A 110,171-nucleotide genomic window follows, 5' to 3' on the forward strand; every position below is an offset into this window, starting at 1 on the left:
GTGAACTTCGATCACATTGTCCGTCACTACCACTACAGCCACGAAACCATTAACCCTAACAGAATCATCCCGATTAACCCCGATCCCGACTTCACAGCCCCGCACGGGCGGTAGAAACCTTAATGACGGTCTGATCCGTAGTGTTCTACCACTGCGGCCAGATCGTCAGGTGGTGTGGTCGAGGGAAGGAATGCGCGGACATTGGCAGAATGGCTGAAGATCGACCCGTCAGAAAAGAAGGACGTGTTGGTGACAAAAACAACCCGCGCGTCCGGTTGGCGGTAATCGGCATAATCCGCAACAGCGAGCGCCGACCCCTCATCCAATATCAGATCCAATACGATGATATCAAAAGACTTTTCAGACAACAGTCCAATCGCCGCATCTTGGGTCGCCACGCGCGCAACATCCATGCCCAGACGCTCAAGATGACGCTGCCACAACGTACCCAACTCGGCATGGCTTTCAACGATCATCACAGTCGTTGATGCGCTGTCATGCTGCGTGGCGATGTCTACAAGCTTGGTCATAGCCTCTGTCGTCTGCCCATTTTCTTAATAAAGCGTTAATGCCAGTCAAAATACATTAACTGATCACTTGGACTTATCGAGAGTGGCGATTTTCCGCTTTGATGTCCTACGCTATCAGGCAATACACTGCTCAAATCGTAAAAGCGGATACTTCATCGGATGCAAAGCAAGCGTGATCACGGCGGCAACCTAGATGCCGCAATCGCCCGTTTCGGCGGCAAGCGTTCCGATTGGCTTGATCTGTCCACAGGCATCAATCCTGTGTCCTATCCTTTGCCTGATCTTTCACATGACGCCTGGACCGCTCTGCCTGACCAGGGCGCGCTAGATATTCTCGAAGGGGCTGCACGCGCGTTCTGGTCGGTGCCTGCTTCTGCGACTGTGCGTGCAGTCCCTGGTGCATCGTCAGCCATCGCCCATATCCCCTTACTGTCGCCCGCACGACAGGTAGACATCCCAACGCCAACCTATAATGAACATGCGGCCAGCTTTCTTAGCGCCGGCTGGAAAATCGGACAAGGAGACACCTCTGCGACCGTGCATGTGCACCCCAACAACCCCGATGGCCGATTGTGGCGGGCCACGGACATTAAGGGCGCTCTGCGGGTCATTGACGAGAGCTTTTGTGACGTTACCCCCGACGCATCGCTTATCGACCTCGCAGCAGAGCGCGGAACGATTGTTCTCAAAAGCTTTGGTAAATTCTGGGGGCTCGCGGGTCTGCGTCTCGGATTTGCAATCGGTGATCCGGCTCTCGTCAATCGTCTGTCAGAAATGTTGGGACCATGGTCGGTTGCAGGCCCCGCACTTGAGATCGGAGCCGCCGCGCTGCGTGATCTTGATTGGGCTGCGCAAACGCGCAGGCGCTTGCAAGCGGACGCACAGCGAATGGATGGGTTGATGAAAGATGCCAGCGCGACATTGGTTGGCGGCACAACCCTTTTCCGTCTGTATGAAGTCGAGAGTGCGCAGGCAACACGGGACACGCTGGCGAAACACCAAATCTGGAGCAGAGTCTTTCCGTACAATCCGCGCTGGATTCGCCTGGGATTGCCGCATCTCGAAAGGTGGCCAAAGCTTGAGGCGGCGCTCGCATGAATGCAGCGTTGATACTGACGTGTGCCTTGGTGCTGGATGCCCTTATGGGGGAGCCACGCTGGATCTGGCAGCGCATACCCCATCCCGCTGTCTTGATGGGGCGGTTGATCGGTGAGGGCGACAAGCGTTTCAATACCGGGCGCGGTCAAAAAGCCAAAGGTGTGGCGTTGGTCTTGGCTCTTATACTGATCGGGTGGGCCTTTGGCCTGACGCTCTCAGTGCTTGGCCCATTATTCGAAATTTTTCTGGTCGCAGTGTTGCTGGCGCACAAATCACTGATCCAGCACGTTCAAGCTGTCGCATCGGGACTGCGTATGTCGATTGGCGAAGGCCGCAGGGCCGTGGCACTGATTGTAAGCCGGGATAGTGCACAGATGTCCGAGCCCGCCGTGGCGCGCTCCGCGATAGAGAGTGCCGCAGAAAACATGAGTGATGGTATCATTGCCCCGGCCTTCTGGTTCCTGCTCGGCGGCCTGCCCGGCATCATAATCTACAAGCTGGTCAATACCGCTGACAGCATGATCGGCTACAAAAATGCGCGTTACGCTGAGTTTGGTTGGGCAGCAGCACGACTTGATGATGTGCTGAACTGGGTTCCCGCACGCCTGACCGCCGCGTTCATTGCCATTCCTGCGCGGGTTCTTCGACAATGGCAGGCGATCCGGGCCGATGCTGCGCTGCACCGGTCCCCGAACGCAGGCTGGCCCGAAGCGGCGATGGCCCGCGCCATTCATGTAGCACTTGCAGGACCGCGTGCTTATGATGGCAAGATGCAGGAGTTTTCCTGGGTGAATGCCGACGCCCCAAAGCTCATCGGTGCTCCTGCGATTGATGCGGCGGTTAGCCGTCTGTGGCACGCTTGGGCGTTCTTTCTGGGCTGTTTGTGCATTCTGGGCCTAATCTGGTGAAAAGGATAACGATGCGAAAGACACTTTTGACGGCGGCCCTGATTTTGGCCGCATATACGCCTGCTGCGTTTGCGACTTGTGGTGGTTCGTTTACCGACTTTGTCGAAAGCCTGAAGGCCGAGGCCATCGCCTCGGGAATCGCTCCCGCGACGGCACAGTCTTTCTTTGCCGGTGTTAGAAGGGATCAGGCGGTTCTTGACGCAGACCGCAGGCAAGGTGTCTTTCAACTGCCCTTTATCGACTTCTCGCGCAGGCTGATTTCGAATGACCGCATCAATCGCGGTCGCGCCAACGCCCAGAAGTACGATACAATCTTCACAAGGATCGAGCAGCAATATGGTGTCAACCGTGGCGTTCTGCTGGCGTTTTGGGCGTTCGAGACGGACTACGGCGCATTCCAAGGAGATTTCAATACTGCCAATGCGCTGGTCACTCTTGCGCACGATTGCAGACGGCCGGAATTGTTTCGCCCTCAGGTCCTTGCCGCAATAGAACTGTTCGAAAAGGGCGCGTTTGATCCGGCCCGCACGACCGGTGCATGGGCAGGCGAGATCGGTATGGTACAGATGCTGCCTCGAGACATTCTGGAGAATGGAGTCGACGCCGATGGCGACGGGATCGTGTCGCTCAAAACCTCTGCGCCTGATGCCCTGATGTCGGGGGGCAAAATGCTGCACCATCTGGGGTGGCGTGCTGGTGAGCCGTGGCTTGCCGAAGTGAGCGTCCCGCAAGACTTCGATTGGTCCCTCACAGGTTTGGAAACCGTCAAACCTGTGTCCGCATGGACAGCGATGGGCGTATCAGGCCGCAATGGAGCGTTAGACAGCACCCTTGAGGCCTCTGTGTTGCTCCCACAAGGGCGCGGCGGCCCCGCGTTCATCGCCTACCCGAATTTCAGAGTGTATTTCGAATGGAACCAAAGTTTCACATATGTGATGACCGCTGCCTATTTTGCCACGCGTCTGAATGGCGCTCAGGTTTTTGACGCCGGCACGCCGCAAGCCGGTTTGAATGACAGCCAGATGAAAACGTTGCAAACAAGACTGCAAGCACTTGGACATGACGTTGGCAAAGTGGACGGCATTCTTGGTGCAGGCACCCGCGCGGCAGTGCGGACGGAACAAGCACGGCTGGGACTTCCCGTCGACGGCTGGCCGACACCTGCACTTTTGTCTCAACTCTAACACAGGAAAACCCATGCCCCTGAAAAAGACCGCAGCACAGATGGTTGCCGATGCCCGCAGCCGTATTGAAGAGATCGAGACCTCGGATGCCATTGCCATGGTCAACGACCCTCAAGTGCAGATCGTGGACCTGCGGGATCCAAGAGAGCGTGAACGCACCGGTTTTATACCCGGCAGTTTTCATTGTCCGCGCGGCATGCTCGAATTCTGGGTCGATCCAGACAGTCCCTACTTCAAAGACGTTTTCGCACAGGACAAAAAGTTCGTCTTTCACTGCGCATCCGGCTGGCGTTCCGCCATCTCAGTAGCAACGCTGCAAGACATGGGCTTTGAAGCGGCTCACTTGAAAGAAGGGTTCGGAAGTTGGGAAAAAGCCGGCGGACCAGTCGAGAAAGTCGCGCCGAATAGCCTTAGGCCACCATCGTTTCGGCCTTTTTAAGGTCGACTGACACCAGCTGGCTGACGCCCTGCTCTGCCATTGTGACACCGAACAAGCGGTCCATCCGTGCCATCGTCACGGCGTGGTGCGTGATGATCAGGAACCGGGTATCTGTCTGGCGACACATCTCGTCCAGCAGATCGCAGAACCGCGTCACGTTCGCATCGTCCAGTGGTGCGTCAACTTCGTCCAACACACAAATTGGTGCGGGGTTGGCAAGGAATACAGCAAAGATCAGTGCCATCGCCGTAAGGGTTTGCTCCCCACCCGACAAAAGGCTTAGCGTGCTCAGTTTTTTTCCCGGTGGCTGACACATAATCTCCAGGCCGGCCTCAAGGGGATCATCGGATTCGACCATCACAAGGTTCGCCTCACCGCCGCCAAAAAGATGCGTAAACAACATCGAGAAGTTGGAGTTCACCTGCTCGAAGGCGGTAAGCAGCCGCTCGCGCCCTTCGCGGTTCAAACTGGCGATACCCGAGCGCAGGGTTTTAATCGCTTCTTCCAGATCAGCTTTCTCAGCGACCAGCGCATCATGCTCTTCGCGGACTTCCTTGGCATCCTCTTCGGCACGAAGATTGACTGCCCCCAAAGAATCCCGCTGTCGTTTCAGACGGTTCACATCCGCTTCCAGCGCCTCAGCCGTTGGCATCTGGTCCGGATTGACGTCAAGCGTTGTCAAAAGCTGGTTCGGCGTTCGCTGGCTGTCTTCCGCGATCCGCTCTGACGCAGCCAGAACCGTTTCTTTCGCAGCTTCTGCTCGCGCTTCTGACCGCGCGCGGGCCTCGCGGGCTTCGGATGCCTCCCGCTCTGCTTCGCGCTCGGCCAATGTCGCTTCGCGCAACGCACCTTCTGCCGCTGACAGAACATCAGTGGCCTGCGCCTTGCGGGCCTCCGCAGTCGTGATTGCCTGTGCAAGCTCATCCCGCTTGGCAGCAATCTCGGCCGGAGCAGCACCCGCTTCTTTCAGTTCCGCCTCCGAGGTCGTTTTACGCTCAACCAGTTCTGCACTGCGTTTCTCCGCAGTCTCAAGACGGTGACGCCAGCCGCTCAACTCTTTGGTTACTTCCTGCGAGCGTTTGATTCGCGCCTCGCCTTCGCGGCGCAATTCGTCATGAGCAGAGCGGCGTGACATCATTGTGATCCGCGCCGCCTCAACGGTCATGCGCAAATCCTCGATACCGGCGCGGGCATCTTCCAGATTGCCCAATTCAGCCAAGGCGCGCTCGGCCTCCAACACACGGCCACGCGCTGCCATTGCCTCATCCTCGTGGCGCTTCACTGCCAATCCAAGGCTTTCCAGACGGCCTTCAGCAAGATTGCGATCCGCTTCAACGCGGCTCAGCGCACGTCCAGCGTCCGCCACCGCGCGGTCAGCATCCCGTCGCGCCTCTCGCGCACGCTTGTCTGCCTCTGTCTGCTCTGCCAATCGGCGAGTAAGTGTGTCATGCGCCGCTCTCGCACCCTCAGCACGCTGGTTGGCTTGCTCCAGTGACTGCTTAAGCACTTCAAGACGGTTAAGCTGTTGCAGGCGCAAGGCCGCGGCAGATGGCGCATCCTCGGCCCACGCGCGGAACCCGTCCCAGCGCCACAGATCCCCCTCAAGGGAAACCAACCGTTGCCCCGGCAGGAGCGCACCTTGTAGTGCCGGGCCGTCATCGGGATCGACCAGACCAATCTGCCCCATCCGGCGGGCCAGAACCTCTGGCACAGACACATGCAACGTCAGCGGCGTGACCCCGGATGGCAATGATTGGTCGTTATCATATTGTGGCAACAGCGCCCAACCTGACGGCCCTTCGGCATCTACCTGAGGTGCACGAAGATCATCTGCAAGCGCTGCACCCAACGCTTTTTCAAATCCATGTTCGACCTGCAAGCGGTCAAGAATTTGGCCACCCTCAGCGGTGTCACGTTCTACCAGCTTTGCAAGAGCCGCCACCTCGGCCCGCAGCGCGTTCATCTCGCCCTCGGCCTCTGAACGCTCCGCGCGAGCATCCGCCTCGCGGGATTGGGTATCTGCGCGCGCTTCTTCTGCTGCAAGCAAGTTCGCATCCGCTTCTGATGCCGCCTGAACCGCCGCTGCCTCGGCAGTCTTGGCCGCATCAAAATCAAGAGCCGCCTGCGCGAGAGCGGCTCGAGACGCCTGCGCCGCCTCCTGCGCCTTTACCGCTTCCGCTTCGGATTTCGATTGTGTCTTGCGGCTGTCATCAAGCAAGCGTTCGGCTGATCCGTGTCTTGCTGCCAGACGGGCGACATCCTCCGTCTGTTGCGCCAGATCACCTTCACGCGATTGCAGAACGGTTGCGGCCTCGCGGGCGGTGTCCGATGCGCCCTGCAGGGCATCGGCGTGACCTTCGCCTGCTTTTGAAAGCTCGGTCGCCTCCCATTCCAGACGTTCAATCGTTTCGCCGGCGTCACGGTTCAAGCCGCCCTCACGCTCGATATCCCGCGCCAATTGCGAAATGCGATTCTGAAGCGTTTCAATTGTCTGCTGCGCGCGCGTTTCCTGTTCGCTGAGCGTGTCGCGCTGCACAACAAGGCGCTGCAAAACAGCGGCGGCAATCGCGTCTTCTTCGCGGAGGGCCGGCAGAGCGTCTTCTGCCTCTTGCCGCCCTTTGGCGCATTGCTGAACCAACGTCTGGGCCTGCGCCGCGGCTGTGACCCGCGTGCGCAAAACCTCGTCTGCTGCGGCACGTGCATCATCTGCCTCGCGCCAACGACGGTACAACAACATGCCTTCACTGCGCCTCAGGGCATCGCCAATTTCCCGGTAGCGTGCCGCCTGACGGGCCTGCCTGGCGAGCTGAGCCAGCTGGGCGGCCAGTTGTTCGATCACATCGTCGACCCGCGCGAGGTTCGCTTCTGCACCGTTCAGCTTCAATTCCGCCTCGTGCCGCCGCTGATAAAGGCCGGAAATACCTGCCGCTTCTTCAAGAATACGTCTGCGGTTTTTAGGCTTGGCGTTAATCAGCTCCGAGATTTGGCCCTGCCGGACCAACGCCGGACTATGCGCACCGGTGGAGGCATCTGCGAAAAGCATCTGCACATCCCGCGCGCGGACGTCCTTGCCTGCTGCCTTGTATGCACTGCCAACGTCCCGCGTAATCCGGCGGACAATTTCCAACCCGTCTGAATCGTTGAACCCTGCGGGCGCAAGGCGTTCGGAGTTGTCGATATGAAGGGCAACTTCGGCGAAATTACGGGCAGGTCGGGTGGCCGCACCAGCAAAGATAACGTCTTCCATACCTCCGCCACGCATTGCGGTCGGTCGGTTCTCGCCCATCACCCAGCGCAGCGCTTCCAAGAGGTTCGACTTGCCACAGCCATTTGGCCCGACAACACCAGTCAGACCATCAGCAATGATCAGATCGGTCGGGTCAACGAAGCTTTTGAAGCCTGTCAGTCTGAGTTTGGAAAAGCGCACGTCGACAGTGGCTCCAGTGATTCCTGCGTTTCACAAAGTGCGGGTTCCAGCTGGATCGTGTCAAGCCGACACCACAAGGTAAAGGCTGCAAACACACGTTATCCACAAGATATTGCGGTATTGGCTGGTTTGTTATGACGAAAGTGTCGAAGTTACAGACGAGGCGAAGCGGTCCATATCATACTGTTACAACATGTACGACGACGCGAGACGCGGATCGAGATATTGCAGCGACCCTGCTTTGGTCATATGATTTGACCAATCAAGGAAAACAGATGCCATTTCGCCCGGTTACCCCTGAAAAGCTATCGCTTGCCGTCATCCGTCAGATTGAGCAGTTGATCCTGCGCGGTGTTCTGCGGGCGGGTGAGCGGCTCCCTTCGGAGCGGGAACTTGCGGACAGGCTGAAGGTCTCCCGCCCGTCTTTGCGCGACGCTCTTTCCCAGCTGCAAGAGAACGGCTTGCTAACTGCCAGACCGGGCGCAGGTGTCTATGTCGCCGATGTGCTTGGCAGCGCCTTTTCACCCGCTTTGGTAGAGCTGTTCGGGCGTCACGATGAAGCAGTGTTCGACTACCTGTCATTTCGACGCGATATGGAAGGGCTCGCCGGTGAACGTGCCGCAAAGTTCGGATCTGATACCGACCTTGCCGTTGTACAGGCCATCTTTGAGAAGATGGAACATGCGCATGGACGGCGGAACGCTGAAGAAGAAGCTCAGCTTGACGCGCAATTCCACATGGCGATCATTGAGGCGAGCCACAACGTTGTGATGCTGCACATGATGCGATCCATGTACGAGCTTTTGCGTGGCGGCGTATTCTATAACAGACAGGTTATGTTCAAACAGCGCACCAGCCGGACAGCGCTGCTGGATCAACACCGCGCGATCAATGAGGCGCTACAGGGACGAGACCCGCAAGGTGCCCGCAACGCAATTGAGACGCACCTGAATTTCATAGAGGCGTCGCTTGCCGACCAGCAAAAGGCCGCGCGAAACGAGAGCATTGCACAGCAACGTTTGCAGCATGAGACCGAAAACTAACGGTAGCCGCCAAAGTATAGTTAAACGGCAAAGAAAAAGCCCCGGTGTTTCCACCGGGGCTTTCTAACTCAAACAAGTGCTCAGAACGATTAGTGCAGCTTGGTTTCGACCTGTGCAATCGCGTCATCGATCAGCTGACCACCTTGTGCGGCCGTCATCTGCTTGGCGATCACATCGCGTGCCGCAGCAATTGCTATGGATGCCGCTTGATCGCGTACTTCCTTGATGGCTGAAGCTTCGGCAGAGCCAATCTGCTCTGCTGCCGCTGCCATCCGGCGCGTTACGGATTTCTCCAGATCAAGCTTGGCCTTTTCAGCGGCGGCATTCGCCTCTTCCTTGGCACTGCTGACGATACGGTCTGCCTGCTCCTGCACTTCTTTCTGCTTGCGCTCGTATGAGGCCAGCAAAGTCTGTGCTTCTTCACGCAGGCGGCGCGCTTCTTCAAGCTCGGCACGGATATCGTCGGCACGCTTATCAAGCATCCCACCCAAAAGGCCGGGAACTTTGAAGTAGAAAAGTATGCCGATGAAGACGAGCAGACCCAGCAAAACAACGAAGTCTGTGTTGGTCAGCGAAAAGAACGGGCCTTTCGCTGCAAGCGCGGGTGTCGCGAACAAGCCGGTCAGGGCGACGGTCAGTGTAAAACGCATACCATTCATCCTTTCATCCGGGCTGTAACAGCCGCATTGATTGTCTTGGCATCCGCCTTGCCACCCATCGCCGCCACAATTTCCTTGGCCGTATCTTTGGCCACGGTTGTCACGTTTTCCAATGCAGAGGCACGGATCTCGGCGATCGCTTTTTCCGATTCTGCTGATTTCGCAGCAATCTCGGCGTCAGCTTTCTGGATGGCGACATCCAGATCGGCTTTGATTTCAGTCTTGGCCTGCTCAACAATGCGCTGTGCTTCCGCACGGGCGTCAACCAGAGCTTTGTCGTATGCAGCTTCGGCTTCAAGCGCCTTAGCTTTCAGGTCTTCGGCAGCGGCCAGATCATTGGTGATGGTACCGGTACGCTCTGCCAGAACCGCGCCGATGCGGGGCAGCGCCACGCGTGACAGGATCAGGTAGATCGCAATGAGTGCCAGAACGAGCCAGAAAATCTGGTTGCCCCACCAGTCGAAGCACAGCTGCGGCATGCCGATGGCAGAGCCATCTGGCCCCACACAGGTGCCCGCCATTTCGATATCAATAGGTTCAGTTGCCATTTCGGCTTCTCCTTGGAAACGAGACCCTGAATATTCGGGGCTTACAAGCGGACAGGAGTTTCCCCCTGCCCGCACATAAGACTGTCGTTACCTTGGGGTATTAAACAGCGAACATCAGGAGCAGAGCTACGAGGAACGCGAAGATCCCCAGCGCTTCTGCGAACGCGATGCCGATGAAGAGTGTCGCTGTCTGGCTTGCAGCGGCTGATGGGTTGCGCAGAGCGCCAGCCAAGTAGTTGCCTGCAACGTTACCAACACCGATAGCGGCTGCGCCGGAACCGATTGCTGCCAGACCTGCGCCGATGTGTGCGAGTTCGCCTTCCATGAGAATTCTCCTATTAAGTTGGAAGTTGAGTATTTGGACGGGTGTTAAAGTTATCGCCCGAATTAGTGATGCGGATGCAGCGCGTCCTTGAGGTACACGCATGTCAGAATGGTAAAGACGTAAGCCTGAATGAAGGACACGAGGACCTCCAGACCGTACATCGCCGTGATGCCGAGGATCGCGATAGGCGATACGGCAGTCAGTGCAGCAAAACCTGCGAACACCTTGATCACCGCGTGACCCGCCATGACGTTGCCCGCCAGACGAATGGAGTGGCTAACGGGGCGTACGAAGTACGAGATGATTTCGATCACGGCCAGAATGGGGCGCAGCGCAAGCGGTGCAGATGCCACCCAGAAGAGGCTCAGGAACGCCGCGCCGTTTTTCACGAAACCCAGGATAGTCACGGTAAGGAACACGGCGAGCGCCAGTACAACTGTGACAGCAAAGTGAGACGTCGGCGTAAAGGCTGTCGGGATCAGGCCAAGGAAGTTACAGCAGACGATGAACATGAACAGCGTCATGATATAGGGGAAGTACTTGACCCCTTCTTTGCCGCAGATGTCTTCGACCATCTTGTAGATAAAGCCATAAGCAAGCTCTGCTACGGACTGCATGCGCGTCGGGATGACCGAACGTTTGGAGCTGCCCAGCACCAGCAGTGCGAACACAGCAATAACAGCAAGAAACATCCAGAACGTCGCGTTCGTTACCGTGTACCATGCAACGGGGCCGTCGCCGAAGAACGGCTCGACAATAAACTGGTCCATCGGGTGAAAGACCAACCCGCCTTCTTCGCTGTGTGCTTCTGTCGCCATCTCAGGCTCCCTCATTTCTGTCGTCCCTTGCGGGCGCGATCTTCTCGGCCTCATCGGCCATTTTCTTTTCCTGGATCTCCTGCGCGGAGCGGAGCATCGTCTTCACTCCGGCCGCGAGGCCCAGCATCGTAAATAGCACCATGAATATCGGAAGCGTGCCGAACAGCACATCAAGTCCGTATCCGATGCCAAAGCCAATCCCAAGACCGGCTACAAGCTCAATCACCATTCGCCAGGCCAGTTGCGCCTGAGAGTAGTGTTCTTCTTGATGGGGTTTCGGATCGGCCCGCCGCTTAGCAGCCTCGATCTTTTCATCCAGTTCCCTGAGTTGGCGCTGTTGGTCTGGATCGGTCACATCACAATTCCCCATCGGAATTCCTGCGGTCTAGGTACTGTCGGCGCGTGATAGAGTCAACTCTGCGAGAGCCGCCACTATCTCCCTGATATTGCTGCGTTATTATGGCGCAGTTTCTATCAGGCGATGACCAAATCGGCACCGATCCGTGTTATTTCTTATTCAACTCTTTGGTTGATTAACGTATTTGCCCGCTGCGCCAACCCTCGGTCTCCGCCAGAAGCCACTCATGGAATACACGCACGGCTTTACGCCTTAGGACACCCTCTCCGTGCAGGACGTGATACCCGCCTTCACGAAAACCGACGTCGGAAAGTCGAACCAAACGGCCGGCTGCAACCTCATCTGCCACAACTTCATCCGAAATCAGCAGGACGCCCTGTCCGCTTAGCGCCGCCTCCACCTCCAGGTGCGATGACATGCGCCAAGAAAACTCAGGGACTTCATCAGGGTCGACGCCACCCGCCAACTCGAACCATAAATTCCATGTCCCGCTCGTGCGGTCACGCAACAAGGGATAATTCAGCAGATCGCGCGGGGCGCTTGGGGGTGTCCTGATTAGCGATGGTGAAGCGTAGGGATGCAATTCCGCGTCACTTATCAGTGAGGAATTATCATAACGACCGCCCGGACCGACAAAACGAATGGCAAGGTCCGTCTCGTACCGCGCCACATCAGCAAGCTGGCGCGACGCTTCGAGCCTGATCTCAACGTCGGGATGCAACTCCTTGAAAGCTCCTAAACGCGGCACCAGCCATTTCGTCGCAAACAGCGTTTCCGAGTTCACCCAGACTGTACCCTGCGGCACCTCCATCAGCCCCTCAGTGGCAAATGCGATCGCTTCCAGTGCAGGTGAAACCTGCGCCAGATAGGCCGCGCCATATTGGGATAATTCCAGCCCGCGCGGCAAATCCCGAAACAACTGTACTCCAAGCCGGTCCTCCAATCCCCTGACATGACGGCTGATTGACGAGTGGCTTACACCCAACTCTTCGGCGGCGCGGGAGAAACTCTCGTACCTGCCCGCCGCCTCAAAGGCGCGCAAAGCATTCAAGGGCGGCAATTGAAGAACCATGATTCATGTGCGATTTTTGCACAGATAATGTCAAGCAATTGTCTTTGTCATTTACGCGCCTGCCTGCCAAGTTGGCTCATAACCCAGTATAGGAATGGAATAATGACGTTGGCAGAGCGCAACCCGCATGAGCGTGAAAAATTTAGTATTGTCAAAAACGCACTGGTATCAGCTTTGATTGATGCAATCCGCGCGCTAAGAAATCTCCGCAAACGGCCGCATATCAAAGATCTGCCAGAGCGGCTGCGCCGTGATGTTGCCGTGGCACCGGAAACCTTTGCGGCTTACGATCACCGCCTCCCGTCGCAACACAGTCATCACTCACGCAGCTGACAGCTTTCCCCGCGCTATTCCACGCTGTAGAACGGGCGCATGACGCAGAACATTGATCAGGTCTTTGCCGCCCTTGCGGACCCCACGCGCCGCGCAATTCTGGCGATGCTACTGGAAGACGACATGGCCGTGACCGATGTGGCGGAACCGTTTGAGATGTCGCTGGCCGCAATATCCAAGCATCTTGGCGTCCTGACAAACGCAGGGCTAATCTCTCAGGAGAAGCGGGGCCGTGTGAAATGGTGCAAGCTGGAGCCGGACGCCATGCGGGATGCATCGATATGGATGCAAGGGTTCGGGCAGTTCGAACCGGTCAATCTGGATGCTTTCGAGAGGTTCCTGGCGCAAGAATTGCCAGAAGGTCTCTCACAACATGAAAAAGACGACACCTGAGACCAGATGCCGTCTTTTTAATGGTGGGGATCAACCCTGAAATGATGTCACAGGACGAATTGAACGATCGCCAGAACGATAACAACAAGTCCGACAAGGTAAATAATACCGCGCATGATAGTCTCCTTTGGTCTGTTAGGTCTGACGGGCCTGAACCCGCCAACGGTCTCTTTTTGACGCATACACAATTCCAAAGCGGCGCGATCCACGACGCGAAGGGTCTTCATATATTGCTCATGACATAACGTCGCATGTCTCCAATAGGTTCCCGACAATGATTAATTTTTTGGCGCTGCATCATCGCGCAGCAATAAGAACAACGCGATAATCGTCAGAACCACACCGCCCGATGCCACAAGAGGCGGCACTCCATTGCCCAGCACGACCTCCCAGACGATCACCCAGGATGGTGTCAAATACGTATAGGCCATCACTTTTGCCGAGGGCAGGCGCAGCGTCGCGAATTGCAACAGCACGACCGTACATGCGGTCGCAAAGAAAGCCGTATAAAAGAGTGTGATCCAGACCACCCCGGACAGGTTGCTCCAGTCGATCACACTCAACTGTGGCCAAGCATAGACCAACAGCAGAACGCCACCGGCAACCGTGGTGCCGAATGTGAAAGTAACAGCAGTTTCGCCCCGATTCAGTCGCCGCACCATGGGCGTGTAAATCGCATGGCTGACGCATCCGATAAAGTATATCGCCTCCCCGCGGCCAATATCAAAAGCAAGCAGTGCGCCCAGATCGCCTCGAAAGATCACCCAAAGCGCACCTGCTCCGCCGATGGCCAACGCGAGCGCCATGCGTGGTGTCAACACCTGCCGAAGCAGGAGCCACGCAAACCCCGCAGCCATCAATGGCACGAGCGTAAAGACAGCCGCGGCGCTCACTGGCGGGGCGGTCTTCAATCCTTCGAACATCAAGACGAAATAGATACCGAACAAACCACCCAGCACCCCGTAGCGCCAAGGTGCGGCGAAACTCCGCGGTGCAAATCCGCCCCGCATTTGCGCAAGGATAAAAACAAAAACAGCCGCTATACAAAAACGCACCGCCGTAAAAGCAGCCGGATCAATCTCGTTCGCCATTAGGCCGCCGAGCGAAAACGATCCCGCCACAAGCGCGGAAAAGGCCAGCATCGCCAGATGGCCCTGTGTGCCTGCGGTCATAGAGTATCCTCGCGCAGGTGGTCTTTCAGGAATTGCAGAAGGGTCTGCACTTTGGTGGTTCTGTGCAGATCCATGTGAGTGACAAGCCACAGCGGTGCTTCCCATTCTGTGCGCGGGGCGTGTATCTCGACGATGTCGTCCGACTGGCGTGCGTCCTGAGCGGACAGGAAACCGATGCCCGCCCCCGCTTTGATCGCCGCAACCGATCCGCCGTTGTCAGCGCAGCGGAAGGTGACGGAGCTATCAGGCACATTATTGCGCAGCCACACGTGATGTGGGGCACGTGATTCAGGGTCAGCTGGCCCGACAAAGCGGTGCTTGGCATAATCATCAGGGCCCGAGGGGACACCACATTCATCGACATATGCCTTGCTGGCATAGGCACCGATCTGCAGCCGCAATAAGGGCTGCACAACATTATCCGGCTCTGATGGCGCGGCACCTGCACGGATCGCCACATGCGCTTCACCATATTCAAGGCGGAGCACGCGTTCGGCAGTGACATAGCGGACTAGAACATCCTTATGCAGCCGCTGGAACGCAGCCAGCACCGGCGCGATGCGCGGGGCCAGTGACACCAGCGAGGTCACAACAAGATCGCCAGATACATCCGCTCCGCGCCCTTTGATCCGACCGGCAAGCTGCGCAAACTGGTCATCCGTCGCCTGCGCCACCCGCAAAAGGTCCTCACCCGCCTCTGTGGCCGTGTAGCCCCGTGCGTGCCGTTGAAACAGTTTGACGCCCAGTTGCTTTTCAAGCGCGTCGATATGGCGGATCACGGTTGCATGGTGCACGCCCAAGGCATCAGCAGCACCGCTGACCGTCCCCAACCGCGCCACCTGAAAGGCGGTTCTCACTTCGTCCCAGTTTTCCATGTGTGTCTTCCGGCTTTGTGCACTTGCGAACAACTGCGGCCCACTTTGCCCCTTATGTTCAGAAATACAATGCTGAAGCGCCGCCAGCATACCCGACGATCTCTTGTCCGACATCATCGGCCCCATATACGCTGGTTCTAGTGCAAGAGGGGCACACGATGAAGATTACCCACAATTCACCCGACCAACTGGTGATAGAGAATAATCCAGTCTGGCTGGCGGTTTTTCTGTCTGTTTTCGGTCTGACCTTCATGGCAATCGGTCTCTTTGCTGTCAGCGCGGAACCTCTGATGGGTTTTGTTTTTGTCGCCGCCGGTCTTGGTATCGCCATCGGGTTCAATATGATCTTTGTCCGTCGCACCCAGCTAATCCTCGACCGTTCCGCGCAGAAGGTGCTGTTGCGCCGCCGTGGATGGCTCCGCGACAATAGCCTCACTTGGGAAATGCGATACCTTGACCGCGCCATTGTCGAGACCTCCCGCTCAAGCGACAACAACACACACCGCGCGGCCCTGATCATCAATGGCGGTATGGATGAAGGCACCCATCCGCTGACGATCGTCTATTCCAGCGGGCGCGGTGCCTCGCGCGCAGCAGACGCCATAAACCGCTGGCTTGACTCAACGCCCGCCACGGCCTAAACGCACCTAAATCCCGGAAGCAAGGCCTTCCGGTCCCTTTGCCATGAGGCAGGGATCGCCCCCAGTCAGCGCGTTGCGCCCACTGGGGCAAACTTCGTTTGTTCCTTTCGCATAAGGATCAGACATTTGTGCATTTTCGCGGGTGTTCCTACATTGGAGCCAACCCGCAACCGACCAGAGAGGGGCACCTGCCCATGTTTGAGAACCTCAGCGAACGCCTGTCCGGCGTCTTTGACCGCCTGACAAAGCAAGGCGCGCTGTCCGAAGAGGACGTAAAAACCGCCCTGCGCGAAGTGCGCGTTGCCCTGCTTGAGGCTGACGTCTCCCTTCCCGTAGCCCGCGATTTTGTCAAAGCGGTGCAGGACAAAGCCACCGGTCAAGCGGTTACCAAATCCATCACACCGGGCCAGCAGGTCGTCAAAATCGTGCATGATGCACTGATTGATGTGTTGAGCGGCGAAGGCGAGCCGGGCGCGCTGAAAGTAGACAACCCGCCCGCGCCGATCCTGATGGTCGGCCTGCAGGGTGGCGGTAAGACGACAACCACAGCCAAGCTCGCAAAGCGCCTGAAAGAACGGGACGGCAAGCGCGTGCTCATGGCCTCGCTCGACGTGAACCGCCCAGCCGCGATGGAGCAGTTGGCGATCCTTGGTGTGCAAATCGGTGTCGACACCCTGCCCATCATTAAGGGCGAAGATCCCGTTGCCATCACCAAGCGCGCCAAGACTCAAGCGGGCCTTGGTGGCTACGATGTTTATATGCTCGACACCGCCGGTCGCCTTTCGATCGACGAAGAATTGATGCAGCAGGTCGAAGCCGTTCGCGATGTGGTGACACCGCGCGAAACCCTGTTGGTGGTCGATGGTCTGACCGGTCAGGATGCTGTACATACGGCCGAGAACTTCGACGAACGCATCGGCATCTCCGGCGTGGTCCTCACGCGGATGGACGGTGACGGGCGCGGTGGTGCGGCGCTGTCAATGCGTGCAGTGACCGGCAAGCCGATCAAATTCGTCGGCCTTGGCGAAAAGATGGACGCGCTTGAGACGTTCGAGCCCGAGCGTATTGCGGGCCGTATCCTCGGCATGGGCGACATCGTTGCGCTGGTCGAAAAGGCACAGGAAACCATCGAGGCTGAACAAGCCGAAAAGATGATGAAGCGCATGGCGAAGGGTCAGTTCAACATGAACGACCTCAAGATGCAGCTTGAGCAGATGATGAAAATGGGCGGCATGCAAGGTATGATGGGCATGATGCCCGGCATGGGCAAAATGGCCAAACAGGTCGAAGATGCCGGTCTAGACGACAAAGTGCTGCTGCGCCAGATCGCCCTGATCCAGTCCATGACCAAGAAAGAACGCGCCAACCCTGCCCTGCTGCAAGCCAGCCGCAAAAAGCGGATTGCCAAGGGTGCCGGGATGGAGGTTTCAGACCTCAACAAGCTGATGAAAATGCACCGCCAGATGTCCGACATGATGAAGAAGATGGGCAAGATGGGTAAAGGTGGCATGCTCAAGCAGGCCATGAAGGGGATGATAGGCAAAGGCGGGATGGATCCGGCGGCCATGGCTGGTCAGATGGATCCCAAAGCGATGGAAGCGGCGGCCAAAGCCATGGGCGGCAAGCTGCCCGGTATGGGGGGCGGCATGGGTCTGCCTTCGGGCCTTTCGGGTTTTGGTAAAAAGAAGTGAACGGCACCAGCCTTCATATCCCTACGGTCGAGACCGAACGCCTGCGCCTGCGCGCCCCTGTGTGGTCGGACTTTGACGCCTTTGCGGCTTTCCGCATGAGCGACCGCACAAAACATCTGGGCGGCCCTTGCACCCGCACGCAAGCCTTTGACAAGCTGGGCGAGATTATCGGCCACTGGCACCTGCGCGGCTATGGCCGCTGGATGGTGGCGGATAAAGTGACGGATGAGCCGTTGGGCGTTGTTGGCTGTTTCTATCCCGATGACTGGCCAGAGCCTGAAATCGCATGGTCTGTGTTCGAGCAGGCCGAAGGGCGCGGCATCGCCACGGAAGCGGCGCGTGCCTCTCTCGATTTCGCCTACAACACCTTGGGCTGGACTACCGCAGTCAGCTGCACGACACCCGATAATTCCCGCTCCAAGGCGCTTGCTTTGCGTCTAGGTGCCACGCGAGAAGACGACTTTACCACCGTCGATGGCATGGTGCTTGAAGTGTACCGCCACACCGGACCGGAGGCGCGGGCATGAATGCTATGACCGATCCAATTCCGGTGCTCGACACCCAGCGGCTGACCCTGCGCGCGCCGCGCAAATCTGACCTGCCGACGCTGACCGCCTTCTATGAGACAGAGCGCAGTCATATGGTCGGTGGCCCACGCGATGCGACCGGCAGCTTTAATAGTCTTGCCTCGCGCATCGGGCATTGGGCGATTTACGGTTTTGGCCTTTGGCATATCGACGACCGCAAGACGGGTGACTTTCTGGGATGGACCGGTTTTCTGAATCCGCCATCATGGGACGAACCGGAACTGGGCTGGACGCTCTTCGCGCATGCCGAAGGCAAAGGGTACGCTTTCGAAGCCGCGCGCGCAGCGCGGGCCTATGGCGCCGAGCACCTGAAACTGGACGGTGTGATCAGCTACATCCGTTCCGACAACACCCGCTCTGCAGCGCTGGCCGAGAAGCTGGGCGCGACGTTCGAGCGCGAGGGCGAAGTTATGGGCACACCCTGCCACATCTGGCGCCACCCGAAGGAGGCCACATGACCGATACTGTAAAACTCGCCGCAGAGGTTCTGAAAGAACACCGCGCGTCCATTGACCGTCTGGATGCGATCCTTGTCTATACACTGGGCGAGCGGTTCAAACACACACAGGCTGTGGGGAAACTCAAAGCCGAACACGACCTTCCCCCGTCCGACCCGAACCGCGAAGCGGATCAAATTGCACGGCTTGAAGATTTGGCGAACCGGGCCAATCTGGACCCCGAATTTGCCAAGAAGTTTCTCAACTTCATCATCGCTGAAGTCATTCAGCACCACAAACAGCACCAAAGCTAAATCCAAAGGAAAACCTATTATGTCTATGAAAATCCGTCTGGCCCGTGGTGGCTCCAAGAAGCGTCCCTTTTACCGCATCGTAGCGGCCGACAGCCGTATGCCACGCGATGGCCGTTTCATCGAAAAGCTGGGCACATATAACCCGCTGCTGCCAAAAGACAGCGAAGACCGCGTCAAAATGGATGTTGAAAAAGTAAAAGAGTGGATGGCAAAAGGCGCACAGCCAACAGACCGTGTACGTCGCATGCTCGAAGCCGCAGGTGAGTTGCCAAAGACAGAGCGCAACAACCCGAACAAGGGTACACCGGGCAAGAAAGCGCAAGAGCGCGTTCAGGAGAAAGCCGACAAGGCCGCAGCTGCAGCAGAAGCCGCAGCAGCACCAGCCGAGGAAGCGCCCGCAGAAGAAGCGGCAGCAGAAGAGTAAGCAGACAGGCTGCCCGGCATGGATGATTTCTCTGACGACTTCCGTGCCGGGCTGCACGATCTGATGAAATGGCGTCGCGATGTGCGCCATTTCAAAACCGATCCGGTGGACGAGGCGCTGGTGCGCCAGTGCCTCGACACCTTTTCGCTGGCCCCGTCTGTCGGCCTGTCCGAGCCATGGCGCGTTCTACACGTCAGATCAGAGACCGCACGCACGGCAGCGATCGAAAATTTCCAAGCCGCAAATGAACAGGCCCTGACCGGATATGACGGTGACAAAGCGGCGCTTTATGCATCGCTGAAGCTGTCGGGTATGCGCGAAGCACCTGAACATTTTGCAATCTATTGCGACGACGAGACAAGCAAGGGCGCGGGGTTGGGTGCAGGCACCATGCCCGAGATGCGCCGTTACTCGGTTGTGGGCGCTGTCACGCTGATGTGGTTGACCGCGCGCAGTCTTGGGTTGGGGATCGGCTGGGTTTCGGTGCTTGACCCCGTGCGCCTGAATGCCGATCTTGATGTACCTGAAGGGTGGACGCTGGTGGCTTACCTTTGCTTGGGCTGGCCGTCCGAAAATACGCTGACACCCGAATTGGAAACCAAAGGCTGGGAAAAACGTGCCGCCAGCCTGCATATCGAAAGCCGCTGATGTTTCCCTCGTTCATTCCGCCCCTATCTCCTTTCACTGGCTCAGCGCCCTGCCCTGGCCAATTGAAAAGGCACGCCGTGTGTTCTGGCACACGGATCGGACAAACCTCTGCAATCACGGAGCAGTCACTATGAGCGATCTTATTCAGGTAGGTGCCATTGCGGGCGCTTACGGTGTGCGAGGCGAATTGCGTGTCAAAAGCTACTGCGCCGTGCCCGAGGACATCGAAACCTATAGCCCGTTGTGGAACGAAGACCGCAGCAAACAGTTCGCCCTTGCCATCCTGCGCCCGATCAAGAACGGATTTGCCGCCCGCATACCGGATGTTGCGACGAAAGAAGACGCCGACGCCCTCCGCGGGGTCACCCTTTTTGCAGAGCGTAGCCAGCTGCCATCCCTGCCGGATGATGAATTCTACTATGCCGATCTGGTCGGGCTGGAAGTCTTCGACACAGGGGGCATCCTGCTGGGTCGGGTGAAGACCGTGAACAACCACGGGGCAGACGATTTGCTTGAGCTTCAACTCGCTGGCAAAACCGATACCGTATTCCTGCCGTTCACCAAAGCGGCGGTGCCGACCGTCGATCTGGCAGCAGGTCGCATTGTCGCTGATCCGCCTCTGGGCATTTTGCCATCGAGTGAAAGCGCCAAGGACTGATGCCACGCCGCATCATCATCCATGCGGGTTTTCACAAGACGGGAACGTCCACCATTCAGGCAACGCTGCGTGAAAACCGTGTTGCGTTGAAGAAGCACGTGGCGCTGCGCTTGCGTTGGCATCTTAGAGACGTTGTGTCTTCGGCACGAGGCTATTCTACCGAGCAAGATCCGCTGACCCTGATCAAATTGCAGTCGCGGTTCGGACAAATGGTTAATGAACTGCCCGGCATGCCGCGACGCACGCTGATCCTTTCTGCCGAAGAACTAAGTGGTCACCTTCCCGGTCGCGGTGATCTGGCAGATTATTCGGCAGCGCCTGTTTTGCTGTATGCCTATTGGGAAATACTGCGCAGCGCTTATCCGGAAGCGGAGATCATCATCTTCCTGACTGTGCGTGCGCCACAGGCATGGTTGGTTTCGGCCTATTGGCAGCATGTGAAATCCTCAGACATGACCCTTGATCTGGACACCTTTTGCGAGCGTTACGCCGGTGCTGCAGACCTTGAAGAAATGGCGGCAGAGATCGCCAGCCGTGTGCCGACCCCTGTGCGGTCTGCCACGCTGGAGGGCGCGCGCGATTTGCCCTTGGGCCCAACCGACCGGCTGCTGGATATGTGCGATATACCGCTGTCGGTACGGGCGACATTGACAAGGGTCGCCCCCGTCAATCAACGGCCACCAGAGGACGTTTTACAGGCGCTTCTTGCAGCGAACCGCGCCCACACAGCCCCCGAAAGCCGCGATGCGGCCAAAACAGCTATTCTTGCACAGGCAGGTCTTTCATGAAGCCGACGCGCTCTCACGGTCGCCAGTCGATCACCGCCAGCCTGCAACCGCGCGAGCTGATGCAACCCAAACCAGCTTACCGCGATGTTTGGCAGGCGCGCGTCATCACCCTGTTTCCCGACCTGTTTCCCGGTGTGTTGGGGGCAAGCCTGACCGGCAAAGCCTTGCAAGACGGTCTTTGGCAGTTGCACACCCACGACCTGCGCCGCTTTGGCATCGGCAAACACCGCAATGTCGACGACACCCCGTCAGGTGGCGGTGCGGGCATGGTGCTGCGCGCCGATGTCGTTGGTCCCGCGATTGAGGCGGCACAGGCTGGCGCGCGAGGCCGTTGGCCCATTCTCTACATGTCGCCGCGCGGTCGCCGCTTTGATCAGGCGATGGCACGTGATCTGGCGCAATGTGCCGGAGTGACCATGCTTTGTGGTCGATTTGAAGGCGTGGATGAACGCGTGATCGAGCACTATGACATCACCGAGGTCTCTCTTGGGGATTTCGTGATGACGGGGGGCGAGCTGGCTGCGCAAGCCATGATAGACGCGACCGTGCGTTTGCTTCCCGGAGTGTTGGGGAACGCTGAAAGCACGGTCGAGGAAAGCCATTCAAATGGCCTGCTGGAGCATCCGCAATACACCCGCCCTGCCACATGGGAAGGACGGGAGATACCGCCAGTGCTGATGTCTGGCAATCACGGCGAGATCGCCAAATGGCGCAAGGCGCAAAGTCTGGCTTTGACCAGAGCGCGCAGGCCGGACTTGATGGAGCCAGACGTCAGTGATGACGCCTGAACTCTAAGCGAATTGCGCCTTTAGGCTGAAGCAGCGTGACCTTTTACATAAGCGTAAATCTCGTCTTTCAGCGCCAAACGGTCTTTGCGCATTTCAACCATGTGATCGTCGCTCGTCGGTTCCACGTCGGTTTCTGCCCGGTGAATGGCGCGGTTGATCGTGTGATACTGATCCGCGAGCTTCGCGAAATGGCTGTCCGACTGGCGCAACGCTGTCATTTCAGTGGCAAGGTCCGGAAACTCTTCGGAAAGCTCATGAGGGGTGTGTGACATAGAATATTCCTTTGTTGGATTGTCAGAAACTCAGGCCTTGCGGCTTTGCGGATGCAGAGATGAGGCAAGGATGTGATCGGTGTTGTTCAGGACTGCTTCGGCCTGATGACAGATGAGCGGGTCAGGCACGGATGCAACGTTGTGATCTTTGTCGGGGTAATCCAGTTGCGCCAAAAAGTGCCGCATACAGGTAAGCCGCGCGCGTTTTTTGTCGTTGGAGCGAATGACCGTCCAAGGGGCGTCAGCGGTATCGGTATAGAAAAACATCGCCTCCTTGGCTTCTGTATAATCATCCCATTTGTCCAAGGATGCACGATCAATCGGCGAAAGCTTCCAGCGCTTTAGCGGATCGGTTTCCCGGCTGGAAAACCGCGCCTTTTGTTCGTCCTGCGTGACCGAAAACCAGTATTTGAAGAGCTTGACGCCAGAGCGCACAAGCATCCGCTCAAACTCCGGCGTCTGCCGCATGAATTCGAGGTATTCTGCCGGTGCGCAGAAATCCATCACCCGCTCTACGCCCGCGCGATTGTACCATGACCGATCATACAGCACGATCTCACCTGAAGTGGGTAGATGCTTTACATACCGTTGGAAATACCACTGGCCGCGCTCTTCCTCTGTAGGTTTGTTCAGCGCAACGACCCGCGCCGCGCGGGGGTTCAGATGTTCGGTAAAGCGCTTGATCGTACCGCCTTTTCCCGCGGCATCGCGCCCCTCGAACAAAAGAACGAACTTCTGACCAGTTTCCTGCACCCAGTGCTGTACCTTCAACAACTCCACCTGAAGGGCTGATTTCTCCGCTTCATAGGTATTACGATCCAGTTTTTCGGCATAGGGATATTCGCCCTGATCGAAGCCGAGGATAGGCGATACTCTGGGTGCGGCCTTGCTGTCTATTTCGGTTTTGTCCGTTCGGCCCATGAATCCCCCTAGCTGTCTCAATCTGTTGGCAACCCGAAGGTAGAGAAGACGCCAGAGGCCTGCTTTGATGTGGATCAATCAACCCGGTTACCAAACGCCAAGAGCGCCAAAACGCTTTGCTGAATGGCGCGATCATCCCCCTTGATCGCCCCGCATAACCTGCCTATACACCGCGCAACTGGAATCGCTTTGTTGCGGCTCCGGTGCTTTGCGTTTCAAGCAAGGCTGACAAGGAATGACGATGCAATCTTCGGTGGGCCAGTGCGCTGGACCCGGCAGACAGACCGAAGCTCTGATCGCGTAGAAAACTTCGTGGCATACCACGAGCATCATAGGAGAAGCGTCAGATGAACCTGATCGCAGAGATTGAGGCGGAACAGATCGCCGAACTTGCCAAGGAAATCCCTGATTTCCGTGCGGGCGACACCGTCCGCGTCGGCTTTAAAGTGACAGAGGGTACGCGTACCCGTGTCCAGAACTACGAAGGCGTTTGCATCGCGCGTAACAACGGCCAAGGCATTGCCGGTTCGTTCACCGTGCGTAAAATCAGCTTTGGTGAAGGTGTCGAGCGTGTATTCCCGCTGCACTCCACCAACATCGACAGCATCACCGTGGTCCGCCGCGGTCGCGTGCGTCGCGCCAAGCTGTACTATCTGCGTTCACGTCGTGGTAAATCCGCGCGTATCGTCGAGAATTCCAACTACAAGCCGAAAAAAGCGTAAGGGTAGGTCCGATGAAAGCCGATACACATCCCGAATACCACACGATCAACGTCAAAATGACCGACGGTTCCATCGTGGAAATGAAATCAACATGGGGCAAAGAAGGCGACCAGCTGGCGCTTGATATTGACCCTTCCGCGCACCCTGCGTGGACAGGCGGCACAAGCCGTCTGATGGACACCGGTGGCCGCGTGTCCAAGTTCAAGAACAAGTACGCAGGTCTGTCGCTGTAAGCAGCCGATCTTGTATCAAAATGGAAAGGCGCAGCTTTCGGGCTGCGCCTTTTTTTGTTTTCCAACGCGGTCAGGCTTACGTTCCTCTTAAGCTGCCAATAGCTGTGCTTGATAACGCGGGATCGCCTCACGGGCCGCCTGCCCGTACCCATTCGGATTGCTGCGCAGTTCAGGGAACAAGGTGAACAATTCTTCACGGGTCTGCGGATGCAATCCTGGCAGGCTGTATTCACCGGGCTGATAGCTTTCTGACCATGCGCCCGCTGTACGGATGAGTTCATGCTGTCCAAACAGCAGATGGAAATAAGTAACGGTGGGCACTTCGCGCTGCGTGATGCCGCACCCGTTGACCAAGAAAGAAGCTGCCGTGATCACTTCGTCCTGACCAAAGTACAAAGATGCCCGGTAGTCTTCGATTAGCATGCGGTGTTGGGGCGAAACCCGCAGAGTATGAGAATTTCCGACGGTTCCGGGCGCGAATTCAATCGGGGCGAAGGCACCAGTACCCGCGACGCTCCGCTGTCCGATCCAGCGCAAGGGCTGCGGGCCCCTGTCTTTGGTCAAAACCAAATCACCTGGACGCAGTTCTTCAATGGCACGGGCACCGAAAGGTGTGTCGATCATTGTGCGCTCTGCAAAGCAGATAATACTCTCGATTTCTGAGAACGTGACCGTTGTGCCATCCAGCAAGGTTGCAGTGCCAGACTTTCCGCCCGGCGCAAGGTTATCAGACAACAGAACGACAGACCCGGCCAAAAGCTGCCCGTTGAAATCAAGCACGTCGCCGGATGTCTCGTCACCCTCACCCCCCACAATATCCAGACTGCCGCCGTTCAGATAGTTGGGATCAATCAGGAAGGTGTCATCTCCATCACCGCCCCGCGCGGTATCTCCGCTGCTTACGTTAAGTGTGTCATCATCCGCACCGCCCGAAAGCGTGTCTGCCCCCGATCCACCGGTGATTGTGTCATTGCCCGCGCCGCCTTCAATGGAGTCGTCGCCGTACTCGCCGTCAATCAGGTCATTGCCTGCACCGGCGTCGATGGTGTTATCATACGTCCCCTCCGGAACCGCGTCGAATTCTACATCCGAGAAATAGATAGCCTGCTGACTGTTCCCGCCGTTCTCATAAAGAACTTCGATACGCGCTACAGGGCCGGCTACCTCAATCAGGGCAGACGCATTAGCGCTTGCCGGCGTCAGATTGGACAGGGCTGCGGTGATCGTATTGCCGGATACCGAATGGTCCGCACCTCCGGTGATGACAACGTCAATTTCGTTGCCGTCAGCATCGTAAGCGCGGATCGTGACAATATCTTGGAAGTTATTGGCTCCATCAACCAGACCGTCGATATCACTGATCCGGAACCGGACATTTTCTACTTCGTTTTCGAAGCCGGAACCAGCTACCGCACCAAAATCGAAAGCAATTGTCGTAGGGTCGGGACTTCCGCCAGCGAAAAGATAACCTGCGGATGTCGTGGAAAAGGTCTCTCCCGGGGCGACATAGATCGAGTCCGCGCCTCCACTGGTTTCAGCAGAGAACTGTTCCGTCGTTTGAACATCCGAGTAGGTAACCTGAACATTAACGCCGCCGGTGTCTTGTGTAACACCACCACGCAAATCCTGCTCATCGGCATAGTCTGACCAGTTGAACTCTGACGGCGTACTGGGCGTGAATGACTGGTCAACCATGTCGTTACCCGGATCACCCGTGTAACTGCCATCAATTGTATCATCTCCGGCCGTGCCTTCGACGATTCCATCGGATTCTACATAGTCCGTATAGGAGAAAGCCGGATCGCCCGCACCGACATCTGGCGTCTCATCATATGCAGTGACCTGATAGGTGCGGCCGACAACAAGCGGCACTTCGGACAACGTGTAGTATCCGGTATTTGGTCCGGAATTGACCCGAAAGGTGACCACCTGAAAGCTGTCGCCCGTTGTCGCGTCCAGAACCGTCCACACTTCTTCGGCGTATACTGGTGCACCCGCTGTATCGCTGACTCCATTAAGAACTGTCGTCGCCGTTGCGGTTTCGACTGACGTGTCTTCCAGAAAGGCACCGTCGTTTGTTCCGCCAGTGATGTCAGTAATCGTCGCAGTGCCATCTGCCGTCGCAGGCCCGTTGTATACGGTCGAATTGCCAATGGTTGTGCCGAAGACACCCAAGGGGTCGATCTGGTATATCTTTACGTCCATCTTACCCTCACACCGGTTACAGCCTCGCCTTTTTTTGGGGCGCGGACAGACATCACTCGTGGAAGGACAAATGGCCGCCCAAGGTGGTTTCCGTGCGGTATGGCTGCGACAATTGCATGGCCACTTGTGACAATTTTGAGGCAAATTGGAGCAGACCGGGGGAGCATGCGCTGTTCGTCTGCATTGATGCCACAATTCCGGCCTGTACATTCCTGCCCTTCCCAATCGGCCAAACCCCACATATAGTGTTGGCTACCAACAGTCTGCGGTCCAAGCAGAGGGTCAAAGGAACAGGCAATGGCGCATATTATCGTCGTCGGAAACGAAAAAGGCGGCGCTGGAAAATCGACGGTTTCCATGCATGTGGCCACTGCATTGGCCCGCATGGGCCATCGCGTCAGCGGACTTGATCTGGACCTGCGCCAAAGAACATTCGGACGCTACATCGACAATCGAAGAGCTTTCATGAAGGACGCGAAGCTGGAGCTTCCCAGCCCGTCGCTATGTGAACTCCCCGAGATCGAGGCGAGTAGCCTGAAGCCGGGCGAGAACGTTTATGACCACCGGTTGAGTGCCGCCGTAGCCTCGATGGAACAGGATAATGATTTCATCCTGATCGACTGCCCCGGCTCGCACACACGGTTGTCCCAAGTTGCGCATTCACTGGCTGACACGCTGGTGACACCGCTCAACGACAGTTTTATCGACTTTGATCTGCTCGCTCATATCGATCCTACAGGCGAAAAGATCACGGGCCCCTCTGTCTATTCCGAAATGGTCTGGACCGCGCGGCAACTGCGGGCGCAGGCCGGATTGTCACCGATTGACTGGGTTGTGGTGCGAAACCGTATGGGTGCCCAGCGTATGGTGAACAAAGAAAAGATGGAGCGTGCCATCGCGAACCTGTCCAAACGCATCGGCTTTCGCATTGCGCCCGGGTTTAACGAGCGCGTGATTTTTCGAGAACTCTTCCCCCGTGGACTGACACTGCTGGATCTCAAAGACATCGGTGTGAAGCAGCTCAACATCTCGAACGTGGCGGCGCGTCAGGAGTTGCGCGATCTGATCAAAGCCCTGAACTTGCCAGGTGTGACTGCTGATTTCTAAGAAAACGGCAAAGCTAGCGGCCCACAGATTTCTTGCGACGCAGCAACAGTACCGCGTTGGAGACAAAAAGCGCGCCGACAACAATGCCGCCGCCAATCAATGTATAGATGCCCGGATTTTCCGCGATCACCACCCATGCCAGCAGCGGAGCAAGAACGGATTCCAGCAGAACAAGCAGTCCGACTTCGGCCGAGGTGATAAAGCGTGGCCCGATGGCGAGCAGGACTGAACTGAGCAGTATGAAAAGGCCGTGCGCCATCACGAGCGGAAACTGCTCAACCGGAACCAGCAGCGGATGCGCAAAAGGCAGGACCAGCAAAGCAGCGGCAGAATATGCCATCGCCATACCCGCCACCATCGAGACAGGTCGCACATGGCGTGCGGCAGTCAGGCTTGCCGCAAAAAGCGCCGATACGCACAGTGCCAGGAGGTCGCCTGCAAGGCTGGCATTTTCCGTTTCTCCTGATCCATATGCAATAATCGCCAGCCCCGGAACAACAGCAGCGATGGTCAAAAGGGTGCGCGGGCTTAACGGCTCTCGCAGAAATATCCGACTAAAGACCAAAGCGAAAACTGGAAGCGACGCGATAATGAACACAACATTGGCCACCGAAGTCAGACTGACGGCTACTACAAAGAGGATACCGCTCGCTCCGATCCCAATCATGTAGATGACAGCAAAGCGACCCGTTCGGAGTACTGCATGGAACGGTTCTGTGCCCTGCAACGCCAATATCCAAAACGCACTAAGCCCGCCTGCGAAGGCGAGCCGCCAAAACGCTATTGTCAGCGCATCTGCCTCAATCAAGCGCACGAACAGGGAATCCGGCACCACGAACAGAACACCGAAGAAGGTAATCAACAATCCCTTGGTTTGATCGGTCATAGGCTATGGGTGACGACTATGCGGATGCATGTAAAGCATGGGGGACTAAATGCGGGTCAGTTTTATCAAAGCCCGCCGCAGTACCTCGGCTTCCTGCACATCCAGTCGGGCCATCAGCTTTTCTTCGTAATCCTGTGCCACCTTGTAAAGATAGTCATACGCGGCCTGACCTTGTGATGTGAGGGTCAGATGCGTGACGCGCCGGTCATTGTCATCGGTGACACCTGTCACGAATGACCGCTGCGACAACTTGTGCACCGCGCGGCTGATTTTGGTCTTGTGCATCCGCGCCCGTGTTCCAATCTCGCTCGCGGTCATCTGGCCGTAAAGGCCCAGATGGAACAGCACACGCCACTCCGTCCTCAACATGCCATACCGTTCCTTATAAACCTTCTGAAACGAAAGGGAGCTGACCTCGGCTGCCTGATTCAGCAGGTAGGGCATAAAGGTTTCAAGCTCGAAAGGCTGTGATGTCATGCGGGAAAACCTCGGGGTAAATGATGCGAGCAGAGGGCTGGTGCATCGTGGCATACCTGCCTGCACAACGCCAGCCGCAGAGGCATAGCTGGACGTCAGAGCACCTGCGTGAAATGCTCGGGCAAACTTAGGCAAGGACACTTCTATGAATATCCTTTTTCTGGTGATGAGCTTTCTCGTTTTCGCGATGTGGGTGCTGGCCGTTCTTCGTACATTCGCGGCAATCCGAACGCGTGGACAGACAGCATCGCCTGTCGGGTTTATGCCGGAATTGCGCCGCTGGATGCGGGATGTTACACGCAAGCAAGAACGAAGGCAGTTGCTGCTTATGACGCTCGCCGTCGCGTTTCTGGCCTTTCTCGCGCTACTGCCGTCGCCATAAGCAGGCTGGATGTTGGCGCATAGTGAGAACCGGGTCGTTGATTCGGACAAGCCTTACTCAAGCAGGATTCTTGCTCAACCTATGTGGCTTGGTGAATAAATATTGCGGAAATGATGGATGAAAGCGATCTTTCCCCCAGATCGCGCTTGTTCAAGAACAAGGGACAAGTCAGCCTTGCATGTTTGTCCGTGACCGACATTTGCGGGGCTCCATACGGCGCAGTGACGAAAAACTCGGTGTGCCGATAGACCCGCAAGTTCATAAAAGCGCTTGGACCAGCGAGAAAGACCTAGCAAAAAATCAAAACGCCCGATTTATCGGCCCGGAACTGAGGCCGGTATGCCCACATCTTCGTGACGCAGACTTGACCTTGAGCGTCACTGTGTTTGACTGTCGTGGATGCCTCTATTCGGGGCACAACAATAATAGCGGCAAACACCGCATCACCGATGGGCGGCGCATCATGCGTCGTTTCAACAGAGAGGAAGAATAATGAGTTTTTTGACCCGTACCGGTAAGCCCCTGCCACAGTCCGTTTTGGATTCGGCGGAAGCGGCTAAAAAAGATCCGGTCAACCGCCGCGAATTTCTGGCAATTGCCAGTGCCTTTGGTGCGACAGCGGCAACAGCCTATTCGATGATTGGCATGGCAGCACCAGCGCATGCCGCTGGCCACAAAGAAGGCGGCACCGTCCGCATGCAGATGGAAGTGCGCGCGCTCAAAGATCCACGCACCTATGACTGGTCGCAAATCGCAAACTTCTCGCGCGGTTGGCTTGAGTATCTGGCGATCTGGGAAAACGACGGTACGTTCACACCCGGCCTGCTCGAAAGCTGGGAAATCAACGATGACGCGACACAGTACACACTGAATGTCCGCAAGGGCGTCAAATGGAATAACGGCGACGACTTCACAGCTGAAGACGTAGCGCGCAACATCACCGGCTGGTGTGACAAGTCGCTTGAAGGCAACTCCATGGCGGGCCGTTTTGCCACGCTGATCGACGAAGCCTCGGGCAAAGCTATCGACGGTGCAATTGAAGTTGTCGACACACACACTGTCAAACTGAACCTGCCTGCATCAGACATCACGCTGATCCCCGGCATGGCGGACTATCCTGCGGCGATCGTCCACAGTTCTTTCGACGCTGATGCAATGCTCGACAACCCAATCGGCACAGGTCCCTACCTGCCAGAGTCGCTCGAAGTGGGTGTCAAAGGCGTATTGGTCAAGAATGCGGACCACACATGGTGGGGCACGGACGTCTATGGCGGGCCGTATATCGACCGTCTGGAATACATCGATTACGGTACAGACCCATCGGCATGGATCGCTGCTGCCGAAGCAGAAGAGGTCGACGCATTCTATTCCATGGAAGGCGAATACATCGACATCATGTCCACGCTGGACGGCTGGGTAGAAAACACAATCGCCACGGCGGCGACCATCGTGATCCGCCCGAACCAGCTTGCCGAAGTTGATGGCAAGCAGCCTTATGCGGACAAGCGCGTACGTCAGGCGATCAGCATGGCCGTCGACAATTCCGTTCTGCTTGAGCTTGGTTATGCAGGCAAAGGTCTGGTTGCGGAAAACCACCACGTTGGTCCGATGCACCCTGAGTACGCAGAACTGCCAGCCCGCAAGGTTGACCCAGCCGGAGCCAAGGCGCTGATGGAAGAAGCTGGCATGGCTGATTTCGAGCACGAACTGATGTCGATTGACGATGCTTGGCGCAAGGACACCACCGACGCGGTGGCAGCCCAGTTGCGTGACGCGGGTATCAAGGTGAAGCGGACAATCTTGCCCGGCTCTACTTTCTGGAACGACTGGTCAAAGTACCCGTTCTCTTCCACCAACTGGAATGCGCGCCCTCTGGGCGTCCAGATTTGGGCCCTGGCTTACCGCTCGGGCGAAGCATGGAACGAATTTGGCTGGTCCAATGCCGAGTTTGACGCGCTGCTTGCAGAAGCTCTGTCCATCGCGGACGTTGAGAAACGTCGCGAAGTGATGGCGAAGGGTGAAGCGATGATCCAGGAGGAAGGCGTCACGATCCAGCCATACTGGCGTTCGCTCTATAACCACACCAAAGAGGGTCTGGTTGGCGCAGGACACCATATCGGCTTCGAATACCACCCTGCGCGTATGGCTTGGACCTAAGTCTTCGTGCTTGAAACTTGTCAAAGGGCCGCGCATGTCGCGGCCCTTTTTCATTGAACGGGGGCAACGCGTTCTGTGGCGCTGCCGCAAATCTGCCAGATCGGTTGGGGTCTAGTCAGTGATGATATCCAACGGGCAGTGAACGGCTTCATGCGCTATAGCGGGCAAACTCGCAGGCGTTATACCTTCCCGCTTCAGATTAGCCAGTACGTCACGCAAGGCACTGTTCATCGATGAAACAATCTCGGCGTCCGACATCTCGGACCTGGCAATCTTCCCGAACCAGGCTTCTTCCAGAATGAGGTCCTCAATCAGCGGATCAATGACAGCCCCGCCCCCACCGGGATAGCGGTAGTACCCGACGCCACCACCTTTGCCCATACGCCCCTCAGCGACCATGCGCGGTAGGACGGGCACCACACGATCAGGATGGCGGGCAAGAACTTTCTCCAACCCGACAAGGTCCTGTGCTTCACAAGGGCCCATGGCATAACCCGCATCGACCATCGCCTCGTCAAGCTCCCAAGGGTTTGTGTGATGGAAGAGAAGGGTTTCCGCATGCATCCAGAAGGCGTCTTGCACCGCCAAAAGCGCCGTTTGTCTGATCATGAAGGCCTGTCGAGAAACCGTTGTTTGGCGATCACGGCCAGCAGGTCGTTCAGGGAAGAGCGCACAGCGCGGTCCGACGTATCTACCTGCCCCTCCGCCTGCGCGTAAAACGGTGTTCGCGCTTGCAGCAGGTCTTTGAGATGTGCCATCGCCGCAGGGTTGCCCTGCATCGGGCGGTGATCGCCCTGCGCACGTACGCGCTGCATATGCTCGGCCGGAGTGGTCTTGATCCACACGGTATGGAACCTCTCAAGCAGATGCGTAAAAGTACGTTCTTCGGCCACAATTCCGCCCGCCACAGCAAGGACAACGCGGTCATGGCGGGCACTCACACGTTCGAGGGCCTGCGCCTCCAGACGGCGGTATCCGGCATCCCCGTAAAAGGACATCACATCATTCAAAGGCATGTCCGCCAGTTCTTCGATATCACGGTTCAATTCGACAAAAGGAATACCCAGCGCATCTCCGGCCATCTGTCCCAGCGTCGATTTTCCAGCTCCACGCAAACCGATCAGACAAATTCGTCCTGCCCGCATAAGATTCGGGTTTTGCGGTGTCAGAATACCACTGACCTGTTGTTGCACACCTGCGGGAGCCTGACGATACAATGCCGCGACGCGCTGAACATCGTGATCTGGCGCAGTGTCCTCAGCCAGTAGCAATTCAATGCGCACGTCCAGCGCCTCGGCGATGCGCTGCAGCAACAGGACAGAGATGTTGCCCTCTCCAGCTTCAAGCTGGGCAAGGTAGCGTGGAGAGACACCGGACATTTCCGACAAAACCCTACGCGGCAGGCCACGCTGTTTCCTTGCCTCGGCAACCCGTGCCGCAAGACGCGCAATCAACCGCGCTCCCTTTTCATCCGTCCTTTGGGTTTCCGATATTGCGTTCATCGTACAGGGCCGAAAGGGCCGTGGCGGAGCATCTTGACCATTCTAAGCCTCCCGCAACAGCGGTTCGATCATCGCGCGCAATTCTGCCGGGACGTTCTGGCTTTTGAATTGGTCCGCGATAATGAAAACACAGGTGAAAAGCCCATCAAAACAAAGCACATCATTCTGACGACCTTTCACTGCAAAGGTGATCGATTTATTGCCCAACCGCACGGGGTATGTCTCGCAGAGCAGCGTGTGCCGCGGTGTGACGGGGCTGTGGAATTCCATCTCCAACTTCACAAAGGGCGTGCCTACGTTGCGGTCGATCTCCATCTGGAACCAGCCGTCGCCGTCCAGATGGGCTTCCCACCATCCATTGATCGCATCCAGCGCGAAATAGGGCATCCGCGCGGTATAAGCGATGCGCGCAGGATCACAGTCGCCCCATGTAACGTTGACGGGATGCACAAAGGGCGTGGTCATTCAGTAGGTTTCCACATGATAACGTCCATCCTCTCGCATAGTATCGCGCAAGGCAGTCCATTGCTCTCCGATGCTTTCAGCGATGGATGTCATGGCTTTCTCTACACCCTCTTCCATCCCGCGCAGACCGCAAATGTAGATATGCGTCTTTTCATCCTGCAAAAGCGCAGCAATGACATCCTCCTCGGCGATCATCCGGTCCTGCACGTATTCCTTTTCGCTGTCCGGCATCCGGCTGAAGACAAGGTGCTGTTTCAGTAGCGTTTCAGGCACTTTTTTGAGCGGTCCGAAATAGGGCAGGCTGTCAGGGGTACGTGCGCCAAAGAACATCGTCATTCCGCCTGTCGCGCCGCTACGCTGGCGTTGCATGGTAAAGGCCCGCATCGGCGCAGAACCTGTGCCGGTGCAGATCAACAGAAGATGCGCATCAGAGGTCGACGGCATGAGGAAGGTCGCACCAAAGGGACCAGTCACATCGACGCTCGCACCCTGCTCCAGATCACACAGGAAATTCGAGGCGAGCCCGTTCTCCTCTCGCTTAACCGTCAGCGAGATATTGTGATAACCAGCGCGTTCGCCATCCCGCGGGCTTGAAACAGAATAAAGCCGCGGCAGATGCGCGTTGCCATCGGCATCGGTGCCGGGCGGGATGATGCCAACCGATTGCCCTTCAAGCACAGGAAACGGCAGCGCGCCGGGGTCCAGAATGATATGACGGACATCATGATCGGGGTCTTTGGTCAGCGGATAGTTCCCCTGCACCGTCATCTTGGCCGGTTTACCAAGATTGTACATATTCACCACTGGCTTGGCTGCCGAGACAGGTGCCTTGGCCTTGCCTCCGGCGCCCTTGTGCGCCTCGGCCAACAGGACCGCAACCGGATCGGCGACTTCTTCATCATCATTTGCGGGAGCGGCCTCAATGTCTTCCTGCTCGGGCAGCTCGTCCATCTCGTACTGCTGCTCTAGTGTGTAGGGCTCCATCACCACGCGCCATTCATCGATCGACCCTGTGGGACAGACAGGAATACAATCCATGCAGAAATTACACACATCCGCATTCACCACGACGTTGTTGTCGTCATGCTCGATCGCGCCGATGGGGCAGGTGTTTTCGCACGTATAGCAGCGGATACAAATCTCGGGGTCGATCAGGTGCTGTTTGACAGGTTTGTTCATGCGTGGCGGTCTTTCAGGATAAGGTCCGGGACCATTATTGCATCAAACAACGCCTGACAGATACCCTGACATCCGGCGCAGCCGACACAGGGGCCTTGCAAACTTTCCAGATCACGGGCCAGAGCCTGCGTGCGGGGGGCATGTCCAATGGTGCGTTCTGCTTGCATGTCTGATCTCCGTCTCTAAGGGCAGGAAAAGCGTTGCCCCACCCGTTTTCACGGATAGGGCAATATCGTTATGCCATATGCAACTTCACATACTCAAAATCGCCCGGCTTGTTGTCGATGCCCACCTTGGGCGCTGCAATCCACGAGGCATATTTTCCCGGTTCGTAGCACGGTACCATCAACGACTGGATATAATCGCCATCAGCTTTGGTCGGCAGCCATTCATCCTGCCGTTTGTGCCATTCGTCAGCCGACATGATATTGCCATCGGGGTCTACTGCAACGGTGCTGAACACACCAATCTGGCGGTGGAAGCCCTCGTGCGGCAGCTTGAGTTCGAACTCGACACCAGACTTGGCGATCTGCTTGTTCCAGCGGCCCACGCCACCAGCTGCATCACGGACATAGTCGTCGCGCAGACGCATGTTAATGGCAGTCAATGCCGGTACGTCTTCGGTCACGATTTTGCCGTCCTTGATCGACGTCACCGCATAGGTGTCATCCTTAAGCTGATGATCGTCGTCAATCCGCTGCTCCATATAGCGGCCCTTGATTCCGTAGTTGAAAGCATTGGCCGCATTGGTCGATACTTCCTGCCCGAACAGATCAAGCGACAGCGTGTAGTGCAGGTTCAGCTTTTTCTGGATGGTAGGCAGGTCGATGACACCCAGATCGCGGATCTTGTTGATGTCATATGGGTCTGTAATGCCGTGCTTGGTCATCGCCTCAAGCGTGGCCTGAATGGTGCGGCCCACGCCGGTTTCACCAACAAACATGTGGTGCGCTTCTTCAGTCAGCATGAAGCGGCAGGTGCGCGACAGCGGGTCAAAGCCCGACTGCGCAAGGCTTTCCAGCTGCATCTTTCCATCGCGGTCGGTGAAATAGGTAAACATGAAGAATGACAGCCAATCAGGCGTTTCCTCATTGAAGGCACCCAACATGCGCGGCGCGTCTTCGTCGCCTGAGGAGCGGACCAACAGATCGTTCGCTTCTTCACGGCCATCGCGGCCAAAGTATTTTTGCAGCAGATAAACCATCGCCCAAAGGTGGCGACCTTCCTCGACGTTTACCTGAAACAGGTTACGCATGTCGTAGAGTGACGGCGCGGTGAGGCCAAGGAACCGCTGCTGCTCGACCGACCCTGGCTCTGTATCGCCCTGAATAACGATCAAACGCTTGAGCATGTTGCGGTATTCGCCCGGCACTTCCTGCCACGCAGGTTCGCCCAAGTGTTCGCCCATCGGAATTTTGCGGTCTTCGACGGCAGGTGCCAGCAGAACACCCCAACGGTATTCGGGCATTTTCACATAATCGAATTTCGCCCAGCCTTTTGGATCCACGCTGACAGCGGTGCGCAGATAGACCATGGATTCCTGAAAGTTCTGCGGGATCAGGTCATTCCACCAGTTGATATAACCGGGGTGCCATTTTTCCAGCGCTTTCAACACCTTCTTGTCTTCGGACAAGCCCACGTTATTCGGGATTTGCGTATCGTAGCTTACATTGATCAGATCAAGCATTGGTTTCCTCCTCTTGGGGGTCAAATTCTTTCGAAGAATTTGGGCCGGATTTTTTCAAAAAAATCCGCGCCCGTTAAACACGTTCCATGTTGTATTTACCGCGTACGCCTGTGCCGTAGCGTTGCAGCGCACCTTCTTCGCCAACCGCGTTCGGGCGTTGGAAAATCCAGTTCTGCCATGCGGTCAGGCGCCCAAAAATGCGGGTCTCCATCGTTTCTGGTCCGGCAAAGCGCAGGTTGGCTTCCATCCCGGTCATCGCATCAGGGCTAAAGCTTGCGCGTTCCTCCATGAACAGACGCACTTCGTCTTCCCAATCAATGTCATCATAGGCGTAAGTGACCAGACCCATCTCGTCAGCGGCATCGGCTTCGAGCGGCTCACCAATGGAGGATTTCAGTTTTTCCACCTGCTCCGGCGTGCCAAGGAAACGGGTTTCCAGACGGGTGAGGTCATTGCTCATGGGATAGGTGCCGAAGTTGCCGTCGGTCATCGTCACGGTCGCCAGATGACGATTATCGCCGTCAAACTCCTCAAGCATCATGTAGCTGCGGTCGACCGCCCAAAGCAGTTCGGCCAGTGGTCCGGCAAAGCATGAGCCGTGCTCAACAATCGCAACCAGCGAGCGCGAAGTCATATCAATGCGTTTCAGCAAGCGCTTCCAGTATTGCAGCACTTCATTGGCCAGCCAGTGGTCTTTGTTGGCAAGCAACAGAGCCTCATGCGCGACCAGTAATTCAGGATCACCCTGCGTCTGGAATTCGATCAGCCCCATCTCTTTTTCATTGTTGCGCAGGTGCAGGATCGCATCGTCCAGTTCACGCGCACAGCGCAGCATCCATGCGTCGGCACCTTCTGCCGTAAAGGCATTCATATCTGCAGGGGCAGCCGCGTCCGGCCCTTTGATCGTGATGGTTGCGCGCATTTCCTTACGGTGGAATGCGACCTCTACCGTGGAGTAGGTCACGCCATTCTCGGAAAAACTGCGGCTGATAGGCGTCAGATCGATGCCTTTCTCCACATCAGCCTTGGCAGAGCTTGCCGCCAGTTCCTGCGCCCGCTCCGCAACTTTCTCGTCAAACGAAGAATTCGGGAAGACTTCATCGACCAATCTCCAGTCCCGCGCGCGCTTGCCCTTCACGCCCTCTTCAATGGAGCAGAATACATCTGCCAGATCACGGCGCACTTTGCGTTTATCCGTGACGCGGGTCAGCCCCCCGGTACCGGGCAAAACGGCAAGCAGCGGCACCTCCGGCAGCGCGACCGATGACGTCGAATCATCCGTCAGCATCAGGTGGTTGCACGCCAGTGCCAGTTCGTACCCGCCACCTGCACAGGCCCCCTTGATCGCGCAGATATAATTCTGTCCGCTGTCTGCCAATGCCGCTTCGTAGGTGTTGCGCGTCTCGTTCGTGAACTTACAAAAGTTGACCTTGTGGCTGTGAGCAGCGCCACCCAGCATGCGGATATTCGCACCTGCACAAAAGACCTTATCCTTGGCCGAGCGCATGACAACGACCTTCACTTCAGGGTGTTCGAACCGCATTCGCTGCACAACATCGGCCAGCTCGATATCAACACCAAGGTCATAGCTGTTAAGCTTGAGTTCGTACCCATCAAACAACCCGCCCTTTTCATCGACATCCATGGAAAGCCACGCAATCGGGCCGTCATATTCGATTTTCCAATGACGGTACTTGGATGGATCGGTCTGAAAGTCGATCACTTTTGTCATGGAGGAGCCCTCTGCGTTATTCGATTGAGTTGTACTATATTTCACCAAGCGCGGTTTGATTTGCAACGGAGACGTCCAATAACTCACATTATTTGTACTATAATGCCTAAATTGCTTGGCCCAGCTCCCGTCGCACTGCGTTAAGCCAGCCTCGCACCTCTTCGGTCGCAAGACCGAGAATCGGCTGCGGCGGCATGCAGCGCTGCAAATGCTCATCGACCATAACACAGAGCCTGCGTGCGGCATCGGGTCGGCCCATCAGAATTTTGAGGCGGGCGTTGGCGAGTTGAATGAGCGACTGCACCATTTCGCGCTCAACACTCGCGGGCGGCGTTTGCATCCAGACGGCTTCAAGAACTTCGTGGCATTCCCAGAAGTAGCCGCCTTTCAGATATAAAAGTCCTGTCTTGAACGCATCTGTCTGATGCAGGTCTTCTACCTTAGTATCGGGCGTCACGCTGTCCTTGATCGCATCAAACCAGTTTTCTGGATGGCGCGGGGTCTGGCCCGGGATATAGACATGCGGCGGCAAGCGGCCGCCGCTGTCGGGATCAATCAAGAGAAACGACTTCTTGCTCCAACCGGCGCAATCTTGTGCAGAACTCGGTCACACCCGCCAACGTCTCGGCCTCGCGCTCCAGATGAGGTGCGTGGCCACAATCTGGCAGGATCAGTGTCTCAACGGGCGAGTAGATGCGGGCCTCAATCTCTGAAATCTGCGCGAGCGTACCATACGCATCATCACGACCCTGTATCGCCAGCACCGGGATACGCCAATGATCAATCGCATCGGCAACATTCCAACTGGTGAACGCCGGATCGGTCCAGACATCGTGCCAGCCATAAAAGGCAACATCGACGTGGTTGTGGTATTTCTCAAGTCGCGGTTTCAGGTCACCGTCACTATAGGCCTCCCCCGCCTCCTTAATCGCTGCCAAACCGCCCGGCTCGGTAAAGAAATGCGGTGCGATAAGGATCAACCCGCGTACCCGCATGTCTGCGACAGAACCGGCATAGATAGCAGCAATGGTGGCACCATCGGAGTGGCCAAGCAGTATTGTCTGTTGAATGCCGGCGGCATCCAACACCGGACCAAGGTTCTCAATCGCCTCACGTGTCATGTAGTCGAGCGGACGTGGCAGCGAGACTGGATCAGACCCGCCGTACCCTGCACGTGAATAGGCGAACACGCCAAAACCCGTTGTCTCCGCCAACGCTCTGGGGAAACCCTTCCACTGCCCAACAGAACCGAGCCCTTCGTGCAGAAGCACCAGTGTCGGAGCAGTGTCGGGAGATGCACCCCAACAGGCATATTCAATCTCTACGTCGCCTGCGCGCAAAGTGCTTTCTGGGGTATCGGTCCATTGGATGGTCATGAAGTGCCCTCTCTCAGCTTGAACCTCTGGATTTTGCCTGTTGCCGTCTTGGGCAGAGTATCGACAACCTCCGTCCAGCGGGGGTACTTCCAAAGACCGATTTTGGTTTTCACGTGTTCTTTCAAGTCATCCATCAAATCCTGATCCGCTTCACCCGATTGCAGGACGATAAACGCTTTGGGCTTTTCCAACCCGTCGGTATCACTATGCGCCACCACCGCCGCCTCAAGAACGCGCGGATGATCCACCAACGCGCTTTCCACCTCGAAAGGCGACAACCAGATGCCCGACACTTTGAACATGTCATCAGTACGCCCGCAGTAGACCAATCGCCCGTCAGCGCGCCGTTCATACTTGTCTCCGGTACGGGTCCAGACCCCTTCGAATGTATGGCGGCTTTTCTCGCGCTGGTTCCAATAGCAACTCGCCGCAGACGCGCCGTTGACCAGCAGCTCGCCGACCTCACCTTCGCCCACATCTTCGCCCTTTTCGTTGACCAGTCGCAGATCGTAGCCCGGAACAGCGGTGCCGGATGTGCCATAAAGGGTCTCGCCCGCCCGGTTGCTCAGGAAAATATGCAGCATCTCGGTCGAGCCGACACCGTCAAGAATTTCGACGCCAACATGTTTTTCCCAACGCGTCCCGACATCATGCGGCAAGGCCTCTCCGGCAGAAATGCAAAGGCGCAGACGATGATCTGGCATACCGGTCTGATCTATTTGCGCAACCATCGCGGCAAAGAGAGTGGGCACGCCGCAAAACAACGTGGGTTGATGTGCTGCAATCGTCTCAAGCATATCGACGGGTGTCGGGCGCCCTGCAAAAAGAACCGTCGTTGCGCCAACCGACTGCGGGAACGTCATGGCGTTCCCTAGGCCATAGGCAAAAAAGAACTTGGCCGCAGACAGAACGACATCATCCTCAGAAATGCCCAAAATCTGCGCCCCATAGGTATCAGATGTCGCTTGCAACGCCGAATGTACGTGCGCCACACCTTTTGGCTGCCCCGTTGAACCAGAGGAATAGAGCCAGAAAGCAACTTCATCCGCGCTGACCGCACAAGTATCGGCCTCTGGCGCATCTTTGACGAATTCATCAAAGCGCGTCGTGCCCTCAATATCCTCCCCTATGACGACGACCTGCCGTATATAGGGATTGTTTGCCACGGCGCCTGATACGACCTCCCACAGCGGGGCTGACACAAATAGGATTGCCGCGCGACTGTCCCGTAGGATCGCGTCGTAGACGCCGGTCGCCAACAAGGTGTTGAGCGGGATCGGGATAACACCGGTTTTGAGCGCACCCCAGAAAATTTGGGGAAATTCGATCTGGTCCAGCACCAAAACAGCCGCACGTTCTTCGGGGCGAATACCGGCCCTTTCAAGCGCACCTGCTACGCGGGCCGCCCCTTGCATCATGTCGCCGTAGCTGAGCGTCCGCCCGGTTCCGGCTTCAATATACGCGAGCTTGTCAGTCCGCCCTTCACTGATGTGACGATCTACGAAGTATGTGGCCGCGTTGGCCTCTTGTGTGAGCATTTGAGCGCTCCTCCCTAATGCAGCATTGTGCATTTCGATCAAAGCCGCGCAACAATCAGAGGATAGGAGTGCAGTTTAGTGCAGGATTTCGATGCGCAGGTCGCTCCGCTCATCGTAAAGCAGATCGACAAGCGCGGCGCGACGCTCCAGAAATCGGGGGAAATTTATGTTGCCTTTTGCTGTTGCTTCGCCTTCCGACATTGAAGCGGGCTCTGACAAACAAAGAGCGTTCACGATCTTGGTGGCGCGCGCAGTTGCATGTGTGTTGTGGGCAGCTAGCCGTTTTTCAAGCTCGGCATGCAGCGGCGCACAGACAAGAATGCCGTCTTTTTCTTCACTCTCCCAACCTTGTGCGGCCAGTGCTCCTTTGTTGGGCAGGATTAGCGCGCCGACCTGATCGCGACCAGCGCCCGTAATCACCACGTCCTGCGCAAAGGGGGCAAAGCGGGCCAACAGGTCCAGACGCAGATTGGCAGCCTGTACCCAGATACCTGTGCTGAGCTTGAAATCCTCCGAAAGACGTCCGTCAAATTGCAGTCCTTGATTTGCGTCGGCTTCATCAACAAAACGCATCGCGTCTCCGGTGATGAAATATCCCTCCTCGTCAAATGCCTCGCGGGTCTTTTTGGGATTGCCCAGATAGCCCTGCATGACACTTCGCGCCTTGATGCGTACATCAAACCGTCCGGTGTTCTCTGGCACAAGTTTCACGTCAATACCGGGCAGAGGAACGCCGACAATCCCTGCACCCTTAGCAGGCGCGTGTCCGATCAGAGCTGCCGGTGCGGTTTCGGTCAAACCCCAGGATGTGGTAATCAGCGGTAAGGGGCGCCCCGTTTCGCGCGCGAGCCGTTCCAGCGCGGCCCATGTCTCCTGCGGCAATGAGGCACCCGCATAGAAAATCATATCAAGCTCGGCGAAGTAGGTTTCCCGCAGAGCGGCATCCCGCTCAAGCGCCTGCACCAGTTGGGCGAACCCGATGGGCACATTGAAACTGATTGTGCCCGAGATCATCGACAGGTTTTCAAGCGTGCGATCAAAAAGGCCCGGTGCCGGTTTGCCATCATCCAGATATAGCGCACCGCCGTTCGCCAGCATCATGTTAAAGTTGTGCGAACCCCCAAAGACATGGTTCCACGGGAGCCAATCAACAACACGGGGGGGGCGATCCGCCAGAAACGGCAGGCATCCTGCGATCTGTGCCTGATTTGAGGTCAGCATTTTCTGGGTGGTCAGCACACCTTTGGGATCAGAGGTGGAGCCTGACGTCAGCAGGATCTTGGCAAGGGTCTCGGGTCCGACCGCCGCAGCGGCAGTAGAAATATCGGTGCCTGTCGGTGACAGCATATCCGCAAATGCGGTTTGCCCTGCCTGCGCAGGCGCTGCGCTTAGAACCTCGATTCCGTCAAAGACATCCAGGGACAGCGCATCGCGATATTGCGCCGCATCTTGCGCAAACACCATTCCGGGCCGCACGAGCCCAGCTGCATATATCAGTCGCGGATGTGCGGCAGGGATCAGCGCGTACTGCTCCGCTACGGGAACGACGGGGATGCCGACATACTGTGCCGCAAGCATAAGCAATCCATGCTCGACACTGTTGCCCGAGATCACGAGGATCGGCCTGTCAGGGCCAAGGTCGCGGGTTAGCAGATGGCTTGAAATCGCGTGAACCTGCATCTGCGCTTGTGCGTAAGTTACTTCACGCCAGCCGTCACCAGATCGATCCGCCAGAAACACGGCCTCCGGCGTGGCGTTCGCCCAATGGTCCAGCCAATCCCCCGTGCATCGCGCAACCGCACCCATCTGGTAGGTCGAGCGCAGCAGCACCGTACCGTCCACCCTGTCGGTCCGCTCGACGCGGTGGGGTTTCAGGTTCAGATGCTCGGTCATGGAAGGCTTCCTTTAAGATCAGGCCTTTCTAGTCAGGCAGAAGAAACAGTGTGATCGCAGGAAACGCGACAAGGATAACCACCCGCACGATATCAGAGCCAACAAAGTACATGACCGCGCGGTACGTCTGGGTCATCGGGGTTTCGCGGTCCATCGAGTTGATGATGAACAGGTTCATTCCGACAGGTGGCGTGATCAACCCAACCTCCACGACGATCAGGACAAGGATACCGAACCAGATCGCAACATGTTCGGGCGACATGCCGAAATCCATCGCCATGATAACCGGAAAGAAGATCGGCACGGTCAGCAGGATCATCGACAGACTGTCCATCAGACAGCCGAACACCAGATAGAAAGCAAGGATCACGCAAAGCACGAACAGGGGCGAGAAACCCTGTTCCACCACCCAGCCCGCCATAAACTGCGGCACGCCAGACAGCGCCAGAAAACCGTTGTAGAAACCTGCGCCCAGCACGATGAAAAAGATCATACCCGTGGTGCGCGCCGTGCCCAACAGGCTTTGCCCCAACACGCGCCAATTCAGGCTGCCCGAGAGCAATGCGGCAAGTCCAGTCGCTGCGGCCCCGATGGCAGAGCCTTCGGTGGGCGTAAACCAGCCCGCATAAATTCCGCCGACGACCAGCGCAAAGATGGTCAGAACCGGCCAACAATCAGCCAAGGCGCGGAACCGTTCCGACATTGGCACTGGCGGACGAGTCCCTGCCGCGTCGGGATGCAGCCGCACGTAAATGGAAATTGTCAGCATGTATCCAAGCGCGGCAAGGATACCGGGGATGAAAGCCGCAAGGAACAGCTTCGCGATGTTCTGTTCAGTCAGGATGGCATAGATCACCAGAATGACCGAAGGCGGGATCAAAATCCCCAAGGTGCCCCCTGCCGCCAAAGTCGCGGTGGAAAAGCCACCGGAGTATCCGTAGCGCTTGAGCTCGGGCAGCGCGACCTTGGACATAGTAGCCGCAGTTGCCAGCGACGATCCGCAGATCGCACCAAAGCCCGCACAAGCCCCGACAGAGGCCATGGCGACGCCGCCGCGCCGATGCCCCAGAAAGTTCTCAGCCGCTTTGAACAGGGCCTGAGACATCCCCGACAGGGTCGCAAACTGCCCCATCAACAAAAACATCGGAATGATGCTGAGCGAATAGCTCGAGAAGGTCGTGTAGGTTTCGGATTTCATTTTTGCCAAAAGGGGCGTCGGGTTGCCCCCCATGGCAAAGTACCACCCGCCAAATCCGCAAAGAAGCATCGCAAGCCCGATAGGCGCACGCAGAAAAACCATCAACAACAATACGGGAAAGGACCAGAAGCCCAGCTCTAGGCTACTCATTTCAGTGCTCTCCGTGCTCGGATGGAAGAAGGTCGCGGTCGCTGATGGCTTCGACGAGACGCATCACAGCGCAATAAAGCGCTGTGACACAGGCCACCACTCCGGCCGCAAAACTGGCGGCATAGGCCCACCAGACCGGAAACTGCAGGAACAGAGTGGTCTGGCCGTTGCGGATATACCGTTCCATGCCGCCGTAAAGTTGTATCACGATCAAAAGGATCACGGCGGCGAGCACGACTTCCCAAAAACCTGCGATAAACCTGTTTGCCCGTGCGGGCAGAAACGAGGTGAACACATCAACGGTAGCATGTGCACCATAAAGTTGCGTGACCGGCAGAAAAGAGAAAATGGCAAAAGCAACGCCCGCCTCGAGGAGTTCGTAGCTGCCGTTGATCTCACCCACGCCCAAATCGAGAAGCCATTGAGACAGCCCAGTTAAAGATTGGCTGAAGAAGTCACCGTGAAGCAGTTTGTTCACCGACCGCCCAATGATGGAAAGGGTCGTCAAAACAATCAGAATGACAAGGACAATACCGCCAACCAATGCGGTCAGGCGAGCGAGGGACTGGACAGCGCGGTGCATGAATTTCTTTCGCAGTTCGTGCCAAACCTGCGGCAATCACAAGGGACTGCCGCAGGTCAGAAACATTTCGAAGATGCTTACTTGTCGTAGGCTTCCATCAGCGAACGTGCTTCGTCGATCAGAGCTTGACCGTCGATGCCTTTCGTCTCCATGTCAGCGACCCATTCGTCATAGATCGGCTGCGCCGCATCGCGCCACGCCTGAACATCATCGCCTGATACAGTGACAATGCTGTTGCCACGATCAACGGCAAGCTGGCGTGCAGGGCCATCGCTGTCTGACTGTGTACCACCGGCAAAGATAGAGAATTCCAGACCGGAATTATCGTCGATCACTTTTTTCAGATCGTCAGGAAGCCCTTCGTAACGGTCTTTGTTCATCGCCAGCACAAAGGTCAGAACGTAAAGCGCATTGCCTTCGAATTCTGTGTGGTTCGACACCAGCTCAGGCACTTTCAGAGCAGCGGTAACTTCCCAAGGAATAGTCGTGCCGTCGATGACACCCTTTGAGAGACCTTCGGGAATCGCAGGAACCGGCATGCCGACCGGGGTCGCGCCTGTTTTCTCAAGCAGGGAGTTAACCAGCCGTGAGCCGCCACGAATCTTGAGCCCTTCCATGTCAGAAGGTGTTTTGACCTCTTTGTTGGTGTGGATCATGCCTGGGCCATGAACCCATGTGCCAAGAATGTGCACATCTTTGAACTCTGTGTCCTTCATGTGCTTTTCAAACATCTGCCAATAAGCCGATGATGCCGCACGTGCGTTGGACATGATGAAAGGCAGCTCGAAGACTTCGGTCGATGGATAGCGGCCCGGCGTGTAGCCGACCACGGTCCAGACAATATCTGCAACGCCGTCAATCGCCTGATCCATCAGCTCAGGTGGCGTGCCACCTAGCTGCATGGAGGGATAACGCTCCACCTTGATGCGGCCTTCACTAGCTTCCTCGACATTGTCTGCCCAGACGTCCAGCACCAGTTTTGGCACGTTCGCCTGTGGTGGCAGGAACTGGTGCATCCGCAAGGTAACGTCCTGCGCCATTGCTGTGGTGCCAGTCAGTGTGACGGCCAGTGCCGCGCCCGCCAATCCCAAAATTGATCTTCTAAGCATTTGTAACTCTTCTCCCTAATGTGTCGTCCCTGTTTTCGGGGCGATCATTTATATCTGAGGTCAATCAGACAGTACCAGACCGATATCGTCAATGCAGGCGATACATTCTGGCAAGCCGGACACGTCCGTATCGGCGCATAATGCCGTCCCATTTGTAACTATCAACGGAAAAAGGGTGCCGCGTTAATATAATGCAAAGAACTCTTCTACCTACGGGATCGTGCCGAGATCTTTGAAATCGCAGGTTGCGGGAACATTGCTTTGAAAAGGCACGGGAGACTGTGGGTCGCACGCCGCCGACTGATCTTCACTTCATATCGGCCCGACAATCCCGGCAGCCTGCCGAAATCAGCGCCATTCAGGCGTAACAAACTGAAAACATTGTAAAGTGATGGTGGCGTTACCTGGATTTGAACCAGGGACCTAACGATTATGAGTCGTTCGCTCTAACCAACTGAGCTATAACGCCATCGGCGCGTGGACTAAGCCAGCACCGCGGTGCCGTCAAGGGCTAAACCTACGCTTAAATGCGATGGCTGTCAGGATGGCACCTGTCCGCCCCGTTTATCCGTCTACCGCGCATGCCTAACCCGGCCGAAAAGCTTAACTAAACAGAATTCGGTTCAAGCGATATCAGTGGCCGCTGGCAAAGTGGTACTGCATTTGTAAACCTAAATTTAGTGTGCAGGCGCTGTAACTGCATCGAGCAAACTGCGGCCGCCATCGATCACCATGACCTCTCCTGTCATAAAGCCGGAACTTTCAGCGGCGAGAAACTGAACGGCTTCACAAAGCTCATTCGGAGACGCGATGCGACCAAGCGGTGTGTGATCGCGGATGTCATCACGCCAGTCCCGATTGTCCGCGACAGATGCCTGCAATGACCCACTCATCACCGAGCCGAAGGAAATGGCATTCACTCTGATCCTGTGTGGTGCCAGCACCAACGCCATAGAGCGCGTCATCTGTTGAACAGCGGCGGCCGCGATAGAATAGCCCATCAACTCAGGCTGGCTGTGATAGGCCGAGATAGAGCTGAAGTTGATGATTGTACCGGCCTGGCCTTCTTCCTGATCTTCGGACTGTTTGATCATGCGCTTGGCCACGTATTGGGTAAGTTGCAGCGCCGTCATCAAGTTCTGATCCAAAAGCGTTCGAACAGAATCGTCCTCTACCTCAAGCGCGTCAGTGAGAACGAGCTGGCGGGAGGCGTTGACCAGAATATCCACCTGATCAAAGGCATCGATCGTGGCGGACACCAGATTGGCAATTGTCAGGCGCTGACGCAGATCACCGGCAAAAATGCGGATATTGCCGTCCTCTGGGGCATCGCCCAATTCCTCAACCAGCTTCTTTTCGTTGGCGTCGGCGCACATCACATTTGCACCCTTGTCGGCCAGATGCCGCGCGACAGCAAGGCCGATACCATTGGCTGCTCCGGTCACAATCGCGGTCTTGCCCTGAACTGAGAACGACATGGCGTTTCCTCTTTTTATCCGCGGCGCCGCGCACGTACGGGGCGTGTTGCGTGGAACAGTTTGAACCGCGCATCGCCGCCCAGCTCGCTGACCTGCGAAAAGCGTTTTTTCAATTCGGTCTCATACGGCAAATGGCGGTTTGCGACCATCCACAGATCACCGTGCGATGAAAGCAGGCGGGCCGCTGCGGCCACAAACGCCTGACCGATCTGCGGCTCGGCGGCACGTCCGGTGTGGAAAGGCGGGTTCATTACGATGGCATCCATCTTGTGATCCGGCGCCCATTCCACAGCGTCCTGCCAATAGTGGCGCGCACGTTCATCTGTGACATTCCGTTTGGCACATTCAAGCGCGAGGTGCCCCGCCTCTACCAGATGCATCTGGGTCACATCGGACCGCGTCAGCACATGCGCCGCGAGAAAGCCCCATCCGGCCCCAAGGTCGGCGACATGGCCGCTCATCTTCTCCGGCAACGCCTCGACCAGCAATGCGGATGCAAGATCAACGCCATCTGCCGAGAATACCCCAGGTGCCGTCCAGAACCCGCCTTCGGTCCGCTCCGGCGTTCGTATCCAATCCGCAAAGAACTCTGTCGCGGTGGCATCGATCCAGAACATCTTGCCGTGGGCCTTGGAAATCGGCCCCTGTACCGTCACGCGCCGTTTCATTTCCTTCAGGATCGAATCGACACCGTCGGTTTTCTGTCCGTCAATGATGACCGGCCCGTCCGTCACTTCACAGGCCTGCGCAATCAAATGGCGCGCTTCGGCCTTGGCGCGAGGCAGGCACACAATCGCAGCAGCATAAGGGCCGTCTGGTGAATACCGCGCATCGTAGCCCCGATTGGCCCATGCGTCATAAAAGGGTTTGAAATCGTGCAGCATGTCGCATCTGTCCGGCACAAAACCGGAAAGATCTGCATCCACAGGCGGTCTGAAAACCGCAATTCGCCCTTCGTCCGGCAGCTCAAGACCGCCAGCGTTCAGCGCCACCTGCAACCGTGCATCAATCACGTCGCATGTTTCTTTTGCGGGTGGGCCGTCATGCGGCTTACTCTTCTTTTTCCATGGTACATTGCAGCGGGTGCTGATGGCGGCGGGCAAAGTCCATGACCTGCGCGACCTTCGTTTCGGCAATTTCGTGACTGAACACCCCCACAACTGCCAAACCCTTTTTGTGGACTGTCAGCATGATTTCGAACGCCTGCGCGTGGTTAAGACCGAAGAAACGCTCAAGCACATGCACTACGAATTCCATCGGCGTGAAATCGTCATTCAACAGCATCACCTTATACAAGGGCGGACGCTTTGTTTTAGGCTTCGTCTTGGTCAGCAGGCCGGTATCGCTATCGTCATCCGATCCGTCTGACATCATGATCTCATCAAGGCGCATTTCTGCTCCCGCATGTTTGAGTGAACGATTGTGAGTCGTGAGACGCGTTATATAACCCGATAAGCTATTTTTGAAAGAGGCATACGAAAATGAGCGCGATCATCACGGCAATCGGATTGGATGCAGACGACACGCTGTGGCAGAATGAACAGTTCTTTGCGATGACCCAAGACAACTTTGCCGATCTGCTGCGCGATCACACGGATAAGGGCAATCTGATGGAGCGCCTGCTGGCTGCAGAGCGGCGAAACCTTCCCCATTACGGATTCGGGATCAAAGGATTCACGCTTTCTATGGTAGAGACCGCGATCGAAGTGACCGACGGCAATGTCCCCTCAGACGTCATTGCGCAAATTTTGGATATGGGTCGTGATATGCTGTCCCATCCCATCGAATTGCTCCCGCAGGTAGAAGAGACGTTGGTTTCGCTGTCGGCAGATTTCAAATTGGTCCTGATCACCAAGGGTGATCTGCTGGATCAGGAACGCAAGCTGGCGCAGTCAGGTCTTCGCGACCATTTCGACGGTATCGAAATTGTCTCGGACAAGACCCCACCAGTTTATGCCGACATCTTTGAGCGGCATGGGACAGGCGCGGATCAGGCGCTTATGGCGGGCAATTCCATGGCCTCTGATGTTCTGCCAGTACTCGATGCAGGCGGTTGGGCCGTGCACATTCCGCATGCGCTGACTTGGGCATATGAACTTGCCACGGCACCGGAAAACAGGGACCGCTTCACCACTCTGGATAAGCTTGGTGCGTTGCCAACGTACATGGAAAAACTGACCGGCGGCTGACGCGAACAGGCGGCAAAAATCGTAAAAAGGAATCTGGGCAAGTGCGCCCAAGTCCCGCCACATTCCTGACACAATGGCCCCAATGGTGGGGCACCATACTGCACCCCCAACATATTGACACAGCGCCGCCGCAGAATTGTTTAATTCACTGGATTCAGCGGGTTTATCGAAATCCGCAGCTGTGCTAGCCTGAGGCTATAAAAATATGGCCAGTCGAATAATCGGCGGTCTTGAGGCAGACAAAGGCAGTTCATCATGAAGGCGCGACGCTTTCCCTACGCCCGTTTCGGGGCGTTCTTCATTGCGGCAATCTGGTTATTGGTCATCGTACCACTTAGCGCGAGGGCGGCCCCCTACGCGGCCTACGTCATGGATGCGCGAACGGGCAAGGTAATCCACGCCCAAAACGCCAATACCCGCCTCCATCCGGCATCGCTCACCAAGATGATGACCCTTTATGTCGCTTTTCAAGCGATCGAGCGCGGTGAAATCTCTCTCGACAGCAAGGTTACAATTTCGAAGAAGGCTGCGGCTGAACCTCCCTCCAAGCTGGGCTTGCGGGCCGGCCAGCGGATCAAACTACGTTACTTGATCCGTGGCGCGGCTGTGAAATCCGCCAACGATGCGGCCACGGCCATTGGCGAAGCAATCTCGGGTTCCGAAGCCCGGTTCGCGCGGCGCATGAACAATATGGCGCAATCTCTGGGTATGACGCGCACAACCTTCAAGAACATGCACGGCCTGACCGAAGCGGGCCATCTCTCCACAGCGCACGACATGTCTATTATGGGGCGGCACCTGCTTTACGACTTTCCGCAATATTATAACCTGTTTTCCCGCATCACAGCAGATGCCGGTGTGCGAAAGGTCAGCCATACGAACCGCCGCTTCCTGAATTCCTATAAAGGGGCCGACGGCATCAAAACCGGCTATACCCGTGCCGCTGGTTTCAACCTCACCGCCTCTGCTGAGCGCGGGAACGAGCGTATCATCGTTACGGTTTTCGGTGGTAAATCCACCGCCTCGCGCAATGCGAAGGTTACCGAGTTGATGGACCTTGGTTTCCGTCGTGCGCCATCACGCGCACCACTGCGCAAGCCAAAGAAACCGGTTTATCGCGATGTAGAAGTCGCAACCGCCGCGCCAAAAACCAAGTCACTCAATCCGGGGTCTGTCCCCGGCGGTGCTGGCAAGACCATCCGCCTTGTCGGGGCTGTGAAAAAGTCCCTTCGTCCGCAATTGCGCCCGGGTGCGCAAGCACCTGTATTGGTCGCAAGTGTGTCCGAGACCGTCTCAAATGCCGACATAACCGCCGCGTTGAAAGAAGCCGTCACGACACCAGCGCCTGCAGCAACAGCTCCGGCAGAAAAGATTACGCTGGCCGCTGCCACAGCTTCTGTAAGGCCCACGATACGGCCCAAGAACGCGACCAAACAGACGGCGACGCGCCAGAAACGTGTGGTCGAGCAGGAGGTCGTGACGCGGGTATCTACATCGGGTGGGCGGCACTGGGGTGTGAACGTCGGGCGTTATCCAAGCCGCTATGCTGCAGAAAAGATATTGCTCAAGACCGCGCTGGCAGAGATGTCAACGCTGGACGGCACCCTGCGCAAGGTCATCAAGCGCCCTCAGGGATTTGATGCAAACTTCCTTGGTATGACGCGGGAAACGGCGGATCTCGCCTGTCGACGTTTGGCTGCACGCAATGTCAGCTGCTTTATGATTGGCCCGGGCTGACCGCTGCTTCTTTTGCCTCGCGGCGCAACCATGTAGCGAAAGCTTTGACCCACGCACGCTGGACGCCGGGCCTAGTGACGATGTGATATCCTGCGCCCGGCTTGTCTTCCACGTGGAATTCGCGCAGACGGCCAGCATCGATATCTCTGGCCACAAAGTCACGTACCGTAACAACAACGCCCTGCCCTTCACGCGCACCATCCAGCATCAGATTGCCCGGCACCTGCACCATCCCCAGCTCGGCACGTGGCACCCCAAAGCGGCGATGCCAATTGGTCGCCTCTGAGGTGCCCAGCTCTTCTAACCACGGAAATTTCGCCAATTCAGAAATGTCGGAAATCTCGGCGTCGCCCACAAGCGATGGTGCCGCTACAACCACCATCGGCGACTGCACCAGCATCTCTGCCTCCACCCCCGGCCAAGGGCCTGTGCCATAGCGGATCGCGATATCGATCCCATCAGAGCCCAGCATCACAAGCTTGGGCGAGGGATCAATCATGATATCCACTTGCGGATAATCTGCGCGAAATTTCGGCAATCGCGGCATAAGCCACGAAGCCGCGAAGGTTGGCGTTGCAGAAATATGAACGGGGCGTTTTTCGTGCTGTCCCGTGATATCCTCAACCGCGTCGATCATCGCACCAAAGCCCAGTTGCAACGCCTGTGCCAGCTTCTCTCCTGCCAGCGTCAACTCAAGGCTACGACCGGACCGATCCAGCAGAGAGGTATCCAGATGCGATTCAAGAACGCGCAATTGCTGGCTTATCGCGGCATGACTCACGCCCAACGCGTCACCGGCAGCAACGACATTGCGGACGTCTGCGAAGGCAGCAAAGGCACGCAAAGCGGACAATGGGGGAAGACTCCGCCAATTCATATTTAAGTAATTCTTACATACAGTGATTTTTGATGACTCGGTAATCTCACGCTTTACGTCCTATATACCTGCATAACTTCTTTAGCCCTTAGGAGACCTCATGTTAGATATATATGCAAGTGCCTTCATGACTGCGACAAGGACCGATACCGTGCAACTACGTGAGGTCCCCTCAAAGAACGGGCAGAAGCGTCGCCGCTGGTTTGCGCCCCGCAAAACCATCGAAATCAACCCTTCCAAATTGTGAGAGCCATCATGCCAACACTTCAAGCTCCCCTGCGTTACTCAGTGAGCGATCTTTTCACATTGATCCGTACCCAACGCGTGAATGTACTCAAATGGGCTGCGTCAATCGTTCAGATCATGGGATATTCGGCGACTGCATTCGGGCTTACCCCGCTTAACATCTATCTGTTCCTGATCGGACTGGTTGGCTGGTTTGCTGTGGGCGTGCTGTGGCGGGATAAAGCAATCATGCTTATCCACGTGGTTGCCCTCGCCGCTATGATTGCCGGCCTGCTAAGCGCTTAGGCAGGCGTGCTGACAGCACGGTAAAGATGCCAGGTTGCATGCCCCAGCACAGGCATGGCAACAAACAAACCAAGAAAAGCGGGCAACATCGCAATCAGTGTGATGCCCGCTATCAATACCCCCCAGCACAGAAACAGTATCGGTGCGGACTTAACCGCAGAAATTGACGACAGCATGGCCGTGACAAAATCAATATCACGATCCAGCAGCATCGGCATTCCGATCACACTGATTGAGAAAACAAGCAGCGCAAAGACCGCGCCCACCACACTGCCCACAGCCAGCATCGAAAGCCCTTCGCTTGTCAGGAAAATGCCCAGTGATGAAGACACATTTGTCATCGGAGACAGCCCCAGAAACAGTGCGAATATCATGTGACCAAGGAAGAACCAGAACATGAAGGTCACGATAATGATCGCCGCAAGCCACGGGAGTTGCCCGGAAAGGTGCTGACGGACCACCGAAGTAATGGCCGACAGATGTAAAGGTTCGGTGGTGTTACGGCGGCGGCTGACCTCATAAAAACCCAGTGCGGCCAGTGCTCCGATCAACGGAAATCCCATCACGGCCAACACCAGCCAGTAAGTCGTGCCAGTGACATAGGTGACGGCCGCCATGATGAGCCCTGCGATCACGAAAAAGCTTGCGAAAAACAGGTCAGTCAGAGGCGCAGCCGCAAAGTCGCGCAGTCCTGCCGCGAAGCTTTGGCGAAAGTCGGCAGCGGTGGGCTTACGCAATTGGGGCGCACTAAGAGGTCTGTCTGTCATAGCTACAACTTGGCGCAAAATGTCGCCGGTCTAAATGATATAGATCAACACATGCGCGGGCGGTGTGTCAGGTCGCGGCTTGCAAAAGCGTTCGCGTATAATCCGACTTGGGCCGCTCATAAAGATCAGCCGCATCGCCATATTCAACCACATCCCCACGCTTCATCACCATAACTTTGTGCGACATCGCGCGCACCACTTTGAGGTCGTGACTGATGAACAGGTACGCCAGCCCGTATTTTACCTGCAGATCGCGCAGCAGCTCAACAATCTGAACTTGCACCGTCATATCGAGAGCTGATGTAGGCTCATCCAGAACCAAGAGCTTTGGACGTAGGACCATAGCGCGCGCAATCGCGATACGCTGCCTCTGGCCACCGGAAAACTCGTGCGGATAGCGGTCCATCGTTCCGGGGTCGAGACCAACTTCGACCATTACCTCGTGGACCAGAACGCGTTGATCCGTGCCTTTATCGACACCGTGAATGCCGAGCCCTTCAGATATGATCTGAAAGCAGGTCATGCGCGGGGAGAGCGACCCGAAGGGGTCTTGAAACACAATTTGCATTTCCGAGCGTAGGCGGCGCAATTGCCGGGTAGACCACTGGCGCACGTCCTGATCCATAAAGGTGATGCCCCCTTCGGAGGCAATCAATCGCATGATGGCAAGCGCCATCGTGGTTTTGCCCGAGCCGCTTTCGCCCACTATGCCCAGCGTTTCGCCTGCACGGACAGATATCGTCGCATCATTCACCGCTTTCACATGGCCCACAGTCCGCCGCAGCAAACCTTGCTGGATCGGAAACCACACCTTGAGATGTTCGGTGCTCACAATCTCTGGCGCATCTGCTGGTACGGGATCAGGTTGGCCCGTCGGCTCCGCACTCAGCAGTTTGATGGTATAGGGGTGCTGCGGATTGTCGAAAATCTCGGTGGTTGGTCCCTGCTCTACGATCTCACCATGCTGCATCACACACACACGATCAGCAATGCGCCGCACAATCCCAAGGTCATGGGTAATGAACAGAAGCCCCATGCCTTCGCTGTCTTTCAATTCTTTCAGCAGGTCCAGAATTTGCGCCTGAATGGTGACATCCAACGCTGTTGTCGGCTCATCCGCGATCAGGACGTCAGGCTTGTTTGCTAGCGCCATTGCGATCATGACACGCTGGCGTTGGCCGCCAGATAGCTGGTGCGGATAGGCACCCAGACGGCTTTCTGCGTCGTTGATGCCGACCTTCTCCATCAGCTCTAGGATACGTGCGCGCGCGGCAGCACCGGCAAGCCCCTGATGTAAGGCAAGGCTTTCACCCAACTGCTTTTCAATTGTGTGTAGCGGGTTGAGCGATGTCATCGGCTCCTGGAAGATAAAGCTGATGTCGTTGCCACGCACCTTGCGCAACAGCGCCTCATCCGCGCCGATCATCTGCTGACCCTCGTATGTGACAGAACCGGACACTTCGGCGCTGTCCCCCAAGAGAGACACAGTCGACAAGGCCGAGACAGATTTGCCAGAGCCGGATTCGCCTACCAGCGCAACGGTCTCGCCGCGCTCAACGTGAAAGGACACACCTTTGACGGCCTGCGTGACCTGACCGTCCTGACGAAAGCCCACGCGCAAATCGCGCACATCCAGCAGTGCAGTCATGAAAACGTCTTTCTCGGATCGAAGGCATCGCGAATGCCTTCAAAGATAAACACCAGCAGGGACAGCATGATCGCAAAGGTAAAGAAGGCCGTGAAGGCAAGCCAAGGAGCCTGAAGGTTCTGTTTCGCCTGCAACGTCAGCTCGCCCAGTGACGGCGCAGAAGACGGCAGACCGAAGCCCAGAAAATCAAGGATCGCGAGCGTGCTGATCGTACCGGTGATGATGAACGGCAGCATCGTAAGGGTCGCCACCATCGCGTTGGGGAGCATGTGGCGGAACATGATGGTGGTATTGCCCACACCCAGCGCCCGCGCGGCGCGCACGTATTCCAGATTTCGCGCGCGCAAGAATTCGGCACGGACCACACCCACCAGGGATGTCCAACTGAAGAGCACCAAAAGGAATACAAGCAGCCAGAAACTGCGTCCCAAAATCGCGAACATGATGATGATGACATATAGTGACGGCGTGGAGGACCAGATTTCGATGATCCGTTGGAAAATGAGATCAAGCCATCCACCAAAGAACCCCTGCACCGCCCCCGCGATGATCCCGATGATCGACGCAAGACCCGTAACAATAAGGGTAAACAGAATCGACAGGCGGAAACCGTGGATGACCCGTGCCATCACATCGCGTTTGGTGCCGTCTGTCCCCAGCCAGTTCTGCGCATTGGGCGGCAGCGGGGCCGCGCCGGGACGGTCCACGGCAGTGTTAAAACTGTACGGGATGATCGGCCAGATTGCCCAACCTTTGGCAATCTCCTCGCCCTCGATCAGACCATCCTGCGCGTCTTCGATATATCCTTCCGGGTCATCGAAACACAGCTCAAGCCCGCCCGTCTCGATCAAGCACTTCACTTCCGGATCGCGATAGACAGCTTCGGTCTGGAAATCGCCGCCGAACTCCGTCTCGGCGTAGAAATTGAAGATCGGCATATAATAATCGCCTCGATAATTCACGAGGATCGGTTTGTCGTTCGCTACGAATTCAGCGCAAAGCGAAATGCCGAAGAGGACCGCGAAAATCCAAAGCGACCAGTAGGCACGCTTGTTCTTTTTGAAGTTGCGCCAACGGCGTGCATTTAGCGGGGACAAAGCCATCAGCCCTCCCTCCGCTCAAAATCGATGCGGGGATCAACAAGCACATACATCAGGTCAGACAAGATGCCGACGACCAGCCCGATAAGGCCAAAGATGAATAGCGTGCCAAAAACAATCGGGTAATCGCGGGCAACCGCCGCTTCAAACCCCAGACGCCCCAGACCATCAAGCGAGAAGATCGTCTCAATTATCAGAGAGCCGCCAAAGAACACACCGATGAACACCGCCGGAAAACCCGCAATCACGATCAGCATGGCGTTGCGGAACACATGACCGTAAAGCACAGCGCGTTCTGACAACCCTTTGGCGCGGGCAGTCATCACGTAGTGTTTCTTGATCTCGTCCAGAAAGCTGTTTTTCGTCAGCAAGGTCAGCGTCGCAAAGGCACTGATCGTGGAGGCCAGAACCGGCAGCGTGATGTGCCAGAAATAATCCGCGACCTTACCCAGAGGGCTAAGCTGGTCGAAGTTATCAGAGGTCAGCCCCCGTAGCGGGAAAATCTGGTAATAGGACCCGCCCGCAAAAAGCACCAACAGCAGAATCGCAAACAGAAAACCGGGGATCGCATATGCCGCGATAATGGCACCAGACGTCCACGTGTCAAAGCTACTGCCGTCTTTCACCGCTTTGCGGATGCCTAGTGGGATCGACACCAGATAGGCAATCAAGGTCGACCAAAGCCCCAGTGTAATCGAGACGGGCAGCTTTTCCTTGATCAGATCAATCACGCTGATGGAGCGGAAATAGCTCTCTCCGAAATCGAAGCGCATGTAGTTCCACATCATGTTCAGGAAGCGTTCAACCGGTGGCTTGTCAAAGCCGAACTCTTTCTCGAGCTCTTCGATGAATTCGGGTGGCAAACCACGGGCACCAACATAACTGTCGTTGGTTTCAAGCTCGGCGTTGCCCGCATCATTGCCTGCACCGGCAAAGCCGCCAAAGACATCACCGCCACCCTGAATACGGGCGATGGCCTGTTCGACCGGCCCACCGGGGACGAATTGAACCAAGGCAAAGTTAATAAGCATGATCCCGACAAGAGTGGGGATGATCAGCAAAAGCCGTCGAAGAATGTAGGCGCCCATGGGTGCGGATTACCTCAGCGCGCCATCGGCACGCAACGCGGCACCTTTATCGGCGTTGTACCACCAAAAATCGAGGTATCCCAAACCGTAGGCCGGTATTTCTTCGGGGCGCTCGTACTGGTTATAGTAAGCAGTCCAGTGCACATCGTTGTACCAGACAGGGATCATAAAGAATTCGTGCCGCAATGCACGATCGAGTGCGATCAACGTCGTATCGGTTTCTTCTTTTGAGGTCGCACGCTGTGAGGCTTCAATGATTTCATCAACCAACGGGCTGGCCAGACCGGCAGGGTTGAAAAGCGAGTAAGACGCCGCCTCCGATCCGTAAACCTGTTGCAGGCCGCCACCGGTGCTTAGAAACGGGATATACTGGTCAAATACCATGTCATAGTCGCGATCCCGTTCGCGTGCGGTGTATTGCGATGCATCCACACGCTCGAGCACTGCATCCACGCCCATCGCGCGCAGGTTGGACATGAAGTTTTCAACCACCGCCGACAATGTCGCTGACCCTGAAGAGTTCATCAGAAAGGTCAGACGCAAAGGTGCGCCGGTTTCATCACGTCGCATGCCATCGCTGCCGACGGCCCACCCAGCATCGTCCAGCAGCTTTGCCGCGGCACGGGCATTGCGCCGGTCCAGCAGACGGGTCGCGCTGGAGGTGTGCGGCATCCGTACTTCCTCGCTCAACAACTCTGCGGGCACCAAATCGCCCAGCGATTGCAGGAATGCCAATTCGTCGCCTTCCGGCACACCTTGGGCCATCAAGGGTGTATCCTGATTGAAGGACGCGCGTTGCTTGAAAAGACCGTACTGCAGCGATTCATTGGTCCATTCAAAGTTGAACCCCAAGGCGACCGCTTCCCTGACGCGGCGGTCCTTGAGGACCTCCCGCCCGAGGTTGAAGACGATACCAACTGGCGTAGGAGGTGCACCATCAGGGATTTCGTCCTTGATGATCTGGCCGTTCTTCACCTTTGGGAAATCATAGGCTGACGCCCATTGCTTCGAGTTACCCTCATTTCGGAAGGTATATTCGCCCGCCTTAAACGCCTCAAAGGCGGAGTTTTCATCGCCGAAGTATTCAACCCTGATCTTGTCAAAGTTGTTGCGACCTTGGTTGAAAGGCAAATCATTGCCCCAATAATCCGGGTTCCGTTTATACAAGATCCGGCGGTTCACGTCGATTTCGTCGATCATATATGCCCCGGAGCCAGGCGAGGTTTCCAAACGGCTTTCGTCCAGACGCGCGCCTGTTTCCTCATACCATTTCTTGGACCACACAGACATGCCGCCGACCACTTCGATAAGGCTGCGGCGCGAGATGCCCGGAGTGAATTCGTATTTGATGGTGTGGTCATCGATGACTTCGATGTTCTGGATGCGTTTACTGACCGCATCCGCATAGGATTTCAGACCCTGATCAAGAATCAACTGCTGGCTGAAGGCGACATCATGTGCCGTTACCGGTGTCCCGTCAGAAAACCGTGCCTCGGGGCGCATGTAGAAGATGACCCAGTTCTTATCGACATCGTATTCGAGCGTCTCGCACAGCAGGCAGTAGTATTCGGCATAGACGTCGGCAGGAGCCTGCACATTGACGCCTTCACCCAAAAGGCTTTCGTACATGACGGTGGCCAAGGCACCGCCCCGCCCCTTGCGGGTATAGGGGTTCATAGAATCAAACGTGCCCAACGTCGCGATAGAGATTTCACCACCCTTGGGGGCATCCGGGTTCACATAGCTGAAATGGGGGTAATCCGCATCATATGACAGCTCACCAAAGAACGAATAGCCGTGGCTTTTGATCGTTTCCTCTTGGGCGGATGTCGCCCCGGCCCAAACCGATGCCGCACCGAAGGCCGCAAAGGCCATCCAGTGCATCCAGTGCATTCCCTTGCTTGAACGGCTCATCGCTTGGGTCGTTGATCGGTTCATCAGGCACATCCTTTGCAACAATCTCAACTTGTCTGTTGATGTAAGCTAACGGCGAGGCGTGCCAAGAGACAAGTTGCGAATATGTTATCTATTGAAACACGCACAAAAAAACCGCCCCGAAGGGCGGCTTTTTCGTCGAGTACGTCTGTGAATTAGTTCAGGCTTTGCAGATAGGCGATGACATTCACCTTGTCCGCTGGCTTTTTCAGACCGGCAAAGCCCATTGTCGTGCCAGGCGCATAACCTTTGGGGTTAAGCAGGAAGCCGAACAGAGCCTCTTCTGTCCAATCACCTTCCAAAGATGTCAGCGCGCCGGAGTACCCGAAACCGTCAACCGAAGCGACGTCGCGACCAACAACACCGTTCAGGTGAGGGCCAACACCGTCGGTGCCGTCAACCTTGTGGCACGCTGAACACTTACGGAAAACGCCTTCGCCTTTGCTGATATCCGCTTCGGCCATCAGCGCCATCACGTCGATTTCTTCTTCGGGCTCGGCCTCTTCGGCACCGGCGACTTCAATCACATATGACTGCTCGCCATGTGCTTCGGCGTGGTACAGCTCTTCTGCGCCCCACTTTCCAAGCAGCAAGATGAGCCAAGCGCCGAACAGGCCAGCACCGATTTTTGTGAGTGTCATTGTGTCGAACATAGATTTGGTCCGTATCTTTATTGAGGCTTTTTCATGCGGGTATCTATTGCTTTCCCTGCCTGCAAGCAAGGTGTAGTTACCGCGACGAAACGCCCAAGGGGCGCAAAATATCAAGGATTGGTCAGATGTCCGACACAGATACGCCGCGCATCGCGTTTCAGGGCGCTTTGGGAGCCTATAGTCACGAGGCTTGCCTGCAAGCGCGACCCGATATGATTCCCGTCCCTTGCACGACATTTGAAGGTGTGATCCGCGCCGTGCGGGAAGGTCGCGCCGATCTGGCAATGCTGCCGGTCGAGAACACGACTTACGGCCGTGTGGCAGACATCCACCGCTTGCTGCCGGAGAGCGGCTTGCACATCGTCGCCGAAGCATTCGTTCGCGTGCGCATTGCCTTGATGGCGCGCCCCGGTGTGGCACTGAAGGACGTAAAACACGTTCGCGCGCACATGGTCCTGCTGCCACAGGCACGCAGCTATCTGGATACGAAAGGGATCACTTTTGAAGCCGCGGCAGACAGTGCCGGTGCCGCAGAAGAACTGGCCCTGAACGACGGGTCAACAGAAGGTGTGCTGGCAAGCGAGGTCGCCGCTGACATTCACGGGTTGGAGGTGCTGGCCCGTGACATCGAAGACCTGGACCATAACACGACCCGCTTTCTGTTGATGGCCCCGAAGATCGACCTGACCCGTCGGGGGGACAAAATGTTGACCACGTTTGTCTTTGAGGTCCGCAACATCCCCGCGGCGCTTTATAAGGCAATGGGTGGCTTTGCCACCAACGGCGTCAACATGACCAAGCTGGAAAGCTATATGGTCGGCGGCTCATTTACCGCGACGCAGTTCTATGCGGACATCGAAGGGCATCCGGAAGACGAGAACGTCAAACGCGCGCTGGACGAGTTGGGTTATTTCACGAACATGCTGGATATACTGGGCGTGTATCCCGCGCACCCTGGTCGGGGCTGACACGGCCCAATTCCAACAGGCCTTTCTGAAAAGAGAAAAAGACCCGTCGCCGAGGTAGCAACGGGTCTTTCTTTTGCCGGGAAAGTTGCCCAACACATCCAATACGTGTTCTGGGAGGCAACCTTCCTCACGCAAGCAGGACGCCTAATGATCGCCCTGATCCTAATTCATACTGTCAAACGCCAAGCTTCTTTCTCAACCGTGTGACCTTAGACTTAAGCTTGAAGCCCTTGGCTGCGCCTTTGTCGTCTTTGACCGCCTGTAAACGCCACCAGTCACCATCGTCGTTCCAGCTCCGCCAGATTTGGCCGTCTGCATCCGTGATGTGCGCTATGCATTCCCGGTCGTCGTTCGGTTTTGATCCAACACCGTCACCTTGTTGCCAGTAATGAACAAGATCAATGCACAGGACGCCGCGCTTTACAGACCATTTTCCGACGCTCACGGATTCACTTTTCCTCTTGCAATAGGCTTGCGCCTCCCAGCCGCCGCCAAGGTATACACCGCCCGGCTTGCAGGATTTCCAGAGGCGGCTAGTGCCCGCATAGAAATTCGCAACCGTCTGACTATCTGTAGCCTTGGTGTTTTTCGGTTTCGGATCTGCGTGAAGCGTTGTTGCACCGAACGTCGTCGCGGCCACAAATCCGACCAGATAAATTGATTTTCTGAAATACATGACCGAAGTCCCTCGCAAGTTTTCGCTGAAACGCTCCTTAGTCGGGGCATTAGCAGCTGTCTGAACAGCACCACATCATGCGATCCGGCCGCATGAGACAAGCTATCGAATCCGATACGGTTTAGGGTGTGATCAAGCCCTGCTTGACTGCGATGGCGATTGCCTGTTCGCGCGTCGATGCCTGCAACTTGCTGCGGATGACTGTGAGATGCTTGCGCACCGTGACCTCTGCGATCTGCGCCTTGAATGCGATCTGATCATTCCTTAGCCCCCGCGCCAACAGGCTGAGAATATCGCGTTCCCTTGGGGTGAGCGGAGCAGTCCCGACGTTCAGGAACCCCTTCTTGGACAAATCCCCTGGAACCGACATATGTGAAGCAAAAATTGCGTGGATGATCCGCAATCGGTCCAACCCGATCCGGATTTCCACATCAGCAAGGCGGTCGGACGCGCAATAGACGATCATCGCACGGGCATCATTCGTCGGACTGCTCCATGCGGTCGCAAACAGCGAGCCGTATCCGTACGCCTTAAGATCGTGATTAAGACGATATGCAGGATCGGACGGGTCAAGTGTACCACAATCCACCATTACCTCCGGCTCACCCGCCAATAACGAGTGAACAAATGGGTCGATTGCGGAATAGCCCGCCTCTTCGTACCGGCCGAGCCATTCGTCGCTCATTGATGATCTGGCCCACGCTATGCCGCCGCCATTTCCCAATGTCACCGCAACATTCAGCGCCGTGCCACCTAACTCATCATTGATCGTATTTGCGGTTTCCCAAATGCGTTCGGCATCGTCATACTGCTGAAGTCTTTTCGAAATGACTGTGACGAATTCGACAAAGTTCTCTGAGGTTAGGTTCATACCGTCCAATAATTTCTGCGCAAAACCGGCTGGGTCCACGCATCATATCGGGATCACAAACTTAAGGATACAGTAAGAGTGTATTTGCCGTTCTTTATGCAGACCGGTTAAAGCGCATCAGGCTTGTCGGGAATAACGGTCTTCCATGCCTTTCGCGTATTCAGCGATCCGCAGCTTGAATTTCTTGGTCAAAGAGTTCTTTGCGAGTTTCAGCGACTGGACAAGCAAACGCGTGCTCAACGTCAGTGGTTTGATTTCCAGTTCCACCCGCACCCGCGTCCGGCTGCGCGAAAGGCCAATCAGTTCAAAACTTGTAGTGCCCAACATACCCGGTGATGTACTCTCGAGTACGATCTCGTTCGGACGGTCAAAGGTCACCATCTCGAGTTCCATTTCACGTCTCTTGCCGCGTAGATCAAAACGCGCCTGCCACGTCATACCAACGCCGGGTTTCGGCAGGCGATCGACGCGCTGCACCTCTGCACCGCGACGCATCGCAGAGCGTTCAAACCCTTCAAAATCACATAACATCTCGAACACCGCGTCGATTGGTGCTTCTATGTCTTCGTTGGTCGAAAACTTCATCTTTTTGCCTTGCTGCCCTCAGTCCACTTATCTGCGTTAACCTTTAATTAACCAATTCTCGCGTCATTCCAACGTATCTGCAAGCCAATTTTCTAGTAAAAAGTGTGCAATTGCCCCTTTGCGTGCAGGTAGTATTGACACATGATTACCGGCAAACACCTCCATCATTTCCTCTCTGGTGACCCACTGTGCATCTTCGATTTCGACCGGATCGATAGAAATATCAGTACTTGTCGCTTCACCCTGACAGCCAAACATTAACGAAGCGGGAAAGGGCCATGGCTGACTAGCGAGATAGTTAACCGCGCCCACGCGCACGCCCGCTTCTTCAAAAACCTCACGGCGTACCGCGGCCTCAAGTGTCTCTCCGGGCTCAACAAATCCAGCCAGCAGCGAGTACATACCTTGCGGCCAGCCGGGCGAACGTCCCATTAGGACAGAGTTGCCATGTGTGATCAGCATGATCACCACCGGATCGGTACGCGGGAAATGGCTGGCGCGGCATGTAGGGCAACTGCGTTGCCATCCGGCCTGCGTCACGATTGTGGGTGCCCCGCATTTGGCGCAGTACCCGTGGATATCGTGCCAGCCGATAATTGCTTTTCCCGTCGCGGCAAGTTCTGCATCACGTGGAGTCAGCCAAGTCATAACACGGCGCAATTCGGCGAAAACCATCTCTTCAGATAGTGCCGGATGCCGCTGTTCACTTGGATCAAGGAAGCTTCCCATGCCTTCTTCGTCCAGACCGTCGGGTGCCCATTTGGACAGATCAAAGGCAAACACAGCCGCGCCATCTTCGCGTCCCAACAATATCGGGTCCGCCTCTGCATCGGCCAGCACCGGGTGGTCCAACGACAAACGCACTAAAGACGCCGGTCGCTGTGGCGAGATCAGCGGCTTGCCCCGCCAGAAAATGACAGCCTTCGTGTCGCCGGCACGGAGCATGAATTTGATGACATCGGGATTACTGCGTACTTCACCGGCCCGGTCGAGCGCTGATCCACCAAATGTTACTTCTTCCGCATGCCGCATGTGCTGTCCTTCGAATTCAAGCTGTTCGCCCTTTCTGTTGCATCTTTGGCGGAGGCACAATGCGGGCTGGTGAAGCTCTTGATCTATTCAGGTTGTTCTGGTGTTATATTAAACAATCAAAGGTTGAGCGACTCAGATGAAAGACGATCATCGGCATCCTGATAGACTAACCCGTCAGGTCCTGACCGGGACAGCGTCACACGGGTCCCGAACGTTTTTGAACTTAAGAGTCTTGGCGACCACTGATGTGCATATGCAATTTCTAGGCCACAATTATGTCCGCGACAAACCGCTGCGCCATCATGGTTTGGCCGGGCTGGCCACGTTGATTGCGGAAGCGCGTGCCGAAGCCGCAGCGGATGGCTCAACGTGTCTATTGTTAGACAACGGCGATCTTATACAAGGTGCGGCCATCGGTGACACCTGCGCGCGCCTTCCTGTTACGGCCCGCCATCCTGTGGTCCGCTGCCTTGAGGAAATGAACTACGATGCCATTGGTCTGGGAAATCATGACCTTGATCATGGCCTCGACTATCCCATCGCGATTGCTGCGCAGACGAAGGTGCCTGTCATTGCCACCAATCTTGAACTGTTCAGGCAGGGACCCTTCGTGCGCGAAGTCATTTTGCCCTGCCTCCTGTCTGTTACGGATCATGGCCTGCCCCAAACCCTGCAGATCGGGGTTTTGTCTGTTTTGCCGGACCGGACAGCACAATGGAATAAAGCCTCCCTTGCGGGAACGGGGCAAGTGCATCCGCCGAGAAGAGCATTGGAGCAGGCTGTCACGCGCGTGCGCGGCAAAGGTGCCGATATCGTCATCCTGCTGGCACATCTCGGAGTGGGCGATATCAAACCCAAGAACGCGCTTGCGGACGATGCGCTCGATCTGGCCCGTGTGGAGGGTGTGGATGCGATCATCGCGGGCCATACCCACAGGCGTCTTCCGGGATTTGATCACGCCGGAATGCGGGACGTTGACGAGGTCCGCGGCACCCTTGCATGCCGTCCTGCCGCAATGCCCGGTTTCGATGCCTCCGATCTGGCAGTTCTCGATCTGCATCTGCGGTGCTTGCCGGATGGAAAATGGCGGATAGAACAGTTCGAAAATGAGCTGCGGCCCAATTCGGCTAACGTCCTTCCCGATCCTGCTATCGCTGAAATTTGCGCTCCTGCACATACGCGTACCCGCAACGAGCTTGAAACGGAGATCGGACACACCCCCGTACCGCTGCATAATTTCTTTAGCCTGGCCGCTCCAACAAATACGACGATCTTATTGGCCCGCGCCAAAGCACAGGTCGTGCGCGCGGCCCTTCAAGGTACGCCCGAAGGCAATCTGCCGCTTCTTGCCGCCACCGCCGCGCATACCGCCGGAGGACGCGCGGGACCTGACCACTTTTTGCACATTCCCAAAGGTCCAGTCATGCGGCGGCATCTGACCGGTCTCAGCCCCTTCGCCAACGAAATCTGCGCATTGCACCTTACCGGCGTTGAGCTCCGGGAATGGCTTGAGCACAGCCTGAGTGTTTATCACCGGCTGGACCCGAAAGCGGACAAGCAATCCCTGATCTGCGAAGATCGCCCGACATTTGAGTTCGATACGATTTTCGGGCTGACCTATTCTGTTGATCCCACGCGCATGGACGGGCACCGGCTGACGTCATTGAAATACGCAAACACAACTGTCACGGACCGGCAGGACTTCATTCTCGCGACCAATCTTTTTCGTGCGTCGGGGGGCGGAGGGGGCCAGCATTTTCAAGACAGCGCTATCGTGCATCACGCCAAAATGCTGGTGTCAGATGCGCTTGAGGACCTTCTGAAGCAACCGCACCAAACCGAAACACCGTTTGCAGACACAGCACCCTGGCAGTTCGATGTGCCTCAGGAAACGCGTGCGGTGCTTCGTACATCGCCCGAAGCATTGCCCTATCTCAATGAAATTGCATGTCTTGCGCCGAGATTTTTAAACATCGACGCGGAGGGTTTCGCCGCTATCCAGTTGACCTTGTGAGACTTGCACTCTGCGCGCTCCCATCCTATATCGACGATTGAGAGGTTGGTGCGGGCAGGCGCCTCGCCAACCCGGTCAGATCCGGAAGGAAGCAGCCGTAACGAGTCCCGCTTGGGTCGTTATCAATCTCTCACCATCGCGTCTTTGCGGACGGGCGCGAACGCGGCTTTCGCTAAAGGCGCTGCCGAACTATCTCTCCCCTAATTATAGATCGTCCCAAGAGCTCAACTTATTTCTGCTGCGCGACCGCCTGTAATAGATCGCCATGAGCACCCCGAAAAGCAGGCCTGCACAGACTGACGCCACGAGGGCCGCAACCAACCCGTGCCCCTGTGCCCGCCATGTCAGGAACCACATCAAAGGTCCCCAAACCGGACCGAACCAAAGAGCGTACCCAAGCACTACACGCCAGAAGGGCGCATAATGGGGCGGCTTCACAAGCCAGCCCATGCGCCGCTGTAGCCTCAGCAATGGCGGCCTGAAATTACTTTGGCGTATGCCTGTCTGAGCTAGCTCTGTCAGGGCAGCATCAAATTTGCGGTCGTGTTCGCTCATAGTTGCTGAGCTGCAAAAGTGTCACACTGGCCCACCGATCCCGTCTCGTAGCCACGTGCAAACCAGCTTGCCCGTTGTTCGGACGTACCGTGCGTGAATGTGTGCGGCTGGGGGACCCTGCCCGCCTGCCTTTGCAGGTGATCATCGCCGATTTTACGCGCAGCATTTAGTGCTTCTTGCAAATCACCGCGTTCCATCAGCCCCTGTACATTCCGCGCCCAAACACCGGAAAGGCAATCAGCCATCAGTTCCAGCTTAACGGTCAGAAGATTGGCCTCGGTTTCCGTCGCCCTTTGGCGGGCAGCGTTCACTTTGGGCAGGATGTCGAGCTGATTCTGAACGTGGTGCGCGACCTCGTGGGCGATCACGTAAGCCGCGGCAAAGTCACCGCCTGCGCCCATGCGCTGGCTCAACATATCAAAAAAGCTCGTATCAAGATAAGCTTTGCTATCTGCCGGGCAGTAGAACGGTCCAGTCGCACCAGATGCTCCCCCACAGGGGCTTTGCGTGACACCGGAAAAGACGACCAACTGAGGTGGCACATATTCACGTCCAAGCTGATCGCGGAAGACCTGCGTCCAGACATCTTCGGTTGTGGCCAACACCCGCGCGGAAAATTCGGTAGCTTCGCTGCTGGCCTGGCTTGATGGCACACTTTGCTGCGTCTGACCTCCGCTTTGCAAAAGCGGGCTGACATCAATGCCCGTAAAGTATCCGATGGCCAGAACCGCCAGAACGCCAACCATGCCCAACCCGCCAGCCTTGCCGCCCATGCGGCGACCGCCGCTTCCGCCGCGCACTTCCACGTTCCGGCTGCGTCTAATTCCCTTAAGCCGCATCGCAGCCTCCCCTTTTATTCATTGCCCTATTGTCAGCCGAACGCGCAAATCACACAATGGTTCAATGACAAATAACAATGAACTCGCCGAAAATCGCACCAATTGGGCTGAGGACCGTACCATTCTTGCAAATGAACGGACGTTCGCGGGCTGGATGAGAACCGGCATGGCCTCTGTCGCGGTCGCTGTTGGCCTGCGTGCCGTCTTTGGCGAATTTGAGCCGACATGGGCCGCCAAAGCGGTTGCATCGATCTTTATCATTACGGCGGTTTATATTTTTTGGGCGGCACAAAGCTCCGCCTGCCAGACCCTGAGCCGCCTGAACGAAAACGAAGCCTACGCGCAGCCGCTTAAACGCATAAGAAGCCTCGCTTTGGTCTTTAGTTTCGGTGCTTTGTCGGTCGGTGCGATCCTCTGGGCGCTCTGAAGCGGTTTACCTGTCCACCTCAAGGGCATACCCTGCCCTCCTGATCCGAATCCCAGCTTCCCGGAGCCCCCATGTCCGACACCGCCGCCTATCAGGTATTTGCCCGTAAATACCGGCCTGAAACCTTTGCAGACCTGGTCGGGCAGGATGCGATGGTGCGCACGCTGAAAAACGCGTTCGAGGCTGACAGGATCGCACAAGCCTTTATCATGACGGGCATCCGCGGCACCGGCAAAACAACCACGGCGCGGATCATTGCCAAGGGTATGAATTGCATTGGCGAAGACGGCAATGGTGGCCCCACGACAGAACCGTGCGGCGTTTGCGAGCATTGCACTGCCATTATGGAAGGCCGTCATGTCGACGTGATGGAGATGGACGCCGCATCGAATACCGGTGTCGCGAACATTCGCGAAATTATCGACAGCGTACACTACCGCGCGGCCTCGGCCCGCTACAAAGTCTATATCATCGACGAAGTGCACATGCTGTCGACAGGGGCCTTCAACGCGCTGCTCAAAACGCTGGAAGAGCCGCCCGAGCATGTCAAATTTATCTTCGCCACCACAGAAATCCGCAAGGTGCCGGTGACAGTGCTGTCACGTTGCCAACGCTTTGATCTGCGCCGGATTGAGCCAGAGGTGATGATCGCGTTGATGCGCAAGATCGCGACCGCCGAGAATGCGGAAATTGCCGATGATGCGTTGGCCTTGATTACACGCGCCGCCGAAGGTTCCGCCCGCGATGCCACATCGCTGCTGGACCAGGCAATCAGCCACGGTGCCGGTGAGACAACTGCAATGCAGGTCCGCGCGATGCTGGGTCTGGCAGACAGGGGCCGCGTGCTTGATCTTTTTGATATGATCCTGCGTGGTGATGCCGCAGGTGCACTAACAGAACTCGGCGGCCAATACGCGGACGGTGCCGATCCAATGGCGGTACTGCGCGATCTGGCAGAAATCACGCATTGGGTGTCGGTTGTCAAAATCACGCCCGATGCAGCCGAAGATCCGACCATCTCACCCGAAGAACGCAGCCGCGGCACACAAATGGCAACTGATTTGCCCATGCGTGTGCTCACTCGGCTGTGGCAGATGCTGCTCAAGGCACTGGACGAAGTCGCCTCCGCTCCCAATGCGATGATGGCCGCCGAGATGGCAATCATCCGTTTGACCCATGTAGCCGACCTGCCAAGCCCCGAAGAGCTTGTACGCAAATTGAACAAGACCGCGCCACCGCCGCCCTCCGCATCCGCGCCGGGCAGCGGTTCACCCTCTGCTCCATCGGGCGGTGCCCAAGCGGTCCAACAAGCGCAGACCCGCATGCAAAGCGCGCCGACTGGCAACGGTCAGGCAACGGCAGTGGCTCAAGATGTCGAGGCCGCCCTCGGTCGGTTTCCAACCTTTGAACACGTCGTCGAGTTGATCCGCGCCAATCGCGACGTCAAGCTGCTGGTCGAGGTGGAGACAAGCCTGCGCCTTGCCGCCTACCAGCCCGGGCGCATCGAATTTGTCCCGACCGACGATGCGCCACGCGATCTCGCGCAGCGATTGGGTCACCGGCTGCAAGGGTGGACCGGTAACCGCTGGGCCGTGTCCATCGTGAATGAAGGCGGCAGCGAGACGATTGCCGAAGTACGCGATGCCAAGGATCTCGCCCTGCGTGCCTCCGCGCAAGATCATCCGATGATGCAGGCCGTGCTCTCCAAATTCCCGAATGCACGCATCACAGCCATCCGCACCCCCGAACAAATTGCCGCCGACGCTGTCAGCGAAGCGCTGCCAGAAGTCGAGGATGAGTGGGATCCGTTCGAGGACGGTTGATCCTGCAAGGGGACGCCCGCATATATAGGTTAAAGCAATCAGGAGAATACGATGCTCAAAGGACTAGGTGCGCTTGGCGATATGGCCGGCATGATGAAAAAGGCGCAGGAGATGCAGGGCAAGATGGCCCAGATGCAAGAAGACATGGCCAGCATCATGGTCGAAGGCATGAGCGGTGCCGGTCTTGTTAAAGCGACCTGCACAGCCAAGGGCGAACTGAAGGGTCTCGACATTGATCCGTCGATCTTCAATGGCGATGACAAGGAAGTTGTCGAAGACCTGATCCTTGCCGCGATCAAGGACGCCCAGACAAAGGCCACGGAACGCGCCCAGGAGGAAATGGCAAAGCTGACAGAAGGCATGGGCCTTCCTGCTGATATGAAGCTGCCATTCTAAGCGCGACTTTACGGCTTCACTTGGCCAATAAGCTCACTCCCGCCCGCACAACGAAAGCCGACAGTTGAGTTCAACCCGAGATATCGACGCCCTGATCGAAATGATGGCGAAGCTACCGGGTCTCGGGCCTCGCTCGGCGCGGCGAGCCGTGCTGCATCTGATCCGCAAACGTGCGCTGTTGCTTACGCCACTTGCCGATCTGATGCAGACCGTTGCGGCGACGGCACGGGAATGCCTTAACTGCGGCAATGTCGGCACGTCTGATATCTGTGATATCTGCACCTCCGAAAAGCGGGCCAATGGTGAGCTTTGCGTGGTCGAAGACGTGGCTGATCTTTGGGCGATGGAACGGTCTTCTGTCTTCAAGGGACGCTACCACGTGCTTGGCGGGACGCTATCTGCTCTGGATGCGATCGGTCCACAGGAATTGCGTATTCCCCGTCTGATCGACCGCGTCGCCACAGAAGGTATCACAGAAGTCATTCTGGCCCTCAACGCAACCATCGACGGGCAGACCACAGCGCACTACATCGCCGATCAGCTGGACGGGCAAGTGCGTCTGACCTCGCTTGCCCAGGGTGTGCCCATTGGCGGTGAGCTGGATTATCTGGATGATGGCACGATTTCAGCAGCCATGCGTGCCCGCAAGTCGGTCTAACCAATCTCTTGAAACATCACTTCTGACAAGACGGCCGCCTGCCCCTCCCAAAGCAGACGGCCTGTTCCGACGCGACGCTGAGCGTTAGAGAACGATCACATCCAGCGGCGGAAATCCATTGAACCCAACAGAGCTGTAAGAACTGGTGTAGGCTCCACAGTTGCGGATAAGTACACGATCCCCGTCTCTTAGAGCAAGCGGAAGGTTGACGGGACGGTTCTCGTAAAGAATGTCCGCACTGTCACAGGATGGACCGGCCAGTACACAAGGGCCTGTATCGCCGCCATCATGTGGCGTTACAATCTGATAGCGGATCGCTTCACCTTCGGTCTCCGCAAGGCCGGAAAAGCGGCCAATATCCAGATAGACCCAGCGATGCATATCATCCGCGGACTTACGCGACACAAGCATTACCTCGGCTGCAATGTGACCTGCGTCTGCGACCAGACCGCGACCGGGCTCTGCCATCAGTTCAGGCACCATGCCGAAACGCGCTTCAATCGCCTCGACCACACGCGCTGCATAGCGACGGGGGGCTTCGATATGCTCACCGTAGAACGCGGGGAACCCGCCGCCGATGTTCAGCAATTGCAGATCATGACCGGCTGCACGGGCTGCGTGCCAAAGTGGCGCGACCTGATCCAGAACGGGGTTCCAGAACTCCGACTTGCGGGTCTGGGAGCCGACGTGGAAGGACAGACCGTACGCCACAAGACCCAAATCACGCGCATAGTCGAGCAGACCCGCCAATGAAGAGGCAGCACAGCCGAACTTGCGGCTCAGCGGCCAGTCGGCCAATGAATTTTCGACGATCAAGCGAATGTAGACCCGCGCTCCGGGGGCGTGTTTGGCGATTTTTTCCAGCTCTGCTTCGCTGTCGGCAGCAAACAAGGTCACGCCTACGTTGTGCGCGAATGCAACATCCGAAGCACGTTTGATCGTATTGCCGAATGAGATGTCTTCGACCCGTGCACCTTGTCCAAGGCAAAGCTCAATCTCGCCGCGCGACGCGCAGTCAAAGCCGGAACCTTTTTTAACCAGTGTGCGGATCACCTGCGGTGCTGGATTGGCTTTGACTGCGTAGTGAATGTGCGCGCGGCCAAGACCGTCGTGCAGAGCGTCGTATTTCGCCGCGATACGCGCACGGCTGACAACCAGCGTCGGGCGGTCGAAATCATTTGCTGCAATGAATGCAGCAGCAGGATCAGTATCGAATGCGAATACAGGAAGAGCGGCGCGCAATGCGCCGGTGACAGGTGCGTTCATGGTCATCTCCAAAGAGCAAGCGGGGCGGGAGCACCCCAAAGGTCATTTCAAGAGACGTTACCGTCGCTGCATAAACGCGGGTCAATCAGTATCGGAACCGACCGGCCAGAGGCGCGTGCGTTGGCGTCTGTAGGCCGCATTTACGCCAGTTTGAGATTCTTACAAGATAAAAAATGAGGGTGGGCGAAGTTTCTTTTCCACGCACGGCCAAAGAGTATGTCGGCCACAGGCAAATCGAAGGGGATATGTAGCCTAAGACCTAATCCTCGTCTTCCCAATCCGTCCCGATGGCGTCACGTTCGCGGTTCCGCTCTTCGACAATCATGCGTTTGACCGACACGTCTTCGCCGGGCTCGGCTTCACCCACAGACCCGTTAGATGCCTCTGTCCGCGCCAACGCCAGAACGAACCACATCGGAAAGTGATCCGACCCGATTTTGCGCAAGCGTGCCATTTCAACAAGCCTGAACTGCGGATCGTGGAACAAGTGGTCCAAGGGCCAGCGCATCCACGGCATGGTTGCACTGAATGTATTATAAAAGCCCCTTCCGACACGAGGGTCCAACAAGCCCGAGAGCCGTTGAAAACGCCGCGTTGTGGTAGACCATGCCACATCATTCAAGTCACCGGCGACGATTGTTGGCAAATCGTCATCTGCTGCCTCAAGGCCGATCAGCGCGATTTCGCTGTCACGCCCTTTGGTATCCTGCTCGATCACTGGCGGTTCCGGATGTACGACATAGAGCCTGAAACGCTCGCCCCCACGCAATCGCATTTCGGCACGAATGGACGGCACACCATCGGTAATCAACTCGCGCACTTCGGGGGCCGTCATCGGCAGCTTCGACATCACGCAGATGCCATAGCCACTGTCCAACGGCACATCGATCCAATGTTCGTACTCGGCTCCCAGCCCGTCCTTCAATGCATCAATCCAGTCCTGATCGACCTCGATGGAAAGCACGATGTCTGGTTTCTTTTCCCGAACCAGATCAATCAGCCGACCATAATCCCGATTGGACTTTTTCACATTCGCGGCAATGACGCTGACTGTGCGGTCCCGGTCAGACCTCAGCGGCTCTTTCGCATCGAGAGATTGACGCGACCAGATCGGCGTAAACTTGGCAATATAAATCAGGTTCACGGCCGCAATGACCAAAAGCCCGATGATCCCGTAACCTGAAAGCCATAGCGGATCAAAGAACCAAAGACCGATAGCTAAGAATATCGCCAGAACAACGTATTGCTCTTTCGGAAATTCAAAACCCCGCACCGCACCGAACTGTATTTTGCTCAGCGGTACAACTGTGCCCACCACCAGAATGATAACCAGCGTCCAAAGCAGGAACGAGTAAAGCAGGGTCACTTCAAATTATCCATTTATGTCTATGTGTTCTAACGCACGAAAAAGGCGCAAAGTTCACCTTTGCGCCTCAATACCGAAATAAAATTTAGTCTCGACCGGACATCAGGAAGATTTTTCGTCCTCGTCCACCTCGTTTTCACCGTCTGGCAGCGAAAAGAAGCTATCAGCGTCAAGGTAATCGCTGTCGGCCTTGTCGTCTTCTTCGTTCGCGTCTTCACCGGACAAGGTGAATGTTTCCAGACCTTCAATGGCTGTCGGAATCTTTGGCTCCGCTTCCATACCAAGGCTCTGCTCGGTGCTGACAAGCTTGCGACGTTCATCATCGCTCATGACTTCGCCGGCGGCTGCCTTCTTGGCGGCGGCCTTTTGAACTGCGGCGTCCAACTCGGACTGCTTACACAGGCCCAGCGCCACAGGATCAATCGGCTGAATGTTAGAGATGTTCCAGTGCGTGCGCTCACGGATCGCCTGAATCGTCGGTTTGGTCGTGCCAACCAACTTGCCAACCTGACCATCAGTCAGTTCGGGGTGGAACTTTACCAACCACAGGATTGAGGCAGGACGGTCCTGCCGCTTGGACAATGGCGTGTACCGCGGGCCGCGACGCTTTTCTTCGCCCTGTGCTGCTGCGTTGAATTTCAGCGCCAGCTTGTGCAACGGGTTTTCCTGTGCCGCGTCAATTTCTTCCTGCGTCAACTGATTGTTGGCAATCGGGTCAAATCCTTTGACGCCTTGCGCGACATCGCCGTCCGCAATGCCCTGAACTTCCAACTCGTGCATGCCGACAAAGTCAGCAACCTGCTTGAAGCTGATTGTCGTATTGTCGACCAGCCAGACGGCGGTCGCTTTGGCCATAATCGGTTTTGCCATAATGGTATCTCCTATCGAAACACAACTTTCCCGTCGCCTGAAAGGGCTGTCCCGGGGGGCCGGAACGGTTTCCATTGTCGGGGAACTTGGCGGCCTTATAGTGAGACGCGAATGATAAGGGAAGACCCAATGAAGATTCTCATGCGTGGCCTGATCGTGGCCTTGTTCGCATTTTCTGTCTCGCCTTTGCGCGCCGAAGGCGAACGCGCGGGCGACTTTGACTATTTTGTACTGTCGCTCAGCTGGTCGCCGAACTGGTGTTTGCGTGAAGGGGATGCGCGTAATTCGCCGCAATGCGATCTGGGCACAGGACATGGTTGGATCATGCACGGCTTGTGGCCACAGTTTCATCGCGGGTATCCGTCGTTTTGCAAAACCGCCAAACGCGCGCCCTCGCGCCGGATGACCGCCGAAATGGCAGATGTCATGGGCACAGGTGGTCTGGCATGGCATCAATGGCGCAAGCACGGAACCTGCACTGATCTCAGCGCCGAAGACTACTATGCACTGTCACGAGAGGCATATGCCCGCGTCAAACGTCCCGACATCTTCCGCAAACTCGACAAGGAAGTTGCCCTGCCTGCCTCCGTGGTGGAGGAAGCGTTTCTAAAGGCCAATCCTGATATGGAAGCGGATGGCATAACTGTCACCTGCGTACGCAAGCAGATACAGGAAACCCGCATCTGCCTGTCAAAAACGCTAGAACCTGTGCCCTGCGGACAGGATGTGGTCCGAGATTGCACGCTTAAACGCGCCCTCTTTGCGCCGGTGAGGTAACGCACCCCACCGGCAGCAACAGAAGCGGTCGCCCGGGATCAACCGCCGACCTTGAGTACGATTTTACCGATGTGGCCGCTGCTTTCCATCCGCGCATGGGCGTCACTGGCATTCTCAAAGGCATATTCGCTGTCCATGACCGGCGCGATGCGGCCGGTGTCCAACAATGGCCAGACTGCCTCGCGCAATTCCTGCGCAATCTGCGCCTTGGCCAGATCGCTTTGCGGACGCAAGGTTGATCCGGTCATTGTCAGGCGCTTCGTCATCAGCAGGGCAAAGTTAAGCTCGACCTTGGGGCCTTGCAGGAACGCAATCTGAACCAGCCTGCCATCTTCGGCCAAAGCGTTGATATTGCGCGGAATATAATCACCGCCCACCATATCAAGGATCAGATCGGCACCGCCTTCGGCCTTGAGCACGTCCACAAAATCCGTATCGCGGTAGTTGATTGCAGCTTCCGCTCCTAGATCGACACAGGCGGCGCATTTTTCGTCTGATCCTGCGGTCGCGAACACGCGTGCACCAAAAGCCTTGGCCAACTGAATCGCTGTTGTCCCGATGCCGGATGATCCGCCGTGTACCAGAAAACGTTCGCCTGCTTTCAGCCCGCCGCGCATAAAGACGTTGGACCAAACGGTGAAGAACGTCTCTGGAAGGCACGCGGCTTCTTTCATCCCCATACCTTTCGGGACGGGCAGGCAATGTGCAGCAGGTGTGGCCACAAATTCGGCGTACCCCCCACCGGGCAACAAGGCGCAAACCTGATCTCCGACGGACAATTCCGATACACCCTCACCCACGCTGACAACTTCACCCGACGCTTCAAGGCCGGGCAAGTCGCTGGCTGTGGGCGGTGGCGCATAGCGCCCGGCGCGTTGCAATGCATCGGGGCGGTTCACACCGGCGTAAGCAACTTTAAGAATGACCTGCCCATGCTTTGGCTCAGGCATAGGGCGCTCTACTACTTTCAGGACTTCCGGTCCGCCGGCTTCGCTGATCTCTACGGCGCGCATTGTTTTACTCATTGTTCTACCCTCCATTAGTGCTTTGGCCCGACCTTAGGTGCTAGCGAACCGAGACGCACGTCGATAGTGCAGACGTTTCTATTGCCGCAGGGGTTTGCTAGGAACGCCATGAAACAAGCAGGCGGACCTCCACAAAATGACTCTACCGTCGACATTCAGATGGCACACTGACGCTATGCTTTTTACGGGCGGCTTAGAGGTGGAGCGCGGGGACAGTGGGTTAGCCGGTTTTCAGGATATCAAATCCGATCCTGTGACGGGCATGCTGGCGCATTTGGGCACTGCCATTCAAAGCAATGCTCCGTTTTGCGTGCATTCGGGCGGCCTGCCACAGCTTGAGATGATAGAGGCAGGACAATTCGTAACCCTGACCGGAGGGACTTCGGGGAGGCCCAAGGCGTTGCGCCGCAGTCAGGCCTCGTGGATCGCAAGCTTTGAGCAGAACGCGGCCCTTTTCGAGTACTCCACTTCCGATTCGATCGCTGTTCTCGGGAGCTTGAGCCACTCGCTCGCCCTCTACGGCGTTCTTGAGGCGCTTCATCTTGGCATGGATGCGCATGTCTTGGCAGGGCTTTCGGCCAGCGACCAAATGCGGCAGATAGATGGGGCTGGGATCAGCGTTCTTTACGCGACACCAACCCAATTGCGCCTTTTGAGCCTAAGCGCACAGCCCACCCTTTCGAATGTCCGGCTGATACTATGCGGCGGCGGAATGCTGGACGCGGCGACCGAAGCAAGCATTCGAACCCTATGTCCAAACGCTGCGCTGCGCGTGTTTTATGGGGCGGCAGAGACAAGCTTCATCACTTTGTCGGATGCCCAAACCCCGCAAGGCGCTGTGGGCAAAGCCTATCCCGGTGTCACGTTACGTGTCACCGATGAGCAGGGTCGCGACAGTACCGGCACAGGAGAAGTCTGGGTGCAAAGCCCGTACCTTTTTGATGGTTACGCCCATGGGGAAAGCACGGACACAAGTTGGCGCGGTGGGTTCTTGAGTGTTGGCGAATTTGGCACGCTGGATGAATATGGCACGCTTTGGCTCAAGGGGCGCAAAGGGCGGATGGTGACAGTCGCGGATCAGACTGTTTTTCTGGAAGAGCTAGAGAGCTTCATTGCTACGGAGATTCCGGGGCGCATGACCGTGGTGCTGGCAGAGCCCGACCGGATGCGCGGTCAGCGGTTGGTTGCAGTGGTAATGGGCGGGGAAGACGCCGAAATACAGAAAAAGATAAGAACTGCGTGCACAAAGACCTTCGGGCCAATGATTGCGCCAAAGACAGTGCTATTTCATCCGGCTTTGCCATTGCTGGCGTCCGGCAAGCCTGATCTGTCTGCACTTGAGAGATGGATCGCGACGCGATGACTTCTGCATATATCATTGCAGCCTGTCGTACCGCTGTCGCCCCCCGTGGCGGGGCCTTTGCAGCGCTGGAACCGCATGCTTTAGCGGCTCCCGTTATCACCGAAGCCTTACAGCAGGCAGGATTGGCACCTGAACGTGTGGATGAGGTCATTGTCAGCAATGCACTAGGCATGGGCGGCAATCCTGCCCGTAGTGTGGCTCTGGCTTCAGGTCTTTCCACGCGCGTTGCGGGGCTAAGCATTGACCGGCAATGTGCGGGCGGTATGGATGCAGTGCTGATCGCACGTCAGATGATCTTGAGCGGCACGGCAAAGGTTGTCATTGCAGGTGGCGTCGAAAGCTATTCCAGACGACCACTCAGATCCCGCACTTTTGCAGATGGCAGGCCAGCACAGCCATACGAGCAGGCCCCCTTTACCCCCTGGCCTGATCGCGATCCGGATATGGCGGTGGCAGCAGCGCAATTGGGCAAAACGCTAGGTATTAGTCGCGCGGAGCAGGACAAATGGGCGATTGCCAGCCATGCCAAAGCCAGAGCATCTACCTTTCCCCCAAACGAAATTGTCCCGCTCAAAGGGTTGGAACATGACCCCTTCGCCCGCGAACTGACGCCCGCGCTCTGCACACGTGCCAAATCGCTTTCCGGCGATGTAACCAGCGCGAACACAGCCGTCGCAGCTGATGCGGCCGCTTTCTGCATTGTCGTTTCCGAAGACATCGCACTTGAAGCAGGACTGACCGCGGTACGCATCGTTGAAGGGGCCACACTCGGGGGTGATCCTGTCTGTCCGGGGATTGCACCCGTTGCCGCAGTCAAACACGTTCTGGCTCAGGCTGGACTGACACCAAGCGACATCAACCATGCGGAGGTGATGGAAGCCTTCGCCGTGCAGGCCATTGCCTGTATCGAGGGAACCGGCATTCACCCTGACACAGTCAACAAAGGTGGCGGCGCATTGGCTCGGGGGCATCCCATCGGAGCATCGGGCGCGATAAATACCGTCCGGTTAGTCCATGATCTGCGCCGCAATAGCGGCATTGGTCTAGCCACGATTGCAGCGGCGGGCGGGATTGCGACCGCCCTTGTTTTAAGCGCGTGACAGCAGGCTTGCCGGACGTGCGCGTGCCAGACCTGCGGTGATGACACCTGCCAGCACGACCTTGATTGCATCACCCGGCAGATACCAGCCGAGGATCGCAAATGTTTCACCAAAGCCTTTGCTCAGCACCATCATAAAGCCGAACATGCCAAAGGCATAGAGGACGAGGACGCCGCCAATTGCCGCTGCGATTGACGCCGCAACGCCCACCGACATGCGGGTCAATTGCTCCATCACAAATCCAGTTGCAAAAGCCGCGATCGGGAAGCCCACGACAAAACCAACTGTCGGGGACGCAAACACCCCAAGACCGCCGCGCCCACCGGCAAGAAGCGGCAGACCGAGTGCAACAAGAGCGACGAACAGCAATACCGCCAAGCCGCCTCGCTTGGCACCCAGCACCGTACCGCACAGCATGACACCAAGGCTTTGCGCCGTGATCGGCACACCACTGGCAAGCATCAGCGTTGGCATAAGACCAAGGGCCGCGATCAGGGCCGCGAAGACGGCGATCAGTGTAATGTCACGTTCCATGAAGCTTTTCCTTAGCTAAGTTCCGGCACTGACTAGGGCAATACATCCAGCCCTTCAACTGCAAAGCCTCAAAGTCCGCCACGTGCCCGCAAGGCTTCGGCCAGATGCTCTGCGTCATCTATCGCCAGTACGGCAAAAGGGATCAGGATGCGGGGTCCGGGCCTGTGTCTGCTCCTCGCCCGCCATGCCTGCGTCAGCATCTGGCCCTTGGCGGCAAGAACAGGCGTAAAGCGGATCACCAATGCCATCGCCAGCTCAATCCGCGAAGTTTCAACACCGAAACGGCGCAAAGGGGTCAGCAACCAGCGGACAACCGCGATCATATCACTTAACTTCGTGGTCATCGTCACCAGATTGGCCAAGGCCACGGCGGTGAGCATTCGCAGAACGATCCGAAAGCCAGCTTCAAGATCACCACTGACCAGATGCCAGATCAGGATCAGGACAACAAACGGCCAAAGCCCCGACAGCCGTCCCAAGCCGCTACGCAAGAACGCAACGCCCGGCAGGGCATAGAACAGGACCGTAGCAATGAGGAATGCCGCCTGCCATGCGAGCGCATCAGCGGCGAACAGGACTACAGTGGCAAAACAAAGCGCAGACAGCTTGATGCCCGCCCGCCAGTGGTGGGCCGCGGTTTCAACCGGCGAGGTGAGAGAGATCATCACTATCCCCGATGTGATCCATGCGCGCTTCAAACGCTGCCAAAACAGGTGCGGGATTATCGTCCTGTACGATTACACCGCTGTCAATCCAAAGCACCCGATCATAGTCGCGCAAAACATCAGGATCATGTGTGATAAGCACGAGGGTCACATCCAAGCCCGCAAGCAGCCGCGCCAATTGCTTCGTCGTCGGAATATCCAACCCCGCGAAAGGCTCGTCCAGAATGATGACAGATGGCGCCATCACAAGTACGGACATCAGGCACACCAACTGGCGCTGACCCTGTGAGAGTTGGTGGATCGCGGCCTTTGCCCAATGACTTTTGTCAAACTGGGCCAGGATTTGCGCAACGCCTTGTGCCGCCTCGTCCGCACTCTGGCCCATCTGCGTCAGACCAAACGCGATTTCCTCTTCCACAGTAGGAAAGATGATCTGGTGGTCAGGGTTCTGGAACAGAATCCCGATGCGACCCAAGGCACCTTTACGATCCCGCGCCACATCAATTCCTGCGATTTTCACGCTGCCTTCTGTTGCAGGCACCAGACCTGCCAGCACCCGTGCCAATGTCGTCTTGCCGGAGCCGTTGCGCCCGACAATCCCGATCCGGCGTTCGTTCGCATTCACCGTGATTTGAGACAACAACGTTTTGCCATCTACATGCAGCGACACATCGCGCATTGATATCAGGAATGAAGACGGAGCCATGGCACATCGCAAAGCAAGAAGACGAACTGCTGCCTAGCAGGTCAACTGCCAATGTGGAAGGGAGGGTGGATGTAGGGTCATCCCACGCTATTTGGGGGTTATGTTTTTAATCGGTCTCTCCTTCATCGCGAATATCGTCATCACAGCCGCCGTATCGCTCGGCATTTGGCGCAACCATCCCGGCATGACAGAAATCTATGGGCCCGACGCGCCCGCGCGGCGCATACTGGCGTGCATCTATACAACAATCGGCCTTATCAGCCTGTACGGATTCATTCAGATGTGCCTAGGAAACACTGAAACGGCGCGGACCATCGGCTTTACGCTGTTCCCGTTACAGATCATCTACAAGCTGATGACAGCCCGTGCTTTGTGGATCATGCATCCGGTTGTTCTGGCAAACTTGGGGGTCGCGGCCCTTCTGGCCCTGACGCTTTTGGGCGCGGTCTAGTCTTTCGGTGATGTCCACGAGCCAGGAAAATCCGCTTTGGGAAACCGTGTCGGTGCCTTTATCTGGCTCATCAACCAATTCGGACCTGTCATCAGCATATTCAGCGTCGGGCTTTTCTTGACCTGAGCTTTGATCTTTTCAATCTGCATCACGTTGTCGACCCGACGATCCAGAAACTCCCATGTTGCCGAGTGATCCTCGCTGGTGTCACCCAACCAGAACAGGACCGTCGAGGAATAGACCCCACTCAGCGTGGCCCGCTTGGTGTACCAGTTGATGTCGTCAGACGTATCACCCAGCGCTTCCCAGATTTGGTCGCTTGTCCCCCAGATCAGCTTGGCACCATCCGGCGCATACTGTGGCAGCGCAAACAGGGTGGTGCCACGCCGCACGGCCTCTTTATCGGTCACAACCTGCAAGCGGAGCTGCACGGCCCGTGCAATCCTGTCCCGAAATCGCATCTCGGTCAGGTCTTCTTCTTTCAAAGCGGCAAGCATCTGGGCATCGCCCTGATGATGGTAGGCCACGGCAAGATCAACCGCACCTCGGGGACAGACAGCCCGAGCCACTGTGGCGTCGACGCCGGTGTCCTCGATCGCGGCCTTGAACGTCGCTTCGGACCAGCCGTCGAACGGCACATGTGACAATGCGGCATCGAGCAGTTGTTGCTTGGGATCAGTCATCTTGCACTCCATTCCATCGCTGCCGAGAGACTCGACAATCGGTTCTGATGTTGATATAGGCCAATTTCCTGCAAATCCTTGCAACTTTATCTAGAAAGGTGGTGAAAACCACATGCAGGTTAGTGTTCGTGACAATAACGTCGATCAGGCCCTTCGGGCTCTGAAGAAAAAGCTACAGCGCGAAGGTGTGTTTCGTGAAATGAAGCTCAAGCAGCATTTCGAGAAACCATCCGAGAAAAAAGCGCGCGAAAAAGCTGAAGCGATCCGCCGGTCCCGTAAGTTGGCCCGGAAGAAACTCCAGCGCGAAGGCATGATGTAAATCATCCTCAGCTTTGCTGAAACTATAGAACCCCCTTGGCCAAACAGCCTTGGGGGTTTTTTCATCGCAGCTTCGCTACCTGCCTGATGGTGTGAAGTTGGGTTTCTAAAAATTCGTGTGTCCATCCTTGTTCACCCCACCGGAAGGGCCGTCGTCTTGAATACTGTGCGCAGTGCAAAGCTTGACTGCATCCCCTGCACACCCGGCAAACGCGCAAGATATTGGCGGTGGATACGGGCGAAGTCTTCAGTGTTCTCGGCCACCACTTTAAGCAGGTAATCCGCCGAGCCTGCCATGAGATGGCATTCCAGCACATCCGGAATGCGTGCGACTGACTTCTCGAACGCATCAAGAATTTCATCCGCCTGACCGCGCAAGGTGATCTCGACAAAAACGGTGGTCGGGACATTCAGCTTGCGTGCGTCCAGCAGCGCGACATAATCCTTGATGTATCCGTCTTTCTCCATCCGTTGCACACGCCTGTGGCATGCGGAAGGGGACAAATGAACATCATCGGACAGCTCCCCGTTCGACATCCGGCCATTGCGCTGAAGCGCTCTAAGGATACGCCGATCAATCTCATCAAGGCTCATTGGCGCATAAATCTCGCGTTCGGTATCATTATCTCGCAAGACTATCCCGACTTAAGCCTCAAGCGCCACGATAATTCGCAACCCTTTGCATCGAGAATTGCCTAAATATGAGGCGAAACGCGAACAGGAGGATGCGCGCAATGAAAATCGGTTGCCCGAAAGAGATCAAGCCACAGGAATTCCGTGTCGGGATGACACCCAGCGCAGCATTGGAGGCGGTAAACGCCGGTCATGAGGTTATCATTCAGGCAGGCGCAGGAACCGGCGCAGGTTTCGAAGACAGCGATTACGTGGCTGCCGGTGCGACCATCATTGATACCCCCGAAGAGATTTTCGCCGCCGCCGATATGATCGTGAAAGTAAAAGAGCCTCAAGCCGTTGAGCGCAAGATGCTGCGTGAGGGCCAAGTGTTGTTCACATATCTCCACCTTGCGCCCGATCCTGAACAGACACGCGACCTGATGGAATCCGGCGCAACGTGCATTGCTTATGAAACCGTCACGGACCGCAATGGCGGCCTGCCATTGCTCGCACCGATGTCAGAAGTGGCAGGCCGTCTGGCACCACAGGTCGGCGCATGGACCTTGCAAAAGGCGAACGGTGGCCGCGGCGTTCTCATGGGCGGTGTACCGGGTGTCGGTCCGGCCAATGTCATGGTGATTGGCGGTGGTGTTGTCGGAACACATGCGGCAAAAATCGCTGCGGGGATGGGCGCTGATGTGACCGTGCTTGACCGCTCGTTGCCGCGCATGCGCTATCTGGACGATGTTTTTGGCGGGACGTTTAAAACACGCTACGCCTCTGCCCAGAACACAATCGAGCTGGCCCGAGAAGCCGACCTTATTATTGGTGCCGTGCTTATTCCCGGTGCAGCAGCACCCAAACTGATATCCAAAGCGCAACTGTCCGAGCTGAAACCGGGGGCCGCGTTGGTTGACGTTGCAATCGATCAGGGTGGTTGCTTTGAGACATCCAAGGCCACAACGCATCAGGATCCGATTTATGACGTCGACGGGATCATGCATTACTGCGTGGCGAACATGCCGGGTGCTGTTGCACGCACTTCGACGATCGCACTTGGCAACGCGACGATGCCCTTCATGCTGGATCTTGCCAACAAAGGCTGGCGCGAAGCCTGTAGCGATGACGAGCACCTGTTGAATGGCCTTAACGTCCATGCTGGCAAGCTGACGTATCATGCCGTTGGCAAAGCCCTTGGCATCGACGTGCTGTCACCCAAGCTTGCGCTGAAGGCATAAAAAACGGTCTGGGTCGGGCATCGCTGCCCGATCCATGTTGTCTTACGCAACCTTTGCGGAGACCGCGCGGATCAGCGCCAAAGCGTCAGGCGGCGGTGCCTGTTCGATCCGGCGATAATCAGATCCGTCCGGGTTGCGCGACACCAGCTTCATTCCGATCAGACTCCGTCTCAGCAGGGCGGCATCATCAAACCGGTGAAGCTGATTCAGTACACCGTTGACCTGTCGTTCTTGCATGACCTCGTCCGAGGGCAAATGAGACCAAAGCACCCAAAGGCATAGCTCCTGAACGTACCTCTTCGATGGCCAACGAACGAGCGTTCCGTCAGTATCAAACTGTTGCAAACATTTCTCGATGCGGGCGTAGTCAACTGCGCCGGACGTAACAGTATCCAACCTGATGCGGGCCGTATCAGAGGCGCGCAGATGCTGATAGTTCCGGAACCCCGCAGCCCGTGCGAGCATATTGAGCAATCCCAGATGGGAGGGTAAATCCCCCGATTCTTTCAGCTGCTTTAGCAGATTGCGTGAAAACGGGGACATATCCGCGACAACCAGCGGAATACATTCTTTAGACATATCTTTCCTCAAACGCCGCAGAGAGTATCGTTGGTCGCTGACTTAACGGATGCGGCATTGATGTGATGTCTCAATGATGCAAATAAGGCAGCTTTAGCTTTCCATAGAGGAACAGCGACGCCTGGGTGCTTGCCAACCTGACGCAAGATACCTTGATGACGGAAGGACAGGCAACAAAAAAGCCCGTCACGAGGACGGGCTTTCCAGTTAGTTCTTGCAAGTGCGCTACAGTTTAGCGGCTTTTTGCAAGCGAGTCGCGGATTTCCAGCAGAACATCAAGCTCGGAAGGACCGGTTTCGACTTCTGGTGCAACCTCATCAGGGCCTTCTGCTTCGGCTTTTACGCGGTTCACCATCTTAACCAGCATGAACACCACAAATGCGATGATCAGGAAGTTGATGATCGCCATGATGAATGCACCGTAGGCAAAGATTGACCCGCCAGCTTCGCGAGCCGCTTCCAGTGAAGCGCCCTCTGGCACATCGCCGCCAAGTACGGCGTAGTTGTTTGTGAAGTCGATGCCGCCGGAAACCAGACCGATGATCGGGTTGATCAAATCGCCGACCAACGACGTAACGATCGCCGTGAATGCCGCGCCGATGATGATACCAACAGCCATGTCCATGACATTGCCCTTGGCGATGAAGTCTTTAAATTCTTGAATCATTTTTCGTCCCTTTGATTGGGCGCAGGACCTTTATCAATCATGGTCCGTTCGCCGATGCACAGGTCTTAGCACATAGGAGCGAAGTAAGAAGGCTGTTTCTGAGGGGAAAAACGACTATGTAATCCCCTAAGTCCAAAGGAGCATATCAATGGCCGATCTTTCTGCGTTCCCGATCACCAAGCGGTGGCCGGCACAAAACCCCGAAATCCTGCAACTTTATTCCTTTCCGACACCAAACGGGGTCAAGGCATCTATCGCTTTGGAAGAAATGGGCATCGCCTATGAGGCCCATAAGGTCACCCTGTCTGATGCCGATGTCAAAAGCGCGGAGTTCCTATCGCTTAATCCGAACAACAAAATCCCGGCGATTGTTGATCCTAATGGTCCGGGGGGCGCACCTATCGGGCTGTTCGAATCCGGTGCGATCCTGATTTATCTGGCTGAAAAGTCAGGGCAATTTTTTGGCTCCGACGCCGCCGAGAAAGCCCAGATTACACAATGGTTGATGTTCCAGATGGGCGGGCTTGGCCCGATGCTTGGGCAGCTTGGTTTCTTCTACAAATTCGCAGGTTCCGAATGGGACGACAAGCGCCCCCAGGAACGCTATATCGCCGAGGCCAAGCGCCTCTTGGCCGTTCTGAACCTCGAATTGGCGGGCAAAGACTGGATTGCCGGAAACTACTCCATCGCTGATATGGCGATCGCACCTTGGTTGCGTGCCCTCGATTTCTACGGTGCCAAAGAGGCCGTCGAGTGGGAAGACCACACGAATCTGGTGGATTATCTTGACCGGTTTACGAGCCGTCCTGCCGTGCAAAAAGGTCTGGTTACGCCGCCGCGCGACTGATTTCATGCGGGCTGTCGGTACGCTCCGGCCTGTCAGGCCCGCATTTCGTCCGCGATCTTCTCAGCGATCATGATCGTCGGCGCGTTCGTATTGCCGCCAATCAGACGCGGCATGATAGACGCATCAACGACGCGCAACCCGTCCACACCGCGCACGCGTGCCTGTAGATCAACCACTGCCGCATCATCGGTGCCCATTTTGCAGGTGCCAACCGGATGATAAATCGTATCAGCGCGTTTCCGGATGTCCGCTTCAAGGGCGATATCACTACCGTCATGGGCATAAAGCTGTTTGCCACGCCACGGTGATAGCGGTGCGGCGGTCAATATCTGTTCCATTTGCCGCGCCCCCTTCATAAGTGTCTGCAGATCGGCGGGATCAGACAGATATTGCGGATCAATGCGTGGTGCATCGCTTGGGCGGGCAGAGTTCAACCCGACGGATCCACGCGACTGTGGCCGCAACACGCAAACGTGGCAGGAAAATCCGTGTGCCAAATGGATTTTGCGCATATGATCATCGACGATGCCCACGACAAAATGAAGCTGCAGATCGGGTCGGTCCTGCGACGGATCGGACTTCATGAATGCCCCACCTTCGGCGAAGGGTGTGGCAAAGGGACCTGTCCCATCCTTACGCCAGCGCCAACCATCACGCGCAAGTTGCCAAAGCCCCTTTGGGCCCAGTCCCACAACATCGTCTCGTTTGGAATGATAGCTCATCACATAGTCCAGATGATCCTGCAGATTCTGCCCCACTGAAGGCAGATCATGCCGGACAGCGATGCCCTGTGCGTTCAACTCGTCCCGTGGGCCAATGCCGCTCAGCATCAAAAGCTGCGGTGATCCAAATGCGCCAGCGCTCAGAATGACTTCTTTACCTGCCTCGATCTTCTTGATCTGCCCGCTGTGCCGCACTTCGACCGCTGTTGCGCGACCGTTTTCCAGTACAATTCTTTGCGCCTGCGCTTTTGTCAGTATCGTCAGGTTTGGCCTGTGCCGCACGTCGCGGTGCAGGTAGGCCGCTGCGGCACTGCACCGCTCTCCGCGCGCGGGTCCCTCATGAAACTGCGTCACCTGATAGTGACCTGCACCTTCTTGCGTGGGACCATTAAAATCGGTGTTGTAGCGCACTTGTTGTTCGCCTGCGGCGTCAATGAACGCCTGCGTTATCGCGCGAGGTGCAGATTGATCAGCGACCTGAAGCGGCCCCCCTGCGCCGTGAAGTTCATCCCCGCCGCGAAGATTCCCTTCGGATTTCTTGAAATAGGGTAAGACCGACGCCCAATCCCAACCGTCACACCCCAGATCCGCCCAATCATCATAATCCTGTTGGTGCCCGCGCACATAAAGCATCGCGTTTATTGCGGACGAACCGCCCAACGCTTTGCCCCGTGGTTGGTACCCACGCCGCCCGTTTAACCCCGGTTGCGGAACTGTCTGATAGGCCCAGTTATTAATTTTGGGACGGCCGGAGATCATCGCCGCAACCAATGCAGGTGCGCGGATCAAAAGGTCACGCCCCTGCCCGCCTGCTTCAATCAAACAAACCGAAACGCCCGCATCTTCTGAGAGCCGCGCGGCCATGACACAGCCCGCAGATCCCCCGCCGATAATCACGTAGTCATATTTCATCGCCAAGCCCCCCAAAGTTGCAACAAGGCTATGCTCGGCACGACGCAAATGCAAAGCCGGAGGCCACGCGTGATAAGCTACGCGCGATCACTACCGAGTTACGCTTAGCTCGGGAGCGATCCTGTCAGAACGTATTTCAGGATCTGAACCACCTGCGCGGGTTCACGCGCGACGGCCAAAGCTGCGGCGTCTACCTCTTTCAAGGCATGTGCATGGTCTGGGCCATGCAAGATAACGAGCGACTTCCCCAGTGCTGCAGCATAGCCTGCGTCAAACGCCGCATTCCATTGTTTGTACTGATCGCCGAAACGCACGACCACAATATCGGCATCCTCTATCCCCTTGCGGGTGCGGATCGCATTCATCTGCGCCCCCTTGCGATCATGCCAGAACTTGTCGCCTTCCGGTCCAAGGATCGCCACACCACAATCATCGCTGGCCGCATGATCTGTCACCGGAGCACTAAATGACACATCCAAACCTTTTGCCCCGTCAATGATCTGCTCGCGCCAATCCGTATGAATCTCACCTGACAAATAGACTTTCATTGTGACGTACTCCTTTTTCAATCCGCCTAAGTTAGCGCGTTGTCCCCGACCGTCTATGGCTTACGCGCTACGATGTAGCGGCTCATCGCCGGATTATTGCTTGTCTCGATAATCTCCAGACCGGCACCGATGATCAATGCCTCCAACTCCTGAAAGGTCAGAAACTGGACGAAAGGCGCCTTGCGGAAAAATTGCATGACGGGGATCAGCGCCCGGAATGCGAAACGCTTGATCCCAATGGACGGATCGTTAAGGCACGGGGTCTTGCTGATAAACAGGCTGCCTTGCTCCATTTCACGCGCCATAGTTTGCAGTATCTCGTCCAACCCCTCGGTCAGGTGCAATACGTTAAACCCCGTCACCACGTCGTATGCTTTGGCCCCGCGCACTGCGTCCAATGCGCCGGCAACCTGGAAGGATACATTGGTCACGTCCTGTGCCGCGGCTTTCTCTGTCGCAATACGGACCATCTGCGAAGATATGTCACTGCCAGTCACCGCCTGAACATCTTCCGCCAGCAAAAGCGCGGTCGACCCAGTGCCGCAACCGATCTCCAGAAGGCGTGTCTCTGCACTCAGGTAACTGCGGGTCCGCTCCAACGTATACTCATACGCTTCCACATCCCGGATCTGACTGGCCGCGTATTTATCGGCAATTTTATCCCAAAACTCTGCTGTCTGTTTCATAATAATCTCCTTTACGAACCTACCTACAGGCGCATGAAAAACCGGTAAATTGACGAAATCTGCAACTTATATATACGTTTTTGTATGGAACTCACTCAACTCGACTGGAACCTGCTACGCGCGTTTCATGCCACAGCAGAACACGGCACCCTGTCGGGTGCTGCCCGCGCGCTCGGGCTGACGCAACCGACACTCAGCCGCCAAATCGCATCCCTAGAGGATAAACTGGCCATCATGTTGTTTGAACGTGACGGCAGGCGGCTCTCGCTAACAGGCTCCGGTCGGGAATTACTCTCTCATGTGCAGGAGATGGGTCAAGCCGCGAACCGCCTCGCCCTGACCGCGAGCGGACAACGCTCCGGGCTGAAGGGGTTGGTGCGGATCACTGCGAGTGATGTGTCCTCAGCGCACTATCTGCCCGATATCGTTCGGGAAATCCGGATGCGCGCGCCACAAATTACCGTCGAAATCGTGGCAGATGACGACATTCGAAACCTTCTAGCACGCGAGGCCGATATCGCCCTGCGCCATGTACGCCCCGAACATCCAAACCTCGTCGCACGGCTGCTTCAGAGCAAGGCGGGGTATTTCTTTGCCGCGACAAGCTATCTGAATGCTCGCGGTCGCCCAAAGAACGTGAATGACCTTACGCAACACGATTGGATCGCCATGGGTGAGGTTGCACGTATGCACGCGTACATGATCGGAATGGGCATACCTATTACCCCGGAAAATTTCAAAAGCATTTCAGCAAACGGTTTGGTTGCGTGGGAAATGTGCAAAGCGGGATTAGGCATTTGCCCGATGGCAGAAGACTTCGCCGTCACTGCGCCTCAGGTTGAGCGCGTGTTGCCAGAGCTTCTGAACGTGACCTATCCGGTCTGGCTGGTCACGCACCGCGAAATTCACACCAGCCCGCGTATCAGGCTGGTGTTCGATATGCTTGCGGAAGCGTTATCCTAAAATTCGCAAACAGGCGATGAGGGTGAGCGGGGCTTATCCGAGCTACCCTCTCAAAACACCGCCCGTCGCTTTGGTGACTTTCTCGATAACCTTGGCCCCGACCGCTTCGATATCAGCGTCTTTGAGGGTTTCGCCTTTAGGCTGCAACCGTACCGTGATCGCCAGAGACTTCTTGTCTTCTCCCAAGCTGCCACCGATGAATTCATCGAAAACACGGACTTCGTCGATCAGCGTTTTGTCCGCACCCATCGCTGCATTAACCAGTGTCAGCGCTTCAACGCCCGCATCCACTACGAAAGCAAAGTCACGTTCGACCGCCTGCAAATCGCTGATTTGCAACGCAGCCCGCGTTGCACCGGATTTGCGGGGCAGAGGCACTTCGTCAGGCCAGAGGGTAAAGGCCATTGCAGGCCCTTTCACATCCATCGCTGCCAGAATCTTCGGATGCACTTCGCCGTAGATGCCCAGAACCTTTTTCGGCCCAAGACAGATTTTGCCGTGGCGTCCGGGGTGCCAGCCATCATCTGCACCCCGAAGGATTTGCACCTTGGCAGGTGCGCCCAAGGCAGCCAGCGCCGCCTCTGCGTCCGCCTTCACGTCATAGACATCAACAGGTCGCGATGCGCCGTGGACGTCCTTTGGCCCCGTGCGCCCAATCAGAAGGCCGGAAACCAGGCTGTGCTGTTCGCCCGGCTCTCCCCCTTGAAATGCAGGTCCGACTTCGAACAACGCCATATCAGCAAAGCCACGCGCCTGATTGCGGGCTGCAGCCTGCAAGAGACCCGGCAACAAAGCAGGGCGCATGTGGCTCATATCCGCACTAATCGGGTTTTCCAGACGTGTTTCATCTGTCCCACCGCCGAACAGGGCCGCCGAGGCCTGATCAATAAAGCTGTAGGTGACACATTCGTTGTAGCCCAGCGCCGCGACCGCACGGCGGGCAGCTGTGATGCGCCGCTGCTGTGGCGACAAAATCGGGCGCGGAACGCCATCAGACAGCCGTGGCAGTGGCACACCTTCAAGCTTTGTCAGGGACGCAATACGCGCCACCTCTTCGACCAGATCGGCAGAGCCCTGAACATCGGGACGCCAGCTTGGCACATGCGCCATGTCGCCTTTGATCTCGAATCCCAGCGCTGTGAGCGTCTCGCGCTGGGTTTCGGCAGGAATGGTCATGCCGACCAAAGATTGCACGCGGTCGGTATCCAGCTTGTAGGCGCGTGATGTATCGGGAATTGAACCCGCCACGACAACCTCAGACGCTTCGCCACCCGCGTGATCAAGGATCATTCGCGTGGCATGTTCGATCCCATGTGGGGTCCATGCCGGATCAATGCCGCGTTCGAACCGGTACCGCGCATCCGAGTTGATCTTGAGCGCGCGTCCGGTATAGGCCGTGCGCACCGTGTCGAAATAAGCCGCTTCAAGAAACACATTGGTGGTCTCTTCGGTACAACCGGTGGACAAACCGCCCATAATGCCGCCGATGCTCTCAACGCTGTTTGCATCCGAGATCAGCGTCATACCTTCATCAAAAGTATATTCCTTCTCATCCAGCGCCATCAGGGTCTCACCCCCCTTGGCGCGGTGAATGCGCAGGGCGTTGCCCGCAATCTTGTCCGCATCAAAGACGTGCAAAGGCCGGTTGCGGTCGTAGGTGAAGAAATTGGTCACATCGACCAGAAACGAAATCGGACGCAACCCAATCGCCCGCAGCGCATCCTGAAGCCACGCGGGGCTTGGCCCGTTTTTCACCCCCTTGATCACGCGACCGTAAAATACCGGACATTGATCCAGCGTATCCTCGTCAATCGTGACAGTGATCGGACAGGGGAATGTGCCTGTAACCGGCTCTACATCACGCGCCTTCAGAGTGCCCAAACCACGTGCCGCCAGATCGCGCGCGATGCCGCGCACGCCCAGTGCGTCGGGCCGGTTCGGCGTGATCGCAATTTCAATGACCGGATCAACCTTGGCCGGATCGTTTGCCGCCAGCCAGTCAACAAAGGACTGGCCCACCTCACCAGAGGGCAGCTCGATGATGCCGTCGTGCTCTTCGGACAGCTCCATCTCGCGCTCTGATGCCATCATGCCAAAGCTCTCGACACCACGGATTTTGCCGACACCGATGGTGGTATCAATGCCCGGCACGTAAACGCCCGGCTTGGCGACAACCACGGTAATGCCCGCGCGGGCGTTCGGTGCGCCGCAGATGATCTGCATCACGCCTTCGTCCGTCTCTACCTGACAGACGTTCAAGCGATCCGCATCTGGATGTTTCTCGGCGGACTTCACATAGCCGATGGTAAAATCACGCAGTTTCGCCCCGCGATCCTCAACCCCTTCGACTTCCAGTCCAAGGTCGGTCAACGTCTCGCAAATCTCTTCGACAGAGGCCTGCGTGTCCAAATGGTCTTTGAGCCATGACAGCGTGAATTTCATGGGATGTCCCTCGTGCAAATGCGTAGGCTGTCGGTATCGCCAAATGCGCCAAGGATCAATGCACCGTCACGGATATTGCGGCACACGCCCCATCAGCTGATCCAACTGCCAGCCGATCCATCCATGCGGAATGAAATGTCCACCTGGATGGATGTCGAGCGTGACGCGCCCGCCGTCACAGTCCCAAGTCCGGCGATCCAGCGTCAACCATTCCACCGCCTGCCATGGGCCAGTGTGATCGGCCATTCCGCACCCGAGAGTATCGCGCCAAAGCCGCACAGGATGCGCCACATCACCGCCCGGACCCACCGGAAAATACATGACCGTATCGGCCATGCCGTGAACATGCCGGATTTCCTGCGGGGCCTGCGCACAGTTCTCATCCTGAGACAACGTGCCTGATATCGCGAGCAATGCTGCCACCCCATCGCCGTTGTCACAAGCATAGCGCCATGCCATCGCGGAGCCATAAGAATAACCCGAGACATAGATTTGCGCGCGATCAATCGGGAAGCGCTCGGCAACATGCTCGATCACAGCGGCAGCAAACACAGTATCACGACTATCCTCGCGCCAGAAATCCCATGTGCGATTTTCCCCGTTTGGCGCGATTAGCAACACACCGCGCCTGCGGGTATGTCCCGATATGCGCTGGTGATTAACGATCAAATCGCCCTGCCGCCCCCATCCGTGAAAATGCAGCAACACGGGAAGCGCGCTCTGCCCATCCCAATCGTCCGGCAATTTGATGTGATAGGACCGCTCGCCTAGGGTGCAGGCGTTGGTGCCATGACAAGTTTCGGCAGACGCAATCGCTGGCCAAAAAACTAGAACGAGAAGTAGGAAGTATTTCATTAGCCCAGAGAACTGTGCCACCTCAAGGATGTCACCTCACATTCGCGTATCGGGGCTATTATGTCTCGTTTCGTTCGGCCAACTGGTCGTAATCATGCATTCTGTACAGCTTGACTTCGCAATAAAGCCGAAGGCTCGGCTTGAGCGCAAAAAGCAGCGATCCGATGAGAAATAGCCATGTGCCAAAGGTGGTCCACGCGTCGGAGAAAAACATGATCGATCCGATGATAAACATGAACGCCGCACCGAAATCCGCGAGCGTGTGCAAAAGCTCGAACAGTGCATAAAGCTGCTTGCTCTCTTCGGATTGCTGGCGGTTTTCGTGACGGAATAGATGCATGATGGACCTCGGGACAGGTTGGAAACGCTGGCCGCCGGTTTAACCGATGTGGTGCGATAGGTCTATTCGAGGGTGTTCGACCTGCGCCGCGCCACCGCCAGACCGATAGCGCGGGTGGGCGATGGCAAGGTGGCTGCAAGCAGCCTCTATCCCGCGCGAATGCTTAGCGCGACAAACCACCATGCAAATTCGGCTGATCCAAGCTCGCAAACCCGTAATGCCGCAACCAGCGCAGATCGCTGTCAAAGAACGCCCGCAAATCCGGTATCCCGTATTTTAACATCGCAATTCGGTCGATGCCCATACCAAAGGCAAAGCCCTGCCAGATGTCCGGATCAATCCCGCCCGCTTGCAACACCTTCGGATGCACCATCCCGGAGCCGAGCACTTCCATCCATCCGTCGCCTTCACCGATGCGCAACTGGCCATCGACCCATGAGCACTGGATATCAACCTCGGCAGAAGGTTCGGTGAACGGGAAATGGGACGCACGGAAACGGGTTTTGATACCGTCAATCTCGAAGAACGCGGAGAAGAACTCCTCAAGCGTCCATTTCAGGTTCGCCATGGAGATGTCTTTATCAATCGCCAGACCCTCGACCTGATGGAACATCGGCGTATGCGTCTGGTCGTAATCGGCGCGGTACACACCGCCCGGACAGATGATGCGCAGCGGCGCGCCTTCTTTTTCCATCGTGCGGATTTGTACCGGCGATGTATGGGTGCGCAAGACGTGTGGCGGGCGGTCGTCCCCTTCGGCACGCGCCATATAAAATGTGTCCATCTCGGCCCGCGCTGGGTGGTGACCCGGAATGTTCAATGCGTCAAAGTTATACCAATCAGTGTCGATCCGCGGCCCTTCGGCCACAGAAAAACCCATCTCGGCAAAGATCGCGGTCAGCTCTTCGGTGACCTGCGACACCGGATGGATCGAACCTACACGCTGCGGACGTACCGGTAGTGTGACGTCCAACCACTCGGAGCGCAGACGCTCGTCCAATGCGGCATCGCCCAACGCCGCCTTTTTGGCGGCAAGCGCAGAGTTGATCTCGTCTTTCAGCGCGTTCAATGCCGGGCCTGCAACCTGACGCTCTTCAGGGGTCATTTTGCCCAGCTCACGCATCTTCAGCGCGACTTCGCCCTTTTTACCCACGGCCGTCAGCCGGATATCTTCCAGCACAGCTTCGTCCGCTGCGTCCGCAATCAGCGTGAGGTATTTTTGCTTAAGATCGTCCATGGCGCACCCATCAAATTTGCTTGGTTTGTGCTACTTGCCGCCCCTTTGAAATGCAACCCGTCGCGCAGGTCGTCGTTTTGCCTCCGCGATCTACAGAATTCGATTGGCGGAACACAAGATAAAGTAGTACTAAACACCCGACCATCTATATTTCGCATGAGCGTGGACAACTGCTATGGCACTCGCCCCTTTGAAAACATGGCTTACCGTGTCATTGGCGGCGGCTCTTGGCCTCACGGTTGCTGGCGCGGTGGTTCTCTTTGCGGATCAACCTGCCTCCCCGACAGCCTTACAGGCGGACGCGATGGCAAATCTGGCAGCCCCGGCCGCGCCCGGCAGCCACGCGATCGCGGAACATGATGCGCCGCTATCGGAAGACACCTGCGCACAGGATATCGACCGCGATATCCGCGAGATGCTTGTGATCTTTGATGATGGCGAGGTGGAGGTCACCCCAGACCACACACCGATGTTGAACTATATCGCGTCGCGGATGGTGGAATGCGACGGCGCTTTGTTGCAAATTGCAGGACACGCAAGTGGCAGCGGCTCTGATGTCACGAACATCGCCCTGAGCTGGGCGCGCGCAGATGAGACGCTGGATGCGCTTGTTGAACTTGGCCTAGATCCAGCATCGGTCGAAGCCGTTGGATTTGGCGCGCGTGCGCCTCTTGCGCAAGGGTCAGATGACGACAGCGCGGCCAACCGCCGTGTCGATTTCCGCGTTCTGCCGCGCCGCGAGTAAGCACGGCCTGTCTTACTTCACGGCAACTTGAACTTCAGTACGGAACCATCCCCCACGCGCAGCGTTGCTCAGTTGACGTGTATCCACGGCTTTGCCGTGCTGCACAGCATTTTTACCACTACCGGAGACAACAATGAATATTCTGATGGTCCTGACCTCACATGACACCCTTGGCGATACTGGCGAGAAAACGGGCTTCTGGCTCGAAGAATTCGCAGCGCCATATTACGTTTTCAAAGATGCGGGTGCTTCGATCACCATCGCCTCTCCCAAAGGTGGGCAGCCACCATTGGACCCCAAAAGCGATAGTGACGATGCGCAAACTGATGCGACCAAACGCTTCAAAGCAGATACAGAAAGCCAGGAAGCGCTGGCCAACACGAAAGTTCTGTCAGAGATTACTACAGACGGCTTTGATGCGATATTCTATCCCGGCGGTCATGGACCCCTCTGGGATTTGGCCACAGACGCAGACAGCAAACGCCTGATTGAAGGCTTCGCAGCCGCAGACCGCCCCATCGGTGCCGTTTGCCACGCTCCGGCAGTGTTCAAAAACACCAATGGCACTGACGGAAAGCCATTGGTCGCCGGCAAGCGCGTTACCGGTTTCACCAACACGGAAGAGGAAGGTGTGAACCTGACCGACGTGGTGCCGTTTTTGGTTGAGGACATGCTCAAGGAAAACGGCGGGAACTATGAGAAGGGCGATGATTGGGCATCATTTGTGCTGACCGACGGAAAGCTGGTCACGGGTCAGAACCCTGCCTCAAGCGAAGAAGCCGCGAAAGAGATGCTGGCTCTGCTGAAGTAGCGCACCAACGGGGTGGCCCATCCGGCCACCTCACATCCCACAAAGAGAAAGCCGCGCTCCCTTTCGGGTGCGCGGCTTTCTAAATTTCAAAGGATCGCGGCGCTTATGCGGCCAGCGCGTCCTGAGCTGTCTTCACAATCGCACCGAATGCTTCGGGCTCGTGTACTGCCAGATCGGCCAGAACCTTACGGTCCACTTCGATACCTGCAAGGTTCAGACCATTAATGAAACGGCTATATGTCAGCGCTTCATCATGTGAACGCACAGCTGCGTTGATCCGCTGGATCCACAAGGCGCGGAAGTTACGCTTGCGATTCTTGCGGTCACGGGTTGCGTACTGGTTGGCCTTATCGACCGCCTGCGTGGCGACCTTAAAGACGTTCTTACGACGACCGTAATAACCTTTGGCGGCTTTAACGATTTTCTTGTGACGGGCGTGGGTGACTGTCCCACCTTTTACTCGGGCCATGCTAGGTCTCCTATCTTAGCGGTCGTAGGGCATGAAGCCCTTGATGATCTTTGCATCGGGCTCAGACAGTGCTGTCGTGCCGCGTGCGTTACGGATGAACTTTTTGGTCCGTTTGATCATGCCATGCTGTTTACCAGCCTGACCGCCGATGACCTTGCCGGTCGCCGATATCTTGAAGCGCTTTTTGGCGCTCGATTTCGTCTTCATCTTGGGCATTTCCATCTCCGTATACTTGAGTTCGGTTTACGCACGACTCGGCATGCCACTTTGGCCGGCCGCGCGGGTTGAAGTTGGGCGTATAGGAGGGTTGGGGGGTGTTGGCAAGAGGCTGCATGCAATGAGACTTGCGCCGTCCCTTGCATCACATCTGGTGTGACCTCATTGTCCCTCACACTCCCCTACCTCAAGGTGCCCGATTGATGAATACCCCCAAACCGGATGACCCACTTTTCCGCACTATTGCTGATCATGAGAGGCAAGTTTGGGATGCACTGGTCTCAGGCGATGCAGCAACCGATGCAACACTTTTGGATGAGCTGTTTCTGGGTGTCTATTCCGATGGCTTTGCCGTTAAAGCAGATCACATAGGTCAATTGAAACACGGGCCGACAATTGCGACCTATGACCTGCAAGATATGCGTCTGATGACCTTGGGTTCCGATCACGCCCTTATCAGCTATCGCGCGGTGTTCCAGCGATTGAAGCGGGCAACACCTGAAACGATGTACGTCAGCTCGGTCTGGCAGCGCAGGGACGAAAGCTGGGTCAATATCTTTAGTCAGGACACGCCCGAAAAGAAATAAAATCCTAAGGAAGATACCGCGCAGCAACGCCAACGAACACATCCGGCACCTGACTTAGCGTGTAACCGCCCGGCTTGTTCTGCATCGCGTACAGGATCAACGCGCCGCCGATCAGCACCGTCAAAGCGGAGGCACGCGGCGCACGTCTGTCAGAAAGCGCAGACAGGATCGAAGGGATCGAAAAGGCCGCAACAACCAGCCCCAGCGACAAAGCAAGATCCGGATCCATCAGTATTCTCCCAATTCTCTTTCAGGGAGACTACTCTGGATCCGCCGCAAAAATCAAACGTTCGTCGCAGGGTGCAACACGCAGAATATTGGTGCTGCCCGGAACGTTAAACGGTACGCCCGCTGTCACCACAACATGATCGGCTTCGCCCGCGAACCCTTCATCACGTGCGGCACGCACGGCTGAAACGACGGCCTGCTTAAACCGGTCAACGCCGCCCGTGATTACACAATTGGTCCCCCAGCTCAGCGCAAGCCGACGGGCCGTGCCTACCAATGGTGTCAGCGCGATCACCGGAACGCGCGGGCGTTCACGCGCAGTCAAAAGGGCAGTTGTACCGCTTTGGGTAAAGCAACAAATGGCTTTGATGTCCGTTGTCTCTGCGATCTCGCGGGCAGCGGCTACGATGCCATCGGCGACGGTCATACGGTCAGCAATGCGTGAGGATTCAATGATCTGTGTATATGTCGGGTCCAGTTCGACTTCCTTTGCCACATTGTCCATCGTGGTCACGGCTTCAATCGGATAGGAGCCCGCCGCGGATTCGGCGCTCAGCATGACGGCATCCGCACCTTCATAAATTGCGGTCGCCACGTCGGATACTTCGGCGCGTGTGGGCATCGGGCTTTCGATCATGGATTCCAGCATCTGGGTCGCGACAATCACAGGCTTGGCAGCCGCACGGCACTTACGCACCAGGCGTTTCTGGATTGGAGGAACGTTCTGCACCGGAAGCTCTACGCCCAAATCGCCACGGGCGACCATGATCCCGTCACTCACCGCCAGAATATCGTCAAACCGATCTACCGCAGACGGTTTTTCTATCTTGGACAACAGCGCCGCGCGGCCTTTTGCCAGTTCGCGCGCTTCGGTCACATCCTCGGGTCGCTGTACAAAGCTGAGCGCGAGCCAGTCGACACCCAACTCGCAGACAAATTCCAGATCGGCACGATCTTTTTCAGACAAGGCTGCCAGCGGAAGAACCACGTCAGGGACGTTCACGCCCTTCCGGTTTGAAATAATTCCGCCGATCACAACTTCGCAGTTTGCGAAATCCTTGCCGCATTCGATGACCTTCAGGCGAATTTTGCCGTCGTTCACCAAAAGCGATGCGCCCGGCTCAAGGGCTGCGAAAATCTCGGGGTGCGGCAGGCAGACACGGCTTGCATCGCCTTCGGCTTCATTCAGGTCCAACCGGAACTTCGCGCCCACGTCCAGCTGTTCACTATCACCGGAAAACACACCCACCCGCAGCTTGGGACCTTGCAGGTCGGCCAGAATACCGATGGTGCTCCCCAGCTTGTCCTCGACTTCGCGAATGATCCGGTGCTTTTCACGAATCTCTTCATGGCTGCCGTGGCTCATGTTCAACCTGAACACATCCGCACCCGCCTTATGCAACGCCTCTATCATCTCAAGGCTGTCGGATGCGGGGCCAAGGGTAGCGACGATTTTTACGTTGCGCAGGCGTCTCATGAGATCTGTCCTCGTTTCTGATAACTCTAGGCTGCCAAGCCGCTAAAATGCATCTGTTAGCGGTAACAACACGTTCTCTTGTCCCTACCTTGCCGTCACATGCCTGTCAAAGGTTTCACAATTATGAAACCACGACCAGACCTATCTCCATGCGTCCAATCTTGACACTCTGCGCGCTCACCCCCAGCTTTTGCAAAACAGGAGAACAACCATGCCCAGCGAAACAGAGATCGAACTTCAGGCCGCCGCATTTCGCAGGCTACAAAAACACCTGATGGAAGACCGCACCGACGTTCAAAATATCGACATGATGAACTTGACGGGCTTTTGCCGCAATTGCCTGTCCCGTTGGTATCAGGAAGCCGCAAATGAACGCGGCATCGAGATGGACAAAATGGAAGCGCGCGAATTGTTCTACGGAATGAGCATGGATGAGTGGAAAGCCAACTACCAGACAGAGGCCAAGCCAACACAGCAGGAGGCGTTCAAGAAAGCCTTCGCTGAAAATGTAGGCAAAGAATAGCAGCGATTGGTGGCACAACGCGCGAAATCACCGAATTGCCGCCCCATAGGACATCTTCGGCCATAATTGCATCGGATTCAGGACCAAATTTACCAACCTTAGGTCCTGATCCATGCTGCCATTTCTGCTGATTTCTGTTGTCGTGGGTCTTGGCCTGTCCTTGGATATCTCATCGGATGATGACGATTTCGAAGAGCACGCCGAGCGGCTTAACGATATCGACGTACCGGATCGCGAATACGGCACGCCGGATATCCTCGGAACAGACGGTGACAATATCCAGACCGGAACTTCGGCCGACAATACCATGCAGGGCGGTGGCGGCGACGATGTCCTGTCGGGCGCGGGCGGCAACGATACAATCTATGGCGGCACCGGCGATGACTACCTTTACGGTCAACAGGGTGATGACAATCTGGTTGGCGGACCAGGGGACGACGCGATCATTCTGGGGGACGGCGATGATATCACCGATCCGATCATCGGCACCAATGAGGATAGCGGCAATGACCTGATCCGTGGTGGCAACGGCGACGATCTGCTGGGTGACAGCAAAGGGGATGACAGTCTCTATGGCGATGCGGGTGATGATATGCTCGTGACCATAGACGGATACCGCGCCGACGGTACGGTCGGCCCAACAGGAGAGATCAACACCGGCGATATCAGTGACGGGAGCAGCGGAAACGACATTCTGTTGGGTGACGCGGGCGACACTATGACCGGTGGCTCAGGGGACGACAACTTCATCCTTGCCATGACCTCCGACACGGACGCCGCTATAGCCACCATCACCGATTTCGATGTGGATGATGACGTATTGGCGCTGGTATACATCAAGGACGCCGACAATGATCCGGATGTACAGTTCCATCCAAACGCGGATGGAACTGCCCTGCTGGCACTTGTGAACGGCAAAGCCGTGGCAGAGCTTGAGGGGCTTGTCACCTCTGACATTGGCGCGATCAACTACGTCACCGCAAATATGAACGCCTGATACCGTTTACCCGCGAGACCCAATAATAGCCCCAATATGCCAATGCTCTCGCCACAATCGCAGACCATGGATGAAGTGTTAACCAATCATCAAGGTGGCCGCCCGTGTTAGAGCTTTTCATACTCCCGTCCCTACTTGGCCTCGGACTTGCGATGGACTTTCTATCTTCCGACACGGAGGAGGACGAAGAGCCGCCGGTAGAAACCGTACTGGGTGACGACGTTGCGGATTTCATCGGCAGCGATGCCAAAGATCATGTGGAAGCCAATCTTCTTGATAACCTCTTAATAGGAGGCGCGGGAAAGGATTTGCTTGGCGGTCTTGATGGAGCCGATACCCTGTTTGGGGATGATGGCGATGACCGGCTGTTCGGCGGTAATGACGACGACCTCGCACTCGGCGGAGCCGGAAACGACAGGATATTCTTGGGCGATGGAGACGATACCACAGTCCTAGACGGGGACGCCGGATCAGACGCCGGTGACGACTGGATCCGCGGCGGTGCTGGTGCCGACACGATTGTCGACAGCCTCGGGGTTAACAACATCTTCGGAGATATCGGCCACGACGAGATCAGTACACTAGATGCCGAAACGGATGGATCAACACCGGACAGCATCCATGGCGGTTATGGCAATGACACGCTGATTGGCGATGATGGCGACATCCTGACAGGTGGTTTTGGCGATGATAGCTTTGTCGTCGCCGCCGCGTCCGATCAGCCCGGCGCGCCTGTAGTTCTTACCGATTTCGATCTACGTGAGGACATGCTTAGCGTGGTCTTCGTTGACGAAGTACCCGAAGACACCACGTTGCGCCTGACATTCGACGCCGAGACAGACTTGATCCGTGCCTATGCAGGAGAGATCGAGGTCGCGACCCTTTCGGGCCTGACCGCAAGTGACATCCCGTTCATCACGACTTTTGTGACAACATTGCCGGAACTGATGGCAGAAACAGCCTAAGGTCTAGACCGCTACCTTGCGCATTTCGTCCAGATAAATCTCGCGCAGGCGCGGTGCGACGCGACCGGGCGTGCCGTCGCCCAGCGCTACGCCGTCAATCTCGACCACTGGCATCACAAAGGCGCTGGCAGAGGTGGTGAACGCCTCATCCGCTTCTTTGGCCTCATCAATGGTAAAGTTACGTTCTTCCACTTCCATCTGCGCTTCTTTCGCAAAGCGGAGTACAGCCGCCCGGGTGATCCCGTGCAGGATGTCGTTGCTCAACGCACGCGTGATGATTTTGTTACCCTTCACGATGTAAGCGTTGTTGGAGGTGCCTTCAGTCACAAACCCGTCTTCAATCATCCACGCATCATCACACCCGGCTTTCTTGGCCATCATCTTGCCCATCGACGGGTACAACAATTGCACTGTCTTGATGTCGCGACGGCCCCAACGGATGTCTTCGATCGAAATGATCTTGGCACCTTTTTTCGCCGCGGGGCTATCCGCCAGCCCCGGCTTGTTCTGCGTGAACAACACAATCGTAGGCTCGGTCGTTTCAGGATCGGGAAAAGCAAAATCACGGTCGCCGTCAGAGCCACGCGTGATCTGGAGATAGATCAAACCTTCGTCAATTTCGTTCAGGCGCACCAACTCGCGATGCACTTCCAGCAGATCAGCCTTGGAGATCGGGTTGCGCATTTCCAGCTCGTTCAGAGAACGCGACAGGCGTACGGCATGACCGTCGAAATCAATCAGCTTGCCATCCAGCACAGATGTCACCTCATAGACGCCGTCGGCCATCAAAAACCCGCGATCAAAGATAGACACACGTGCCTCATTCTCTGGCAGGTAGTCGCCGTTCACATAAACAGTCCGCATGTCGTTATCCCCAAAGTGCCGGGACAGGAGGGTGAACCCCGTCCTCATCAAATATCAAAGCATTCTCTCGATCTTCGCCTAGCAAAAGCGGCCCGTCCAGATCAACAACCTTTGCACCTTGCGCCACCAATGTCGCAGGGGCCATGGCCAGCGATGACCCGACCATACACCCGACCATCACATCATACCCTTCTGCCAAAGCAGCCGCACGCAGCTTCAGCGCCTCGGTCAAACCACCCGTTTTATCGAGCTTGATGTTCACCACATCATACTTGCCCTTCAGCTTGGGCAAGGTACTGCAATCATGCGCAGATTCGTCAGCACAGACTGGTACAGGCCGCGCCATTCCAATCAGCGCATCGTCCTCTCCGGCTGGCAGAGGCTGTTCAACCAGTGCCACCCCAAGCCGAACCAGATGCGGTGCCAGATCGGCATAGACCTCTGCGGACCAGCCCTCATTTGCGTCCACGATAATTGTCGACTTTGGCGCACCCGCGCGCACCGCTTCAAGCCGTGGCATGTCATCGGGCGTGCCCAGTTTTATTTTCAAGAGCGGACGATGCGCATTCTTGGCCGCCTGTGCCTGCATTTTTTCCGGCTCAGCCAGTGATAAGGTATAGGCTGTGATCTCCGGCCCGGGCTTGGACAATCCAGCCAGCTCCCAAACCCGTTTTCCAGCTTGCTTGGCCTCCAGATCCCACAACGCGCAATCAACCGCGTTGCGCGCAGCCCCCGCTGGCAGCAGATCATTAAGGGTGTCGCGGCTGACATCGTCAGGTAGCCCTTCGATCTGTGCTGTTACAGACTCCAGCGTTTCTCCGTATCGCGCATAGGGGACACATTCGCCCCAGCCTTGCGCGCCCCCCTCGCTCACGCGCACCGTCAAAACCTTTGCCTCGGTTCGCGACCCGCGAGAGATGGTGAACACCTCGGCCAGTTTGAACACATCCCTTGTCACTTCAATGCGCATGGCCGATCCTTTTTGCCGTATGAATTGCACTCGCAGCTTATGGATTACAGCTTTGCCAAGGCATCCGCCAACCGGTCTGCACCCTGACGGTAGGGATCCACGGCGGGCAAGCCCATCTCTTTCTCTACCTTTGCCAAATAGGCAACCGCCTCGTCTTCGGACAAATGCTGTGTGTTCACCGAAATGCCGACAACTTCGCAGGCAGGGTTTGCCACCCGCGCCAGTGTCAGCGCCGTATCACGAACCTGTTCTATGCTGGGCAAGTTGTAGTCCGGCAGCCCGCGCATATGCGTGCGGGTCGGCTCGTGACAGATAATCAGCGCATCAGGCTGCCCGCCGTGGATCAGCGCCAGCGTCACACCGGAATAGCTCACGTGGTACAGGCTTCCCTGCCCCTCGATTACATCCCAATGGTCGGCATCATTATCAGGCGTGAGGTACTCGACCGCACCGGCCATAAAGTCTGCAATCACCGCATCCAGCGGTACGCCGGAACCCGTGATCAAGATACCTGTCTGCCCTGTGGCACGGAAAGTGCTTTTCATGCCTTTCCGCTGCATCGCCTCGTCCAGCGCCAGCGCCGTGTACATCTTGCCAATTGAGCAATCCGTCCCCACAGCCAGCACGCGTTTGCCCGTCCGCTTTACCCCGTCTGCGATCGGATACTGCACATTCGGCACCCGCACATCGTGCAAGGTCTGCCCGCTTACCTGCGATGCGGCGACAAGGTCACCCTCTTCGGCCAACAGATTGTGCAGGCCGGACGCTAGATCAAACCCCATGCCCAGCGCTTCGATCAGCACTTCTTTCCAAGCCTGCGAAATAACCCCGCCACGGTTGGCGACACCAATGACCAGCGTCTTGGCGCCGGCATCCTTGGCTTCTTGGAGCGTCAGATCCTTCAGGCCAACATCCGCCTTGCATCCCGCCATACGGAATTGACCGACAGCGTTATCAGGGCGCCAGTCTTTGATGCCTTGAGCGACTTTGGCGGACAGTTGGTCAGGCGCGTCGCCCAGAAAAAGCAGATATGGTGTTTGGATCATGACAGCCCCCTTGGAATCAATGCTGGTGTCAGACTGCTTGAAACACGGCACAACGTCATTGCTTTGTGAGCGTATAGATCAGGACAATTGCAAAATTCTTGCGTAAGTTTACGCGTTGACGCTCAACTATTGCGCACTTCCGCCCCGGTTGATGTCTTTCTCAGCACCCACAGACCGCCCAGTACAACGACATAGAGCATCACGGGCGGTTCAGTAATTAGCCCCCAAAGGATCCACCACCAATCCAGCACCTGCGGAAGCTGCTCGTATTGACCGGCTTTGTGCATCTCTGCAATCGCTGCAATCGCATCACCGGGCCGGCCCGCCGGCTTGTAATAGACCTTCGGCGGCGTGATCATCCACGCCAGCACGAACACAACAGACATGTCAGCCATCAGCGTCAACGTTCGTTTGCCACCAATCCTGTCAAAGGTCCGCACCCACATGATCGTGTAAATCGCCGGAAGCACAAAAACGCATACCAGAAGAAGCAGAATCGGCACGAGGATAAGAACAGCATAGAAAAGAAGATGTGCAATCACCCCGCCATTAAAGAATGAAACCCAGCCATATTTTGGGCGCAAAAGGGGCAAGCCTCAAAAAAACAGGACATGCTGCAGGTGCAAAATACGCTTGCGCCTACCCGCGCAATTTCCTAGCACCCATGACAAGGCTACACGCAACAAAATTACACACCGAGGTCCGATATGTCTTTCAAAATCCAGCCCGCCGCCCCTGCTCGCCCGAACCGCTGCCAGCTTTTCGGCCCCGGCTCCAACACCAAACTGTTTGCAAAAATGGCGGCGTCAGCTGCGGACGTGATCAACCTCGACCTTGAAGATTCTGTAGCCCCTACAGACAAGGACGTCGCGCGCTCTAACGTCATCGAAGCGATCAACACTGTGGATTGGGGCAAAAAAACCCTGTCAGTGCGTATCAACGGGCTGGATACACCTTACTGGTATAAAGACGTGGTCGAACTGCTGGAAAATGCCGGCGACCGCCTTGACCAGATCATGATTCCAAAAGTCGGCTGCGCGGCGGATGTCTATGCGGTGGACGCGCTTGTCACCGCAATCGAAGCCGCCAAGGGCCGTTCCAAAAAGATCGCCTTTGAGGTCATCATCGAATCCGCCGCAGGCATCGCTCATGTCGAAGAAATCGCAGCCTCCTCACCACGCCTTGAGGCAATGAGCCTTGGAGCCGCCGACTTTGCCGCATCCATGGGGATGCAGACGACCGGCATCGGTGGAACGCAGGAAAATTACTATATGCTGCGCGATGGTACGCAGCATTGGTCCGATCCGTGGCACTGGGCGCAGGCTGCTATTGTCGCCGCCTGCCGCACGCATGGTGTGTTGCCTGTTGATGGGCCCTTTGGTGACTTTTCCGACGATGAAGGCTACCGCGCACAGGCGCGCCGCTCCGCGACACTTGGTATGGTCGGCAAATGGGCCATCCACCCCAAGCAGATCGCCTTGGCGAACGAAGTGTTCACACCTTCAGAAGAAGCCGTCGCCGAAGCCCGCGAAATTCTGGCTGCAATGGAAACGGCAAAGGCAAACGGCGAAGGGGCGACTGTTTACAAGGGTCGCCTGGTGGACATCGCCAGCATCAAACAGGCCGAAGTCATCGTACGCCAATCCGAGATGATTGCGGGTTAATACCCTAACACCGCTTTAATTCCCCAACACCGCTTCGCGCCCGTGGTCTGCGGGCGCGAAACGTGAAAGACAGCCGGATATGAACCTTGATGTCCTTCTGCCTCTGGCCCTTTTTGCCCTCGTCAGTTCTATCACACCCGGACCGAACAACCTGATGCTGATGGCGTCCGGTGCGAACTATGGCTTGCGCCGGTCGATCCCGCATATGTTGGGTATTTCTGCAGGCTTTTCTGTGATGATGATCCTAACGGGCCTGGGTCTTCATCAAGTGTTCGAGCGCTTTCCCGTCAGCTATACTCTGTTGAAAATACTTAGTGTGGCCTACCTGCTTTATCTCGCATGGAGAATCGCCACCGCCGCCCCGATCAAGGAACGGGATGCAAAAGGTAGGCCCATGACGTTTCTACAAGCCGCGGCTTTTCAGTGGGTCAACCCCAAGGCGTGGGCGATGGCGCTCACTTCAATCACAGTCTATATCGCGGACAACGGTACGCTGTTGTTGGTGATTGGCGCTGTCTTCTTTGCCATCGTTAATCTGCCCTCCGTCACGCTCTGGACTGTGATGGGTCAGCAAATGGCACGTTTTCTTACCAATCCTGTGCGGCTGCGCGTTTTCAACTGGACGATGGCCACCCTGCTGGTCCTCTCACTCTACCCATTGCTACAAATGGGCTGACAGATTGCAAACCGCACCGTCACCCGCCATATAAGGCAAAGACAACGGCGGAGCAGCGCATGACACAATATCTGGATTTCGAGAAACCCTTGGCCGAGATTGAAGGCAAGGCGGAAGAGTTGCGGGCGATGGCACGCACCAATGAAGATATGGATGTCTCTGCCGAAGCCGCCGCATTGGACGAAAAGGCCGCCAAGATATTGGACGACCTTTACAAATCTCTGACCCCTTGGCGCAAATGTCAGGTTGCGCGGCACCCGTCCCGCCCGCACTGCAAAGATTATATCGACGCGCTTTTTACCGAATACACACCGCTGGCCGGTGATCGCAACTTTGCCGACGATCTGGCGGTGATGGGCGGTCTGGCGCGGTTCAACGATCAGCCAGTTGTCGTGATCGGCCACGAAAAGGGCAACGACACCAAATCCCGTATTGAGCGTAATTTTGGAATGGCACGGCCCGAGGGATACCGCAAAGCGGTGCGCCTGATGGAGCTCGCCCACAAATTCGGTCTGCCGGTCATTACGCTCGTGGACACGCCCGGTGCCTATCCCGGCAAGGGTGCAGAAGAGCGCGGCCAGTCCGAGGCGATTGCACGTTCAACAGAGAAATGTCTGCAAATCGGGGTGCCATTGATCAGTGTAATCATCGGCGAGGGGGGCTCCGGTGGTGCCGTTGCTTTCGCCACCGCCAACCGTGTGGCGATGATGGAGCATTCCGTCTACTCCGTTATTACGCCCGAAGGCTGTGCATCGATCTTGTGGAAAGATAGCGAGAAGATGCGCGAAGCGGCCGAGGCCATGCGCTTGACCGCCGATGATCTGCGCAAGCTGGGTGTCACGGACCGAATCATCCCCGAACCGAAAGGCGGCGCGCACCGCGACGCCGAAGCCGCGATTGCATCGGTCCGTAGCGCGATTGAGGACATGCTGAAGGATCTCAAAGGCAAAGATGCCAAAGCACTGGTCGCCGACCGCCGCCGGAAATATCTGGAAATGGGTGACAAAGGTCTGGCCGCCTAAAGCTTGATCCGAAAGCGTGGACCGGGCTGCGGCAACGCGTCAAAGCCCATCCGCGGATAGATCGCGGCGGCAACTGCGTTGTCGGGATGCGTCCCGACAGTGACATAGCGACATCCCAATGACCGCGACAACTCGAGTGACGCATTGATAAGCGCGCGGCCAACACCCCGCCCCCTTGCGACATCCCGCACAAACAAATGATGTATATCCATACCGCGCACGCCAAATTGCAGCTGGACGAGCGGACAAAGCGCGGCATAGCCGCTCACCGCCCCACCAACTTCTGCAACCAGAACCTGCAGCCAAGGGGTGACCCCCAAGCAGTCACGTTCAAGGTCGGCGCGGGTAACGTCGGCGGTATCGCCGTGGTGCATCGCCAGATCGCGCACCATCTCCAAAAGGACGGGCAGGTCTTTGTGCTCTAGCGGGCGGGTTGTGATATCTGGCATGTCGAACCTCTTGGACAAACCACCACAAATGCAGGAAAGCCGCGCATGTGGCGGCTCTCATAAATTAAATAAATGAAGAAAAACCGCGATCAGTGCGTGCGGTAATAATAAAGCGTATGCGGGGCTTTGTTCATGGTACGACTATGCGAGAAGGTGCAGAACCGGTCAACCGGCAAGCATGCGCAAGCCTTGCGTCACGTCCGAGCGTACCGCCAACCGAAGGCCTGGCTCATCCCCAGCCTTGAGGGCGGCGATGATGAGCCTGTGAAATTGGGGCGGCTCTGTCCGCCTAAGACGTCCGTATAGCGCCCGCATCGTCGGCCCCATCTGCAACCAGACCGTTTCAGCCATCGCGAGCATCGCAGGGGCCTGAGCACGCAAATATAGGGTGCGGTGAAATTCGAGATTGGTGCGGATGTAGCCAACGGCGTCGCCGCGATGCACAGCTTCGGCGATAGCACCGTTGATCGTTTGCATCCGCTCGATCAGCGCCATGTGGGCCCTTGGCAAGGCACGGCTTGCAAGTTCCACCTCCAGAAGCGCCCGCAAAGCAGCGAGTTCTTCGATGCGATCGTTGCTCAGCTCTGGCGTGGCGATGCGCCCGGACGTCGACATGGTCAATGCCCCTTCGGCGACCAAGCGCCGCGCTGCTTCGCGGGCGGGTGTCATCGATACACCGTATTCCTTGCCAATTCCACGAAGCGTCAGCGCCTCACCCGGCGGTAAATCGCCATGCATGATACGGCTGCGCAGGTGACGGAACACACGGTCATGTGCGACAGAGGTGGCTTCGGTGGGGCGGGCGGTCAAGGACATGCAAGCCTTGTGATCACAAGCCCGCACCCGGTCAAGTTATTCTTCCTGAAGCGGGTCGTGACCCCAGTTCATCAGCGAGTACCGCCACGCGGAGTTTTCCACACCATCAGCCGGTCCACCCTGCGATAGGTGGCGTTTGATATAACCTACGACTGTCGCCATGTGATCCCACTGATCGTCGGTGATCTCGTCTTTGTTCGTACGCTTAATCTTTACGATGCGCCGCCCCGATTTGTGACCGGTAGATTCGCCGCTTTCATTGTCACCCACGGATTTGGATTCGTCCGTCTCCAGCCAATCCTCAAGCTCTTTTGGGGCCATATTGACCAGATCGCGCCATTCCTCCCAGATCTCGTCGTGTGATTTCGATGATGACATGCCGATGCTCCTTTGGTTCTGCAAAAGTTACAATGCATCCCGGCCATGACAGGTTTCTCAGAATTTATAGCGGTGTAGGGCATTGCCATTTTTGCGCAGCCACGTGCGCTGTTCTTTGTAGGGGCCATAGATCCGCTCGACCCCGGCCCAGAACGCAGGCGAATGATTCATCTCGGCCAGATGCGCGACCTCGTGGGCGGCGACATAATCCAGCACTTCCGGTGGGGCCATGATCAGCCGCCAGGAAAACATCAAGCCACCGTCACTGGTGCACGACCCCCACCGCGACCGCGTGTCGCGCATCGTGATGCGGCTGTAGGGTCTCCCCAGCCTAGCAGCGTAATCGTCACAGGCACCGGCCAATCTGTCTCGTGCCACCTCGCGCAAGTAGGCACCGAGTTTGGCACCTATCCGGTCTTCAGGTCCGGGTACTGCAATAGCGTTCTCGGAAATCTGCACGCTGCGTCCTTGCCCCTGCACTACCTCAACCAATTGCCCACCCAACGGAATTTGCTGCCCTGGCTTCACGATCTGGTCTTCGCCCCGCGCCTCAAGGTGCTTGCGAATCCATGCTTCCTTGGATCGGGCAAAGGCAAGCGCCTCACGCTCGGCAAGCCGCTTCGGCATTGTCAGCGTCACCCTCCCGTCCAGCTGCGAAATGCGCAACGTGATGCGCCGCGCACGGGCGGAACGGCGCAATGTAAGCGGAATAGG

At 56.6% G+C, this 110,171-nt stretch carries 124 protein-coding genes, 1 tRNA gene and 1 other RNA gene (2 of these 126 cut by a window edge); 50 read left to right on the forward strand and 76 right to left on the reverse strand.

The annotated features are described in order from the left end of the window. A protein-coding gene (locus Z946_RS0105820; RefSeq protein WP_025054788.1) for a glutathione S-transferase family protein crosses the window boundary here: on the forward strand, positions 1–114 show its end. It extends 858 nt beyond the left edge of the window; 114 of the gene's 972 nt are visible here — the last part of the coding sequence; its start codon lies beyond the left edge, outside the window; the stop codon is at positions 112–114. 5 nt (positions 115–119) lie between these two features. Here the strand turns inward: Z946_RS0105820 and Z946_RS0105825 are convergent, their stop codons facing one another. Then, positions 120–530 (reverse strand): response regulator transcription factor, encoded by a 411-nt coding sequence (locus Z946_RS0105825; RefSeq protein ID WP_052836076.1) that lies wholly within the window; start codon positions 528–530, stop codon positions 120–122. A gap of 159 nt (positions 531–689) precedes the next feature. Here Z946_RS0105825 and Z946_RS0105830 point away from each other — a divergent pair, with 159 nt between their 5' ends. The 4 genes from Z946_RS0105830 to Z946_RS0105845 are packed head-to-tail and all read left to right on the forward strand — an operon-like array spanning position 690 to position 4,159. Continuing rightward, the gene (locus tag Z946_RS0105830) at positions 690–1,628 is read left to right on the forward strand and encodes a threonine-phosphate decarboxylase (RefSeq protein WP_025054790.1); all 939 of its coding nucleotides are present in this window, start codon (positions 690–692) and stop codon (positions 1,626–1,628) included. Continuing rightward, positions 1,625–2,536 (forward strand): adenosylcobinamide-phosphate synthase CbiB, encoded by a 912-nt coding sequence (gene cbiB, locus Z946_RS0105835; protein WP_025054791.1) that lies wholly within the window; start codon positions 1,625–1,627, stop codon positions 2,534–2,536. Before Z946_RS0105830 ends, cbiB begins: the two co-directional genes overlap by 4 nt. An 11-nt stretch (positions 2,537–2,547) precedes the next feature. Continuing rightward, on the forward strand, positions 2,548–3,720 hold the full coding sequence (locus Z946_RS0105840) for a lytic murein transglycosylase (protein ID WP_025054792.1): 1,173 nt from the start codon (positions 2,548–2,550) through the stop codon (positions 3,718–3,720). Between the two features lie 13 nt (positions 3,721–3,733). Then, positions 3,734–4,159 (forward strand): rhodanese-like domain-containing protein, encoded by a 426-nt coding sequence (locus tag Z946_RS0105845; protein ID WP_025054793.1) that lies wholly within the window; start codon positions 3,734–3,736, stop codon positions 4,157–4,159. Here Z946_RS0105845 and smc read toward each other — a convergent pair. After that, positions 4,131–7,586 carry a chromosome segregation protein SMC gene (smc, locus tag Z946_RS0105850; protein WP_025054794.1) on the reverse strand — a complete coding sequence of 1,152 codons (3,456 nt, stop codon included), beginning with the start codon at positions 7,584–7,586 and terminating at the stop codon, positions 4,131–4,133. The two genes, Z946_RS0105845 and smc, sit on opposite strands and share 29 nt — an antisense overlap. A gap of 275 nt (positions 7,587–7,861) precedes the next feature. Between smc and Z946_RS0105855 the strand changes: the two genes are divergently transcribed. Then, positions 7,862–8,629, forward strand: coding sequence for a FadR/GntR family transcriptional regulator (locus Z946_RS0105855; protein ID WP_025054795.1), 768 nt, complete (start codon positions 7,862–7,864; stop codon positions 8,627–8,629). Between the two features lie 89 nt (positions 8,630–8,718). Here Z946_RS0105855 and Z946_RS0105860 read toward each other — a convergent pair whose 3' ends face one another. The 6 genes from Z946_RS0105860 to Z946_RS0105885 form a co-directional block, all read right to left on the reverse strand. Further along, positions 8,719–9,279, reverse strand: a complete 561-nt coding sequence (locus Z946_RS0105860) for a F0F1 ATP synthase subunit B (RefSeq protein ID WP_025054796.1) — start codon at positions 9,277–9,279, stop codon at positions 8,719–8,721. Positions 9,280–9,284: 5 nt separating this feature from the next. After that, a complete protein-coding gene (locus Z946_RS0105865) occupies positions 9,285–9,836 on the reverse strand; it encodes a F0F1 ATP synthase subunit B' (protein WP_025054797.1) in 552 nt (183 codons plus the stop codon). Between the two features lie 100 nt (positions 9,837–9,936). After that, positions 9,937–10,161 carry a F0F1 ATP synthase subunit C gene (locus tag Z946_RS0105870; protein ID WP_011567586.1) on the reverse strand — a complete coding sequence of 75 codons (225 nt, stop codon included), beginning with the start codon at positions 10,159–10,161 and terminating at the stop codon, positions 9,937–9,939. 62 nt (positions 10,162–10,223) lie between these two features. Next, positions 10,224–10,979: a F0F1 ATP synthase subunit A gene (locus tag Z946_RS0105875; protein WP_025054798.1), complete on the reverse strand. Its 756-nt coding sequence runs from the start codon at positions 10,977–10,979 to the stop codon at positions 10,224–10,226. 1 nt (position 10,980) lies between these two features. After that, a complete protein-coding gene (locus Z946_RS0105880; protein ID WP_025054799.1) occupies positions 10,981–11,334 on the reverse strand; it encodes an AtpZ/AtpI family protein in 354 nt (117 codons plus the stop codon). A 178-nt stretch (positions 11,335–11,512) separates the two neighbouring features. After that, positions 11,513–12,409 (reverse strand): LysR substrate-binding domain-containing protein, encoded by an 897-nt coding sequence (locus tag Z946_RS0105885; protein ID WP_025054800.1) that lies wholly within the window; start codon positions 12,407–12,409, stop codon positions 11,513–11,515. Between the two features lie 102 nt (positions 12,410–12,511). Here Z946_RS0105885 and Z946_RS0105890 point away from each other — a divergent pair, with 102 nt between their 5' ends. Both Z946_RS0105890 and Z946_RS0105895 read left to right on the forward strand, forming a co-directional pair. Beyond that, entirely contained in the window at positions 12,512–12,742 is a 231-nt protein-coding gene (locus tag Z946_RS0105890) for a hypothetical protein (protein ID WP_025054801.1), read from the forward strand. 39 nt (positions 12,743–12,781) lie between these two features. Further along, entirely contained in the window at positions 12,782–13,135 is a 354-nt protein-coding gene (locus Z946_RS0105895; protein WP_025054802.1) for an ArsR/SmtB family transcription factor, read from the forward strand. Between the two features lie 278 nt (positions 13,136–13,413). Here Z946_RS0105895 and Z946_RS0105905 read toward each other — a convergent pair whose 3' ends face one another. Together Z946_RS0105905 and Z946_RS0105910 are read right to left on the reverse strand one after the other, a co-directional pair. Beyond that, a complete protein-coding gene (locus Z946_RS0105905) occupies positions 13,414–14,307 on the reverse strand; it encodes a DMT family transporter (protein ID WP_025054804.1) in 894 nt (297 codons plus the stop codon). Beyond that, a complete protein-coding gene (locus Z946_RS0105910; protein WP_025054805.1) occupies positions 14,304–15,182 on the reverse strand; it encodes a LysR family transcriptional regulator in 879 nt (292 codons plus the stop codon). Before Z946_RS0105910 ends, Z946_RS0105905 begins: the two co-directional genes overlap by 4 nt. A 158-nt stretch (positions 15,183–15,340) precedes the next feature. Here Z946_RS0105910 and Z946_RS0105915 point away from each other — a divergent pair, with 158 nt between their 5' ends. From Z946_RS0105915 to trmD, 10 genes are all read left to right on the forward strand, one after another. After that, on the forward strand, positions 15,341–15,823 hold the full coding sequence (locus Z946_RS0105915) for a hypothetical protein (protein WP_025054806.1): 483 nt from the start codon (positions 15,341–15,343) through the stop codon (positions 15,821–15,823). Positions 15,824–16,017: 194 nt separating this feature from the next. Then, a complete protein-coding gene (gene ffh / locus Z946_RS0105920; protein WP_025054807.1) occupies positions 16,018–17,514 on the forward strand; it encodes a signal recognition particle protein in 1,497 nt (498 codons plus the stop codon). Continuing rightward, positions 17,511–18,041, forward strand: a complete 531-nt coding sequence (locus tag Z946_RS0105925) for a GNAT family N-acetyltransferase (RefSeq protein WP_025054808.1) — start codon at positions 17,511–17,513, stop codon at positions 18,039–18,041. Before ffh ends, Z946_RS0105925 begins: the two co-directional genes overlap by 4 nt. Further along, positions 18,038–18,559 (forward strand): GNAT family N-acetyltransferase, encoded by a 522-nt coding sequence (locus Z946_RS0105930; RefSeq protein WP_025054809.1) that lies wholly within the window; start codon positions 18,038–18,040, stop codon positions 18,557–18,559. The genes Z946_RS0105925 and Z946_RS0105930 overlap by 4 nt, the downstream gene beginning before the upstream one ends. Further along, positions 18,556–18,852, forward strand: a complete 297-nt coding sequence (locus Z946_RS0105935) for a chorismate mutase (RefSeq protein ID WP_025054810.1) — start codon at positions 18,556–18,558, stop codon at positions 18,850–18,852. The genes Z946_RS0105930 and Z946_RS0105935 overlap by 4 nt, the downstream gene beginning before the upstream one ends. A 19-nt stretch (positions 18,853–18,871) precedes the next feature. Then, complete coding sequence (rpsP, locus tag Z946_RS0105940) at positions 18,872–19,276, forward strand: 30S ribosomal protein S16 (protein WP_025054811.1); 405 nt, start codon at positions 18,872–18,874, stop codon at positions 19,274–19,276. An 18-nt stretch (positions 19,277–19,294) separates the two neighbouring features. Continuing rightward, positions 19,295–19,924, forward strand: coding sequence for a 5,6-dimethylbenzimidazole synthase (gene bluB / locus Z946_RS0105945; protein ID WP_025054812.1), 630 nt, complete (start codon positions 19,295–19,297; stop codon positions 19,922–19,924). A gap of 130 nt (positions 19,925–20,054) precedes the next feature. Next, on the forward strand, positions 20,055–20,582 hold the full coding sequence (gene rimM / locus Z946_RS0105950; RefSeq protein ID WP_025054813.1) for a ribosome maturation factor RimM: 528 nt from the start codon (positions 20,055–20,057) through the stop codon (positions 20,580–20,582). After that, a complete protein-coding gene (locus tag Z946_RS0105955; RefSeq protein ID WP_025054814.1) occupies positions 20,582–21,370 on the forward strand; it encodes a sulfotransferase family protein in 789 nt (262 codons plus the stop codon). Before rimM ends, Z946_RS0105955 begins: the two co-directional genes overlap by 1 nt. Beyond that, complete coding sequence (trmD, locus tag Z946_RS0105960; RefSeq protein ID WP_025054815.1) at positions 21,367–22,158, forward strand: tRNA (guanosine(37)-N1)-methyltransferase TrmD; 792 nt, start codon at positions 21,367–21,369, stop codon at positions 22,156–22,158. Before Z946_RS0105955 ends, trmD begins: the two co-directional genes overlap by 4 nt. Positions 22,159–22,178: 20 nt before the next feature. Here trmD and Z946_RS0105965 read toward each other — a convergent pair whose 3' ends face one another. Both Z946_RS0105965 and ppk2 read right to left on the reverse strand, forming a co-directional pair. Next, a complete protein-coding gene (locus Z946_RS0105965; protein WP_025054816.1) occupies positions 22,179–22,430 on the reverse strand; it encodes an HP1242/YdcH family protein in 252 nt (83 codons plus the stop codon). 30 nt (positions 22,431–22,460) lie between these two features. Continuing rightward, complete coding sequence (gene ppk2, locus Z946_RS0105970; protein ID WP_025054817.1) at positions 22,461–23,351, reverse strand: polyphosphate kinase 2; 891 nt, start codon at positions 23,349–23,351, stop codon at positions 22,461–22,463. Between the two features lie 347 nt (positions 23,352–23,698). Here ppk2 and rplS point away from each other — a divergent pair, with 347 nt between their 5' ends. After that, positions 23,699–24,073, forward strand: coding sequence for a 50S ribosomal protein L19 (rplS, locus tag Z946_RS0105975; protein ID WP_025054818.1), 375 nt, complete (start codon positions 23,699–23,701; stop codon positions 24,071–24,073). 11 nt (positions 24,074–24,084) lie between these two features. Beyond that, positions 24,085–24,306 (forward strand): 50S ribosomal protein L31, encoded by a 222-nt coding sequence (gene rpmE, locus Z946_RS0105980; protein WP_025054819.1) that lies wholly within the window; start codon positions 24,085–24,087, stop codon positions 24,304–24,306. A gap of 87 nt (positions 24,307–24,393) precedes the next feature. Here rpmE and Z946_RS21005 read toward each other — a convergent pair whose 3' ends face one another. Further along, complete coding sequence (locus Z946_RS21005; protein WP_025054820.1) at positions 24,394–26,511, reverse strand: Hint domain-containing protein; 2,118 nt, start codon at positions 26,509–26,511, stop codon at positions 24,394–24,396. A 297-nt stretch (positions 26,512–26,808) separates the two neighbouring features. Here Z946_RS21005 and Z946_RS0105990 point away from each other — a divergent pair, with 297 nt between their 5' ends. Next, entirely contained in the window at positions 26,809–27,618 is an 810-nt protein-coding gene (locus Z946_RS0105990; protein ID WP_025054821.1) for a division plane positioning ATPase MipZ, read from the forward strand. 13 nt (positions 27,619–27,631) lie between these two features. Here Z946_RS0105990 and Z946_RS0105995 read toward each other — a convergent pair whose 3' ends face one another. Together Z946_RS0105995 and Z946_RS0106000 are read right to left on the reverse strand one after the other, a co-directional pair. Then, on the reverse strand, positions 27,632–28,504 hold the full coding sequence (locus Z946_RS0105995) for a DMT family transporter (RefSeq protein WP_025054822.1): 873 nt from the start codon (positions 28,502–28,504) through the stop codon (positions 27,632–27,634). Positions 28,505–28,549: 45 nt separating this feature from the next. After that, entirely contained in the window at positions 28,550–28,981 is a 432-nt protein-coding gene (locus Z946_RS0106000; protein WP_025054823.1) for a MarR family winged helix-turn-helix transcriptional regulator, read from the reverse strand. A gap of 145 nt (positions 28,982–29,126) precedes the next feature. On the opposite strand from Z946_RS0106000, the gene Z946_RS0106005 reads away from it, so the two are divergent. Both Z946_RS0106005 and Z946_RS0106010 read left to right on the forward strand, forming a co-directional pair. Continuing rightward, on the forward strand, positions 29,127–29,363 hold the full coding sequence (locus tag Z946_RS0106005) for a hypothetical protein (protein ID WP_025054824.1): 237 nt from the start codon (positions 29,127–29,129) through the stop codon (positions 29,361–29,363). 492 nt (positions 29,364–29,855) lie between these two features. Continuing rightward, on the forward strand, positions 29,856–31,520 hold the full coding sequence (locus Z946_RS0106010; RefSeq protein WP_025054825.1) for an ABC transporter substrate-binding protein: 1,665 nt from the start codon (positions 29,856–29,858) through the stop codon (positions 31,518–31,520). Between the two features lie 111 nt (positions 31,521–31,631). Here Z946_RS0106010 and Z946_RS0106015 read toward each other — a convergent pair whose 3' ends face one another. From Z946_RS0106015 to clpS, 18 genes are all read right to left on the reverse strand, one after another. Next, entirely contained in the window at positions 31,632–32,129 is a 498-nt protein-coding gene (locus Z946_RS0106015) for a 3-hydroxyacyl-CoA dehydrogenase family protein (protein WP_025054826.1), read from the reverse strand. Further along, entirely contained in the window at positions 32,126–33,022 is an 897-nt protein-coding gene (locus Z946_RS0106020) for a helix-turn-helix transcriptional regulator (RefSeq protein ID WP_081780783.1), read from the reverse strand. The genes Z946_RS0106015 and Z946_RS0106020 overlap by 4 nt, the downstream gene beginning before the upstream one ends. Before the next feature lie 42 nt (positions 33,023–33,064). Next, positions 33,065–33,487: an acyl-CoA thioesterase gene (locus Z946_RS0106025; RefSeq protein WP_025054828.1), complete on the reverse strand. Its 423-nt coding sequence runs from the start codon at positions 33,485–33,487 to the stop codon at positions 33,065–33,067. Next, positions 33,488–34,666: a benzoyl-CoA 2,3-epoxidase subunit BoxA gene (gene boxA / locus Z946_RS0106030; protein ID WP_025054829.1), complete on the reverse strand. Its 1,179-nt coding sequence runs from the start codon at positions 34,664–34,666 to the stop codon at positions 33,488–33,490. Further along, the gene (locus Z946_RS21665) at positions 34,663–34,833 is read right to left on the reverse strand and encodes a hypothetical protein (RefSeq protein ID WP_169736906.1); all 171 of its coding nucleotides are present in this window, start codon (positions 34,831–34,833) and stop codon (positions 34,663–34,665) included. Before Z946_RS21665 ends, boxA begins: the two co-directional genes overlap by 4 nt. A gap of 68 nt (positions 34,834–34,901) precedes the next feature. Further along, positions 34,902–36,353 carry a benzoyl-CoA 2,3-epoxidase subunit BoxB gene (boxB, locus tag Z946_RS0106040; protein ID WP_025054830.1) on the reverse strand — a complete coding sequence of 484 codons (1,452 nt, stop codon included), beginning with the start codon at positions 36,351–36,353 and terminating at the stop codon, positions 34,902–34,904. Between the two features lie 73 nt (positions 36,354–36,426). Beyond that, positions 36,427–38,085: a 2,3-epoxybenzoyl-CoA dihydrolase gene (boxC, locus tag Z946_RS0106045; protein ID WP_025054831.1), complete on the reverse strand. Its 1,659-nt coding sequence runs from the start codon at positions 38,083–38,085 to the stop codon at positions 36,427–36,429. 106 nt (positions 38,086–38,191) lie between these two features. After that, the gene (locus Z946_RS0106050) at positions 38,192–38,644 is read right to left on the reverse strand and encodes a DUF309 domain-containing protein (RefSeq protein WP_241461305.1); all 453 of its coding nucleotides are present in this window, start codon (positions 38,642–38,644) and stop codon (positions 38,192–38,194) included. After that, positions 38,637–39,461 (reverse strand): alpha/beta fold hydrolase, encoded by an 825-nt coding sequence (locus Z946_RS0106055; protein ID WP_037969078.1) that lies wholly within the window; start codon positions 39,459–39,461, stop codon positions 38,637–38,639. Before Z946_RS0106055 ends, Z946_RS0106050 begins: the two co-directional genes overlap by 8 nt. After that, positions 39,458–40,999, reverse strand: coding sequence for a benzoate-CoA ligase family protein (locus Z946_RS0106060; protein WP_025054834.1), 1,542 nt, complete (start codon positions 40,997–40,999; stop codon positions 39,458–39,460). The genes Z946_RS0106055 and Z946_RS0106060 overlap by 4 nt, the downstream gene beginning before the upstream one ends. Before the next feature lie 75 nt (positions 41,000–41,074). Next, positions 41,075–42,892 (reverse strand): feruloyl-CoA synthase, encoded by a 1,818-nt coding sequence (locus Z946_RS0106065; RefSeq protein WP_025054835.1) that lies wholly within the window; start codon positions 42,890–42,892, stop codon positions 41,075–41,077. 28 nt (positions 42,893–42,920) lie between these two features. Then, positions 42,921–44,240: a TRAP transporter large permease gene (locus Z946_RS0106070; RefSeq protein ID WP_025054836.1), complete on the reverse strand. Its 1,320-nt coding sequence runs from the start codon at positions 44,238–44,240 to the stop codon at positions 42,921–42,923. A 1-nt stretch (position 44,241) separates the two neighbouring features. Next, a complete protein-coding gene (locus Z946_RS0106075; RefSeq protein WP_025054837.1) occupies positions 44,242–44,823 on the reverse strand; it encodes a TRAP transporter small permease in 582 nt (193 codons plus the stop codon). Between the two features lie 77 nt (positions 44,824–44,900). Continuing rightward, positions 44,901–45,932 carry a TRAP transporter substrate-binding protein gene (locus Z946_RS0106080; protein WP_025054838.1) on the reverse strand — a complete coding sequence of 344 codons (1,032 nt, stop codon included), beginning with the start codon at positions 45,930–45,932 and terminating at the stop codon, positions 44,901–44,903. 392 nt (positions 45,933–46,324) lie between these two features. After that, a tRNA-Met gene (locus Z946_RS0106085) sits at positions 46,325–46,401 on the reverse strand. 208 nt (positions 46,402–46,609) lie between these two features. Next, positions 46,610–47,410 (reverse strand): SDR family NAD(P)-dependent oxidoreductase, encoded by an 801-nt coding sequence (locus tag Z946_RS0106090; protein ID WP_025054839.1) that lies wholly within the window; start codon positions 47,408–47,410, stop codon positions 46,610–46,612. Positions 47,411–47,424: 14 nt separating this feature from the next. After that, complete coding sequence (locus Z946_RS0106095; RefSeq protein ID WP_025054840.1) at positions 47,425–48,423, reverse strand: class I SAM-dependent methyltransferase; 999 nt, start codon at positions 48,421–48,423, stop codon at positions 47,425–47,427. Positions 48,424–48,460: 37 nt separating this feature from the next. Further along, on the reverse strand, positions 48,461–48,802 hold the full coding sequence (clpS, locus tag Z946_RS0106100; RefSeq protein WP_025054841.1) for an ATP-dependent Clp protease adapter ClpS: 342 nt from the start codon (positions 48,800–48,802) through the stop codon (positions 48,461–48,463). An 89-nt stretch (positions 48,803–48,891) separates the two neighbouring features. On the opposite strand from clpS, the gene Z946_RS0106105 reads away from it, so the two are divergent. Continuing rightward, entirely contained in the window at positions 48,892–49,599 is a 708-nt protein-coding gene (locus Z946_RS0106105; RefSeq protein WP_025054842.1) for an HAD family hydrolase, read from the forward strand. 255 nt (positions 49,600–49,854) lie between these two features. Continuing rightward, a complete protein-coding gene (locus Z946_RS0106110) occupies positions 49,855–51,336 on the forward strand; it encodes a D-alanyl-D-alanine carboxypeptidase family protein (RefSeq protein ID WP_025054843.1) in 1,482 nt (493 codons plus the stop codon). On the opposite strand, the gene Z946_RS0106115 is transcribed toward Z946_RS0106110, so the two are convergent. After that, positions 51,317–52,213 carry a LysR substrate-binding domain-containing protein gene (locus Z946_RS0106115; RefSeq protein WP_025054844.1) on the reverse strand — a complete coding sequence of 299 codons (897 nt, stop codon included), beginning with the start codon at positions 52,211–52,213 and terminating at the stop codon, positions 51,317–51,319. The two genes, Z946_RS0106110 and Z946_RS0106115, sit on opposite strands and share 20 nt — an antisense overlap. A 288-nt stretch (positions 52,214–52,501) precedes the next feature. Here Z946_RS0106115 and Z946_RS0106125 point away from each other — a divergent pair, with 288 nt between their 5' ends. Then, the gene (locus tag Z946_RS0106125; protein WP_025054845.1) at positions 52,502–52,744 is read left to right on the forward strand and encodes a DUF6552 family protein; all 243 of its coding nucleotides are present in this window, start codon (positions 52,502–52,504) and stop codon (positions 52,742–52,744) included. Here Z946_RS0106125 and Z946_RS0106130 read toward each other — a convergent pair. From Z946_RS0106130 to Z946_RS0106155, 6 genes are all read right to left on the reverse strand, one after another. Continuing rightward, entirely contained in the window at positions 52,741–53,511 is a 771-nt protein-coding gene (locus Z946_RS0106130; protein WP_025054846.1) for a DUF2189 domain-containing protein, read from the reverse strand. The genes Z946_RS0106125 and Z946_RS0106130 overlap by 4 nt on opposite strands. Before the next feature lie 67 nt (positions 53,512–53,578). Beyond that, on the reverse strand, positions 53,579–55,159 hold the full coding sequence (locus Z946_RS0106135) for an ABC transporter ATP-binding protein (RefSeq protein ID WP_025054847.1): 1,581 nt from the start codon (positions 55,157–55,159) through the stop codon (positions 53,579–53,581). After that, a complete protein-coding gene (locus tag Z946_RS0106140) occupies positions 55,156–56,262 on the reverse strand; it encodes an ABC transporter permease (protein WP_025054848.1) in 1,107 nt (368 codons plus the stop codon). Before Z946_RS0106140 ends, Z946_RS0106135 begins: the two co-directional genes overlap by 4 nt. Continuing rightward, positions 56,262–57,347 carry a microcin C ABC transporter permease YejB gene (locus Z946_RS0106145; RefSeq protein WP_025054849.1) on the reverse strand — a complete coding sequence of 362 codons (1,086 nt, stop codon included), beginning with the start codon at positions 57,345–57,347 and terminating at the stop codon, positions 56,262–56,264. The genes Z946_RS0106140 and Z946_RS0106145 overlap by 1 nt, the downstream gene beginning before the upstream one ends. A gap of 9 nt (positions 57,348–57,356) precedes the next feature. Continuing rightward, positions 57,357–59,240: an extracellular solute-binding protein gene (locus Z946_RS0106150; protein ID WP_375782150.1), complete on the reverse strand. Its 1,884-nt coding sequence runs from the start codon at positions 59,238–59,240 to the stop codon at positions 57,357–57,359. A 197-nt stretch (positions 59,241–59,437) separates the two neighbouring features. Continuing rightward, the gene (locus Z946_RS0106155; protein WP_025054851.1) at positions 59,438–59,935 is read right to left on the reverse strand and encodes a c-type cytochrome; all 498 of its coding nucleotides are present in this window, start codon (positions 59,933–59,935) and stop codon (positions 59,438–59,440) included. A gap of 125 nt (positions 59,936–60,060) precedes the next feature. Between Z946_RS0106155 and Z946_RS0106160 the strand changes: the two genes are divergently transcribed. Continuing rightward, positions 60,061–60,903 (forward strand): prephenate dehydratase, encoded by an 843-nt coding sequence (locus Z946_RS0106160; RefSeq protein WP_025054852.1) that lies wholly within the window; start codon positions 60,061–60,063, stop codon positions 60,901–60,903. Positions 60,904–61,078: 175 nt separating this feature from the next. On the opposite strand, the gene Z946_RS0106165 is transcribed toward Z946_RS0106160, so the two are convergent. From Z946_RS0106165 to nudC, 4 genes are all read right to left on the reverse strand, one after another. Continuing rightward, positions 61,079–61,579, reverse strand: a complete 501-nt coding sequence (locus Z946_RS0106165; protein ID WP_025054853.1) for a DUF995 domain-containing protein — start codon at positions 61,577–61,579, stop codon at positions 61,079–61,081. A gap of 121 nt (positions 61,580–61,700) precedes the next feature. Then, positions 61,701–62,450 carry a helix-turn-helix transcriptional regulator gene (locus Z946_RS21010; protein ID WP_152540558.1) on the reverse strand — a complete coding sequence of 250 codons (750 nt, stop codon included), beginning with the start codon at positions 62,448–62,450 and terminating at the stop codon, positions 61,701–61,703. A 117-nt stretch (positions 62,451–62,567) separates the two neighbouring features. Next, the gene (locus Z946_RS0106175) at positions 62,568–63,035 is read right to left on the reverse strand and encodes an SRPBCC family protein (protein WP_025054855.1); all 468 of its coding nucleotides are present in this window, start codon (positions 63,033–63,035) and stop codon (positions 62,568–62,570) included. A 63-nt stretch (positions 63,036–63,098) separates the two neighbouring features. Further along, positions 63,099–64,067, reverse strand: a complete 969-nt coding sequence (gene nudC / locus Z946_RS0106180) for an NAD(+) diphosphatase (protein WP_025054856.1) — start codon at positions 64,065–64,067, stop codon at positions 63,099–63,101. A 136-nt stretch (positions 64,068–64,203) separates the two neighbouring features. Here nudC and Z946_RS0106185 point away from each other — a divergent pair, with 136 nt between their 5' ends. Further along, positions 64,204–66,081 carry a 5'-nucleotidase C-terminal domain-containing protein gene (locus tag Z946_RS0106185; RefSeq protein WP_081780784.1) on the forward strand — a complete coding sequence of 626 codons (1,878 nt, stop codon included), beginning with the start codon at positions 64,204–64,206 and terminating at the stop codon, positions 66,079–66,081. A 38-nt stretch (positions 66,082–66,119) separates the two neighbouring features. Next, an RNA gene (gene ffs / locus Z946_RS21360) (signal recognition particle sRNA small type) lies at positions 66,120–66,217 on the forward strand. 68 nt (positions 66,218–66,285) lie between these two features. Here ffs and Z946_RS21950 read toward each other — a convergent pair. After that, positions 66,286–66,636: a DUF6404 family protein gene (locus tag Z946_RS21950; protein WP_025054858.1), complete on the reverse strand. Its 351-nt coding sequence runs from the start codon at positions 66,634–66,636 to the stop codon at positions 66,286–66,288. After that, positions 66,633–67,475: a KPN_02809 family neutral zinc metallopeptidase gene (ypfJ, locus tag Z946_RS0106195; protein ID WP_025054859.1), complete on the reverse strand. Its 843-nt coding sequence runs from the start codon at positions 67,473–67,475 to the stop codon at positions 66,633–66,635. Before ypfJ ends, Z946_RS21950 begins: the two co-directional genes overlap by 4 nt. A gap of 64 nt (positions 67,476–67,539) precedes the next feature. Here ypfJ and Z946_RS0106200 point away from each other — a divergent pair, with 64 nt between their 5' ends. The 4 genes from Z946_RS0106200 to recR all read left to right on the forward strand — a co-directional run bounded on the left by Z946_RS0106200 (position 67,540) and on the right by recR (position 70,779). Then, complete coding sequence (locus Z946_RS0106200; protein WP_025054860.1) at positions 67,540–67,902, forward strand: YidH family protein; 363 nt, start codon at positions 67,540–67,542, stop codon at positions 67,900–67,902. Between the two features lie 71 nt (positions 67,903–67,973). Further along, positions 67,974–69,725, forward strand: a complete 1,752-nt coding sequence (locus tag Z946_RS0106205; RefSeq protein ID WP_025054861.1) for a DNA polymerase III subunit gamma/tau — start codon at positions 67,974–67,976, stop codon at positions 69,723–69,725. A 51-nt stretch (positions 69,726–69,776) separates the two neighbouring features. Beyond that, positions 69,777–70,121: a YbaB/EbfC family nucleoid-associated protein gene (locus tag Z946_RS0106210; protein WP_025054862.1), complete on the forward strand. Its 345-nt coding sequence runs from the start codon at positions 69,777–69,779 to the stop codon at positions 70,119–70,121. Positions 70,122–70,185: 64 nt separating this feature from the next. Continuing rightward, on the forward strand, positions 70,186–70,779 hold the full coding sequence (gene recR, locus Z946_RS0106215) for a recombination mediator RecR (protein ID WP_025054863.1): 594 nt from the start codon (positions 70,186–70,188) through the stop codon (positions 70,777–70,779). A gap of 84 nt (positions 70,780–70,863) precedes the next feature. Here the strand turns inward: recR and Z946_RS0106220 are convergent, their stop codons facing one another. The 3 genes from Z946_RS0106220 to Z946_RS0106230 all read right to left on the reverse strand — a co-directional run bounded on the left by Z946_RS0106220 (position 70,864) and on the right by Z946_RS0106230 (position 74,281). Beyond that, on the reverse strand, positions 70,864–72,051 hold the full coding sequence (locus Z946_RS0106220; RefSeq protein WP_025054864.1) for a type III PLP-dependent enzyme: 1,188 nt from the start codon (positions 72,049–72,051) through the stop codon (positions 70,864–70,866). A 253-nt stretch (positions 72,052–72,304) separates the two neighbouring features. After that, positions 72,305–73,411 (reverse strand): endonuclease/exonuclease/phosphatase family protein, encoded by a 1,107-nt coding sequence (locus tag Z946_RS0106225; RefSeq protein ID WP_037969080.1) that lies wholly within the window; start codon positions 73,409–73,411, stop codon positions 72,305–72,307. Between the two features lie 102 nt (positions 73,412–73,513). Beyond that, a complete protein-coding gene (locus Z946_RS0106230) occupies positions 73,514–74,281 on the reverse strand; it encodes a DUF1013 domain-containing protein (RefSeq protein WP_025054866.1) in 768 nt (255 codons plus the stop codon). Between the two features lie 141 nt (positions 74,282–74,422). On the opposite strand from Z946_RS0106230, the gene Z946_RS0106235 reads away from it, so the two are divergent. After that, on the forward strand, positions 74,423–75,058 hold the full coding sequence (locus Z946_RS0106235; protein WP_025054867.1) for a ribonuclease T2 family protein: 636 nt from the start codon (positions 74,423–74,425) through the stop codon (positions 75,056–75,058). A 38-nt stretch (positions 75,059–75,096) separates the two neighbouring features. Here the strand turns inward: Z946_RS0106235 and Z946_RS0106240 are convergent, their stop codons facing one another. After that, positions 75,097–76,083, reverse strand: coding sequence for an NAD(P)H-quinone oxidoreductase (locus tag Z946_RS0106240; protein ID WP_025054868.1), 987 nt, complete (start codon positions 76,081–76,083; stop codon positions 75,097–75,099). Between the two features lie 175 nt (positions 76,084–76,258). On the opposite strand from Z946_RS0106240, the gene Z946_RS0106245 reads away from it, so the two are divergent. Both Z946_RS0106245 and Z946_RS0106250 read left to right on the forward strand, forming a co-directional pair. Beyond that, a complete protein-coding gene (locus Z946_RS0106245; RefSeq protein ID WP_025054869.1) occupies positions 76,259–77,446 on the forward strand; it encodes an AMP-binding protein in 1,188 nt (395 codons plus the stop codon). Continuing rightward, positions 77,443–78,546 carry a thiolase family protein gene (locus Z946_RS0106250; RefSeq protein ID WP_025054870.1) on the forward strand — a complete coding sequence of 368 codons (1,104 nt, stop codon included), beginning with the start codon at positions 77,443–77,445 and terminating at the stop codon, positions 78,544–78,546. Before Z946_RS0106245 ends, Z946_RS0106250 begins: the two co-directional genes overlap by 4 nt. On the opposite strand, the gene Z946_RS0106255 is transcribed toward Z946_RS0106250, so the two are convergent. From Z946_RS0106255 to Z946_RS0106265, 3 genes are all read right to left on the reverse strand, one after another. Continuing rightward, the gene (locus tag Z946_RS0106255) at positions 78,535–79,080 is read right to left on the reverse strand and encodes a biotin transporter BioY (RefSeq protein WP_025054871.1); all 546 of its coding nucleotides are present in this window, start codon (positions 79,078–79,080) and stop codon (positions 78,535–78,537) included. The genes Z946_RS0106250 and Z946_RS0106255 overlap by 12 nt on opposite strands. A gap of 68 nt (positions 79,081–79,148) precedes the next feature. Then, entirely contained in the window at positions 79,149–79,745 is a 597-nt protein-coding gene (locus tag Z946_RS0106260) for an energy-coupling factor transporter transmembrane component T family protein (RefSeq protein ID WP_025054872.1), read from the reverse strand. Next, entirely contained in the window at positions 79,720–80,451 is a 732-nt protein-coding gene (locus Z946_RS0106265) for an energy-coupling factor ABC transporter ATP-binding protein (RefSeq protein ID WP_025054873.1), read from the reverse strand. Before Z946_RS0106265 ends, Z946_RS0106260 begins: the two co-directional genes overlap by 26 nt. A gap of 100 nt (positions 80,452–80,551) precedes the next feature. Between Z946_RS0106265 and Z946_RS0106270 the strand changes: the two genes are divergently transcribed. Then, positions 80,552–80,902: a hypothetical protein gene (locus tag Z946_RS0106270; protein WP_025054874.1), complete on the forward strand. Its 351-nt coding sequence runs from the start codon at positions 80,552–80,554 to the stop codon at positions 80,900–80,902. On the opposite strand, the gene Z946_RS0106275 is transcribed toward Z946_RS0106270, so the two are convergent. Beyond that, a complete protein-coding gene (locus Z946_RS0106275) occupies positions 80,899–81,585 on the reverse strand; it encodes a COQ9 family protein (RefSeq protein WP_241461306.1) in 687 nt (228 codons plus the stop codon). The genes Z946_RS0106270 and Z946_RS0106275 overlap by 4 nt on opposite strands. A 112-nt stretch (positions 81,586–81,697) precedes the next feature. Between Z946_RS0106275 and rpsU the strand changes: the two genes are divergently transcribed. Beyond that, a complete protein-coding gene (gene rpsU / locus Z946_RS0106280) occupies positions 81,698–81,904 on the forward strand; it encodes a 30S ribosomal protein S21 (protein WP_005851231.1) in 207 nt (68 codons plus the stop codon). Between the two features lie 131 nt (positions 81,905–82,035). Here the strand turns inward: rpsU and Z946_RS0106285 are convergent, their stop codons facing one another. Further along, the gene (locus tag Z946_RS0106285; protein WP_025054876.1) at positions 82,036–82,497 is read right to left on the reverse strand and encodes an Lrp/AsnC family transcriptional regulator; all 462 of its coding nucleotides are present in this window, start codon (positions 82,495–82,497) and stop codon (positions 82,036–82,038) included. 140 nt (positions 82,498–82,637) lie between these two features. On the opposite strand from Z946_RS0106285, the gene ald reads away from it, so the two are divergent. Then, positions 82,638–83,756, forward strand: coding sequence for an alanine dehydrogenase (gene ald, locus Z946_RS0106290; protein WP_025054877.1), 1,119 nt, complete (start codon positions 82,638–82,640; stop codon positions 83,754–83,756). Between the two features lie 42 nt (positions 83,757–83,798). Here ald and Z946_RS0106295 read toward each other — a convergent pair whose 3' ends face one another. Further along, positions 83,799–84,335, reverse strand: coding sequence for a DUF2087 domain-containing protein (locus Z946_RS0106295; protein WP_025054878.1), 537 nt, complete (start codon positions 84,333–84,335; stop codon positions 83,799–83,801). A gap of 232 nt (positions 84,336–84,567) precedes the next feature. Further along, complete coding sequence (gene mscL, locus Z946_RS0106300) at positions 84,568–85,002, reverse strand: large conductance mechanosensitive channel protein MscL (RefSeq protein ID WP_025054879.1); 435 nt, start codon at positions 85,000–85,002, stop codon at positions 84,568–84,570. Positions 85,003–85,150: 148 nt separating this feature from the next. Between mscL and Z946_RS0106305 the strand changes: the two genes are divergently transcribed. Beyond that, positions 85,151–85,849 (forward strand): glutathione S-transferase family protein, encoded by a 699-nt coding sequence (locus Z946_RS0106305; protein WP_025054880.1) that lies wholly within the window; start codon positions 85,151–85,153, stop codon positions 85,847–85,849. 32 nt (positions 85,850–85,881) lie between these two features. Here the strand turns inward: Z946_RS0106305 and Z946_RS20480 are convergent, their stop codons facing one another. The 3 genes from Z946_RS20480 to Z946_RS0106320 form a co-directional block, all read right to left on the reverse strand. Next, on the reverse strand, positions 85,882–87,483 hold the full coding sequence (locus Z946_RS20480; RefSeq protein WP_037969082.1) for a GMC family oxidoreductase: 1,602 nt from the start codon (positions 87,481–87,483) through the stop codon (positions 85,882–85,884). A gap of 104 nt (positions 87,484–87,587) precedes the next feature. Beyond that, the gene (locus tag Z946_RS0106315) at positions 87,588–88,031 is read right to left on the reverse strand and encodes a YtoQ family protein (RefSeq protein WP_025054881.1); all 444 of its coding nucleotides are present in this window, start codon (positions 88,029–88,031) and stop codon (positions 87,588–87,590) included. Positions 88,032–88,084: 53 nt separating this feature from the next. Then, positions 88,085–88,717 carry a class I SAM-dependent methyltransferase gene (locus Z946_RS0106320; RefSeq protein ID WP_025054882.1) on the reverse strand — a complete coding sequence of 211 codons (633 nt, stop codon included), beginning with the start codon at positions 88,715–88,717 and terminating at the stop codon, positions 88,085–88,087. An 84-nt stretch (positions 88,718–88,801) separates the two neighbouring features. Between Z946_RS0106320 and Z946_RS0106325 the strand changes: the two genes are divergently transcribed. Continuing rightward, a complete protein-coding gene (locus Z946_RS0106325; RefSeq protein ID WP_025054883.1) occupies positions 88,802–89,680 on the forward strand; it encodes a LysR family transcriptional regulator in 879 nt (292 codons plus the stop codon). Between the two features lie 42 nt (positions 89,681–89,722). On the opposite strand, the gene pheT is transcribed toward Z946_RS0106325, so the two are convergent. The 4 genes from pheT to pheS form a co-directional block, all read right to left on the reverse strand. Beyond that, the gene (gene pheT / locus Z946_RS0106330; RefSeq protein ID WP_025054884.1) at positions 89,723–92,122 is read right to left on the reverse strand and encodes a phenylalanine--tRNA ligase subunit beta; all 2,400 of its coding nucleotides are present in this window, start codon (positions 92,120–92,122) and stop codon (positions 89,723–89,725) included. A gap of 66 nt (positions 92,123–92,188) precedes the next feature. After that, positions 92,189–92,977 (reverse strand): CE1 family esterase, encoded by a 789-nt coding sequence (locus Z946_RS0106335; RefSeq protein ID WP_025054885.1) that lies wholly within the window; start codon positions 92,975–92,977, stop codon positions 92,189–92,191. Between the two features lie 58 nt (positions 92,978–93,035). Beyond that, a complete protein-coding gene (locus Z946_RS0106340; protein WP_025054886.1) occupies positions 93,036–93,317 on the reverse strand; it encodes a YrhK family protein in 282 nt (93 codons plus the stop codon). Between the two features lie 163 nt (positions 93,318–93,480). Continuing rightward, entirely contained in the window at positions 93,481–94,554 is a 1,074-nt protein-coding gene (gene pheS, locus Z946_RS0106345) for a phenylalanine--tRNA ligase subunit alpha (RefSeq protein ID WP_025054887.1), read from the reverse strand. Between the two features lie 175 nt (positions 94,555–94,729). Here pheS and Z946_RS0106350 point away from each other — a divergent pair, with 175 nt between their 5' ends. Beyond that, positions 94,730–95,299, forward strand: a complete 570-nt coding sequence (locus tag Z946_RS0106350; protein ID WP_025054888.1) for an OmpA family protein — start codon at positions 94,730–94,732, stop codon at positions 95,297–95,299. Positions 95,300–95,432: 133 nt separating this feature from the next. Then, positions 95,433–96,110: a type 1 glutamine amidotransferase domain-containing protein gene (locus tag Z946_RS0106355; RefSeq protein ID WP_025054889.1), complete on the forward strand. Its 678-nt coding sequence runs from the start codon at positions 95,433–95,435 to the stop codon at positions 96,108–96,110. A 103-nt stretch (positions 96,111–96,213) separates the two neighbouring features. Here the strand turns inward: Z946_RS0106355 and rplT are convergent, their stop codons facing one another. Both rplT and rpmI read right to left on the reverse strand, forming a co-directional pair. Beyond that, the gene (gene rplT / locus Z946_RS0106360; RefSeq protein ID WP_025051466.1) at positions 96,214–96,579 is read right to left on the reverse strand and encodes a 50S ribosomal protein L20; all 366 of its coding nucleotides are present in this window, start codon (positions 96,577–96,579) and stop codon (positions 96,214–96,216) included. A gap of 15 nt (positions 96,580–96,594) precedes the next feature. Beyond that, positions 96,595–96,795, reverse strand: coding sequence for a 50S ribosomal protein L35 (gene rpmI / locus Z946_RS0106365; protein ID WP_025054890.1), 201 nt, complete (start codon positions 96,793–96,795; stop codon positions 96,595–96,597). Positions 96,796–96,998: 203 nt separating this feature from the next. Here rpmI and Z946_RS0106370 point away from each other — a divergent pair, with 203 nt between their 5' ends. Beyond that, positions 96,999–97,382, forward strand: coding sequence for a nuclear transport factor 2 family protein (locus Z946_RS0106370; RefSeq protein WP_025054891.1), 384 nt, complete (start codon positions 96,999–97,001; stop codon positions 97,380–97,382). 4 nt (positions 97,383–97,386) lie between these two features. On the opposite strand, the gene Z946_RS0106375 is transcribed toward Z946_RS0106370, so the two are convergent. Both Z946_RS0106375 and pyk read right to left on the reverse strand, forming a co-directional pair. After that, positions 97,387–97,611 carry a hypothetical protein gene (locus Z946_RS0106375; protein WP_025054892.1) on the reverse strand — a complete coding sequence of 75 codons (225 nt, stop codon included), beginning with the start codon at positions 97,609–97,611 and terminating at the stop codon, positions 97,387–97,389. 30 nt (positions 97,612–97,641) lie between these two features. Then, positions 97,642–99,087: a pyruvate kinase gene (gene pyk / locus Z946_RS0106380; RefSeq protein WP_025054893.1), complete on the reverse strand. Its 1,446-nt coding sequence runs from the start codon at positions 99,085–99,087 to the stop codon at positions 97,642–97,644. Between the two features lie 211 nt (positions 99,088–99,298). Here pyk and Z946_RS0106385 point away from each other — a divergent pair, with 211 nt between their 5' ends. From Z946_RS0106385 to Z946_RS21020, 3 genes are all read left to right on the forward strand, one after another. Next, positions 99,299–99,610, forward strand: coding sequence for a DUF1244 domain-containing protein (locus tag Z946_RS0106385; RefSeq protein ID WP_025054894.1), 312 nt, complete (start codon positions 99,299–99,301; stop codon positions 99,608–99,610). A gap of 112 nt (positions 99,611–99,722) precedes the next feature. Then, the gene (locus Z946_RS21015) at positions 99,723–100,607 is read left to right on the forward strand and encodes a calcium-binding protein (protein WP_025054895.1); all 885 of its coding nucleotides are present in this window, start codon (positions 99,723–99,725) and stop codon (positions 100,605–100,607) included. A 104-nt stretch (positions 100,608–100,711) separates the two neighbouring features. Continuing rightward, entirely contained in the window at positions 100,712–101,572 is an 861-nt protein-coding gene (locus Z946_RS21020) for a calcium-binding protein (protein ID WP_152540559.1), read from the forward strand. 3 nt (positions 101,573–101,575) lie between these two features. Here the strand turns inward: Z946_RS21020 and Z946_RS0106400 are convergent, their stop codons facing one another. From Z946_RS0106400 to Z946_RS0106415, 4 genes are all read right to left on the reverse strand, one after another. After that, positions 101,576–102,436: a D-amino-acid transaminase gene (locus Z946_RS0106400; protein WP_025054897.1), complete on the reverse strand. Its 861-nt coding sequence runs from the start codon at positions 102,434–102,436 to the stop codon at positions 101,576–101,578. Between the two features lie 4 nt (positions 102,437–102,440). After that, positions 102,441–103,406, reverse strand: coding sequence for an N-acetyl-D-Glu racemase DgcA (gene dgcA / locus Z946_RS0106405; protein ID WP_025054898.1), 966 nt, complete (start codon positions 103,404–103,406; stop codon positions 102,441–102,443). A 44-nt stretch (positions 103,407–103,450) separates the two neighbouring features. After that, positions 103,451–104,452 carry an N-acetyltransferase DgcN gene (gene dgcN / locus Z946_RS0106410; protein ID WP_025054899.1) on the reverse strand — a complete coding sequence of 334 codons (1,002 nt, stop codon included), beginning with the start codon at positions 104,450–104,452 and terminating at the stop codon, positions 103,451–103,453. 122 nt (positions 104,453–104,574) lie between these two features. After that, a complete protein-coding gene (locus Z946_RS0106415; RefSeq protein ID WP_152540560.1) occupies positions 104,575–104,955 on the reverse strand; it encodes a hypothetical protein in 381 nt (126 codons plus the stop codon). Between the two features lie 204 nt (positions 104,956–105,159). Between Z946_RS0106415 and Z946_RS0106420 the strand changes: the two genes are divergently transcribed. The 3 genes from Z946_RS0106420 to Z946_RS0106430 all read left to right on the forward strand — a co-directional run bounded on the left by Z946_RS0106420 (position 105,160) and on the right by Z946_RS0106430 (position 107,814). Then, complete coding sequence (locus Z946_RS0106420; protein WP_025054901.1) at positions 105,160–106,116, forward strand: L-malyl-CoA/beta-methylmalyl-CoA lyase; 957 nt, start codon at positions 105,160–105,162, stop codon at positions 106,114–106,116. 79 nt (positions 106,117–106,195) lie between these two features. Further along, positions 106,196–106,792: a LysE family translocator gene (locus tag Z946_RS0106425; RefSeq protein WP_025054902.1), complete on the forward strand. Its 597-nt coding sequence runs from the start codon at positions 106,196–106,198 to the stop codon at positions 106,790–106,792. Between the two features lie 59 nt (positions 106,793–106,851). Continuing rightward, positions 106,852–107,814 (forward strand): acetyl-CoA carboxylase carboxyltransferase subunit alpha, encoded by a 963-nt coding sequence (locus Z946_RS0106430; protein ID WP_025054903.1) that lies wholly within the window; start codon positions 106,852–106,854, stop codon positions 107,812–107,814. Here the strand turns inward: Z946_RS0106430 and Z946_RS20495 are convergent. The 4 genes from Z946_RS20495 to Z946_RS0106450 form a co-directional block, all read right to left on the reverse strand. Then, positions 107,811–108,263 carry a GNAT family N-acetyltransferase gene (locus tag Z946_RS20495; RefSeq protein WP_025054904.1) on the reverse strand — a complete coding sequence of 151 codons (453 nt, stop codon included), beginning with the start codon at positions 108,261–108,263 and terminating at the stop codon, positions 107,811–107,813. The genes Z946_RS0106430 and Z946_RS20495 overlap by 4 nt on opposite strands. A gap of 165 nt (positions 108,264–108,428) precedes the next feature. Next, the gene (locus Z946_RS0106440; RefSeq protein WP_025054905.1) at positions 108,429–109,079 is read right to left on the reverse strand and encodes a GntR family transcriptional regulator; all 651 of its coding nucleotides are present in this window, start codon (positions 109,077–109,079) and stop codon (positions 108,429–108,431) included. 36 nt (positions 109,080–109,115) lie between these two features. After that, entirely contained in the window at positions 109,116–109,457 is a 342-nt protein-coding gene (locus Z946_RS0106445; protein ID WP_025054906.1) for a DUF3140 domain-containing protein, read from the reverse strand. Positions 109,458–109,514: 57 nt separating this feature from the next. Next, positions 109,515–110,171, reverse strand: partial view of a M48 family metallopeptidase gene (locus Z946_RS0106450; RefSeq protein ID WP_025054907.1) — the 3' portion only. Its footprint extends 30 nt past the window's final position; the window shows 657 of its 687 coding nt (coding positions 31–687); its start codon lies off the right edge, out of view — the gene reads right to left on this strand; its stop codon occupies positions 109,515–109,517.

Source organism: Sulfitobacter noctilucicola, assembly GCF_000622385.1.
Classification (GTDB): domain Bacteria; phylum Pseudomonadota; class Alphaproteobacteria; order Rhodobacterales; family Rhodobacteraceae; genus Sulfitobacter; species Sulfitobacter noctilucicola.

Excerpts from the sequence above, each read along its gene's own strand:
- Z946_RS0106325 (WP_025054883.1), top strand. The coding sequence starts at position 88,802 with ATGGAACTCACTCAACTCGACTGGAACCTGCTACGCGCGTTTCATGCC.
- Z946_RS0106175 (WP_025054855.1), bottom strand. The coding sequence starts at position 63,035 with ATGAAGTTTTCGACCAACGAAGACATAGAAGCACCAATCGACGCGGTG.
- pheS (WP_025054887.1), bottom strand. The coding sequence starts at position 94,554 with ATGGACGATCTTAAGCAAAAATACCTCACGCTGATTGCGGACGCAGCG.
- rimM (WP_025054813.1), top strand. The coding sequence starts at position 20,055 with ATGAGCGATCTTATTCAGGTAGGTGCCATTGCGGGCGCTTACGGTGTG.
- Z946_RS0105905 (WP_025054804.1), bottom strand. The coding sequence starts at position 14,307 with ATGACCGCAGGCACACAGGGCCATCTGGCGATGCTGGCCTTTTCCGCG.
- Z946_RS0106240 (WP_025054868.1), bottom strand. The coding sequence starts at position 76,083 with ATGAGTAAAACAATGCGCGCCGTAGAGATCAGCGAAGCCGGCGGACCG.
- Z946_RS0105935 (WP_025054810.1), top strand. The coding sequence starts at position 18,556 with ATGACCGATACTGTAAAACTCGCCGCAGAGGTTCTGAAAGAACACCGC.
- rplT (WP_025051466.1), bottom strand. The coding sequence starts at position 96,579 with ATGGCCCGAGTAAAAGGTGGGACAGTCACCCACGCCCGTCACAAGAAA.
- bluB (WP_025054812.1), top strand. The coding sequence starts at position 19,295 with ATGGATGATTTCTCTGACGACTTCCGTGCCGGGCTGCACGATCTGATG.
- ppk2 (WP_025054817.1), bottom strand. The coding sequence starts at position 23,351 with ATGGGCCGAACGGACAAAACCGAAATAGACAGCAAGGCCGCACCCAGA.
- Z946_RS0105995 (WP_025054822.1), bottom strand. The coding sequence starts at position 28,504 with ATGACCGATCAAACCAAGGGATTGTTGATTACCTTCTTCGGTGTTCTG.
- Z946_RS0106420 (WP_025054901.1), top strand. The coding sequence starts at position 105,160 with ATGTCTTTCAAAATCCAGCCCGCCGCCCCTGCTCGCCCGAACCGCTGC.
- Z946_RS0106400 (WP_025054897.1), bottom strand. The coding sequence starts at position 102,436 with ATGCGGACTGTTTATGTGAACGGCGACTACCTGCCAGAGAATGAGGCA.
- Z946_RS0105895 (WP_025054802.1), top strand. The coding sequence starts at position 12,782 with ATGACGCAGAACATTGATCAGGTCTTTGCCGCCCTTGCGGACCCCACG.
- Z946_RS0106210 (WP_025054862.1), top strand. The coding sequence starts at position 69,777 with ATGCTCAAAGGACTAGGTGCGCTTGGCGATATGGCCGGCATGATGAAA.
- Z946_RS0106075 (WP_025054837.1), bottom strand. The coding sequence starts at position 44,823 with ATGCACCGCGCTGTCCAGTCCCTCGCTCGCCTGACCGCATTGGTTGGC.
- pheT (WP_025054884.1), bottom strand. The coding sequence starts at position 92,122 with ATGAAATTCACGCTGTCATGGCTCAAAGACCATTTGGACACGCAGGCC.
- Z946_RS0106220 (WP_025054864.1), bottom strand. The coding sequence starts at position 72,051 with ATGACCATGAACGCACCTGTCACCGGCGCATTGCGCGCCGCTCTTCCT.
- Z946_RS0106135 (WP_025054847.1), bottom strand. The coding sequence starts at position 55,159 with ATGACTGCACTGCTGGATGTGCGCGATTTGCGCGTGGGCTTTCGTCAG.
- Z946_RS21950 (WP_025054858.1), bottom strand. The coding sequence starts at position 66,636 with ATGAGCGAACACGACCGCAAATTTGATGCTGCCCTGACAGAGCTAGCT.
- Z946_RS0106065 (WP_025054835.1), bottom strand. The coding sequence starts at position 42,892 with ATGACCGAGCATCTGAACCTGAAACCCCACCGCGTCGAGCGGACCGAC.
- Z946_RS0106270 (WP_025054874.1), top strand. The coding sequence starts at position 80,552 with ATGTTTTTAATCGGTCTCTCCTTCATCGCGAATATCGTCATCACAGCC.
- Z946_RS0106250 (WP_025054870.1), top strand. The coding sequence starts at position 77,443 with ATGACTTCTGCATATATCATTGCAGCCTGTCGTACCGCTGTCGCCCCC.
- Z946_RS0106055 (WP_037969078.1), bottom strand. The coding sequence starts at position 39,461 with ATGACCATCCAATGGACCGATACCCCAGAAAGCACTTTGCGCGCAGGC.
- Z946_RS0106315 (WP_025054881.1), bottom strand. The coding sequence starts at position 88,031 with ATGAAAGTCTATTTGTCAGGTGAGATTCATACGGATTGGCGCGAGCAG.
- rpmE (WP_025054819.1), top strand. The coding sequence starts at position 24,085 with ATGAAAGCCGATACACATCCCGAATACCACACGATCAACGTCAAAATG.
- Z946_RS0106070 (WP_025054836.1), bottom strand. The coding sequence starts at position 44,240 with ATGAGTAGCCTAGAGCTGGGCTTCTGGTCCTTTCCCGTATTGTTGTTG.
- Z946_RS21010 (WP_152540558.1), bottom strand. The coding sequence starts at position 62,450 with ATGAACCTAACCTCAGAGAACTTTGTCGAATTCGTCACAGTCATTTCG.
- Z946_RS0106255 (WP_025054871.1), bottom strand. The coding sequence starts at position 79,080 with ATGGAACGTGACATTACACTGATCGCCGTCTTCGCGGCCCTGATCGCG.
- Z946_RS0105990 (WP_025054821.1), top strand. The coding sequence starts at position 26,809 with ATGGCGCATATTATCGTCGTCGGAAACGAAAAAGGCGGCGCTGGAAAA.
- Z946_RS21015 (WP_025054895.1), top strand. The coding sequence starts at position 99,723 with ATGCTGCCATTTCTGCTGATTTCTGTTGTCGTGGGTCTTGGCCTGTCC.
- Z946_RS0106205 (WP_025054861.1), top strand. The coding sequence starts at position 67,974 with ATGTCCGACACCGCCGCCTATCAGGTATTTGCCCGTAAATACCGGCCT.
- Z946_RS0105830 (WP_025054790.1), top strand. The coding sequence starts at position 690 with ATGCAAAGCAAGCGTGATCACGGCGGCAACCTAGATGCCGCAATCGCC.
- Z946_RS0106015 (WP_025054826.1), bottom strand. The coding sequence starts at position 32,129 with ATGATCAGACAAACGGCGCTTTTGGCGGTGCAAGACGCCTTCTGGATG.
- Z946_RS0106165 (WP_025054853.1), bottom strand. The coding sequence starts at position 61,579 with ATGTATTTCAGAAAATCAATTTATCTGGTCGGATTTGTGGCCGCGACG.
- rpsP (WP_025054811.1), top strand. The coding sequence starts at position 18,872 with ATGTCTATGAAAATCCGTCTGGCCCGTGGTGGCTCCAAGAAGCGTCCC.
- Z946_RS0106110 (WP_025054843.1), top strand. The coding sequence starts at position 49,855 with ATGAAGGCGCGACGCTTTCCCTACGCCCGTTTCGGGGCGTTCTTCATT.
- Z946_RS0106115 (WP_025054844.1), bottom strand. The coding sequence starts at position 52,213 with ATGAATTGGCGGAGTCTTCCCCCATTGTCCGCTTTGCGTGCCTTTGCT.
- nudC (WP_025054856.1), bottom strand. The coding sequence starts at position 64,067 with ATGCGGCATGCGGAAGAAGTAACATTTGGTGGATCAGCGCTCGACCGG.
- cbiB (WP_025054791.1), top strand. The coding sequence starts at position 1,625 with ATGAATGCAGCGTTGATACTGACGTGTGCCTTGGTGCTGGATGCCCTT.
- Z946_RS0106080 (WP_025054838.1), bottom strand. The coding sequence starts at position 45,932 with ATGCTTAGAAGATCAATTTTGGGATTGGCGGGCGCGGCACTGGCCGTC.
- boxB (WP_025054830.1), bottom strand. The coding sequence starts at position 36,353 with ATGCTTGATCTGATCAATGTAAGCTACGATACGCAAATCCCGAATAAC.
- Z946_RS0106060 (WP_025054834.1), bottom strand. The coding sequence starts at position 40,999 with ATGCTCACACAAGAGGCCAACGCGGCCACATACTTCGTAGATCGTCAC.
- Z946_RS0105910 (WP_025054805.1), bottom strand. The coding sequence starts at position 15,182 with ATGGAAAACTGGGACGAAGTGAGAACCGCCTTTCAGGTGGCGCGGTTG.
- Z946_RS0106230 (WP_025054866.1), bottom strand. The coding sequence starts at position 74,281 with ATGGCAAAACCGATTATGGCCAAAGCGACCGCCGTCTGGCTGGTCGAC.
- Z946_RS0105890 (WP_025054801.1), top strand. The coding sequence starts at position 12,512 with ATGACGTTGGCAGAGCGCAACCCGCATGAGCGTGAAAAATTTAGTATT.
- Z946_RS0106150 (WP_375782150.1), bottom strand. The coding sequence starts at position 59,240 with ATGCACTGGATGCACTGGATGGCCTTTGCGGCCTTCGGTGCGGCATCG.
- Z946_RS0106370 (WP_025054891.1), top strand. The coding sequence starts at position 96,999 with ATGAATACCCCCAAACCGGATGACCCACTTTTCCGCACTATTGCTGAT.
- Z946_RS0105870 (WP_011567586.1), bottom strand. The coding sequence starts at position 10,161 with ATGGAAGGCGAACTCGCACACATCGGCGCAGGTCTGGCAGCAATCGGT.
- boxC (WP_025054831.1), bottom strand. The coding sequence starts at position 38,085 with ATGACAAAAGTGATCGACTTTCAGACCGATCCATCCAAGTACCGTCAT.
- Z946_RS0106235 (WP_025054867.1), top strand. The coding sequence starts at position 74,423 with ATGCGTGGCCTGATCGTGGCCTTGTTCGCATTTTCTGTCTCGCCTTTG.
- Z946_RS20495 (WP_025054904.1), bottom strand. The coding sequence starts at position 108,263 with ATGCCAGATATCACAACCCGCCCGCTAGAGCACAAAGACCTGCCCGTC.
- rplS (WP_025054818.1), top strand. The coding sequence starts at position 23,699 with ATGAACCTGATCGCAGAGATTGAGGCGGAACAGATCGCCGAACTTGCC.
- Z946_RS0106185 (WP_081780784.1), top strand. The coding sequence starts at position 64,204 with ATGAAAGACGATCATCGGCATCCTGATAGACTAACCCGTCAGGTCCTG.
- rpsU (WP_005851231.1), top strand. The coding sequence starts at position 81,698 with ATGCAGGTTAGTGTTCGTGACAATAACGTCGATCAGGCCCTTCGGGCT.
- trmD (WP_025054815.1), top strand. The coding sequence starts at position 21,367 with ATGAAGCCGACGCGCTCTCACGGTCGCCAGTCGATCACCGCCAGCCTG.
- Z946_RS0106010 (WP_025054825.1), top strand. The coding sequence starts at position 29,856 with ATGAGTTTTTTGACCCGTACCGGTAAGCCCCTGCCACAGTCCGTTTTG.
- Z946_RS0105860 (WP_025054796.1), bottom strand. The coding sequence starts at position 9,279 with ATGCGTTTTACACTGACCGTCGCCCTGACCGGCTTGTTCGCGACACCC.
- dgcA (WP_025054898.1), bottom strand. The coding sequence starts at position 103,406 with ATGCGCATTGAAGTGACAAGGGATGTGTTCAAACTGGCCGAGGTGTTC.
- Z946_RS0106200 (WP_025054860.1), top strand. The coding sequence starts at position 67,540 with ATGACAAATAACAATGAACTCGCCGAAAATCGCACCAATTGGGCTGAG.
- Z946_RS0106160 (WP_025054852.1), top strand. The coding sequence starts at position 60,061 with ATGTCCGACACAGATACGCCGCGCATCGCGTTTCAGGGCGCTTTGGGA.
- rpmI (WP_025054890.1), bottom strand. The coding sequence starts at position 96,795 with ATGCCCAAGATGAAGACGAAATCGAGCGCCAAAAAGCGCTTCAAGATA.
- Z946_RS0105930 (WP_025054809.1), top strand. The coding sequence starts at position 18,038 with ATGAATGCTATGACCGATCCAATTCCGGTGCTCGACACCCAGCGGCTG.
- pyk (WP_025054893.1), bottom strand. The coding sequence starts at position 99,087 with ATGAGACGCCTGCGCAACGTAAAAATCGTCGCTACCCTTGGCCCCGCA.
- Z946_RS0105875 (WP_025054798.1), bottom strand. The coding sequence starts at position 10,979 with ATGGCGACAGAAGCACACAGCGAAGAAGGCGGGTTGGTCTTTCACCCG.
- Z946_RS0106285 (WP_025054876.1), bottom strand. The coding sequence starts at position 82,497 with ATGAGCCTTGATGAGATTGATCGGCGTATCCTTAGAGCGCTTCAGCGC.
- Z946_RS0106355 (WP_025054889.1), top strand. The coding sequence starts at position 95,433 with ATGAATATTCTGATGGTCCTGACCTCACATGACACCCTTGGCGATACT.
- Z946_RS0106320 (WP_025054882.1), bottom strand. The coding sequence starts at position 88,717 with ATGAAACAGACAGCAGAGTTTTGGGATAAAATTGCCGATAAATACGCG.
- clpS (WP_025054841.1), bottom strand. The coding sequence starts at position 48,802 with ATGCGCCTTGATGAGATCATGATGTCAGACGGATCGGATGACGATAGC.
- Z946_RS21005 (WP_025054820.1), bottom strand. The coding sequence starts at position 26,511 with ATGGACGTAAAGATATACCAGATCGACCCCTTGGGTGTCTTCGGCACA.
- Z946_RS0106025 (WP_025054828.1), bottom strand. The coding sequence starts at position 33,487 with ATGACCACGCCCTTTGTGCATCCCGTCAACGTTACATGGGGCGACTGT.
- Z946_RS0106445 (WP_025054906.1), bottom strand. The coding sequence starts at position 109,457 with ATGTCATCATCGAAATCACACGACGAGATCTGGGAGGAATGGCGCGAT.
- Z946_RS0106305 (WP_025054880.1), top strand. The coding sequence starts at position 85,151 with ATGGCCGATCTTTCTGCGTTCCCGATCACCAAGCGGTGGCCGGCACAA.
- Z946_RS0105965 (WP_025054816.1), bottom strand. The coding sequence starts at position 22,430 with ATGTCACACACCCCTCATGAGCTTTCCGAAGAGTTTCCGGACCTTGCC.
- Z946_RS0106275 (WP_241461306.1), bottom strand. The coding sequence starts at position 81,585 with ATGACTGATCCCAAGCAACAACTGCTCGATGCCGCATTGTCACATGTG.
- Z946_RS0106145 (WP_025054849.1), bottom strand. The coding sequence starts at position 57,347 with ATGGGCGCCTACATTCTTCGACGGCTTTTGCTGATCATCCCCACTCTT.
- dgcN (WP_025054899.1), bottom strand. The coding sequence starts at position 104,452 with ATGATCCAAACACCATATCTGCTTTTTCTGGGCGACGCGCCTGACCAA.
- Z946_RS0106140 (WP_025054848.1), bottom strand. The coding sequence starts at position 56,262 with ATGGCTTTGTCCCCGCTAAATGCACGCCGTTGGCGCAACTTCAAAAAG.
- Z946_RS0106385 (WP_025054894.1), top strand. The coding sequence starts at position 99,299 with ATGCCCAGCGAAACAGAGATCGAACTTCAGGCCGCCGCATTTCGCAGG.
- Z946_RS0106430 (WP_025054903.1), top strand. The coding sequence starts at position 106,852 with ATGACACAATATCTGGATTTCGAGAAACCCTTGGCCGAGATTGAAGGC.
- ald (WP_025054877.1), top strand. The coding sequence starts at position 82,638 with ATGAAAATCGGTTGCCCGAAAGAGATCAAGCCACAGGAATTCCGTGTC.
- Z946_RS0106375 (WP_025054892.1), bottom strand. The coding sequence starts at position 97,611 with ATGGATCCGGATCTTGCTTTGTCGCTGGGGCTGGTTGTTGCGGCCTTT.
- Z946_RS0105840 (WP_025054792.1), top strand. The coding sequence starts at position 2,548 with ATGCGAAAGACACTTTTGACGGCGGCCCTGATTTTGGCCGCATATACG.
- Z946_RS0106020 (WP_081780783.1), bottom strand. The coding sequence starts at position 33,022 with ATGAACGCAATATCGGAAACCCAAAGGACGGATGAAAAGGGAGCGCGG.
- Z946_RS0105855 (WP_025054795.1), top strand. The coding sequence starts at position 7,862 with ATGCCATTTCGCCCGGTTACCCCTGAAAAGCTATCGCTTGCCGTCATC.
- Z946_RS0106260 (WP_025054872.1), bottom strand. The coding sequence starts at position 79,745 with ATGATCTCTCTCACCTCGCCGGTTGAAACCGCGGCCCACCACTGGCGG.
- Z946_RS0106425 (WP_025054902.1), top strand. The coding sequence starts at position 106,196 with ATGAACCTTGATGTCCTTCTGCCTCTGGCCCTTTTTGCCCTCGTCAGT.
- Z946_RS0106245 (WP_025054869.1), top strand. The coding sequence starts at position 76,259 with ATGCTTTTTACGGGCGGCTTAGAGGTGGAGCGCGGGGACAGTGGGTTA.
- Z946_RS0106130 (WP_025054846.1), bottom strand. The coding sequence starts at position 53,511 with ATGACAGACAGACCTCTTAGTGCGCCCCAATTGCGTAAGCCCACCGCT.
- Z946_RS0106335 (WP_025054885.1), bottom strand. The coding sequence starts at position 92,977 with ATGAAATACTTCCTACTTCTCGTTCTAGTTTTTTGGCCAGCGATTGCG.
- Z946_RS0106265 (WP_025054873.1), bottom strand. The coding sequence starts at position 80,451 with ATGGCTCCGTCTTCATTCCTGATATCAATGCGCGATGTGTCGCTGCAT.
- Z946_RS0105885 (WP_025054800.1), bottom strand. The coding sequence starts at position 12,409 with ATGGTTCTTCAATTGCCGCCCTTGAATGCTTTGCGCGCCTTTGAGGCG.
- Z946_RS0106340 (WP_025054886.1), bottom strand. The coding sequence starts at position 93,317 with ATGCATCTATTCCGTCACGAAAACCGCCAGCAATCCGAAGAGAGCAAG.
- Z946_RS0106105 (WP_025054842.1), top strand. The coding sequence starts at position 48,892 with ATGAGCGCGATCATCACGGCAATCGGATTGGATGCAGACGACACGCTG.
- Z946_RS0106155 (WP_025054851.1), bottom strand. The coding sequence starts at position 59,935 with ATGTTCGACACAATGACACTCACAAAAATCGGTGCTGGCCTGTTCGGC.
- Z946_RS0105865 (WP_025054797.1), bottom strand. The coding sequence starts at position 9,836 with ATGGCAACTGAACCTATTGATATCGAAATGGCGGGCACCTGTGTGGGG.
- ffh (WP_025054807.1), top strand. The coding sequence starts at position 16,018 with ATGTTTGAGAACCTCAGCGAACGCCTGTCCGGCGTCTTTGACCGCCTG.
- ypfJ (WP_025054859.1), bottom strand. The coding sequence starts at position 67,475 with ATGCGGCTTAAGGGAATTAGACGCAGCCGGAACGTGGAAGTGCGCGGC.
- Z946_RS0105825 (WP_052836076.1), bottom strand. The coding sequence starts at position 530 with ATGACCAAGCTTGTAGACATCGCCACGCAGCATGACAGCGCATCAACG.
- Z946_RS21665 (WP_169736906.1), bottom strand. The coding sequence starts at position 34,833 with ATGCAAGCAGAACGCACCATTGGACATGCCCCCCGCACGCAGGCTCTG.
- Z946_RS0105915 (WP_025054806.1), top strand. The coding sequence starts at position 15,341 with ATGAAGATTACCCACAATTCACCCGACCAACTGGTGATAGAGAATAAT.
- Z946_RS0105955 (WP_025054814.1), top strand. The coding sequence starts at position 20,582 with ATGCCACGCCGCATCATCATCCATGCGGGTTTTCACAAGACGGGAACG.
- boxA (WP_025054829.1), bottom strand. The coding sequence starts at position 34,666 with ATGAACAAACCTGTCAAACAGCACCTGATCGACCCCGAGATTTGTATC.
- Z946_RS0106005 (WP_025054824.1), top strand. The coding sequence starts at position 29,127 with ATGAATATCCTTTTTCTGGTGATGAGCTTTCTCGTTTTCGCGATGTGG.
- Z946_RS0106000 (WP_025054823.1), bottom strand. The coding sequence starts at position 28,981 with ATGACATCACAGCCTTTCGAGCTTGAAACCTTTATGCCCTACCTGCTG.
- mscL (WP_025054879.1), bottom strand. The coding sequence starts at position 85,002 with ATGATTCAAGAATTTAAAGACTTCATCGCCAAGGGCAATGTCATGGAC.
- Z946_RS0106090 (WP_025054839.1), bottom strand. The coding sequence starts at position 47,410 with ATGTCGTTCTCAGTTCAGGGCAAGACCGCGATTGTGACCGGAGCAGCC.
- Z946_RS0106295 (WP_025054878.1), bottom strand. The coding sequence starts at position 84,335 with ATGTCTAAAGAATGTATTCCGCTGGTTGTCGCGGATATGTCCCCGTTT.
- Z946_RS20480 (WP_037969082.1), bottom strand. The coding sequence starts at position 87,483 with ATGAAATATGACTACGTGATTATCGGCGGGGGATCTGCGGGCTGTGTC.
- Z946_RS0106440 (WP_025054905.1), bottom strand. The coding sequence starts at position 109,079 with ATGTCCTTGACCGCCCGCCCCACCGAAGCCACCTCTGTCGCACATGAC.
- Z946_RS0105845 (WP_025054793.1), top strand. The coding sequence starts at position 3,734 with ATGCCCCTGAAAAAGACCGCAGCACAGATGGTTGCCGATGCCCGCAGC.
- Z946_RS0106350 (WP_025054888.1), top strand. The coding sequence starts at position 94,730 with ATGGCACTCGCCCCTTTGAAAACATGGCTTACCGTGTCATTGGCGGCG.